Source organism: Enterococcus sp. DIV1368d (assembly GCF_050542975.1).
GTDB classification, from domain to species: domain Bacteria; phylum Bacillota; class Bacilli; order Lactobacillales; family Enterococcaceae; genus Enterococcus_D; species Enterococcus_D casseliflavus.
In genome coordinates, this window is sequence record NZ_CP172939.1 from 1,613,697 (window position 1) to 1,729,039 (window position 115,343).

Genomic DNA, 115,343 nt, shown 5'->3' on the forward strand with positions numbered 1-115,343 from the left:
AACGTATGTTGGTGAAGATGGTGAAAACAACCACCGTCCAGTGGTGATCCACCGCGGCATCGTTTCAACGATGGAACGCTTTGTGGCTTATCTAACGGAAGTCTATAAAGGCGCATTCCCAACTTGGTTGGCGCCGATCCAAGCATCGATCATTCCAGTTTCAGTCGAAGCTCACAGTGACTATGCTTACGAAATCAAAGAACGCTTGCAGGCACAAGGACTGCGGGTAGAAGTGGATGACCGCAACGAAAAAATGGGGTATAAGATCCGCGCATCACAAACCCAAAAAATTCCTTACCAAATCGTTGTTGGGGATCAAGAAGTCAATGACGCGACAGTCAATATCCGTCGCTACGGCAGCAAAGAGACCCAAGTCGAAGAATTGAATCTGTTTGTTGATGCAATGGCTGCAGAAGTAAAAAACTATAGTCGAAAATAGTTTTATGATGGATGAAGCGAAAAAGCACCTTCTTTAAGACGGTGCTTTTTTGTCTAAATTCATAAAAATAAATAAATAGGTTTTGTTATGATGATTATATTGTAGTATAATTGATAAGTGGCAAAAATGAAAAAAAGAAAAGGAGTTTGTGATGAATTATAATTACGGAGTTAGAAAGAAATCGGTTGTATCGGTCATTTTATTAACATTTATTACTTGTGGCATTTATACATTCTTTTGGATGTACCAAACAACCAAAGAGCTGGCAGAGTACAGCGGGGATAATCGTCTTTCGCCAGAAACGTCGATTTTACTCACGATCCTTACTTGCGGATTGTACCAAATTTATTGGTGGTATCGAATCGCGGATATCTTTATGAGTGCACAACAACGAGCGAATATGCCTCGTCTAAGTGACAACAAAATCCTTTTTGTCGTCTTGAGCCTTTTTGCTTTTGATTTCATCAACATGGCGATTTTACAAGGAGATATGAACCAAATGTGGGAAGCAGCTGATCAAAATGCCATGACCTCATCTAACAATACAAACGATTCGTCTGATTCAGATGATTGGGTCGATTATTGATTTGTCCGTTTAAATGGTTAACGGGGTTTCCTTGTCCAGGTTGTGGCATGACGCGCGCCTACTTGCACTTATTTCAGGGTGATCTTGAAGGAGCGCTGCATTTTCATCCCTTGTTTTGGTTAGTGCCGATCGTATTCGGAATCGTTTTGTTCAAAAAAAATCCGAAAATCAGCAAACTTTACCACAGTCACAACCTGTGGCTGACCTTGACACTTTTGGTACTAGTGGTTTATGGTGGTCGGCTCTGGCTTCATTTCCCACATGACGCGCCAATGGACTTTGATCCAGAGAGCATTTTCCCACAACTACTACGTCGGATTGGTCAAGTGATTCACTAACAGCCATTCACCCAAGCATTAAAAATCTTTAAGAAAATGCTTTGTTTTTTTCTGAAAGCGAAGGGAACATGCGACAGTAGTTGAATCTTTATGAAAATTGTGTTATATTTACAATGTAATGATACTTAGAGTGAGTGAGCGGTTTTTTCGCTCACTCTTTTTAATGGAATGAAGTTCGTTTCGTTGAGAAATAAAGGAGGCGATGTTGTGAGTACGGTAGTGGAAACTGTTACAGATATAGTGACCCCTATTCTGGATGCGCAAAAATTTGAATTAGTTGAAGTAGAATTCGTGAAGGAAGGGAAAAATTGGTTTCTTCGTGTGTTCATCGATAAAGAAGGCGGAATCGATATCGAGGAATGTGCCTTTGTCAGTGAACAACTTAGTGAACAATTAGACCAATGCGAACCTGATCCTATTCCACAGGCCTATTTCTTGGAAGTTTCTTCCCCTGGCGCCGAGCGTCCATTGAAGAAAGAAGCAGATTATCAACGGGCAGTCGGCGAGTACATTCATGTTTCTTTATATCAACCGATTGATGGAGAAAAACAGTTCGAAGGCTTTTTACAGTCATTCGACGAAAATCAGCTAGTTATTAAGACCCGAATCAAAACCAGAGAAAAAGAACGAACGATCGACCGGAAAAATATTGCCAAAGCTCGTTTAGCCATTCAATTTTAAACACGGAGGAATGAAAGAATCATGAGTAAAGAAATGTTGAATGCATTGGATGCATTAGAAGCAGAGAAAGGCATTTCAAAAGAGATTGTCATCGATGCCTTGGAAGCGGCATTGGTTTCAGCCTACAAACGTCATTACGGGCAAGCACAAAATGTGGAAGTTGAATTTGATCAGAAAAAAGGCAACATCCACGTCTATGCAGTCAAAGAAGTGACAGAAGAAGTCATGGACTCGCAACTAGAGGTTTCATTAAAAGAAGCGATGACAATCAATCCCGCTTATGAAATCGGCGACAAAATCCGTTTTGAAGTAACGCCTAAAGACTTTGGTCGTATTGCGGCGCAAACGGCAAAACAAGTCATTTTGCAACGGGTCCGTGAAGCAGAAAGAAACATTATCTATAACGAATTTAGTGCGTACGAAAAAGACATTCTGCAAGGAATCGTTGAACGCCAAGACAATCGTTATATCTATGTAAACTTAGGCAAAATTGAAGCCGTGCTTTCAAAACAAGACCAAATGCCAAATGAGTTTTATCAACCCCATGATCGGATCAAAGTATTCGTTTCTCGTGTTGAAAATACTTCGAAAGGCCCTCAAGTATTCGTTAGCCGTAGCCATCCAGATTTGCTACGCCGATTATTTGAACAAGAAGTGCCAGAAGTATATGATGGTACTGTAGAGATCGTAAGTATTGCTCGTGAAGCAGGGGATCGTGCCAAAGTCGCTGTTCGTTCCTTTGATGCCAACGTCGATCCAGTCGGCACTTGTGTCGGCCCTAAAGGTCAACGGGTTCAAGCGATCGTCAATGAACTAAAAGGCGAAAACATGGACATCGTGGAATGGAATGAAGATCCAGCGATCTTTATCGCCAATGCGTTGAATCCAGCAGAAGTCAGCGACGTTATTTTCGACGTTGATAATCCGAAAGCATGTACTGTTGTCGTTCCTGATTACCAATTATCATTGGCGATCGGTAAACGCGGACAAAATGCTCGTCTAGCAGCCAAATTGACTGGCTTCAAAATCGATATCAAATCAGAAACAGATATGGAAGAGTTTTATGCGAAGCTGGATGAAGGCGACTATATCGATGAGTATGATGCAACTGCTTCAGAAGCTGCTGAAGAAATCAGCACAGAAGCAACAGAATCTGCAGAAACAGTTGATGAAGCGATCCTTCCATCAGACATGACTGCGGATGATTATGAAAATGTTGAGTTTGACGAAAAATAGTTGAGGTGAGATCGTGATGAAAAAACGAAAAATTCCTTTACGAAAATCAGTGATTTCAGGCGAAATGCTACCTAAGAAAGAAATGCTTCGTATCACTCGTTCAAAAGAAGGCGTTGTTTCCATCGATCCAACAGGAAAAATGCCCGGTCGAGGAGCTTATATAGCGATCGAACCGGCTGAAGCCCAGAAAGCATGGGATAAGCGGATCTTGGATCGGGTGCTGGAAACGAAATTAACAGATGAATTTTACCAAGAACTATTGGACTATGTAACGCACCAAAAAGCGCGAAAAGAGTTATTTGCAAATGAATAAAACCAAAGCATTAAATATGTTAGGACTAGCCATGCGTGCTGGGAAATTAGTGACTGGTGAAGAAATGACCTTAAAAGAGATTCGCAATGAGAAAGCTGCTTTGGTCATTGTCGCCAGTGATGCTGGTAAAAATACACAAAAGAAAATTAAGGACAAAAGTTCTTATTACGAAATTCCGCTCCTAGATGCATTTTCTGCTGATGAAATCAGTGCGGCCATTGGGAAACCAAGAATGGTGATTGGCATCTTAGATCAAGGATTTGCAAGGAAGGTGCAGGAATTAATATTAGGTTAGGAAGGTGATTGCATGGGGAAAAAAAGAATTTATGAACTTGCAAAAGAATGGAACAAATCGAGCAAAGAGGTTGTTGAAAAAGCACAATCTTTAGGCTTTGATGTCAAAAATCATATGGGCGCGATCTCAGATGGAGAGGCGCAGAAATTGCAGCAGTCATTAGGCGGCAATCCAAATGGTAAAACATCTGCAAACTCAAATCCCGCAAATCAGAAACCAGCCAACCAGCCGGAAAAACAAGAACAAAAGAAATTTAAAACGCAAAGAAATAATCCTAACTTCCAAAACCGTCATAACAATCAAAGTCAACAGCGAACTACGCAAAGCAATAACCGTCCTGCTGGTCAAGGACAAGTAGAGCGCACGAACAGTCAAGGAAGTAACAGACCAAATAACCAAGGAAGTCATAATCGAGTGAATAACCAAGAGAATCGTAACAATCAAGGGCAACAAAACCGCCCAACAAACCAAGGACAACAAAACCGTCCGAATAATCAAGGGCAACAAAATCGCCCAAACAACCAAGGACAACAAAACCGTCCGAACAATCAAGGACAGCAAAACCGTCCGAATAACCAAGGGCAACAAAATCGCCCAAACAACCAAGGACAACAAAATCGTCCGAACAATCAAGGACAACAAAACCGTCCAAACAACCAAGGGCAACAAAATCGTCCGAATAACCAAGGACAGCAAAACCGTCCAAACAACCAAGGGCAACAAAACCGTCCAACCGCTCAATCTGCAGGAAATACGCAAGGGGCAGACCGCAACAACAACCGTACGCAAGGCTCGAATGATTCCCGTGGAGGAAATCAAAACCGCGGCAAGTCAAATTACGGTGGACGCAATAACAATTTCAACAACAACAATCGCAATAAATTTAACAAAAAAGGGAAAAAAGGCCGTCAGCAGACGGAAAAGAAACCGCCAGTTCCAGCACGTAAATTCCGTGAACTGCCAGAAGTATTGGAATATACAGAAGGCATGAACGTAGCGGATATCGCGAAAAAAATCTACCGTGAACCAGCAGAGATCATCAAGAAGCTCTTTATGATGGGGGTTATGGTCAATCAAAACCAACCTTTAGATAAAGATACGATTGAACTGCTTGCTACCGATTACGGAATCGAACCACAAGAAAAAGTTCAAGTGGATATCGCAGATATCGATAAATTCTTCGAAGCAGAAGAACAAATTGAAGAGAATTTAGTATCACGACCACCTGTTGTTACCATCATGGGTCACGTTGACCACGGGAAAACAACATTGCTTGATACATTACGTCATTCACGCGTAACAAGTGGTGAAGCTGGAGGAATCACGCAGCATATTGGGGCTTACCAAATCGACATCAATGGCAAACCAATCACTTTCTTGGATACTCCTGGACATGCGGCGTTCACCAGTATGCGTGCACGGGGAGCAAGTATCACCGATATTACAATTTTAGTTGTCGCAGCTGATGATGGTGTCATGCCGCAAACGGTAGAAGCGATCAACCATGCGAAAGCAGCGAAAGTGCCGATCATCGTTGCGGTAAACAAAATCGATAAACCAGGTGCTAACCCTCAACATGTGATGCAAGAATTAAGTGAACATGAGTTGATCCCAGAAGCTTGGGGTGGGGATACGATCTTCGTTGAAATCTCAGCGAAATTTGGGCAAAACATTGAAGAATTGCTTGAAATGATCCTCTTAGTAGCAGAAGTCGAAGATTTGAAAGCTGATCCTACCCAACGGGCGATCGGTACCGTTATTGAAGCGCGCCTTGATAAAGGCAAAGGTCCTGTAGCAACACTATTGGTACAACAAGGAACTCTTCATGTTGGTGATCCAATCGTTGTGGGGAACACTTTCGGTCGTGTCCGCGTGATGACGAATGATTTAGGTCGTCGTGATAAAGCAGCTGGACCTGCAACGCCAGTCGAAATCACAGGATTGAACGATGTCCCTCAAGCAGGTGACCGTTTCGTTACCTTTGAAGATGAAAAAACGGCTCGGGCAGCAGGTGAAGAACGTGCAAAGCGTGCCTTGATGGAACAACGTGCATCAAGCAGTCGTGTGACATTGGATAATTTGTTTGAAAGTCTAAAAGAAGGCGAACTGAAAGAAGTGAACGTCATCATCAAAGCAGACGTACAAGGTTCAGCCGAAGCGTTAGCTGCGTCATTGAAGAAAATCGATGTTGAAGGTGTGCGAGTAAACATCGTCCATTCAGCCGTTGGTGCCATCAATGAAAGTGACGTAACGCTAGCAGCAGCAAGTAATGCTATCATCATCGGATTCAACGTCCGCCCTACACCGCAAGCCAAACAGCAAGCGGAAGCAGAAGAAGTCGATATTCGTTTGCATCGCATTATCTACAAAGCGATCGAAGAAATCGAAACAGCGATGAAAGGGATGCTTGATCCTGAATTTGAAGAAAAAATCACCGGTCAAATGATCGTTCGTGAAACCTACAAAGTTTCTAAAGTTGGTACGATCGCTGGTTGCTATGTGACGGAAGGCAGCATTCGCCGTGACAGTGGTGTACGGGTGATTCGTGACGGTATCGTCATCTATGAAGGCAAACTTGCCAGCTTGAAACGCTTCAAAGACGATGTCAAAGAAGTGAAGCTAGGATTTGAATGTGGCGCGATGATCGAGAAATTCAACGACGTAAAAGTCGATGATGTGATCGAAGGCTATGTCATGGAAGAAGTACCAACAAAATAAACGAAATAACAACTATACAAGGAGGCTTTTTGAATGGCTAACTATCGAGATCGCCGAGTGGCGCAAGAAATCTTAAAAGAAGTCAATCAAATTCTTCGTAAAAAAGTTCGTGATCCTCGCGTGCAAGATGTGACGATCACAGATGTACGAGTAACTGGAGATTTGCAGCAAGCAACGATCTTTTACAGCACCTTGACGGACTTGGCTTCAGATAAGCAAAAAGCCCAAGCAGGACTGGAAAAAGCAACTGGGTTGGTTCGTCGTGAACTAGGCCAAGCGCTAACGCTCTACAAAGTTCCAGAAATCCAATTCGAGTTGGATGAATCTGTACAATACGGGAATAAAATTGATGAAATGATTCGCGCATTGCACTCAGAAGAATAAAAAAAAGAACAGCTTCCAGTCGAAGCTGTTCTTTTTTATTTGGAAAAAGCATCAGGAATTCATCAGTAAAGTAACCAGTCCAGCAACACCTGCCCCTAAGAGCCAACCACCGATCACATCTGTTAAAAAATGGATCCCTAAGTAGACTCTGCTAAAGCCAATCATAAAGCTAAGCAAAATTGCCAGTAAGGTCATCGGGATGACAGCTGAGGGAACCAATTGTCCAAGATTCAAGGCGATCGTTCCATACATGGCAGCGGATGTGGCAGCATGAGCACTAGGAAAGCTGTGATCTTTTTCTTCAACTAAACGATGATCAATAGGACGATCTCGTCGGACGATTCGTTTGATCAAGTAAGCAGCTGCTGATACTATGAAGATACTGACTGCTGTTTTTGGTGCAAGATCCGCCCGCGATGATGGAAAGGCAAACAACAGTAAAGCGATCGCAACTGTCGGAAAGGCTTTTCCTAAATTGGTAAAAAAGTGCATCATGCGCGTCAAAGAGGGCGTACGGCTTTGGATGATCTGCAAAGCAAACGCTTCTTCCCAACGCTGCATCGTGCCGAGCTGAATCATGATCAAAAAAATGGCAAATCCAATAAATGACCCTATCGTTAAAACAACCATTTTAGGACCTCCTTATATGCTTAGTTTATCATGTAATGAGAAAGAGCGAAAAGGATTTTGTCGTGCAATGAATTTTTTTTATATGTTATAATAAGCAAGTTGAAGTGAAATGGAGGAATACGATGGACGGGATTTTACCATTATGGAAAGAGCGTGGACAAACAAGTCACGACTGCGTGTTTAAATTACGAAAAATATTAAAGACAAAAAAAATCGGACACAGCGGCACACTAGATCCTGACGTGGATGGTGTCTTGCCCATTTGTATCGGAAAAGGAACGAAGATCGTCGAATACTTGGTTGATTCTGGAAAAGTCTATACCGGGGAAATCACTTTGGGCTTCAGTACCACTACAGAAGATCGGTCGGGGGATATCGTTGAACAACAAGCACTAACTCGTCCGTTTACGAAGGAAGAGATCGATCAGGCAATGAAACAGTTGACGGGGACGATTACCCAGATCCCGCCGATGTATTCGGCGGTCAAAGTCAATGGCAAACGACTTTACGAATATGCTCGTAACAATGAAACTGTCGAGCGGCCACAGCGCAAAGCAGAAATTTATTCCTTTGAACGAATTTCAGAGCCGATTATTCATGAGGACAATACGCAAAGCTGGCGTTTTGAAGTTGCTTGTGGAAAAGGGACTTATGTTCGCACGTTAGCGGTCGACACAGGGAAATTGCTGGGTGTACCCGCGCATATGTCTGATTTGACTCGCCTAAAAAGCGGTGGTTTTTCAAAAGAACAATCCTACACGATTGCAGAGGTTCAAAAGGCAGTCGATGAACAACGTGTTTCGGAACTACTACTACCTTTAGAATACGGGGTATCAGAATTTCTTCAAGTGACGATCGATGCAGACCTCTGGCAGAAAGTAAAAAATGGCATGCGTTTGCCCTTCAGCGCGTTTGGATTACCAAAGCGCCCAGAGGAATTAGTGGCGATTTTTTATCGAGAACAATTGATCAGTATCTATAAAGCTCATGACAAATACCAGGATATGATGAAACCGGTAAAAGTCATCCGTACAGAAATAGGAGAATGAACATGGAAATCATTGAAATGAGACACCCTTATGATCACGCAGCGATTCCTGAGGAGGAGATCGTCTTAGTTTTAGGCTTTTTCGATGGCGTGCATTTAGGTCATCAAAAAGTCATTGAAACAGGACGCAAGATTGCAGAGGAGAAAGGGTTAAAATTGGCATTGATGACCTTTAATCAGCATCCCTCGATCGTTTTTCAAAAGGTGGATCCTGAAAAAATGCAATACCTGACCAGTTTGCCGCAAAAAGAAGCGCACATGGAACAACTTGGGGTAGATATTCTTTATATCATTGAATTTACTTCTGCTTTTGCAAATTTGGCACCGCAAGTATTTGTAGATGAATACATGATCGGACTGCATGCAAAAGTTGTTGTTGCAGGTTTTGACTATACCTATGGCAAGAAAGAGATAGCCAACATGGCGCTTTTGCCAACCTATGCAGAAGGACGTTTTGAAGTCGTGACTGTCGCGCAAGAATCGTTTCATGAGGAAAAGGTCAGCTCCACACGCATTCGCTCTGCACTACAAAATGGTGATATGGCGCAAGTCAATCGCTTGTTAGGGTATATTTATGAATTTGAAGGAACCGTCGTTCACGGTGATGCTAGAGGACGAGAACTTGGGTTTCCAACCGCAAATATCAAAGTGAAGAGCACCGTTCGGTTGCCAAAAGAAGGCGTCTATGTGACGGAAATCAAAGTTGGTGACAAGTGGTATCCATCGATGGGATCGATTGGTCACAATGATACGTTTGGTCAAGGTCGCCAGTTAACAGTAGAGATTTATATTCTCGATTTTCACCAAGATATCTATGGTGAAACCGTGGCGATCCGTTGGCATCATTTCTTACGTGATCAAGTCGCTTTCAATGGCGCACAAGCGTTGATCGAGCAATTAAAGCAAGATGAACGAGACACTGAAGCTTATTTTGATGGGCTTTCTGAAGAAAACTAGTCATTCGTAGTGAAAAGAAGCGTTTCTGGCTTCTTTTCACTTTTTCTTTTTCTCTCTTTTTATAACGTAGTTTATTTGAATTCTAATGCTTTCCCCATGAGGAAAAAACGTTTTTTCGATATACTAAAAAATAGGCTAAAATGATAATTTATGCAGTACGCTGCAAAGGGAAAGGGAGAGAAAAAGTGACAATTGGAAAAAAAGCGAAAAAGGGGAAAGAAAAGAAAGATTTAACCAAAATGAAAACGCCGCATACGTATGTCATCATTTTTGGGGTCGTGCTGTTGGCATGGTTGCTGACTTTCTTAGTTCCTGCTGGGAAATTTAGTACACAAGAAATCGAGTATACCGATGCAAATGGGGACATAAGTACCAGAACGGTCTTGATGCAAGATTCGTTTCGTTATGCCTACCCGTTAGATAACGAATACGTCTATCAACAGTTGAATCAATTGGAAGACGATCCACAAGAGCTGGAAGAATTAGATGTCGATCCTGAGGCTTTAGCAGCTGTTCTAGCTGAAGGGCCTAAAGAGTTGTCCCAGAGTCAATTAGATGAGGTCGGGCTAACGGATGACACCCTTTACAGCCTTTATGGCGAAAAGATTTATGATACTTCAGAAAAACTGCATAAAACAGCCAAGGTTTGGGGAACCGATGACTTTGGCGGTTTCGGCTTTTTAAATTTTGTTTTTGAAGGGTTGGTTTCTGGCGACAAATACGGCTCAGCAGTAGGGATTGCAGCACTGATTTTAGTGGTCGGTGGTGCATTTGGTATTATCATGCAAACGGGAGCGATCGATGCGGGGATCTTTGCATTTATCAGCAAAACCCGTGGATTAGAACGTTTGGCATTGCCGCTGTTGTTCTTTGCTTTTTCATTTGGTGGTGCTACTTTTGGGATGGCAGAAGAAGTCATTCCGTTTTCGATGGTCATGGTGCCTTTCGTGATCGCATTAGGGTATGACTCGATCGTGGCGGTCACTGTCACCTATGTCGCCTCCCAGATTGGGAATGCCACCTCGTGGATGAGTCCATTTAGTGTGGCAGTGGCTCAAGGGATCGCAGGTATTCCCGTTCTTTCAGGCGCAACGTTCCGAATCATCATGTGGGTCGTGGTTACCGCATTATCCGCAGGATACCTCATGATCTATGCCGAAAGAATTCGCAAGAATCCTGAGAAATCGCTCACGTATCAATCAGATGCGTATTTTCGAAATCATCTTGAAAAAACCTCCAGTGAGCAAAAACCATTTTTATTAGGTCATAAATTGATCTTGGTTGAAATGCTGGCGGTCTTGATCTGGATCGTATGGGGTGTGACACAAAAAGGCTATTATATTCCCGAGATCGCTTCTCAATTCTTTGTTATGGGCTTAGGGGCAGGAATCATAGCGGTTCTTTTCAAATTAGAAAATATGGGCTTGAATGATGTGGCGAGTGCCTTTCAATCAGGGGCCTCAGAATTAGCGGGAACTGCAATCGTTGTAGGGATGGCCAAAGGGATTCTTCTGGTTCTCGGCGGTTCTGATGCCAACGTGCCGTCAGCCTTGAATACGATTTTGCACAGCATCGGTGGTTTGTTAAGCAATGTTCCAGCATTTATTGGGGCATGGTTCATGTACATTTTCCAAAGCTTCTTCAATTTGATCGTGACCTCCAATTCAGGTCAGGCTGCATTGACCATGCCGATCATGGCGCCATTAGCTGATCTTTTAGGTGTTTCAAGACAGATCGCTGTATTGGCTTATCAATTAGGCTCAGGCTTCATGGATGCCTTCACTCCTGTATCGGCAAGTCTGATCGGTGTGCTAGGTGTCGCAAGAATCGAATGGGTGAAATGGGCGAAATTCCAGATCAAAATGCAAGGGTTCTTATTTGTATTAGGAACAATCTTCATCTTTATTGCAGTCGCGATCGGCTTGCAATAAGAAGCAATCAGACACGAGGAGGAAGCACTCATGAAGGTGATACGACAAGCGGAGGTTTATGCGCCTGACTATTTAGGAAAAAAAGATATTCTTTTAAGCGAAGACAAGATCATTGCTATTGAAGATTCGATCGAAGGAGGATTCTCAGGGGTTCCTCTTGAAGAAATCGATGGCACAGGGTTACTTGCTGTTCCCGGCTTTATTGACTGCCACTTTCATATCTTAGGAGGTGGCGGGGAAGGCGGTTTTCAGAACCGGACACCAGAAGTGAAATTGTCTCAGCTGACCTCAGCGGGGGTAACGACAGTGGTTGGGTGTTTGGGTACTGACGGAGTAGGCAGAGATATGACTGCCTTGATCAGTAAGGCCCGTGGACTAGAGGCAGAAGGCATCACGACGTACTTGTATGACGGTTCTTATCGATTGCCATTGACTCCGGTCACCGATTCTATCATTCAAGATTTTTTGACTATTGACAAAATCATTGGTATCGGTGAAATTGCCGTTTCTGACCATCGTTCTTCACAACCGAGTTTCGAAGAATTTACCCGCGCGGTGGCGGATGCCCGTGTTGGTGGGATGCTTTCTGGAAAAGCAGGCATCGTAAACGTCCACTTAGGTGGAGGAAAGAGAAAATATGAGCTGCTTTTACGAACCATCGAAGAAACAGAGATTCCAATCAGCCAATTTTTACCGACACATGCCAATCGGACCAGCGAGCTTTTCGAAGCAAGTATTGCTTTTGCAAAAATGGGTGGAACGATTGATTTTACAGCGAGTGAGGATCCTGATTTCTGGGAAAAAGAAGACGATGAGGTTCGCTTCAGTAAAGGATTGAAGCGTTTGTTAGCAGAAGGGATCGGGCTGGATCAATTTACCATGACCTCTGATGGGCAAGGTAGCCTCCCGTACTTTGATGAAAACAATCAATTCATAGGTCTGGGTGTCGGTAGTTCGCGAGCCTTGATGGTAGGCATTAAAGAAGCAGTCCAAAAAGAGCAGATTCCATTGGAGATCGCCATTCGAGCAATCACTTCTAATCCAGCGAAAGTATTGAAGCTTGATCAAAAGGGACGTCTTGCAGCCGGGATGGATGCTGATATTTGTTTGCTGAACAAAGAAACATTAACAGTAGAAACGGTTCTAGCGAAAGGCAGAACGATGGTAGAAAAACAAGAAGTAAAAGTGTGGGGTACCTTTGAGCAACTAACATAAGAAGATTCCAGCTTTGACAAACTAAGAAACGGTTGTTTTTCTAAACAGAGTTTTAGAACAAAATAAGCAGCCCGATCCATGACCAGCATTTACTGGACTTGATCGGACTGCTTTTTTCAATGAAACGCAAGCATTCTTAAGCTTGCAACGCATCCAATTTCTTCATATCTTCTTCAGAAATTTCAAAGTCAACTTTGGCATTGTCAGAAATGTATTCTTCATGAACGGATTTTGGCAATGGCAGAATGTCTTTTTGTAGCAAGTAACGAATTGAAAGTTGTGGAATAGATTTTCCATAAGCTTCCGCAATCGTCTTCACTGCATCGTTATCGAGTAAACGACCGGTGGCGATTGGAGAATAGCCTTCCACTAAAATTTCGTGGTCTTTACAAAATGCCAATAACTCTTCATTTGTGCGTCCAATATGGTAAACAAACTGGTTGACCATCGGTTTCACATCGCAATGATCAAAAATATTCTGTAAATCTTTTTGATCGAAGTTGGAAACACCAATTGATTTTACTTTCCCACTTAAGTAGGCTTCTTCTAGTGCTTTCCAAACATCGATGTTTTCAAGATAAAAATCTTTGTTTTCTGGATTGTTTCCCATGATTTTCCAAGGACGAGGAGCGTGAATCAAAATCAAATCGATATACCCTAAGTCAAGTTTTTTTAGAGAAGCATCAATGCTATCAACCGCTTCTTGATAGGTCTTCAACTCAGCAGGTACTTTCGTGGTAACAAAAATTTCTTCGCGGGCAACGCCTGAATCGCGCACAGCTTTCCCAACCGCTTCTTCGTTTTTGTAAGCTGCCGCTGTATCGACATGTCGATAACCGTTTTGAATGGCAAATTTTGTGGCGTTGTAAGCATCTTCTGGAGAAGATTGCCAGGTTCCAAGGCCAATCTTAGGAATCGTCAGTTTGTTCTGCAAGGTAAATGTTTCTTGTAATATCACGTATCTCAACCTACTTTCATCGCTTTTTTTTTGTTACATCTTCCATTATAAAACGTTTTCTTGTTTGAAACAAATCAGACGCTGAAACTTTTTCGGTAAATTGACTTTCAAAAGGATCTTTGATACATTATCAGCAACCTAAACGCAGAAAGATGTGGAAAAAATGGATTTTGTAAAAGAAGATTTTGCCTATTATCGGCGCTCTTTTGAATTGATGTATCGCAGTTATTTCCGTAGAAGAATGATTGCCCTGGGTGTGGCGATTTTGATTATCTTAGGTTATTTATTTTTGTTACAAGAAAGTTTGCTTTTAAATATCATCTTGCTAGGTATTTTGCTAGGGATGATGGCGTGGCTGGTTTCACTTTCTCAGAAAGCGAGTGAGGTCGTACGTGCTTTTGAAGAAGAAAATCAGGTGCCGCAAATTCATCAACTGACAGAATTCGAGGATCATTATGCGTTCCCAATGAACGATGGAACAACGATGCGCGTGAAGAAAAACGGCAATCGCAACTTCCCTTCCAATAATAAGCAGTACACGTTGATGGCAGGCTATAAAAAAGTTTTCTTTGTGCAACAACCCTTGATGATTTTTTACTATGACCTCTTGGAAATGAAGTATGATGAAGCGTATCGTTTGAAACGAAATCGCCAAAACGGGTTCAATCGTTGGTCGCGTTATTTCAGCTTTCGCTCCTTTAAGGGATCGATCGGCAATGTTTTTCAATTCTTGCTGGGAAATATTTTCTTCTTATTTATTGCGTATCGGTTGATCCGCTATCTGATCGATATTTTGCTGCACATTCTATAACGGTCGCCAAGGGGATAATTCTCATCGTTTTCATAGACTGGTGAAAAAGATGATAGGACTTAATTTTTTAAAAAAGGTATACTTAAGTCAGATAAGACAAGCAATTGTCTTTCAAGAATAAGAGTCCTGCTCTTGTTAAGTAAGCCGTCAGCAACAGCTTATCTATTGTGGCGCTAACAGTTTGGGGGAAGTGTTAGTTCTTGTAACAAACAGATTTTTTTCTGGGTGGGATAAGAACAAAAGCGGTATTTTACCGTACTTAATAAGAGTAGTGCTCTTAATTTTTGCTATGACTATTTGAAGACATCACTTCTTGGAAGTGGTGTTTTTTCTTGCCCAAAATAGTCCAAGTGATAGGAGAATTCTAAGAACTATGCTACAATGAGTGCCGATGCTCTCAGCGATGGGAGTAAAAAGAAGGTAGAGGAGAATCACTTAGGAATGCCTGAAGGTCAAACAATAAACGATCCATCTACAAAAAGCGCGCAAAATATTTCTGCGTATATACATATACCATTCTGTGAACATATCTGCTATTACTGTGACTTCAACAAAGTGTTTTTAGAAGGGCAGCCAGTGGATGAGTACATCGAAGCGTTACTAAAAGAAATTGAGCTGACCCTCTTGCGTCAGCCTATCAATGAGGCGGAAACAATTTATATCGGCGGCGGGACGCCAACGTCGCTTTCGGCGAACCAGCTGGATCGATTGCTTTCAGGTGTGCATGAATTGCTGCCGACCCACACAACCAAAGAGTTTACCGTGGAAGCAAATCCTGGTGATTTGAGTGAAGAAAAAATGCTGGTTTTGAAAAACCATCAAGTCACTCGCTTGTCGATGGGGGTCCAAACCTTTGATAATCGCTTGCTTAAAAAAATTGGCCGCAAGCATACCGCTGAAGATGTTTATTCAACCATTCAGCTGCTGGAAAAACATGATTTTCAGAATGTGACGATCGATTTGATTTATGCACTTCCGGGACAAAGCATAGAAAGCTTCCGTGATACACTGACGCGAGCGATTGATCTCGGGTTGCCTCACTATGCGATGTATTCCTTGATTTTAGAAAACAAAACCATGTTTATGAACTGGGTTCGCCAAGGGAGAATGGCGCTGCCTTCTCAAGAAGCTGAAACGCAGATGTTTGATGAGGCGATCGCCGCGATGACAAAAGCTGGCTTGAATCAATATGAAATCAGTAATTTTGCACGACCAGGGTATGAGTCCTTGCATAATCTAGTGTATTGGAACAATGAACATTATTTTGGATTTGGGGCAGGCGCCAGCGGGTATCTTGGACAGACCCGCTACAAGAATAAAGGTCCAATCCAGCATTATTTGAAACCATTACAGGAAAATCAATTGCCAATCCATGAAACCGAAGAATTGACAACCAGTAATCAAATGGAAGAGGAACTGTTTTTAGGCCTTCGTAAAAAGGCTGGCATTTCAAAAATACGCTTTGCAGAAAAATTCGGGAAGTCTTTTCAGGAAATCTATGGTTCAACTAGCGAACAGTTGATTCAAAAAGGCTGGTTGGCTAGTCAAGGTGATCGTGTCTTTTTAACGAAAGCTGGGATGTTCATTGGCAACGAAGTGTTTGAAGCATTTCTCTTGGATGGAGAAAAATAAGAAAGAACAAGGAAGAGAAGTAGCCATTTCGCGCTGCTTCTTTTTTTGATTTCTTTTTTAGCACTCTCTTAGAAAGAGTGCTAAAAAAGTGATGCAAATACTTGACATTCCTAGCAAATATGGTATATTTATAATCGTGTTAGCACTTAATAGGAATGAGTGCTAACGGAGGAGTGGATAAAATGTTGACACCTAGACAACAAATGATTTTACACCTCATCATCCAAAACTATACGAATACTGGTCAGCCCACGGGCTCGAAGCGATTGATGGAAGATGGGGTTGAAGCTAGCTCTGCCACCATTCGTAATGAGATGAAGGCGCTGGAAGAAGCTGGACTTCTGCTAAAAACACATTCATCTTCAGGGCGTGTGCCATCAATAAAAGGGTATCGCTATTACGTTGATCACTTATTGAAGCCATCTGAAGTTGACCAAAACGAAATTCAAACCATTCGTCATTCTTTTGGAAAAGATTTTCATGAAATCAATGAAATCATCCAGCAGTCTGCCACGATCTTGTCCAACTTGACTAGCTATACAGCGTTGTCTCTCGGACCAGATATGAAGGAAAGGAAATTGACGGGCTTTCGAATCGTCCCTTTGAATGCACGACAGATCATCGCGATCATCGTGACGGATAAAGGAAATGTCGAAAATCAAGTCTTTGCTCTTCCTGAATCGATGAGCAGCGAAGATTTGGAAAAAATGGTAAGGATCATCAACGACAAATTGATCGGTGAACCTCTAATGACGGTCTACCATCGATTAAGAACCGAGATTCCTATGATTCTGCATAAGTATTTTCAAACGACTGACGGAATCGTTGATCTCTTTGATACGATGCTGAGCCATATTTTTGAAGAAAAAATCTTCGTCGGCGGGCGAATGAATCTTCTGGATTTTGAACCGACGCAAGATGTTAGTCAGTTCAAATCGATGTATTCATTTATGAAAAACGCAGATCAGCTGACACAGCTGCTGGCGCCAAGAGATTCTGCGATTCAAATCAGAATCGGCTCTGAGCTTGGCAACGACTTGTTACAAAATATGAGTTTGATCCAAGCCAGCTATGAAATCGAAGGTCATGGACAAGGAACGATCGCTTTATTAGGTCCATCAAGTATGCCGTATTCACGGATGTTTGGATTGATGGAAGTTTTTCGAGGCGAGTTAGCAAAAAAATTGGCCGATTATTATCGCGCATTAGACGCTGCCAATGAATAAGCGGCAATGAAACAAATCGTAGAAGGGATGGTTGAAACGTGACGGAAAAAGAAGAGCGTTTAGATGAAGAATTAGATAAAACTGCTGAAGAAACCGCAGAAACAACTGAATCTTCAAATGAATCAACTGAAACTGAAGCACAGACTCCTCAACCAGAGGAAGAAGCAGTGGAAAAAAGCGAATTGGAACTTTTGCAAGAAAAGAATAACGAATTGGAAGATCAATTCCTGCGTGCTCGTGCAGAGATCGCAAATATCACTTCACGTAACCGCAACGAGCGGGAACTTTTACAAAAATACCGCTCGCAAGATCTTGGCAAAAAACTGTTGCCAGCAATCGACAATTTGGAACGAGCGATGGCAGCAGATGTCGATCAAGACCAAGCTGCGAATTTGAAAAAAGGCGTTGAAATGGTTCTTGAAAGTCTGCGTCAAGCCTTAAAAGAAGAGGGAATCGAAGAGATTCCTGCTGAAGGTGCAATGTTCGATCCGAACTTGCATCAAGCGGTGCAGACTGTACCTGCCTCTGATGAAACACCGGCAGACACAATCGTTACTGTCTTGCAAAAAGGGTATAAATTGCATGATCGTGTCTTGCGTGCAAGCATGGTCATCGTTGCACAATAGTTCTTTCTATCTATAAGTAGATGTTTAAATTAAAAAAGGGAGTGTATTACTTATGAGTAAAATTATCGGTATCGACTTAGGAACAACAAACTCAGCTGTTGCTGTCCTTGAAGGTGGCGAAGCAAAAATCATTACGAATCCAGAAGGGAACCGTACCACACCTTCTGTTGTCTCATTCAAAAACGGTGAGATCCAAGTAGGGGAAGTTGCAAAACGCCAAGCAGTAACAAACCCGAATACGATTTCTTCTATTAAACGCCATATGGGTGAAGCTGGATACAAAGTAGAAGTTGAAGGCAAATCTTACACACCACAAGAAGTTTCCGCAATGGTTCTTCAATACATCAAAGGATTTGCCGAAGACTATTTAGGTGAAAAAGTTGAAAAAGCAGTCATTACTGTTCCTGCATACTTCAACGATGCGCAACGTCAAGCAACCAAAGATGCTGGTAAAATTGCCGGTCTTGAAGTAGAACGGATCGTCAACGAACCAACTGCTGCAGCTTTAGCTTATGGATTAGATAAAACAGATAAAGATGAAAAAATCCTAGTCTTTGACTTAGGTGGCGGTACTTTCGACGTATCGATCCTTGAATTAGGGGATGGCGTCTTTGACGTATTATCAACTGCTGGGGACAACAACCTAGGTGGGGATGACTTTGATAACAAAATCATCGATCACATGGTAGCAGAATTCAAAAAAGAAAACGGCATTGATCTTGGAAAAGATAAAATGGCCTTGCAACGTTTGAAAGATGCTGCTGAAAAAGCGAAAAAAGACTTGTCAGGTGTAACAAGTACTCAAATCAGCTTGCCATTTATCACAGCTGGTGATGCTGGTCCATTGCACTTGGAAATGACCTTGACTCGTGCGAAATTCGATGAATTGACCGCAGACCTAGTCGAACGGACAAAAATTCCAGTACGTCAAGCTTTGAAAGATGCTGGCTTATCACAATCAGAAATCGATGAAGTCATCTTAGTTGGTGGTTCAACACGTATTCCAGCAGTAGTTGATGCTGTTCGTAAAGAAACCAATAAAGAACCAAACAAATCAGTAAACCCAGATGAAGTGGTAGCGATGGGTGCTGCGATCCAAGGTGGCGTGATCACAGGTGATGTGAAAGATGTCGTCTTACTAGACGTTACACCATTATCATTAGGTATCGAAACAATGGGTGCCGTCTTCACAAAACTGATCGATCGTAACACAACGATCCCTACAAGTAAATCACAAGTCTTCTCAACTGCAGCAGACAATCAACCAGCCGTTGATATCCATGTCTTGCAAGGAGAACGCCCAATGGCAGCTGACAACAAAACATTAGGTAGATTCCAATTGACGGATATTCCACCAGCACCTCGTGGCATCCCTCAAATCGAAGTAACATTTGATATCGATAAAAATGGGATCGTCAATGTTTCTGCAAAAGATTTAGGTACACAAAAAGAACAAAAAATCACGATCAAATCATCTTCAGGTTTATCAGATGAAGAAATCGAACGCATGGTAAAAGATGCTGAAGCAAACGCTGAAGCCGACAAACAACGCAAAGAAGAAGTTGATCTACGCAATGACGTCGATGCTTTGTTGTTCACTGTTGATAAAACATTGAAAGAGCTTGAAGGCAAAGTGGATGCAGACGAAGTCAAAAAAGCGGAAGAAGCTCGTGATGAGTTGAAAGCTGCACTTGAAGCAAACAACTTAGAAGAAATGAAAACGAAACGTGATGCTTTGAATGAAATCGTACAAAACTTAACTGTTAAATTATACGAACAAGCAGCACAACAACAAGCACAAGAAAATCCAGAAGCTGCACAAGGCGGCGCAGACGATGTGGTTGACGCCGACTTTGAAGAAGTAGACGGTGACGATAAATAATCGCTGTTTGTGAAAAAGCCAAAGTCACCGCTTTGGCTTTTTCTTATGAATTTGCGAAACGTATTTTTCTAGAGCGAATTATATGCTAAAATACGAGAGACGCAAGAATATAGTGGAGGGAAGCCAATGGCAGACAAAAGAGATTATTATGAGGTCTTAGGTCTACAAAAAGGGGCTTCGGATGACGAAATCAAAAAAGCTTATCGTAAGCTTTCAAAACAATATCATCCAGACATCAATAAAGAACCTGATGCAGAAGCAAAGTTTAAAGAGATTTCTGAGGCCTATGAAATATTAAGTGATTCCCAAAAAAGAGCTGCTTATGACCAGTATGGTCATGCTGGTACCGATCCGAACTACGGAGGCGGTTATGGCGGTGGATTCGGCGGCTTTAACAGTGGCGGATTCTCCGGTGGCGGTTTTGGTGGATTTGAAGACATTTTCGAATCGTTTTTCGGTGGTGGAGGCGGCAGAGCAGCCAATCCTAATGCACCTCGACAAGGAGCGGACTTGCAATATGCGGTTGATCTTTCCTTTGAAGAAGCGATTTTCGGAGTGGAAAAAACTGTTCAATACAATCGTGAAGAAACCTGTCATACCTGCGGTGGGAACGGGGCAAAACCAGGTACTTCACCAGAAACCTGTCATAAATGTCATGGTGCAGGTACCATCAATGTTGAACGTCAAACACCGCTTGGTCGTGTGATGAGCCGTCAAACCTGTGATGTTTGTCATGGAACTGGGAAAGAAATCAAAGAACCATGTACAACATGTCATGGTACTGGCCATGAAAAGAAAAAACACAGTGTGAAAGTCAACGTACCTGCAGGTGTCGAAGATGGACAACAAATGCGCTTGTCTGGTCAAGGAGAAGCTGGCACCAATGGTGGTCCTTATGGTGATCTGTACGTTGTTTTCCGAGTGGAAGAAAGTGATATTTTTGACCGTGATGGGTCGGAAATTTATTACGAACTGCCGTTAAACTTTGTCCAAGCTGCTTTAGGCGACGAAGTCAATGTACCAACGGTTCATGGGAATGTGAAATTAAAAATTCCAGCTGGTACGCAAACAGGCACAAACTTCCGCTTACGCGGTAAGGGAGCCCCTCGCTTACGGGGAGGCGGCAATGGCGATCAACAGGTCAAAGTGAAGCTGATCACACCTAAGAACTTAAATGAGGAACAAAAAGAGGCATTGCGGGCTTATGCAAAAGCCAGTGGCCATGAAACGAACGAACAACAACCAGAAGGATTTTTTGATAAAATGAAAGATGCTTTTGGTGGGAAAAAGAAATAACCATGAAAAAATCCAACTCATGCCCTTATAAAACCATCCGTTTTATAAGGGCATGAGTGTTTGTATGGCTATAAATGTGCAGTATGGGCAAGAATCGAATCTTCTTGGCCATCTTTTTTTCTTTTCCTTTGAAATCGCTTGCTTAGTGTGTCACAATAAAAGTAGACCAATTAAAGGAGGAGATACAATGGAAAGAATATTTGCGAGTCCGTCACGATACGTTCAAGGAAAAGGGGTCTTGAAGCATGGGTTATCCCATATCAAAGATTTAGGAAAGAAAGTGCTTCTTTTGACCGATGAAACTGTTTGGAAAATTGCCGGTGAAGAACTATTTGAGAACCTGAATGCAGCCGAGTTAGAACCGGTAAAAGAAATTTTTGGTGGAGAAGCTTCTGCAAATGAAATCGATCGTATCGTCTCTAAAGCCAAAAGTGAATCAATCGAAGTGATTGCCGCATTAGGTGGTGGGAAAGCCATCGATACTGGGAAAGCTGTTGCGGATGAATTGAAAATACCGATTGCTGTTTTGCCAACGATTGCCTCCACTGATGCACCAACTTCGGCACTTTCTGTTATTTATACTGATGAAGGTCGTTTTGAAAAGTATCGTTTTTATAACAAAAATCCTGAACTTGTCTTAGTGGATACCGCTGTGATTGCCAAAGCGCCTGCCAAATTGCTAGCCGCTGGTATTGCGGATGCACTCGCAACCTATGTCGAGGCACGTGCTGTTGCTCGAAGCCATAGTAAAAATATGGTCGGCGGGGTGCAACCAATTGCCAGCATGGCGATCGCTGAAAAATGCGAAGAGATCCTTTTTGAGAATGCCTTAAAAGCCTATCAAGCGAATAAAAAACAAGTCGTTACCGAAGCTTTTGAACAAATCGTGGAAGCCAACACTTTGCTTAGTGGATTAGGCTTTGAAAGTGCAGGTCTGGCAGCAGCTCATGCGATTCATAATGGCTTGACAGCCCTTGAAGGAGACGTTCATGATCTGACCCATGGTGAGAAGGTTGCTTACGGAACACTCACTCAATTGATGCTGGAAAATGCAGATCCTGAAGAGCTCGACCAATATATAGAATTGTATCAGGCATTAGAATTACCGACGACATTATCCGACATGCATCTTGCGGAAGCCAGCGATGCAGACCTATTAAAAATTGGCGAGCAAGCAACCATCAAAGGGGAAACGATCCACAATATGCCATTTCCGGTTTCTGCAGAAGATGTTGCAGCAGCGATCAAAGCCGTGGATGCCTATGTGAGTGCTTACTATCCTCTATGATGTTATTTTATTAAAGATCATCAATGTGTGCTCGGTGATTTCAAAAAACGTTTGACAATAAAAAAGAGTCGTGCTATTTTGATAACAAGCAAATTAAAGGAGGGAACCAGACATGACAAACGTCAACACACAAACTACCTGTTGTTGTTGTATGGTGCAAAAAGCAGCATACCGATTTGTCATGCCTATTATTAGTTCCTTTGTCGCAGAAGATCGCTGAAGTTTCTTTAGTGATTCACTTCTATCCGGATAAGACGACATTTTTTTGGGGTACTGATGTAATAGTCAGTACCCCTTTTTGTTTGCTGTTTTTTACCGCTTTCATTGGCGACGGCTGATGATTGCAAATGAAAATGAGTACATGAAGCATACGAGTTGTGCCAAACAAAGTTGAGCGAGGAGTCGAGCGATGATCGTTAATAATATAAAAGCATTGATTGGGCACACCCCATTCTTTGAATTTGATGCCGCAGCATTTGGCGGCAAAAAGGGAAGTACCATCTATGCGAAACTTGAGTATTTAAATCCTGGTGGAAGTATCAAGGACCGATTAGGAAAGTATTTGATCGATGAAGCGTTTCGCGAGCATGTGATCGATCATGAGACAACTGTTATCGAACCGACAGCGGGAAATACTGGAATTGGTTTAGCTTTAGCTGGAATCGAGTATGGCTTAAAAATGATTTTTGTCATTCCTGAAAAATTTAGCCTTGAAAAGCAGCAACTGATTGAAGCGTTGGGCGGGACCATCGTTCATACGCCCACTGAAGCAGGCATTCAAGGGGCGATTGAAAAAGCAAAGGAAATAGCAAAACAGCTACCAAATAGTTATATGCCAATGCAATTTCACAATCAAAACAATCCTGCAGCCTACCAAGCAACCTTAGGCCCAGAGATCTTTCAGGAGTTATCTGGAAAAATTGACAGCTTTGTTGCTGGAGCTGGCAGCGGGGGGACCTTCGCGGGTGTCGCAACATACTTAAAGAAGCAAAAATCAAGCACTCGACTTGCTGTCGTTGAACCAGAAGGATCGATCTTAAATGGCGGGCCTGCCCATGGACATGAGATTGAAGGGATCGGTGTTGAGTTCATTCCACAATTTTTTGACGATTTGCTTATTGATCAAATTTATACGATCAGTGATGCGGAAGGCTTTGCTTTTACTCGTTACTTGGCAAGAAACTATGGTTTGCTTATTGGAAGTTCAAGTGGAGCGGCGATGGCAGCAGCAGTAAAAGAAAGCCTCGAATTACCAACTGGAAGCTCGATCATTACCGTCTTTCCAGATGGAGGCGATCGCTATCTATCAAAACAGATTTATGCGGGTGAATCAGCAATCACCCCATTCATAGGAGGAGTAAACCATGCATTTTAATACAAAAGTAATCCACGGTGGTATCAGCGAAGACGAAATGACTGGTGCTGTTAGTGTGCCAATTTACCAAACATCAACCTATCGGCAAAATGCTCTTGGTCAGCCAAAGCAATATGAATACAGTCGTTCAGGCAATCCAACTCGATTTGCCTTAGAAGAATTGATTGCGGATCTGGAAGAAGGCGCCCATGGGTTTGCTTTTGCCTCTGGATTAGCAGCCACCCATGCGGTCTTCTCGCTGTTTCAGACTGGAGATCATGTCATTTTAGGGGATGATGTATATGGCGGGACGTTTCGTTTGCTCCATCAAGTATTAGAAAAAAGCGGATTGTCTTATACACTTGTCAAAACAAATGAGCTAGCTGCCGTTGAAGCAGCCATCCTTCCAGAAACCAAAGCGATCTTTCTGGAAACGCCGACTAATCCATTATTGAAGATCACGGACATCGCAATCGTTGCCCAACTAGCTAAAAAACAGGACATTTTGACGATCGTGGATAATACCTTTGCGACCCCTTACTTTCAAAAGCCGCTACAATTAGGCGCAGATATTGTGATTCACAGTGCTACCAAGTATCTCGGTGGACACAGTGATGTAGTAGCTGGGTTAGCGGTTGCCAAAGAGCCAAAAATCGCCGAAAGAATTGCTTTTTTACAAAACGCCATTGGTGGTGTATTGGGGCCTCATGATAGCTGGTTGATTCAACGAAGCATCAAAACTCTTGCTTTACGGATGGAAGCACATCAAAACAACGCGATGAAAATTGCTCACTACTTACAAGCACATCCAGCTGTCGCAAACGTGTATTATCCAGGATTGATTGCCCATGAAGGACATGAGATCGCCAAATCACAGATGTCTGGGTATAGCGGTATGATATCTTTTGAACTAAACGATGAATCGAAAACAGCAGAATTTGTTGAATCATTAAAGATTTTTACTTTAGCAGAAAGCTTAGGTGGCGTGGAAAGCTTGGTAGAAGTGCCAGCCGTGATGACCCATGCCTCGATCCCTAAAGAAATTCGTGAGCAATCTGGGATCAAAGATGGCTTGATTCGGTTGTCTCTCGGCATCGAAGACGGTGAGGATCTGCAGGCAGATTTAGAGCAAGCGTTTGAAAAGGCAGGTAGCTAGTGATGGGGAGAGAGTTTATTCCAATTTTTTCTGACTGGGCAGCTGAGTACGATGAAACAGTTGCAGGTAAGGATGAAGAGTATCGAGCGGTTTTTTTCAAATATGAACAGTTACTCGCTGAAATTGCTGAAAAAGCAGGGCAGTCTGTGGTAGAATTTGGTAGTGGAACTGGAAATCTAACACAAGCTCTGCTTGATCAAGGAAAAAACGTGCTGGCAATCGAGCCATCGCCAGAGATGCGGCGAATCGCCAAGTCAAAACCCAGTCTTTCTAAAGTGATTTTTGTAGATGGTGATATGGAGGTTTTTCCCGAGATCACGGATATGATTGATACGATCGTTTCTACCTATGTTTTTCATCATCTTACGGAGGACGAAAAACAACGGGCAATCGGCAAATATGCTGCGATGCTGCCCAAAGGCGGGAAAGTGCTTTTCGGGGATACGATGTTTCTTTCCCTAGCCCGAAAAATGGAACGAATCGATGAAGCACGGCAAGCTGGACACCAGCGACTAGCCGCTGATCTGCAACGCGAGTACTATCCAGTTATTGCGGATATCGAACGATACTTTCGCCAACATGGGTTTACCAGTCGTTTTAAGCAAATCAATGAGTATGTTTGGCTTGTGGAAGCACAAAAAGAGTAGGAGAGAAGTACAATGAAAATGAATGTTGAAAGCTTTAATTTGGATCATACGAAAGTCAAAGCACCTTATGTACGGGTTGCCGATAAAAAGCAAGGAACGAATGATACCATCATCAAATATGATGTCCGTTTGAAGCAGCCGAACCAAGCGCATATGGATATGGCAAGTCTGCACTCGCTAGAACATTTGACGGCAGAATTGATTCGTAATCATGCGGATTATATCGTGGACTGGTCACCAATGGGCTGCCAAACCGGCTTTTATTTGACTGTCTTGAATCACGACAATTATGAAGAGATTTTGACCGTCCTAGAAAAAACCATGAAGGACGTTTTGCAAGCAACTGAAGTACCTGCCAGCAATGAAGTGCAATGCGGTTGGGCGGCGAACCATACCTTAGAAGGTGCGCAAAAATTAGCGCAAGAATTTCTTGATGAACGTGACAATTGGTCGACCGTTTTTGCCTAAATAAAAATAGAAGTAGAAAAAAGGTGCCTGCGTTTGGATTCGCAGACGCCTTTTTTGTTAAACCCGCAAAGAGACGGGGGTTCGATAGTTTTTGTTTATGGTTCTACTGCTTGGACAGTGATGCCGACTCCGTTTGGATTATAGGTTTGACTAATGTAAAACTCAAATCCTTCATGAACAAAGAAAAGTCTCCGAATGGCGCTAACGTCTCTGATGTGAGCATCTAAACCATACTGTTCGATCAATGTCTCTTTGATCTCCTCAATATCATCCTCTTTCCCGAATTGTGAGAAATCAATACCGAAAAATTCTGGGACATCAACCAATGTGATTCTAGATAAATATTCATTTTCCGCGCTATCGGAGTCAAAATCAAAGCTGATTTTGGACAGTTTGTACCTTGAACCTAAAGGAACTCTTTTTGTCTCGAGAGCGTTGCTGTCAGCCATCGTTGATAACAAATCAATGGCTGAATCAGGTAAACGAGTGGTTACTTTTCTTACTTCATCAACCATTGCTCCTTGATCGGGAGAAAAAACTTTTCTAGTCTCTTCCGTGACGATCACATTTTCGCGGCGCCGCTTTCGGTTAATGGCACTGCGCTCTTGATTTACCCGATCACTACGTTTGATGAGAGCGAGGCCAAGATCGCTGATGGATTCAGGGGAAGGTCTTTCTTCCAGTAAAGCAGTTAAGTAATCGATCTCTAAAAACTGCTCGTAGGCTGCTGCTGGCTGATTTTCGCTGTAGAAGAGGACAGCTCCGAGTAAAAAACAACTAATGCCCAAACAAAGAAAAAGACTTCTTCTGCGATGCTCCCGGATTTTTTTCATAGGACGATTCAGTTTCATTTTATCCTTCAACTCCTAAGTTTTTTAGACGACTCATGATAATAGAGGTGTTTGAATTTCATCACGCATTTTGCCAATCTTAGTTACGAGAAATCGCTTAATGGATTACTCAATTTCTGATTCAGAAAACTGATCATGCCAGGCCACATCAGAAACGGTTCGGTTAATAAGAGTGACAATGATTGCCTCACCATCGGAATTGATCCATGCATTAGATTCCACACCTACAACCGCTAGTCGCCAAGAAGGCAGTCCACCCATGATCTCAAGAACTTGATCGCAGGACATTCCTTCTTGCAATTGGTGGAGTAAGTCTTTGTTGACTGTTCGATTCCACCGTCGCGGCAGCCCGATCTGCAATTGTTCACAATACGAAAATTGAGGGGCAGCTGTTTCGGTACTGCTCTGAGCTTGTGCAAAGTCATCAGAAGAACGAGCTGTTTCAGATGCGGGTTCTGATGTGTGGTTCTCAGTTCTGGAAGAAGAAGCTATGGTTTCTGAATCAGCTGACAAAGATTGAGAAGACGACGTTGCTTCTGGTGAAAAACTACTCTTGGTGGTGTCATCCATGATTTCGTCAATTAAGGTACAGCCAGTGAGAAAGAGGAAGAGTAACATTAGTAAGGGAAATAAAAAGATGGTTTTCATAAGATAGGTTCCTCCAAAATGATTTCGTGAACTTTCTTTGTTATTTTAATGTTGGTTTTTTATTAGAAAAATCCCGTCAGTTGCTATAAAATAAAAAAAGAAAATGTTTGTATACCTATTTAGATTTGGAGGGAGTGTTGTTTAATAAGTGTAACATGTTGCTTCCGATCTGGCTACTTGATTTCCAATATCCTTTCGTGGTTTTAGTAAAACTGGTATCTGCAGCTTACGATGTTGAAAAGTAAATGTTATAATAGATTTAACTACTCAATAAAAATTTGCTATTTTAAAGGTGAATCCTGTTTACTCTTACCAGATCAACAGGAACCAGCATACCTTTTGCTAAGAATTTATGTAAGGAATGATTTTTTTCATAACACGGAGAGGAGGAAGGAATATGAGCATCTTAAAGCAATGGCAAGCAAAACATCAAGCGAAAAAAGAAGCAAAAAAACAGGCATTACGGTTAAAAAATGCCAAGCTTCGTGCAGCGGGGAAAGAGCCGTTGAAGGGCTGGGGGAAAATGGTTGATACTGGCATCGGCGGGGCGAACAAAGCAAACCCCATCGATACAAAAGTGTTTTTGGGGGAAAATCAAAAGCGGATCGCAGATGAAACGAAACGGAACAAGCCATAAAGAAAACCTCTGCAACAGTTCATTAGTCAAACTGTTGCAGAGGTTTTTTAAATATTCAATACTTTGTCTAAGAAGTCTTTGGTACGCTCATGCTTAGGATTGGTAAAGATTTGCTCAGGTGTACCGTCTTCCAAGAAGTTCCCGCCGTCAATAAACATCACACGGTTTGCTACTTCTTTGGCAAACCCCATCTCGTGAGTTACGATCACCATGGTCATTCCTTGTTTTGCCAAATCCTTCATAACATTCAGTACATCGCCAACCATTTCTGGATCGAGTGCGGAGGTTGGTTCATCGAACAACATAACATCGGGATTCATTGCTAAAGCTCTAGCGATCGCCACCCGTTGTTTTTGTCCTCCAGACAGATTGTCAGGGTACATGTCTTTTTTATCTGCCAAACCGACCGTTTCTAATAAACGAATTGCGTTCTTTTCCGCTTCTTGCCGAGAAGCATTTTTTAGATCCATCGGGGCTAAAATGATATTTTCTAAAACCGACAAGTGAGGGAAGAGATTGAAATGCTGAAACACCATGCCGATATGTTGACGAACAGCATTGATATTGGTGTTTTTATCCATCAGATGTGCGCCGTCAACGATAATATCGCCGCTGGTTGGTTCTTCTAAGCGGTTCAAACAGCGTAAGAACGTCGATTTACCAGATCCTGAAGGACCGATCACACAAACGACTTCTCCTTCAGCGATTGAAACATTGATATTGTTCAATACGGTATTGTCGCCGTATTTTTTCACAAGATTTTCAACTAAGATTTTTTCTTTCATGCTATTTCACCTTCTTTTCTAAAACTTTTGCAAGTTTCGTTAAAGCTGTGATCACGACTAAGTAAATAATCGCGATGATCAAGTAAACATAGGTACTTTGCGTAGTCCGTGCAACGATGATTTTCCCAGTTTGCAATAATTCTACGACTCCGATAACCGAGATGATCGTTGTATCTTTCAATGAGATAACGAATTGGTTAACGAAAGAGGGAATCATGATTTTGATCGCTTGCGGTAAAATGATTTTCTGCATTGTCCGAGTGTAGGTCATCCCCAAACTTCGAGAGGCTTCCATCTGACCTTTTGGCACCGCATTGATCCCGCCACGGACGATCTCAGCGATATAGGCACTGGCATTTAAAGTCAATGTAATGACCCCGGCTGCAAAGTCGGGAATCGTGATACCAATGGCATCGGAAAGGCCGAAGAAGATGAAGAAAGCCAATACCATCATCGGGATACCACGAATGATATCAACATAGATCCCTGCAAAAACCCGCAATGCTTTGATTGGAGCAACACTAAATAGTCCAAAAATGATTCCGATCACTAATGCTAAGGCAAAAGAAATCAATGCTAGTAAAAGGGTATTCCATAAACCTTTTAATAAGACGTTATAGTTGTTGCTGATCAAACCAGTGATCGTTGATTCATCCACTCGTTTTTCTGTGGCAGAACCATCTTCAATGTATTTGTTGATGATTTGATCGTACTCCCCAGTCTGTTTCATTTCTTTCAATGCTTCATTGAACATTTGGATCAGTTCAGGATTTTGGCCTTTTTTCACCGCAAAACCGTACTGACCGCCAGTTTCTTTTTCAATCGGTGTCACTAGTTTTTGACCTTGACTGATGGCATAACCGATTACTGGATAATCATCCATCATGGCATCGATTTGTCCGCCGTTGACAGCCGCATATAATTGATCAGCAGCATCATAATATTTGATCGAATAGCCATATTTCTCTTCGTTGGCGATCAAGAAGTCTGCACTTTCTGTCCCAACTTTCGCACCGACAGTTTTCCCATCTAAATCTTCATAGGAATTGATGGAATCATTGCCTTCTTTTACAGCGATCTGAATGCCGCTTTCAAAGTAAGAGTCAGAGAAGTCGTAAGATTGACGACGCTCATCAGTGATCGTCATCCCAGCGATCATGCCATCCGCTTGATTGCCGTCTAACGCCTGTAGCGCTCCGGAAAAGCCGATGAAATTGAATTCGATATTGAACCCTTGCAATTCTGCGGCCCGGTTCATTAAATCAACATCGATCCCTACATACTCATTGTCTTCATTTTGGAATTCAAATGGAGCGAAGGCGGAGTCACTGGCAATTCGGTAAACATCTTTCTTTGGTTCGACTTTCACCATTTCACTGGTGTCTGCATCTGAATCAGACGTTGTGATGTAAGTATTGACGATTTCGTCGTATTTGCCAGAAGCTTTCATGTTGGCTAAACCAGCATTGAATTTTTCAAGTAGTTCTTGATTTTGGCCTTTTCTGACAGCGAATCCGTAAGAAGCACCTTTTTCAGGTTCGCCGACAAGTTTCATCGGTTCGCCGTTGTTGATGGCATAGCCAAGCACTGGATAATCATCAAAAGCGGCTGCCACAGTACCATTGCGTACAGCGCCATACAACCCAGTAGCGTCATCATAAAGTTTGATGTCGTATCCATATTGGTCTTTATTTTCTTCTAAAAAGCGGGCACTTTCGGTACCAACCTTTGCACCGACCGTTTCGCCCTCAAGATCTTCGTAGCTAGTAATGCTGTCATTGTCAGCAGCTACCGCCATTTGAATCCCACTATCAAAATAAGGATCTGAGAAATCAAACGTTTCTTTACGTTCATCAGTGATGCTCATCCCAGCAATCATGCCATCTAACTGATTTGATTGCACGCCTTGAATGGAGGCGTCAAAACCTAAAGGACGTAAATCAACTGCAAAACCTTGATCTTCAGCGATCGCGTTTAATAAATCTATATCGATCCCAACGTATTCATTATTTTCATTTTGGAATTCGAAAGGAGCAAATGTTAAATCTGTTCCTATCTTATACGTAGTTTCCTCCGCACTTGCTGACTTTACTGATAGCGTAAAAATGCTGATAATCAGCGCGATTAAAGCGAAGGACATGTGTTTTCTTTTCAAGAAAATTCCCCCTTTAGATATAACGTATTTATAGATTATATGGATTTTTTCTTCAACACACAAGTCTTTCTCTTTAAAAATATGACAAAATTGCTTAAACCTCACATCAGATGTTAGAAAATCAAACATGTTAAGTTATGCTTAATCGCATGAAACTTTCATAGCAAATGATGGCGAAAGTATGTTCGCTATGATATACTTATTTATGGAAAAGCGGCAGCGAGTTTTTCTTTTTTTGTTGTCGTTTAGAATAATCGAGGGGGAATGAAGATGATCGAAAGAACAACTTCCCATGAATTTGACTTAGTATCAAAATATCAACCAGCTGGGGATCAACCAGAAGCGATCCATCAATTGGTTGACGGGGTGGTCGGTGGAAAAAAAGCACAGATTTTGTTGGGAGCCACTGGGACCGGTAAGACTTATACGATTTCTAATCTAATCAAGGAAGTCAATAAACCGACATTGATCATTGCCCATAATAAAACACTGGCTGGACAATTATATGGCGAGTTCAAGGACTTTTTCCCAAATAATGCGGTCGAGTACTTTGTCAGTTACTATGATTACTATCAACCAGAAGCGTATGTTCCTTCCAGTGATACATACATCGAGAAAGACTCCAGTGTCAACGATGAAATCGATAAGCTGCGTCACTCGGCCACAAGTTCTTTATTAGAGAGAAACGATGTGATCGTTGTAGCTTCTGTCTCTTGTATTTTCGGTTTAGGTTCGCCGATCGAGTATGCCAGACAGGTTGTTTCTTTACGAGTAGGGATGGAAAAGTCTCGCGATCAACTATTAAAAGAATTGATCGAGATCCAATTTGAACGAAACGACATCGATTTTCAACGGGGGCGTTTTCGCGTACGTGGCGATGTTGTGGAGATTTTCCCAGCTTCTCGTGATGAGCGAGCGTTACGCATTGAGTTTTTTGGCGATGAAATCGATCGGATTCGTGAAGTCGATGCCTTGACGGGCGAGATCATGAGTGACACCGAACATGTGTCGATCTTTCCGGCAACTCACTTTGTGACCAATGAAGACCATATGGAACATGCGATCGCTTCGATCCAAAGTGAACTCGATGAACGACTGAAAGTTTTGCGAGCAGAAAATAAGCTGCTGGAAGCACAGCGTTTAGAGCAGCGAACCAACTATGATATTGAAATGATGCGAGAAATGGGGTATACCTCAGGAATCGAAAACTACTCTCGCCACATGGATGGACGAAAAGAAGGCGAACCGCCTTATACGTTATTAGATTTCTTTCCTGATGACTTTCTGATCGTTATTGATGAATCCCACGTGACCATGCCGCAAGTTCGTGGGATGTATAATGGTGACCGTGCTAGAAAACAAATGTTAGTGGATTATGGCTTCCGTTTGCCTTCTGCACTGGATAACCGTCCGTTACGCTTGGAAGAATTTGAGAAGCATGTCAATCAAATCGTCTATGTTTCAGCAACACCTGGACCATATGAATACGATCAAACCGATACCGTCATTCAGCAAATCATTCGTCCGACTGGTCTGTTAGATCCGGTGATCGAAGTACGACCGATTATGGGTCAAATTGACGACCTCGTAGGAGAAATCAATGAGCGAGTCGAGCGAAATGAACGGGTCTTTGTCACGACCTTGACGAAAAAAATGTCTGAAGATTTGACGGATTACTTTAAAGAATTAGGGATCAAAGTCAAATACCTGCACAGTGACATCAAAACATTGGAACGAACAGAGATCATTCGCGACCTGCGTCTCGGTGAATTTGATGTACTGGTCGGAATCAACTTATTGCGAGAAGGGTTAGACGTCCCAGAAGTTTCCCTGGTTGCGATCCTTGATGCCGATAAGGAAGGCTTCTTGCGCAGCGAGCGTTCATTAGTCCAAACCATCGGACGAGCAGCTCGTAACTCAGAAGGAAAAGTAATCATGTACGCCGATAAAATGACCGATTCGATGCAGCGAGCGATCGACGAAACAGCGCGACGCCGAAGTATTCAAGAAGCCTATAACGAAGAACATGGAATCGTACCGAAAACCATCATCAAAGAGATTCGCGATCTGATCGCAATCACGAAAGTGGCGGAAGAAACTGGCGAATACACCACGACTTCTTATGAAGAGCTGAGTCGTGAAGAAAAAGCAACCTTGTTGTTGAAATTAGAAAAAGAAATGAAAGATGCTGCGAAAGCACTGGATTTTGAAACGGCTGCTACCTTGAGAGATACTATTCTTGAGCTAAAAGCTGCTGATTAGAAGGAGAAACAATATGGCAAATGATAAAATCGTGATCCATGGGGCACGGGCCCATAATTTAAAAAATATCGATGTGACGATTCCCAGAGACCAGCTCGTTGTTGTAACTGGTCTTTCGGGTTCAGGGAAAAGCTCCTTAGCATTTGATACGTTGTATGCCGAAGGACAGCGCCGATATGTCGAAAGTCTATCGGCGTATGCCCGTCAGTTTTTAGGGCAAATGGATAAACCCGACGTAGATAGCATTGATGGACTTAGTCCAGCGATTTCTATCGATCAAAAAACCACCAGCAAGAACCCGCGATCAACAGTGGGGACGGTTACTGAAATCAATGATTATCTGCGGCTTCTTTACGCCAGAATCGGTCACCCAATCTGTCCCAATGATCATATTGAGATTACTAGTCAGTCGGTTGAGCAGATGGTGGATGAAGTTTTGGCATTACCAGAACGCACCAAGATCCAATTGTTGGCACCTATCGTTTATCAAAAGAAAGGGCAGCACAAAAAAGTCTTCGAACGTATCCAAAGAGAAGGTTATGTTCGGATGCGGGTGGATGGCGAAGTCTATGATGTCTCCGAAGCGCCTGAATTAGAAAAAAATAAAAAGCATGATATTGCCATCATCATTGACCGAATCGTTGTAAAGGAAGGCATCCGTTCTCGTCTGTTTGATTCCTTTGAAGCGGCATTACGTTTAGCTGATGGCTATGCGGTAGTCGATGTGATTGGTCAAGAAGAGATGCTTTTCAGTGAACATTATTCTTGTCCGTATTGTGGCTTTACAGTTGGTGAATTAGAACCACGGCTCTTTTCATTCAATGCGCCTTTTGGTGCTTGTCCAGACTGTGATGGTCTTGGTGTGAAGCTAGAAGTCGATGTCGACCTAGTGATTCCCGATCAAAGCAAAACGTTGCGTGAAGGCGCACTATTACCTTGGAACCCAATCAGTTCACAGTACTATCCGCAAATGCTGGAACAAGCCTGTCAAGAGTTCAATATCGATATGGACACACCCTTTGAAGAGCTGCCAGAAGAACACAAAGACATTATTTTGAATGGTTCGAATGGCGAAATTTTCCATTTCCATTATGAGAATGATTTCGGTGGCGTGCGTGATGTTGAGGTAGCTTTTGAAGGAATCTTACCAAATATTAAGCGCCGTTATCATGAAACCAACTCTGATTTCACCCGTGATCAAATGCGTTTGTATATGACGGAATTGACTTGTAAAACTTGTCATGGCTATCGTTTGAACCCTCAAGCGCTGTGCGTGCAAGTCAACGGAAAACACATTGGTGAAATGAGCGAGATGGCAATCAACAATGCGTTGAACTTTGTCGAAGAATTGAAACTATCGGAACAAGAGCAAATGATCGCACGTCCGATCGTGAAAGAAGTCGATGATCGTTTAAGCTTCTTGAAAAATGTCGGATTGGACTATTTGACCTTGAGTCGTGCATCAGGCACACTCTCTGGTGGGGAAGCGCAACGGATTCGTTTGGCAACACAAATCGGCTCCAATTTGTCTGGGGTGCTTTACATTCTTGATGAGCCATCGATCGGTCTTCACCAACGGGATAACGATCGCTTACTAGATTCATTGCGGAAAATGCGTGATCTTGGGAATACCCTGATCGTCGTTGAGCATGACGAAGACACGATGCGGGCAGCGGACTACTTGATCGATGTCGGTCCAGGTGCAGGACACGCAGGTGGCGAGATCGTCGCTGCAGGCACTCCTGATGAAGTCGCAGCCAATGCGTCTTCCTTAACAGGTCAGTACTTATCAGGAAAACGACAAATCCCGACACCAACGGAACGCCGCAAAGGCAATGGTGAAAAGATTCGTGTGACCGGTGCTTCTGAGAATAACTTGAAAAACATTTCGGTCGATTTTCCATTAGGAAAGTTCGTCGCCGTTACTGGGGTCTCTGGCTCTGGTAAATCGACATTAGTCAACGAAATTTTGAAAAAAGCCTTGGCGCAAAAAATCAATCGGAATTCGAACAAGCCTGGTCGCTTTAAAACCATTACTGGTTATGAAGCGATTGAGAAATTGATCGATATCGATCAAAGCCCTATCGGTCGGACGCCTCGAAGCAATCCAGCAACGTATACCAGTGTCTTTGATGACATTCGCGATTTATTTGCTAAAACCAATGAGGCGAAAGTCCGTGGTTATAAAAAAGGCCGCTTTAGTTTTAATGTAAAAGGTGGACGTTGTGAAGCATGTAAAGGGGACGGAATCATCAAGATCGAGATGCACTTCTTACCTGATGTCTACGTACCTTGTGAGGTTTGTCATGGCAAACGTTATAACTCAGAAACGTTAGAAGTTCATTACAAAGGAAAAAATATTTCGGAAATCTTAGATATGACCGTGGAAGATGCAGTGGAATTTTTCCAACATATTCCTAAAATCCATCGAAAATTGCAAACGATCGTCGATGTCGGTCTAGGTTATGTCACGATGGGACAACCAGCGACTACTTTGTCTGGTGGGGAAGCGCAACGGATGAAGCTTGCCAGTGAACTGCACAAAAATTCCAATGGCAAGAGTTTTTATATCTTAGATGAACCAACGACTGGTCTGCATACGGATGATATTGCCCGTTTGTTGAAAGTTTTGGAACGATTTGTCGACGCTGGCAATACCGTTTTAGTGATCGAACACAACTTGGATGTCATCAAATCAGCGGACCATGTGATTGATCTAGGTCCAGAAGGTGGCGAAGGCGGTGGAACGATCATTGCAACTGGTACACCAGAAGAAATTGCTGCGGTTTCTGAAAGCTACACCGGTCATTATTTGAAAAAAGTCCTTTAAGCAAGGAAAAGAGCACTCACTTTTTTACTTGTCTGTCAATAGGTTTCGCTAAAGTTTAAGGAAGCGTGAAATATCTGCAAATTTCATGATAAGGGCTTGAAATCAAAATTTTATTTGATAGAATAGCAATAGGTATACGTATATTCGCATTGAATAAACTGCCTATAAGTTCTATCCGTTCAAAGTGGGAGAAAGCAATCAAAGATAGATACTTTGATTGCTTTTTTCTTTGTGGTATTATAATTCTATTGTAATTAAACGAAACGAGAGAGGTCGTTTTTCGTATTCAAAAGAGAGAGTGATTTTTGATGAGTCAGGAAAATTTTCTTCCCATATTATTAGGAAGCGATATGAATGTTTATGGTATGGCCAGAGCATTCCACGAAGCATATGGCATTCAATCAGTTGCTTATGCTGGTGCGGAACTTGCGCCAACCCGCTTTAGTAAAATTGTTACAATCAATCAAGTGGAAGGTTTTGACCATGATCCAGGATTCACTGAGACGTTGATCAAGTTAGGTAAAAATACTTACAACGATCCTGCCATGAAATATTTATTGATTCCCTGCGGCGATGGCTATGCAGAACTGTTAGCGAAGCATAAAGAAGAATTGAAGCCTTATTATACCTTTATTGCCAATGACTATTCCTTATTAAAACGGTTGATCAATAAAGTCAGTTTTTACGAAGTTTGCGAGGAATATGGCTTGCCTTATCCTAAGACCTTCATTTTAACACCAGAACTGTTGACGGAAGGAACGTTCAAAGGAGAGCTGCCTTTTGATTTTCCTGTGGCTTTGAAACCAGCAAATAGTGTCGCGTGGCTGTCAGTTGATTTTGAAGGGCGCAAAAAAGCCTTCATTATTGACAATCGAACAGAATTTGAAGAAATCGTTTCTCGCATTTATCAAGCGGGTTATCAATATGAAATGATCGTCCAAGATTTTATTCCTGGCGATGACAGCAACATGCGGGTCTTAAATGCCTATGTTGATGAGAATCACGAAGTTCGCGTGATGGGCTTAGGTCATCCTTTGTTAGAGGATCCAACGCCTGGAGCTGTTGGGAATTATGTCGTGATCATTCCAGATGAAAATGATCAAATCTATCAAATGATCCGTAAGTTTTTAAAAGAGATCGAATATGTTGGATTTGCCAATTTTGACTTGAAATATGATGCGCGAGACGGTCAATATAAATTATTTGAAATCAACTTGCGTCAAGGAAGAAGCAGTTTCTTTATTACCTTAAGCGGATTGAATCTGGCGAAGTTCATCACAGAGGATTTAGTCTTCGAAAAACCTTACACAGAAACGGTTTATGGCAAAGCTGACGCGCCTGAAGCGAAATTATGGCTAGGGGTACCAAAAAACATTTTCTTGACTTATGCAAAAGAAAATCCTGCGAAAGAACGCGCAAAAAAATTATTAGCAGAGAATCGCTGGGGAACGACTGTCTTTTACAAAGAAGACTTATCTCTAAAGCGTTGGATTCTATTAAAGAGAATGTTCCATCTGTACAACAAACGATTCAAAACGTATTTCCATACGAAAGAAGGCTAGAAGATGGAGAATTTTTTTAGTATTTTAGGCGGCATGGGAACGTTAGCGACGGAAAGTTTTGTCCGCATTTTAAACCGACGGACACAGACCCATAAAGACCAAGATTACTTGAACTATGTTTTATTCAATCATGCGACAGTCCCAGATCGGACGGCATATATTTTAGACAACACGTTAGAAAACCCTGTTCCATATTTAATGGACGACATCGAAAAACAAAATTTGTTAAAGCCAAATTTTATTGTGTTGACTTGTAACACTGCCCATTATTTTTTTGATGAGCTGCAAGCTGCCACTGAGATCGAGATTTTGCATATGCCTCGTGAGGCTGCGAAAGTCGTTTTTGAAAAAGGCGTCACTGGAAAAGTGGCCTTTCTTGGGACAGAAGGCAGTGTCAAAGCTGGCATCTATGAAAAAGAATTGCGGAAGTTCGGACTTGACGTCTATCTTCCAGAGCCGACGATCCAAAAAAAGGTCAATACATTGATCTATGATCGAATCAAAGAAAATGATCATTTGGATCAAGAACTTTACTTTGAGATACTGGAAGAAGTCACCGAACGTATCGGCTGTGAAAGCGTAGTGCTTGGATGTACCGAGTTGTCCTTGATGGATGAATTTGTGACTGATAATCCGTATCCAGTCGTCGATGCCCAATCGATTTTAGTTGATCGGACGATCGAAAAAGCATTGGCAAATCGCCAAGCAATCTAAAGCTGATAGCGACGTTAGCGGCATTTTTTGGCTCTTTGTCAATAAGGACTGATGAGTTGTGCAAAATCAAATCTGGGTCAGAATGAACCACATTCTGGCTCAGATTTTTTGTTATCTCACTTTGATTAATTGATTGATCAAAAAGATTCTAATTCTCATGTTCTCGAATGATTTAAATCCGTAGGATACTCGTTTCATTGTCTTTATGTGGGTATTCTTCGCTTCTATTTTTCCATTGGAATAAGGATAGATCATTGCGTTGGTGATGCCTTCTTCATAGGTCAGAAGGTTTTGAAGCTTCTCCCGAAAGCCGTCATCTAACGTTTCGGGAAGTTCTGCCAATATGGAGAAAAATAAGTCAGGGTCTTTGTCTCGAAAGGCTTCAACTAATTCATGAAAAAAGGGATACGCCTCCTTCAGGGGCGTAGAAAACTCAAGCAATCGATCAATCATCATTGCTTCAGTAAGAAATGGGTATTTTGGCGCTCGGAAACTTTTCCATGTTTTGTATTCATAATGGTTGATGTTTGCACGATTTTTTAGCAAAAAGCGCCAGTTCTTTTTCAGTTTTTCTGCTTGGCTTTTCTGTCCTGCTTTACGAAGTTCATTCATTTCACGGATACGCAACTCATTGAACGCTTGATTCATGTGTTTGACAATATGAAACCGATCAATCACTACTTTCGCATTTGGCAGAACACGTTTGGTGAGCTGGAAGTAGGCGGCGTTCATGTCTGTCACCAAGAATTCTACTTCTTCCGGATTGGTACAACCTGAGAAATAGCTTGTTAATCGGGGTAATTTACGCGTAGGCAAAACATCTATTAATTTTCCTGTTTCGCCATCTGCGCAAATAAAGCTCATTTTATCTTCTATGGAAGCATGCGAACGAAATTCATCAACCATCAATACTCTGGGGAGAATCTTCTTAGATTGCTTTGGTAAATAGCTTTTAAACTCTTTCAATGTACGAATAACGGTGGTCAAAGATACCTGACAGCTTTTCGCAATAAAAGATAAAGATACTTTTTCAGTCAGTAAAGAAGCAATTTTATATCTCACATGATTTGCGATTGAATGTCTGGGTTGGACAAAATAACTTTGAGCCGTCCAATGGGTGCGACAGTTTTTACAGGTATAGCGCTGCTTTTTTAGGCGCATAACCAAAGGCATATGATTGTATTGTTCAAAACGGACAATCATTTCCTTCTTCCCATTTTTCACTATAATTGCTTTCCCGTTTCCATCTACCACAGTAGAACCACAACTTCTACAAGCACGAGGAGTAGGCGAGAGAACAGCATCGACGACCAACGTCTTTTTCTTCTGAAGGGTCTCGTAAGAGACCTCTGTAATCATCAAATCTTTCTCTATTATTCTCAGCATTTTTTTGATAGAATCATTCATATAGCATATCGTCCTCTCAGTTGTTTATTTTGTGGTGATTTAATCATACTAGAGAACGATATGTTTTTTAATACCTAAAATGAAAATGGGACTGAAGAATCAATTCTGATTCATCAGTCCCATAAATTATAGAGCCCATTTTTTGAGCTAACGTCTTTTTTTATGCCAGTGTTCCAATGATACGCCCGGCATGATATAATAGAGTTGTTTCAGAAAGGAGTTTTACCTATGACTGAAGTGGATCATTTAGAATTGGTCATTATTACTGGGATGAGCGGAGCCGGCAAAACGGTCGCGATCCAGAGTTTTGAAGATATGGGGTACTTTTGTATCGATAATATGCCCCCAAGCTTGATCCCTAAATTTTGGGAACTGATCAAAGAATCAGGAAAAGTGACAAAAATTGCCTTAGTTGTCGATCTGCGTTCAAGATCGTTTTTTGAAGAAATCCAAAGTATGCTGATCGATATTGAAAACACGAATTTTATTGACACACGGATGCTCTTTTTAGATGCATCGGACAATGAATTGGTGTCAAGATACAAAGAAACGAGAAGAGCACATCCATTAGCGATGGATGGCTTAGTTACGGAAGGGATTCGCAAAGAGCGAGCGATCTTAAACGATTTGAAGACGCGTGCCAGTATTGTTATCGACACAACGACGCTGACCCCACGGCAATTGAGAGAAAAAATCAATCAAGAATTTCGTGCTTCTCATGAGACAGGGTTTCGTATTGAAATACTTTCGTTTGGCTTCAAGTATGGCTTGCCGATCGATGCTGATATTGTGATGGATGTTCGTTTCTTACCGAATCCACATTATATTCCAGAGTTGCGTCCTTTAACGGGTAAAGATGAACCCGTGTATGAGTACGTCATGTCTTTTCCAGAAACGGAAGAATTCTATCAGCAATTTAGTACACTGTTGCAAACGATCATGCCAGGCTATGTCAAGGAAGGCAAAAGCAGCTTGACGGTGGCTATCGGCTGTACTGGGGGCCAACACCGTTCAGTTGCATTATCTGAGCGCATCGGTGCGGTTTTGGCAGAAGACTATCGCGTCAATATTACTCATCGCGACAAAGATAAGCGTAAAGAGACGGTGAATCGTTCATGAAAATGAAAACGTACCGAATCAGAAAGCCGAAGATCGTTGTGGTAGGTGGCGGAACTGGGTTACCAGTCATCCTGAAGAGCTTGCGGAATCAGGGTGTCGACATCACAGCGATCGTTACGGTCGCTGATGATGGCGGTAGCAGCGGCGAAATTCGCAATTTGGTTTCCTCTATCTCGCCACCAGGGGATCTGCGCAATGTTTTGGCGGCTCTATCTGATATGCCGCAACTGTATAATGATATTTTTCAATACCGTTTTAAAGCCGAAGACAAATTTTTAGCCAATCATGCCCTGGGGAACTTGATTATTGCGGCGATTGCTGAAATGCGCAGCAGTACCTATGAAGCCATTCAAATTTTGTCAAAAATCATGCATATCGATGGACGAGTTTATCCTTCGTCAGATCTGCCATTGGTGTTGCACGCTGTTTTTAAAGACGGCACCGAAGCGGTAGGAGAGTCCAAGATCGCGGTTGATCGCAAAACGATCGATCGGGTCTTTGTTCGTAATCAAGAAAATAATGATGAGCCGAAAGCAGCTCGTAAAGTTGTTTCTTCAATTATGGAGGCAGATATGATCGTCTTGGGTCCTGGTAGTCTCTTTACTAGTATTTTGCCCAATCTCATGATTAGCGAGATCGGCCAAGCAATGTTGGAAACACAAGCTGAAACGGTTTATATTTGTAATATCATGACCCAAAAAGGTGAAACTGAACACTTTAGTGATGCCGACCATGTGCGGGTCCTGCATAAGCATTTAGGCAAACCCTTTATTGATACGGTGTTAGTCAACACCGAGAAAGTTCCAGAAGGGTATATGGACCCAGAGATTTATGATGAATATCTTGTACAAGTGAAACACGATTTCCAAGGACTGCGAGAAGAAGCCAGCCGTGTCATTTCAGCTGACTTTCTGGAGCTTAGAGATGGCGGAGTTTTTCATGACGGAGATAAAGTGATTGAAGAACTTCTACGTATCGTTTACGGGGCCAAAATCTAAGAAAGGAGGGATTTTTTTATGTCCTTTGCAGCAGAAGTAAAAAAAGAATTGACCGCATTAGAAGTTCATCGCGAACATGCCAAGGCAGAATTGGCCGCTTTGATTCGGATGAATGGGTCATTAAGTATCAACAACCAACAATTTGTTTTAAACGTTCAAACAGAAAACGCGGCGATCGCCAGACGCATCTATTCGTTACTAAAAGATCATTACGACGTGCGCAGCGAATTGCTGGTCCGTCGTAAAATGAAATTAAAAAAGAACAACGTTTACATCGTTCGTTTGAAGCAAGATACACAGCGCGTGCTTTTGGACTTAGATATCATGGACGGGCTGATGTTTCAAAGCCATGTTTCTGATGAGATCATGGGCAATACTCAAAAAATGCGTTCCTATTTACGAGGCGCTTTCATGGCATCTGGGTCCATCAACAATCCAGAAACCAGCCGCTATCATTTAGAGATCTATTCCATCTACGAGGAGCATAACCAAGATATTTGCGATATGCTAAACGCATATGGATTGAATGCCCGTGCATTAGAACGCAGAAATGGGTATATCTCTTACTTGAAAGGCGCTGAGAAAATCGCTGATTTTTTGACACTGATCGGTGCCACCAATTCCATGCTGAAATTCGAGGACGTGCGGATTGTGCGTGATATGCGTAACTCAGTCAACCGTTTGGTGAATTGCGAAACCGCCAATATGAACAAAACGATCGACGCGGCTTCGAAGCAGATCGACAATATCGAATTTATTCAAGATCGAGTTGGCTTGCAAGCTTTACCTGAAAAGCTGCAAGAAATCGCCGAATTACGTTTGGAACATCCCGAGGTCAGCTTGAAAGAGCTAGGAGAAATGATTCCATCAGGAGCGATCTCGAAATCAGGAATCAATCATCGCATTCGCAAAATCAATGAATTTGCGGATCATTTGCGTGAACAAGTCAGTTAATCTAAGTAGTGAATGAAATCAAAAAAGCAGGAGCTTGCATTTGACATGGATTTTAGTGTCAAATCGGCTCCTGTTTTTTGTTAGTGGTTATTCATTGATCAATGCAGTTAATTCCTCAGCAGAGATCGATTCATCAAAAATGTGCCCATCTAAGACAATCGTTGGCACAAATTGAATGTTGGCGTTTTTCGCTTCTTCCACAATTTCTCCTGCGATCGCAGGATGGTTTTGTTCAGATAGCCCTAAGGTATTTTTCGCATATTCTGCCACTTCAGGTAAAGATAAATGCCCCCATTCGTCTTGTGTTTGATAAATTTTTGTGATCTCAGCGATCGTTGCCTGAGGATCTGTACTGGAAACAAAGCGGTGCATCACATTGCCTCGTTGCAATGATTCTTTTTCTTTGTCGAATAATTTGATGACACGGCGTAGTTTCCCAGCTGCGACAGCTTCACTTAAGATCGGTAACGATTCCTCAAACCATTGCCGACAATAAGGACAGCGCAAATTCATAAATTCGACGATCGGTTTAGCGGAAGGGTCTCCGATATGTATCCCTGTTACCGCATTTGTTTCCTGTGCTTTGATGATTGAAATATCCATTAAGATTCCTCCTTTTTCTTTTAGTTTACCGAAGTTTCTACTGAAAGAAAAGCCTCAGGTCTTTTGATTTAAGTCTGTGAAAAGAGGAGGAGAATGAGCTAAATACTATGTATTTCGTTTCACGAAATTAAGAAAAATCCCCTGACTGTGCTTTTATATTCCTTGATTTTCAGCTATAATGAATTGTGTTTTATTGTGCAAAATGATGATTAAAGGAAGTTATATAGATGAGAAAAAGAAAAACAATGGATGGCAATACGGCAGCAGCCTATATTTCCTATGCCTTTACGGAACTTGCGGCGATCTATCCGATAACCCCTAGTTCAACCATGGCTGAATTAGTGGATCAGTGGTCTGCTCAAGGAAAGCATAATCTTTTTGGCCAGCCGGTGAAAGTGGTTGAAATGCAATCTGAAGCAGGGGCGGCCGGTGTGGTTCACGGCTCATTAAAAACGGGCGCCTTAACGACGACCTATACGGCATCCCAGGGACTTTTATTAATGGTACCAAATATGTATAAGATTGCTGGGGAAATGCTGCCAGGCGTCTTTCATGTCGCCAGCCGAGCAGTGACCACCAATGCTTTGAATATTTTTGGAGATCATACCGATGTAATGGCCACCCGACAAACAGGCTTTGCTATGTTAGCGGAAAGCAGTGTCCAAGAAGTAATGGATTTAGCGCCAGTCGCTCATTTAGCAGCTATCGAAGCCAATATCCCATTTTTAAACTTTTTTGATGGGTTTCGAACCAGTCATGAGATTCAAAAAATAGAGGTCTTAGATTATGAGGAATTGGCGCAGTTGGTCAATCATGAAAAATTGGCTACCTTTCGACAAAAAGCCATGAACCCGAATCACCCGACGACGAGTGGAACGAATCAAAATCCTGATATCCATTTTCAACAGCGGGAAACGATCAATCAGCATTATCAAACATTGCCTGAGATCGTTCGTTTTTACATGAAGAAAATCAATGCTTTAAGAGGAACCAACTATGATTTAGTGGATTATTATGGTGCTTCGGACGCCGAAGAAGTCATCGTTTCGATGGGGTCCTCGACGCAAACGATCCAGCAAACGGTGGATCATTTATGCGCTTCAGGCCGCAAGGTGGGGGTCTTGTCGATCCATTTGTATCGACCATTCCCACTAGAAGTCTTCTTAGAAAAACTGCCTGCTACCGTTAAAAGTATCGCTGTATTGGATCGCAGCAAAGAACCTGGTGCCAATGGCGAGTCTTTGCTTTTGGATGTGCAAAGTGCCATGTATGATGCAGCGATTCGGCCGACGATCATTGGTGGACGCTATGGTCTTGGGTCAAAAGATGTGACGCCTGATCAAATCGTTGCTGTTTATGACGAATTGCTCAAGCCAAAAGCGAGCCAAAAGAAACGCTTCACCATTGGGATCACGGATGATGTGACGCAAATGTCGTTGCCATCAAAGGGCACGCTAGATCTAACTGATCCATCCACCTTCCAAGCGAAATTCTGGGGATTCGGCTCTGACGGGACCGTCGGGGCAAATAAGTCAGCAATCAAAATCATCGGTGACCATACCGAAAAATATGTACAAGGCTATTTCCATTATGATTCGAAAAAATCTGGTGGTCTAACGGTTTCTCATCTGCGATTTGGGGATACCCCCATTCGTTCTACCTATTTGATCGAACACGCGGATTTCGTTGCGTGTCATACGCCTGCGTATTTGCATACGTATGATTTGCTGAAAGGACTCAAAAAAGGCGGAACATTTTTATTAAATACGACCTGGTCACAAGAGCAAATCTTAAAAAATTTACCGAAGAAAATGAAACGTTATCTTGCTGAAAACGAGATCCGTTTTTATACCATTAACGCCATGCAGTTGGCAATGGAAGTCGGCTTAGGTGGGCGGATCAATACCGCGATGGAAACAGCCTTCTTTTACTTGGCAAACATCATTCCGACCGAGGAAATCTTGCCGATTTTAAAAGAAGAGGCGCTGAAAAGTTATCGGCACAAATCGATGGCGATCGTTGAAAAGAACCAAGCAGCCATCGATCGCACCATCGAATTATTACAAGAAATCCCTGTTCCAAGCAAGTGGGCAACGATCGAAGTACCGAAGAGGACATCCACTGCTACAACACAATTTGTGCGGGAAATCGTGGAACCCATCAACCGTCAAGAAGGCAACCAACTAAGCGTGGGTACCCTCGTACGAAATCAAATGACTGAAGGGGTGATCCCTGTCGGGACAACAGCGGTTGAGAAGCGGGGCATCGCTGTTGAAGTGCCCGAGTGGCTATCAGATCGCTGTACCATGTGCAATGAGTGTGCTTTTGTCTGTCCTCATGCGGCGATCCGTCCGTTTTTGGCAGATGAAGATGAATTAACCGAAGCACCTGAAGGCTTTATCGTCAGAGAGATGCGAGGCGCGAATGGGCAAAAATATCGAATTCAAGTTTCCGTTGAAGATTGTACAGGTTGCGGCCTTTGTGTGGAAGCATGTCCCGCCAAAGGGAAAGCTTTGACGATGCGTCCTTACGAAGAACAAAAAGAACAAGCTTTAAATTGGGCTTTTGCGATGACTTTACGTCAAAAAGAAAATCCAGCAAAACCAGGAACTGTTTTGGGCTCTCAATTCAATAAACCTTTGTTGGAGTTCTCTGGTGCTTGTGCGGGCTGTGGGGAAACCCCCTATGTGAAACTATTGACCCAAATGTTTGGTGATCGCATGATGATCGCCAATGCGACCGGCTGCTCTTCGATTTGGGGTGGAACCTCACCAGTATCCCCTTATACAACCAATCACTTAGGACAAGGGCCAGCTTGGTCAAACTCGTTGTTTGAAGACAATGCCGAATATGGCTATGGCATGTTCTTAGCCAACCAAACCCGACGGGAGAAATTAGCGGCCCAGCTGCAGTCGTTGAAAGCCAATGTATCAGAAGAATTGCAGGCTTTGATTGATGATTGGGACCTTCATCGAGAAGAAAGTGCTGGGACGCAACAGCGAGCAGCAAAATTGATCGCCGCCTTAGAAGCTGAAGCTGCCACAACACCTCAGCTGAACAAAATCTTGCAGGAGAAAGATTTGTTTGTTAAGCCAAGCCAATGGATGATAGGCGGTGACGGCTGGGCATATGATATTGGGTTTGGCGGTATCGATCATGTTCTTGCTTCTGGTGCAGACGTCAATATTCTCGTGTTAGATAATGAAGTCTATTCTAATACAGGGGGGCAAGTCTCTAAAGCGACACCGACTTCGGCCATTGCTAAATTCGCTGCGAGTGGCAAGTTTGTTTCCAAAAAAGATTTAGGAATGATGGCGATGACCTACGGACATGTCTATGTCGCACAAATCGCATCTGGTGCAAATCAAATGCAAACGATCAAAGCCTTTGAAGAAGCCGAGCGGTTCCCAGGACCGTCAATCATCATTGCCTATACGCCATGTATCACCCACGGTCTTGCAGGCGGAATGCGTCAATCCTTGAAAGAAGCACAAGAAGCAGTTGCATCGGGGTATTGGAGTCTCTACCGCTATAACCCGCTGTTGGCAGAAAAAGGGAAACAGCCAATGACACTCGATTTCAAAAAGCCAGCATTTGATCAAATGCCTGCCTTTATGCAGACACAAGTTCGATTTGCATCCTTGCAGTCTGCCAATCCGAATGCGGCGCAAGCGTTGTTTGAAAAAACCGTTTCAGATGCGAAAACTCGTTTCTACAACTATGCCCGCTTAGCAGGTCAAGAAGAAAAAATACGAGCAAAGCTTGAAAAAAAGGTAAGTACTGATGCAGAACAACCAACGGCAGTAAAAACGGAGCGTGTACGAAGAGAAAAACAGCCGTTAAGCGAAGAACAGCTCGCTGAAAGAGCAGCACGGCGTGCAGCGCGCGCAAAGCGCCGTCAGCAAGAGTAATCGCTCGCTGAGGGATGGCCCTGAAAAACGGTTTGACCCGTTTTTTAGGGTCATTTGTTGTTTTTCCTAAGAAATGAGTGCAAGAAGCTCGTTTAGATGAAATCTTCTAAGACCTTTGACAAACAATGATTTCAGGATAATGGTAAACTAAGTAAAAGAGCTGTTTATTTTTTCAAAACTTTTTCATAAATTTGTTTTTTTTCAAATCTTTGAAGAGGTCCTATGTTATACTATTATCTGAAGTCTTAAGAATAAAGGAAGGCTGTTTATGTTGATAAATTTCAGGGATTTTTTTAATTTAGATTATTGGAGAGAATTGCTCTCATTTGATATATTTTCTTGGTCATTTTTAGTAAATGTTTTAGATGTGATCGTTGTTTGGTACTTGGTTTATAAGCTGATCCAGCTTGTGCGAGGAACAAAAGCGATCCAGTTGTTTAAAGGCGTCGGCCTATTCATTGTTCTAAGGTTTTTGGCAGGTATCGTAGGATTAAAGACGCTATCTTGGTTGATGGATCAAGTCATCACGTATGGGGTGATCGCCGCGATTGTTATTTTCCAACCAGAAATTCGACGAGGGCTGGAGCATCTTGGCCGTAGCTCTTTCTTCAAGACTTCTAAGAATGAAAAACGACGGGATGAAGTGTTGGTCCAAGCGTTGGACAAAGCTGTTCAATATATGGCAAAACGAAAAATTGGTGCATTGATCACGATCGAACGGACGACGGGGTTAGAAGAATATATTGAAACGGGGATTCCTTTAGATGCGGACGTGACGGGCGAATTACTGATCAATATTTTTATTCCCAATACACCGCTACACGATGGTGCAGTCATCTTAAGAGATGATAAGATCGCTGTTGCTAGTGCCTACTTACCACTGTCAGAAAGTCCGTTGATTCCCAAAGAATTTGGGACGCGCCATCGAGCGGCTGTCGGGATTTCAGAAGTTAGTGATGCGTTGACCATTATCGTCTCAGAGGAGACGGGAGACGTCAGTATTACCCTGAATAATCGGATGCTTACTGAGCTTTCGCGACAAGAGTATCTCGACGTGTTGAATCGCGAATTAGTGCCAGAAGAAAAGCCTGGTAAACGCAACTTGCTGCAATCTTTCTTTGAAGGGGTCAACAAAGGAGGAAGAAAATGATCAAGAAAGAACGTCGTCAAAACGTATTTTATGGTATACTAGCGCTGTTCTTTAGTCTGGTTCTGTTTTTCATCGCCAGCGGATCAAGCCTGCAAGTCAACCTTGCAGGAACTTCAAATCCTTATGAGGAAGAGATCGATAATGTACCGATTCAGACCACCTATGACACAGATGAATACTTTATCCAAGGATTTGAAACAACAGTAGACGTGACTTTGTCTAGTCGAAATCGGGTGCAATTGAATGCTGAACGTAGCGAGGAAACGCGGAGCTTTCGAGTAGTTGCTGATTTGACTGGACTTGATGAAGGAACCCATGAGGTCCCTTTAGAAGTGAAAAATCTTAGCTCAAGTGTGACAGCCGAAATCGAACCCAAAACCGTCACTGTGACGATCGAGAAAAAAGTCACCCAAACGTTTACCGTTGAGCCAGTCATCTCGACTGATGGAGCAACGAGTGGTTACGGCGTTGATTCAATGAGTGTTGAACCGCAAGAAGTAGAGATCACTACTGGCGACAAGACACTGGCAGAAATTGACCGAGTGGTAGCGATCGTGAATCCAGATGATATTACTGGCGATTCGATCACGGTGGATGGAGCGATCGAGGCTTGGGATAGTGAAAACAATCCTTTAGCGATCATTCCTGAGCCAGATTCGGTCGATGTGGCATTGATGATGGAAGCACCAAGCAAAGAAATTGAATTGTTTGTCACTCAACAGGGGACAACACCAGATGGGATCTCTCATTACATCTACCGGATGAGTAGTATCAGTGCGGTGCTAACAGGACCACAAAGTATTTTGGATGAGACCCAGCAGATCGGTGTCCCAGTGGATGTTAGTGAGATCACAACCACGACCGAACGGACAGTAACGATTCCAGTACCAGAGGGAACAACGATCAATCCAACAGTAGTGACGATCCAAATCACTCCGGTTGCAGAAACAACTACTGAGAATCAATCAAACAATGATGGCGATGAAGCAACGAACAGTGCGAATTCTCAAGCCAATTCTTCGACAGTCGACACGACGCAAGAACAAACAGAGAATTCCGCAAGCAGCACGACGACAAGCAGTTCTTAGTCGTTTGACTGTAGAGAATGAATAAGAGAGGTTATTAAAATGGGAAAATATTTTGGTACTGATGGTGTTAGAGGAGAAGCAAACAAGGAGTTGACACCTGAATTAGCATTTAAATTAGGTCGTTACGGCGGCTATGTATTAAGTCAGCATGAAACTGGGGACCGCCGTCCCCGTGTTTTGGTGGGACGGGACACACGGATTTCTGGACAGATGCTAGAAAATGCATTGATCGCTGGACTATTATCTGTCGGGATCGAGGTATTCCAATTGGGTGTTATTTCTACACCGGGTGTTGCGTACTTGACGAAAGTGCAAAAAGCGAGTGCAGGTGTAATGATCTCTGCCTCTCACAATCCTGCACAAGACAATGGCATCAAGTTTTTCGGGAATGATGGCTTTAAATTAGTCGATGAACAAGAAGCTGAAATTGAAGCATTACTTGATGCACCGGAAGACACACTTCCACGTCCTTCTGCCGATGGCTTAGGAACGGTGGATGAGTTTCCAGAAGGGTTGTTGAAATACTCTCAATTTCTACGTCAAACGATTCCTGATGATTTGGAAGGAATCACGGTGTGTGTTGATGCAGCAAATGGCGCAACAGCAACAAGTGTCAATCGTTTGTTTGCCGATCTAGAAACAGAATTCTTCACAATGGGGACGTCTCCAGACGGGTTGAACATTAATGATGGTGTGGGATCGACTCACCCTGAAGCGTTAGCTGAATTTGTCGTTGAAAAAGGGGCGGATGCTGGTCTTGCGTTTGATGGAGATGGTGATCGGGTCATCGCAGTAGATGAACTAGGAAACATCGTTGATGGCGATAAAATCATGTATATCTGTGCGAAATATTTAGCGGAGCAAAAGCGCTTGAACCAAGGAACGATCGTGACAACAGTCATGAGCAATTTAGGGTTCCATAAAGCAGTGGAAGCAATTGGACTGAAAGATGTCATCACACAAGTCGGTGACCGTTATGTCGTCGAAGAAATGCGTAAAAACGATTATAATTTTGGTGGCGAGCAATCAGGTCACATGATTTTCTTGGATTTCAATACGACAGGTGACGGTTTGCTATCAGGAATTCAACTATTGAATATCATGAAACAAACGGGCAAGAAACTGTCGGAATTAGCAGGAGAGGTAACGATCTATCCACAAAAACTTGTCAACATTCGAGTGACAGATAAAAATGGCGCGATGGATGTTCCAGCTATCCGTAAAATCGTGGAAGAGACAGAAGCAGAAATGAACGGCGAAGGCCGTATCTTGGTTCGCCCTTCAGGAACAGAACCATTGCTTCGGGTGATGGCAGAAGCGCCGACCATTGAAAAAGTCGATTACTATGTAGAAAAAATCGCAGCGGTCGTTCGAGAGGAAATCGGTGCGGAATAAACGAAGAAGTAAGACGATCAAAGATATCCTTTGGTCGTCTTTTTTGTCTACTTACCAGCAAGAAGCCAACTTGCGAATTAGAGAAACTTGTCAACGATTTTGTCGGCAACGCTTAACAGAGGAGACGCAGTGGGCAAGCCTTGCGAAGGATAGTTGCTTTTAAAAGTCTTTTCGGATTTGTTGTGCAGTAGACAAGAAAAAAAGAACCCCTATGAACGATCGAGTCATCGAACGAGGAGTTCTTTTTATTATACAGAAGATAACCAATTCGGTTTCAATCTTTTAAAAAACTTATTCAACGGTAACGGATTTTGCTAAGTTTCTTGGTTTATCAACATCGAATCCACGTTGTAAAGTAGCAAAGTAAGCCAGCAGCTGTGTTGGAACGACTGCCACTAAGCTGGTTACCAATGGGTGAACATTTGGCAAAATGATTTGATCAGTCGCTTTTGCTAACTCTTGACTAACGATCACAAGGGTGTGAGCCCCACGAGATTCGACTTCTTTCAAATTGCCTCGCGTATGAGAGCCGGTCACTTCTTCCGTGATCACACCGATCACTGGTGTACCTTCTTCGATCAACGCGATGGTGCCGTGTTTTAATTCACCAGCCGCAAAGCCTTCCGCTTGGATATAAGAAATTTCTTTTAATTTCAATGCCGCTTCCATCGATACATAGTAATCATTTCCACGACCAATATAAAAGGCGTTGCGGGTATCAGATAAGAAATCTTCAGCAAATTGACTGATAACAGCTTTTTCATCTACTAGAGCTTCCATTGCAGAAGCAACGATGCTTAGTTCATGGAAGACATCAAAGTCCAATGCTTCAGGAACAGCTTTTTCATCACCAATGGCTTTTGCTAACAACGTCATCACTGCGATCTGTGCAGTATACGCCTTTGTAGAGGCAACAGCGATTTCTGGACCAGCATGAAGCAATAAGGTATGGTTCGCTTCTCGAGAAAGAGTAGAACCAGCAACGTTGGTAATCGTCAGACTAGGAAGACCTAACTGGTTGATCGTCACTAATACTTGACGGCTATCTGCCGTTTCACCACTTTGTGATAAGAACAAGAAGAAGGGGTTTGCTGACAACAATGGCATGTTGTAGCCAAACTCACTAGATAAATGAACTTCAACAGGGATCTGTGTTAGTTTTTCTAAAATGGCTTTTGCTGCCCAGCCCGCATGATTGCTAGTACCACAAGCAATGATGTAGATCCGATCGCTAGCTAAAAGTTCGTTTTTTAATGCTGGATCGATCACTACTTCACCAGATTCTCCTTGATATTCTTGGATCAAGCGGCGCATTACAGTTGGTTGATCATCGATTTCTTTTAACATGTAGTAAGGGTATGTTCCTTTTTCGATGTCAGTCAGATCTAGTTGTGCTTCATAAGACTCACGGTACACAAGGTTTCCTTTTGGATCTTCGATTTCGATCGCATCGGCTGTTACGGTCACCATTTCGCCATCTTCGATCTCAACAAAGTGAGTCGTTTGATCGAGCATTGCTAAGGCATCGCTACAGATGACATTGAACCCATCTCCCAAACCGATCAATAAAGGACTTTTGTTTTTGGCAACATAAATGGTTTCTGGATCATTTTTTTCTACTAAGGCAAAGGCATAAGAGCCGCGAATCAAGGACAAAGCTTTTTTAAAGGCTGCTTTGGTCGTGCTATTGTCTTGCTCCTTCAATGCTTCAATCAAATGAACAACGATTTCCGTATCTGTTTGACCTTCAAATTGGTGGTTGCTTAAATATTCTTGATGAAGCTCTTCAAAGTTTTCGATCACACCGTTATGAACCAACACGAGTGCTTGGTTTGCTGAAGTATGAGGATGAGCGTTCATTTCTGATGGCTTACCGTGGGTCGCCCAACGGGTATGTCCGATACCGATCGTTCCTGTTACTTCAGAAGTCACTTTTTCTTCCAAGTTTTTGATTCTTCCTTGGGCTTTAATTAAGTGATCCGAAGTCCGATCAGCGACATAAAGACCTGCTGAGTCATAGCCGCGATACTCTAAGCGTTCCAATCCGTTCAAAATAATTCGTTCTGCATTTGATTTTCCTACGATTCCTACAATTCCACACATAATGATAATCCTACTTTCAAAAAATTTAGTTTGGCATTATGTATTTCTATCTGCGTAGCAAGTCTTTGTCATCACCTTACGATGAGATTTGTTCTTGCCTGTAGAGTGCAGTCCCTAGAGTCATCCGCCGAATGTTTCGATAAACTCTTTCCTCGTCATCTGTTTCCAGATCAGGCGCTATCCTTATTGGTCTATCTATCCTCCTTGTGAGATATTTTATAGAAATACAAGCAATATCATAATATTTATTCCTGTTTTTGTCAACTCAAAGTTATATAAAAATAATTGGTATAGTTATTGGTAAGGTTGATTTGAACCTGTTTTAAGGAAATCAAAACAGCTGACATAGCTTTGTCGAATAAGATTCCCAAGAAATTTCCTCATAAAGCTATGCTTTTTTTTTTAAGTTCGCTACAATAAAAAAGTAAGAAAGTGAGGGAATGAAATGCCAGAATTTGTAAATTGTATGACTTTTTCAGAGCTAAAGAAAATGGTAGCTGCGATAGAAAAAGATCCTAATGTCACAGATGAAACAAAGGTCATGTTGGATACGGGCTGGGACAGCTTGCAAGAAATTTTGCCTGGATCAGTCACCGTGGAAACCGCGCAAACATTCGAAGTCCAGGATGAACTGACAAAGGAATTTTTTGGCGGCTACGTCTTAGCTGAAAAAAGTGAGAAATTTGATGCGGTTGGAGACGAAGAAGCAGTGATCGTCATCAAAAATCTATACTAAAAATGGGAAAGGTGAAAAGTTAGGTGGGAAAATGAATAAAAGAAGATGGATCGCAGCGGCGATCGCAGCAGGGTTATTTATCTGCTCGGGGGTTTTTTCAGTAATCACAAATCGTCCAGAGCAAGAGGAAACTCAGACGCTACAAGGGTTAAATGCTTTGTTCTATGGAAGTAATGCGATCGAAGAGACAACGTTAGTTGCCGGAGATCAAGACAATCGCATCGTTCGCTTATCTTTAGAAGGAACCATCGCCAGCAGCTCCAGTGGTGGCTTATTCACAACAGAATCTTATGATCATCAGCGATTTTTAGAAGAACTACGGATGATCCAAGAAGATCCAACTATTGGGGGCATCTTGATGGAAGTCAATACCCCAGGAGGCGGCGTCTATGAAAGTGCGGAGATCGCTCGTGAGTTAGCAAAAATCAAAGAGTTAGGGATTCCAATGTATGTCAGTATGAAAAACATGGCAGCCAGTGGCGGTTATTATATCTCGGCAGGTGCTGATAAAATTTTTGCAACGGATGAAACCATTACTGGTTCAATCGGGGTGATCATGTCAGGGCTAAACTATGCTGGCTTATTCGAAAAGCTAGGGATCGAAGACAATACGTATAAAAGTGGCGCACTAAAAGATGTAGGTTCATCAACGAGAGAACCCACAGAAGCCGACAAGGAAGTCTTGCAGACCTATGTCGACAATGCCTATGGTCGGTTCGTAAAAATCGTAGCAGAAGGACGTGGCATGACAGAAGAAGCCGTTAGAAAGATCGCTGATGGCCGCATCTATGATGGGCAGCAAGCAGTGTCCGTTGGTTTAGTGGATGAAATCGGTTTTCCTGAAGATACATTAGCAGCAATGCAAGCAGATCTAGGCTTGGAAGATGCCGAGATTTTCAGCTATGATGTTTCCTCTACTGGATTTGCTTCTACTTGGTTAGGTTCAAGTTTAGCCGAACTGCAAGGATTAAAAGAATCAAACACAGAGCGAGTGATCCAATTGATGGAAAGCCTTGGAACCAGCGATGCTCCGAAACCTCTTTATTACTATGGAGGTGAATGACTATGACAGAGAAAAACAAGTATTCCGCTGGCACATCGTCAACGGATGACAATCACACGAGTACGTCAATCGATCAAAGGGAACAGCGGGAAACCTCGACACCGTCAACCGGTCATACGGATGTGCCAACTGAAGCGCAGGTTTCAGAAACAACCGAACCAGTAAACGCCAGCAAAGCGATGAGGAACGCACAAGTAAATCATCCCGATGATTTTTACCAACAAGTCTTAACGTCTTTTAAAGAAGAAGAGTATACCCAAAGCGAGATCGAGGAAAAACAACAAGCCTGGCAACGGTATGAAGAACCTGAAAAACAGGCAGAAGACAAACGGTTCTTCAATGATTTTCCTAGCTACTTTTTTGCTGGGTTTTGGATTCGTTTCTTTGCTTATCTCGTTGATGTGTTGGTGATCCGAGCGATTACCCAAATAACGATCGGTAGTATCTACAATCTAGCGAATTTAACGGCAACCAATCAGCGGTTTGGCCTTTACAACATCTGTGCCTTAGCAATCTATCTAGGCTATTTTGTTCTAATGACAAAGCTAAATCATGGTCAAACAATTGGAAAAATGCTTTTTGGCATTCGAGTGGTTTCTTTTGTAGAGGAAGAACTCAGCTGGCAAACCGTGTTGATTCGCGAGCTATGCGGACGCTACGTATTACAATTCAATCTTTTCTTTTATCTCGGTTATTTACCAATCGTCTTTAATAAAAATAAGCAGCAGGCTGCGGATTATTTTGCAGAAACCAGTGTGGTGACCATTAATCTGATCAAAGCTTTCAATAAACAGGTGGATGCCAATCACGTAATGATTGGCGCACAAAACTAACTAGCAGATCAAGCAAGTAGTAAAGGAGGGATCGAGAATGGGTGAGACGATTGATTTCCCAGGACCAAATGAACGGCTTCGGCTGGCGGCAGAAAAAGCCTACCAGTCAAAGGAGTTTTTGCAAGCTTTTCGCCTGTACAATGAACTCTATCAAAAAAATGCCAGTTTTGAGATCAATCAATGGCTGGTTGAATGTCTGCAGCAGTTGAATGATTTTGCCAAAGCGTTAGATCTGGCGGAAGACTATTTGGATGATTATCTAAAAGAAACCGACGGGTATTTACAAATTGGTCATCTGCTGATCTTGGATGGTCAGTATTTAAAAGCTCGGCGCTGGCTTACATTAGGTAAAAAAACAAAAATTGCAAGCCGCTATCAGGAACAGTTAGCAAGTGAATTAGCAAAGGTAGAAGAAGTGCAGCAAATTTTAGGACTGGAAGATTTTCATGGGAAACGCAAGCATTTACGTGCATTAGATGAAGCCAATCAACCGGTGAGTGCAACAGAATGGCACGTTTTTACCCAAGCCATTACCAAACCACAATTTGTCACGCTGATGCATGAAACGTTAGCTTCCATCAAAAATCCATATTTGCTGCCCAAATTAGTGGATGAGCTCGTGCGTCTTGAAGTGGACGAACCTTTTGAACTGATCGATTACCTTGGGAATATGCAGCAAATCGTTCCGAAAGAGTTAAAACTTTTGCAAGAAGATGCCGCTGTTAAAGCGATCCAGAAAGAGATTGACGAAACGATCGCCCAAGAAGATCCGATTTTAGCAGAAAGCGTCTCAGCAGAGATCAATGATCATTTAGCCATCAGCTACCCATTTTTACCTGCAAAAGAGGAGGCAAAAGCATGGGTGGCAAGCTACATTGAAGATTATCGTGGGTTATTTGAAGAAAAAGAACAGCCAAAAGCAGTGAATGAAATAGAAGAACGCAAACGACACCTACGCAATATCCTACGATTGAGCATTCGCTGAAAGAAAAATTCGCAACTTTCATGGTAAAATGTTTACAATTAAACAACGTTAGTGTACTATTTAAAGGTATGCATGAAGCTATTTCATATGTAAATCAATTAATATTCGGAGGGAAATAAATGACTGCAAAATGGGAAAAAACAGGCACCAATGATGGTGTTTTGACATTTACGATCGCTCAAGCAGAAATCCAAAAAGGCTTGACGACTGCATTCAATAAAGTGAAAGGCAATCTTAACGTACCTGGCTTCCGTAAAGGAAAAGTTTCACGCCAAGTATTTAACCGTATGTACGGCGAAGAAGCATTGTATGAAGATGCATTGAACGCTGTTCTTCCAGAAGCTTATGAAGCTGCTGTAAAAGAAGCAGGGATCGATCCTGTTGCGCAACCAAAAATCGACGTTGACAGCATGGAAAAAGGCCAAGATTGGGTTATCAAAGCAGAAGTTACTGTAAAACCTGAAGTAAAACTTGGTGATTACAAAGAATTAACAGTTGAAAAACAAGACCGTGAAGTAACAGAAGAAGACGTGGATGCACGCATCAAACGTGAACAAGAAGCACAAGCTGAATTAGTTATCAAAGAAGACGAAGCAGCTGAAAATGGCGACACAGTCGTTATCGACTTTGAAGGCTTCTTAGGGGAAGAAACATTTGAAGGCGGCAAAGGTGAAAACTACTCACTTGAACTTGGCTCAAACTCATTCATCCCTGGTTTTGAAGAACAGTTAGTAGGAACAAAAGCTGGTGATAGCAAAGACGTTACCGTTACTTTCCCAGAAGATTATCAAGCAGAAGATTTAGCTGGTAAAGAAGCAGTCTTCAAAGTAACTGTTCACGAAGTAAAAGCAAAAGAACTTCCTGAATTAGATGATGAATTCGCAAAAGACGTTGATGACAGCGTTGAATCATTAGCTGAATTAAAAGAAAAATACCGTGCTGAATTGACTGAAACAAAAGAAAAAGCAGCTGAAGATGCAAAAGATGAAGCTGCGATCCGTCAAGCAGTTGAAAACGCAGAAATCGTTGAATTACCACATTCAATGGTTCATGATGAAGTACACCGTTCAATGGATGAATTCTTGAACAACATGCAACGTCAAGGAATCTCACCAGAAATGTATTATCAATTAACTGGTTCAACTGAAGCAGATCTGCACACACAATTTGAAGGTGAAGCAGAAACCCGCGTGAAAACAAACCTTGTTATTGAAGCAATCGCTAAAGCAGAAGGTTTGGAAGCAACAGAAGAAGATATCGAAAACGAAATCAAAGAACTTTCTGAAGCTTACAACATGCCAGTGGATCAAATCAAACGCGTCTTAACAGAAGACATGTTGAAACATGATATCACGATGAAGAAAGCAGTTGAACTTGTCACAGGTACTGCAAAAGAAGCGTAAGCAAAATGCTTAAAAACGGCGAACATCTAGCGGTGTTTGCCGTTTTTTCTTGGGAGTAAGAGGGGCTAGTTTAACAATTACTAACAAATGATAAGAAAACGTTAGGCAACGTAAAAAGAACTTTTTCTTTCAAAAAAGTTATGATATGATTGTTTAAGACTGCAAAGTTAGTAAACAAAATTCCACTCCTTTAAATAGGTTGGAAAATTTTCAAGGGGTGAACAGTATGTACGATAATACAAACGGTAATGAAGCTGTTCGTTGTTCTTTTTGTGGCAAAACGCAAGAAGAGGTGAAAAAGATCGTTGCAGGTCCTGGGGTCTATATCTGTAATGAATGCATCGATTTGTGCAAAGAAATCATTGATGAAGAGTTTTACGAAGAAGCAATTCGTGAATTTACCGAAGTGCCGAAACCGCAAGAACTACTGAATGTTCTCAATGAATATGTGATTGGACAAGATCGTGCGAAACGGACATTGGCTGTAGCGGTTTACAATCACTACAAACGGGTCAATGTAGAAACGACAGCAGAAGATGTAGAATTACAAAAAAGCAATATTTGCTTGATCGGACCAACAGGTTCTGGGAAAACATTTTTGGCACAAACGTTAGCACGTTCACTAAACGTGCCTTTTGCAATCGCTGATGCAACCAGTTTGACAGAAGCCGGCTATGTCGGTGAAGATGTGGAAAACATTCTTTTGAAACTGTTACAAGCTGCTGATTATAACGTAGAAATGGCAGAAAAAGGAATCATCTATATTGATGAGATCGATAAAATCGCCCGTAAGAGTGAAAATGTATCGATTACTCGTGACGTATCCGGTGAAGGCGTACAGCAAGCATTGCTGAAGATCCTAGAAGGAACGACTGCTAGTGTACCGCCACAAGGTGGACGGAAACATCCACATCAAGAGATGATCCAAATTGATACCACCAATATTCTCTTTATTGTTGGCGGGGCGTTTGACGGAATCGAAACCATCGTTAAAAACCGTTTAGGTGAAAAAACAATTGGTTTTGGCACGAACAATAAGCGCCTTGAAGAAGGCGAAAGCGTGATGCAGCAAATCATTCCTGAAGACTTGCTTAAATTCGGTTTGATTCCTGAATTTATTGGCCGCTTGCCAGTGATGGCTGCGCTAGAGAAATTAACAGTAGATGATTTAGTGCATATTTTGACTGAACCAAAAAATGCGCTGGTCAAACAATACCAAAAGTTAATGGCATTAGATGACACCGAGCTGGAATTTGAGCCAGAGGCTTTGCGTACCATTGCTGCGCAAGCCATTGAGCGAAATACCGGTGCTCGCGGGTTGCGTTCGATCATCGAGAATATCATGATGGATGTCATGTTCAATGTCCCTTCTGATGAGTCGATCCAAAAAGTCACCATCACGGAAGAAGCGGCAAAAGGACTTGGTGAACCAAAAATCATTTACAATGAAGAGACCAAAAAAGCAGTCTAATCGAGACCAAGTCGGATAGTTTCATTGCTATCCGGCTTTCTTTTTGAAAAAATAGAAAGGAGCGATTCGATGAAAGTACATGATGCTGAAATCGTCATCAGTGCCGTTTCTCCAGCACAATATCCAGCTACACCTTTACCGGAGATTGCCTTAGCAGGCCGCTCAAATGTCGGAAAGTCATCCTTCATCAATACATTGATCAATCGTAAAAATTTAGCCCGTACCTCATCAAAACCTGGGAAGACGCAAACGCTGAACTTTTATTTGATTGAAAATACGCTGCATTTTGTCGATGTCCCCGGCTACGGCTATGCAAAAGTATCGAAAACAGAGCGAGCGAAATGGGGGAAAATGATTGAGACATATCTTGAACAAAGAGAGCAGCTGCGTGCAGTCGTATCTCTTGTTGATTTACGTCATGCCCCCTCACAAGAAGATATTCAAATGTATGAGTTTTTGAAATACTACGAGATTCCAGTGATCGTGGTCGCCACCAAAGCAGACAAAATCCCTCGCGGGAAATGGAACAAGCATGAAAGCATGATCAAAAAAGCATTATCCTTTGATCCAGCAGATACGTTTATCCTCTTTTCTTCCATTACCAAACAAGGAAAAGAAGAAGCGTGGAAAGCGATTGAAGCAGCAATAAAATAATTATCATTTAGGAAACCGAAGCAAGAAAGTCCTTTGCTTCGGTTTTTCTCATTTTACAGTGGAAATTAGCTGATTTAAGCTATTCTACGCAGCGTAGAGTGCTGAATTTGCTCAATTTTAGCGAAAATCTCCTTGTTATTTGTTAAACTTGTAACAAGGAGGTGTGGTCGAATGCATGAATCATTAAGTAAAAAATTAAAAGAGTATCGATCAAGACATAATTTAACACAGAAGGAATTAGCTGCGAGGTTATTTGTTTCTGATAAGGCCATTTCAAAATGGGAACGAGGAAATGGGTTGCCAGACATCGAGACATTGGTCCGTCTAACCGATTTATTAGGCACACCAGTGGAAGAGCTATTAAAAGAAAAAAAAGAAACCTACTATTATGAATACAAAAGTGAACGGACGGTTCTGCGGCTTCCGTTGATGCACATTTTGATTCCCAATTTATTCTTATTACTGAATCAAGTGACGAGTGTTCGAGGGTTTTTTGTGCTGATGAAAGAGTTACCAACTGCCAGCGGCTGGTTTAGCCTTGGTGTCAAAGCCAAAGGGATTATTGCTTTGGGGGTTGTCAGTTTAGGCTTTTTATCGATTGGCTTATTGTCCTTCGGAATGTTGGGAATTGGGACAGTCAGTATCGGTGTCATTGCAATAGGGAATCTCTGCTTTGGCTTATTAGTTGGGATTGGCAATCTTGCGATCGGTTCGATCGTTGTCGGTAATCTTGGCGTTGGCTGGCTCGCTCTAGCAAACGTCGCAATTGCTTGGATTGGGGTCGCAAATTATGGTGTAGGGAGTTTTATGGCTGTTTTGCCCGCAAATTCATCAACGGAAGATTTTAACCAAGCGATTCAACAACTCTTAGTCTCTGAGATCCCTGACTTGATTAAAACCACTATCTTTGAACCAATGATTCGTTTTACAAGCTCACCGATTTTTGTGGTGATCTTCGTGATGACGATCTTAACAACCATCTTTTTTATTCTTTGTTTGTTGACCATTGGCTTGGTGCGATTACGTCAAAGTATGTTGTATGAAGAGCTATAAGAAAACCTCTAGATGATGATTCTGATCGTTGAACTTCTGTAGCTTCAGTGGCTCATTATCTATTTCGGCAAGTAAAAAAAGGCAAGGGACTGACGCGTCCTTTGCCTTTTTTATTAGTCTGCTTTCTTACTATCTTTAGGTTGTGTTTTTTTCTCTTCATCAGATTCGTTTTTCAAGAAACGCTCAATATCGTTTTCCTGCTTTTTCTTGTCTTTGTCGTTATCGGGAAGAAAGGCAAAATCATCAAACATTTTATCTAGCGAGTCTTCTCGTTGGAATTTTAAGCCCATAGGTTCACCTCCAAGCGCCTTAAGTTTACCACGAACGGTGGTAGATTTCATCAAAAAAAAGCGAAATAGTGTTCAATCGTTTCCCCCTTTACTATAATTAAAGAAAGGGGATAGAAAAGAGGGATAGCGATGATCAAAACTGAAAAAATCTATGGCTTTCTACAATCAACCCAAATGGAAGCAGCACAGTTGCGTTTGTTGATTGAAAATTGGTTCGCTTTGGTTCGTCTTAGCTATCAGCCGACGGAATACTACTACAATCAACAAGCAAAGAAACCTTATGATTTTGATGAAATCAGTCGGTTGTTGCATAACGCCCCTGAAGAAATCAATACAGAAATTATTGTCACGGATGGACAAAATGAGTCTAGTATCCATATCATTCAAGAGGCTGTTTTGCAACGGCACCTGTTTACGAAAGACGTATTTTCCACGCAAAAACCCGTGATTTTAAGTTACTTCGATGAAACGATGCAAAGAGATGGCTTGTTCGGCTATTTGCGTTCATATGACGAGTACTTGATGCATAACGTCGAGGGAATCGAGAAAAGGCAAAATTTTCAATCGATTGCTGAAATCAACGCGTTACCGAAGCGGAAAAACTTTGAACAAGAAATCGTCATCGACTGCAATCAGTTTTCTGGTTACGACGTCTTTTACAATGGCTATACACTGACTTCTTGCTGGCGCATGTACTTTTCGGCATTCTACGCGCATATCATTCCTCAGGTGATCATTACTGATGCGCAGCAGGTGGAGCAAGTGCAGGTAAGAGACCAAGGGGTTGTGATGGTGGAATTGTATCGAGATCCTTTCCAGTGGGATCACGAATTGAATCTATCCTACCAGCGATTGTTTCGCGATCAAACTGGAATCGATCAATTGACTTGGGATAACGGGGTCGGTATTTTGAGAGAACCATATATTGAATATGCCTTTGGCGATCACTTGATCCAAACCATCCAATACCAAAATGATCGACTGCAGCCAACAACAAAACGAAGCGCGACACATTTTGTCACCAGAAGCTTCGACCTCGTGAACGAAGAGTATCAAGAGCGGAGAGTGAAAGGGTATTTGAATGCCCAAGCGTATTTTCCTTGGGTGGATCAAGAGCGGTTGCGCATGATGGATTATATCGTGTTAAAGCCAGAACTAACGATAGACGATGGAGTAGAGGCTTATTCATTCTATATTCGTAGCCATCTTGAGATTGAATATTCAGAGGATCGTTTTAAAGACTATACTGCTTGCCTGCAATTTTATTTGCCGGAGACTGCTTTGAAGCACTTACCGCTAGATGCTTTGAAAGCGGCCATGCCTGATGTTCATTTTGGCTATCTGCACCGCACGCGCAAATATACATGGGTCAATCTAAAGAAGGATGGGAAAAAACTACGAGTGTATTTTATGAACACCCAAAAGCTAGTCGAGCAGCAGCTTTTTACCAATCAAGAATGAAAAAGACCCGCAAGTGTAGTGACCCCAAAAAGTTAGACTTTTATGGAGTGGAGAAATTCACTCCTTTTTTGTACGATAAGATTAACTGTTAGACAGCTGTTTTTACAGCTTCTCGAAACTGAACCGGACTTCGCCAATTTAATTTCTTTTTGATGCGTTTATGGTTGTAATAATAGATATATTGGTCAATTTTTGTTTTCAATTCATCTAAACTCCGATAGACTTCTCCATGAAAAATCTCTTGCTTTAATAAACCAAAGAAGTTTTCCATAGGTGAGTTATCTAAACAATTCCCTTTACGAGACATACTCTGGAAGATTTTATGTTGCTTCAATTTATTCTTATAAGCATTCATTTGATAGGCCCATCCTTGATCTGAATGGAAGGTTCTACGAAATGGACAATCATTTGTCATCTGGATTGCTTCTTCTAATCCTTCCATTATGGCTAGTGCGTTTGGTTTTTCAGAAATCCGATAAGATAGAATTTCACTATTGTAGAAATCCATGAAAGGATCTAAATACAGCTTTTTCTGACGAACGACACCTGTGGTGTCTACTTCATAATACTTAAACTCTGTGGTATCAGTTGTAATTTTTTGGTGACAGATATTTGTATAAAACCGACGATGAATACGATTTTTGGCGACAGTACCAACCTTCCCACGATAAGAATTGTACCGTCGAGATTTTCTAGTGTAAGACTTTACTTCGATACCTAGTTTTTTTATCAGACGTTGAATCTTCTTTTTATTGACATGAATCCCTTGATTCTCTAATTCTTTTTTTAGTCGCAGACAGCCATAGTCTTTATGCTCTTTGCGAATTTCAAGCATTTTTTCTTCAATTTCTTGGTCTGGGTTTGGTCTGTCAAACCGTTTCTGCCAATACATATAGGTTGCTTTAGGAAATTTCAATGTTTCAAGAAGCTCAACTAGTTTGAATGATCCTCGGAGGCTGGCGATGATTCGTGCGATTGATTCTTGCGTCTTTGCTGGGCTTCCTGTTTTCGCAGCTTCCTCAACTCTTTTAAAAAGGCATTCTCAATTTGAAGGGATCGGACTTGCTTTTCTAATGCCTTGATACGCTCGCGTTCTTCAGTTGTTGTATTTTCTTTTTTGTTTTCTTTTTTTCTAGTCAAAGTAAGTGGTCGCCCTTTCTCTTTTGAGAGCCCCTCAATACCTGCTTCTCTGAAATTACGCATCCAATTGGCAATAAGCGCAGGGTTGTTCATTTCTAAAGTGCTAGCAACTTCTCGATAGGACATCTCACTTGTTTGATATAACTCTAGCGCATTTAACTTAAATTGAACAGAATATTTCTGATTTTGATGCTTTCTCAATAGACCTTCCTCTCCGTATTCACGATAGGCATTCACCCAATTACTTACTTGAGACTTGCTTGAAATACCGTATTTGTTGGCAAGATACCGATATCCGCCCACGCCACTAAGATATTCTTTAACGATTTTTAGTTTTAATTCAAAAGGATATTTTGCCATACAAATAACGACCCCCAAAAGTTAGATTTTTTGGTCTAACTTTTGGGGGTCGCTTCAAAGATCACGAGGATCTTGTGGGTCTTTTAAATTAGGCTGTTTGCTCAGGTGCTTTTTTCAACAAACCGAATACGACGCCAGAAACGATCGCACCGATCAAGATGAATAGCAAGAACAAAATTGGTTTAGATAATAATAGGACAACGAAGATCCCACCATGTGGCGCCATCAATTGGATATCAAAGGCACCGACAAGTGCACCAGTCAGGGCAGAACCGACGATAAAGCTTGGGATCGCTCGCAGTGGATCTGCTGCTGCAAATGGAATCGCACCTTCTGTGACGAAGGACAGCCCCATGACGATATTTGTCAAACCTGCTTCTTTTTGGTCTTTTGTAAATTTATTTTTGAACAATAACGTTGCGACAAAGATTGCTAATGGAGGAACCATTCCGCCCGCCATTACAGATGCCATCACGACGCTACCACCTTCAGCAACGGTCGTTGCCAATGTTGCAGTACCAAAAACATAAGCGGCTTTGTTGATTGGGCCGCCTAGATCGGCTGCCATCATCGCTGCTAACAAAGCGCCAAGTAAAGCTGCGTTGGTACCACTTAAGCCAGTCAAGAAGCTGTTCAAACCGTCGTTGATAGCTTTCATTGGCACGTTGATCAGTAACATCAAGAAGCCAGTGATCAATAGGCCGAAAACAGGGTAGAAGAGGATCGTTTTGATTCCTTCTAATGATTTTGGTAAGCCTTTGAATAATGAACGTAAGAACTTGATGACGTAACCAGCTAAGAAACCGCCGATCAAGGCACCTAAGAAACCAGCACCACCTGTATTTGCTAACGCACCTGCTGCAAAACCGACGATCAATCCAGGTCGGTCACTGATACTTGAAGCGATAAATCCAGCTAAGACAGGTAGCATAAAACCAAATGCCGCGCTACCGATTTGATTGAACCAAGAAGCTGCTTGGTTGTAGTTTCCTAATTGACTCAAGGCATCTTGAGGGACACCCATGAACTGGTCCACCATGAAGGAAATAGCGATCATGATTCCACCGGCAATAACAAATGGCAGCATATGAGAAACACCATTCATCAAATCTTTATAGATTCGTTGACCGACTGAACCATCAGCAGAAGCGTCCTCTTTATCAGAAGCTTGGCCGCTACCATGAAAAACAGGAGCAGTACCGCTCATTGCTTCATTGATTAATTGCTCGGTTTTACGGATACCATCACTGACAGGACGGTTTACTAAATGTTTGCCGTCAAAGCGATCCATTTCTACTTTTTTATCAGCAGCTACGATTACACCAGTAGCTCGGGCGATATCAGCTTCTGTTAGACGATTTTTGATTCCTTCTGAACCATTTGTTTCGACTTTGATGTCAACACCCAGCTCTTTGGCTTTCTTTTTCAAAGCATCTTCTGCCATGTAGGTATGGGCGATTCCTGTCGGGCAAGCTGTAACTGCGACGATATAGGGACGTTCGCTAGCGGGTGCTGCTTCTTGGTTTGCCGCTTCTTCTGCTAAAGCATCGGCTTCTTGCTGTGCCTCAGCTTCTGAGAAAAGTTGCTGTACTTGATCAGCAGTCGTCGCTGTTTTTAATTTAGCAACGAAATCCGGATCGATCAACAAGCGAGATAGCGCTGCTAATGCTTGTAAATGAGTATCATTTGCTCCTTCTGGTGCTGCGATCATAAAGAAGAGGTACGTTGGTTGTCCATCTAACGCCTCATAATCAACACCCGCATTACTTTTTGCGAATAAGACCGTCGCTTCTTTGACCGCACTGTTTTTGGCATGAGGCATTGCGATGCCGTCACCTAGCCCTGTTGATGTTTGAGCTTCTCGGGCAAGAATTCCTTCTTTGTAGACCTCGATATCTGAAATTCGTCCGACAGCATATAATTTTGCTACCATTTCATCAATGGCACCTTTTTTGTCTGTTGCTTGTAAGTCCATGATCATGGCATCTTTCAGCATCAACTCATTGATTTTCATTTTTTCCATCCTCCTATAGATTCACTTGTTCAATTATGACTTCCGGTAGTAATTCTTCGATAAATGACGCCTCAGCTAAATCATCTGAAAACGCAGTGGCACTGCCACAAGCGACTCCCCATTTGAATGCTTCAACCACATCTTTGGTCTTTGCATAACGCCCAATGAATCCAGCAATCATGGAATCTCCAGCGCCAACTGAATTTTTCAATGGCCGTTTCAACACATTGGATCGATAGATCTCATTGCCAGTAAAGAGCAGGGCGCCATCGCCGCCTAGAGAGACAATGACATTTTTAGCGCCATCCTTTAGCATTCTTTGACCATAAGGCAAAATATCTTCGATTGTTGAAAAAGAAGTTTCATAAAGTTCGGCTAATTCATGATTATTTGGTTTGATCAGCAAAGGCTGATCGGATAAAGCATCAAAAAGTTCCGCGCCGGTCGTATCAATGACAAATTCCGCACCCGCTTCTTTAACGATTTTGATCAATTCTTTATAAAAGTCGGTTGGAAGACCAGCTGGTTTACTTCCTGAAAGGATGACGATGTCTTCGGCAGAAAGAGTGGCTAACTGGTGTTTTAATTCAGCAATTTCTTGCTGGCGAATGACTGGACCAAGACCGTTGATTTCTGTTTCTTCGCCGGATTTTAGTTTGATATTGATTCGTGTGTCCGCAGCGACTTGGGTAAAGTTGCTGTTGATTTCCTCTTTGGTCAGCCACTCTTCAATAAAACGACCAGTAAATCCGCCAACGAAACCAAGGGCAGTCGAGGCGATGCCGATGCGTTTCAAAATCCGTGAGACATTGATTCCTTTGCCGCCAGGTAGTTTAAAGTCTTGTTTCATTCGATTAAGGGCGCCGATTTCCAAATGATCGACATGGACGATAAAGTCGATCGATGGATTGAGTGTTACTGTGTAAATCATTGTATTACCTCCATAATGGTTGTTTTTGCTCTGAATTTCGCTAAATAGTTTTTTGGGCAATAATCGGTGATGATCGTCGCACCTTCGATAAAGGCAACTTGAGCAAAAGTCGTTTGCTGAAATTTGGAATGGTCTAGCAAGACATAGGCTTGTTGACTGTGCTCTAAAGCGATCTGCTTGATCAGGGCTTCTTCAGGATCAGGTGTTGTGAATCCACCCTCAGAATGAGCCCCGTTCATGCCCATAAAGCAACGATTAAAGCGTAGTTTTCGCAGTTGTTCACCAGCATTGATCCCTAACACAGCGTTCGTCGATATCTTAATGGTTCCCCCTAAAATCATGGTGTCGATCCCGTGATCGATCAATAGGGAAGCGTGTTTGACGGAGTTTGTGACCACCTTAAGGCCTGTGATAGCCGATAGGAAAGGAATCATTTCGAGGGTCGTTGTTCCAGCATCTAAGTAAATGACTTCACCATTTTTGATCGTCTGGGCAGCTGCTCTTGCTATCTTTTGCTTTTCCGTTTGAAACTTCGCCGTTTTTTCTGACATGTTTGGTTCGAAGCCTAATTGCTGACTTTTCTTGGCTCCACCGTGAATTCTGACTAAAAATCCTTTGTCTTCCAACTCTTGCAGGTCTCGACGGATCGTTGATTCTGAAGCATCCAACAGTTGAATCAGTTCACTGACCTTGACGATCTCTTCTTGTTCCAATCGTGCCAAAATCGCTTGATGACGCTCCTCTGTAAGCATTTTCATCACCTCTTCACCTGCCATGATACCATATGATTCGTTCAAAATCAATCATAAACAGTAAAAAACATTCAAAATGAAAGCGTGAATAAATGTATTCGGTCATAAACGGTCATGATAACCGTCATTTTGATTTAGTAGCTATCCTTATATTTGACAATTTTTACTATTATTTGGCTTAATTGAAGTAAGGGGGGATAAATAAATGAATAACAAAGTCATTTTACAAGGGTTCGAATGGGACCTGCCGGCAGATAGCCAGCACTGGAACAAATTGAAAGAAATGAGTAAAGAAATCAAAGAGTATGGATTTACCGCAATTTGGCTGCCGCCTGCCTATAAAGGGACAGCTGGGTCCGAAGACGTTGGCTATGGTGTCTATGATTATTATGATCTAGGCGAATTCGATCAAAAGGGGTCGGTGCCAACAAAATATGGGACAAAGGATGAATACCTAGAAGCCATCAAAGCACTGCAAGAACAAGGAATAGAGGTTTATGCCGACATCGTTTTCAATCACTTGATTGGTGCCGATGAAAAAGAAGTCGTTCCAGCGGTTAAATACAATACCGAAAACCGTAATGAACCGATCAGTGATGAGGAAGAAATCGAAGCTTGGACCAAGTTCACTTTCCCAGGACGTCAGGGGACGTACAATGATTACGTTTGGACGTGGCATAATTTTTCTGGTGTCGATTATGATGACCGCAACAAAGACCACGGGATTTTTAACTTCGCTGATAAGGGCTGGGAAAACCAAGTGGATGATGAGATGGGTAATTACGACTATTTAATGGGCTGTGATTTGGACATGGAAAATCCCGAAACAGTGGAACAACTCAATAAATGGGGCCAGTGGTACCAAGAACTGACCGGCGTTGACGGGTATCGACTAGATGCGGTCAAACACATTGAGTTCAACTATTACGCGGATTGGATCTTAAACCGACGTGAGGAAAAAGGCAAACCACTATTTGTTGTCGGAGAATATTGGTCAGGGGATCTGCCAAAATTAGAAGAGTATTTAGATTCTTCAGGAAATTTGATTTATTTATTTGATGTGCCATTGCACTACAATTTATATGAAGCATCTCACTCAAATGGCGAATACGATATGAGCCAAATTTTTGCAGGTACGTTGACCGCCGCTCGCGAAGATTATGCAGTGACTTTTGTGGATAATCATGACACGCAGGTTGGGCAAAGTTTACAATCTTGGATAGACGGATGGTTCAAAGTCCATGCCTATTCATTGATCCTTTTACGTAAAGCTGGCGTACCAGTAGTTTTCTGGGGGGATTTATTTGGGATTCCCGCGCAAGAAATCGCCCCTGTCGGGGATGCGCTGGTCCATATGCTGAAACTTCGGGAGAAGCTTGCATTTGGGAATCAAGTGGACTATTTTGATGATTCTAATTGTATTGGTTGGGTATTAACGGGGGATTATGAACACGAACTTTCTGGATTGGCGGTCGTGATGACCAATGCTCAAGGTGCGGAAAAAGAAATGACCATCAGCGCGATCCATGGTGGAGAGACATTCGTAGATATATTGAGAAATAATGAAGCGAAAGTTGTTTTAGATGATACCGGAAAAGGACTTTTCCCGGTAAATGATGGCCAAGTGTCAATCTATGTGAATGAAAAGCTAGTAGAGAAATACTTTAGCTGATCTCTTGCAATAGACATAATAAAAAGGCTGTGAGTTTACAGCCTTTTTATTATGTAAACAAACAATAGACTGACTTTTTTCTTTCAAAACTGATGGCTTCGTGAGTACTAAAATCAAAGCGCTTTTAATTAAAAGTTTTCAAAGCGTTCGGTTTTCCCCATTCACGGATAATGCTATAATTGAGAAGATTGAGAAAGAAAGGATGTTTAAAAGCATGTCATCCAAAAGTGAATTACTTAAACGCATGAATCCACGGCAAAAAGAAGCCGTTATGCATACGGAAGGGCCGTTGCTGCTGATGGCAGGTGCAGGAAGCGGGAAGACCCGTGTCCTAACCCATCGAATCGCCTATTTAATAGAAGAAAAAAATGTGAATCCATGGAATATTTTAGCCATCACATTTACCAATAAAGCGGCACGTGAAATGAAGGAACGGGTCAGTCAACTATTAGGATCGGGTGGAGAAGACGTTTGGGTTTCAACCTTCCACTCGATGTGTGTCAGAATCTTGCGCAGGGACGTTGATCGTATCGGCTATTCGAAGAATTTTACCATCATTGACTCTTCTGAGCAAAATACACTGATGAAACGGGTATTAAAAGAATTGAATATCGATCCCAAAAAATATGATCCTCGTTCTATTTTGGGAACGATCTCTCATGCAAAGAACGAGCTGTTGACACCTGAAGCTTACCAAGCCATGGAAGGTAGTCTATTTGAGCAGATCGTAGGTCGTTGCTATGAAAAATATCAAAAAGAGCTGCGCAACAATCAATGCATGGACTTTGATGATTTAATCATGAATACGATCCGCCTCTTCCAAGACAATGAAGATGCGCTGCAATTTTATCAACGGAAATTCCACTATATCCATGTCGATGAATACCAAGATACCAACCACGCCCAATACACGCTGGTCAATTTATTGGCCGCTCGTTTTCGAAATCTTTGTGTTGTTGGGGATGCGGACCAAAGTATTTATGGTTGGCGTGGTGCCAACATGCAAAATATTTTAGACTTTGAAAAGGACTATCCAGATGCCGCAACGATTTTGTTAGAGCAAAACTATCGTTCAACGCAAACAATTTTAAATGCGGCAAACCAAGTAATCAAAAATAACCGCAACCGTCCAGATAAAAATCTGTGGACAGAAAATCGTGATGGGGAAAAGATCACTTATTATCGCGGGGATAGTGAACGAGATGAAGCGCGATTTATCGTCAGTGAAATGCAGAAACAAATTGCAGAAAAGAACCGTAAATTCGGTGATTTTGCGATTTTGTATCGGACCAATGCCCAGTCACGGATCATTGAAGAAATGCTTTTAAAAGCCAACGTTCCTTATACGATGGTCGGCGGCAGAAAGTTCTATGACCGCAAAGAAATCCGTGATATTTTGGCTTATCTATCCGCGATCGCCAATCCTCGTGATTCCATCAGCTTGGAACGAATCATCAATGTACCAAAACGTGGGATCGGTGCGACATCCGTCGAAAAACTACGAGATTTTGCGAATCTTCATGAGTGGTCATTGCTAGAAGCAGCCATGAATGTCGAGTTGGCGAATATTTCTGGAAAGGCCGGCAAAGAATTAGGAAGCTTTGGGATGATGATGGATGGCTTCGCCCAAATGGTTCCTTACCTATCAGTAACCGAACTGACCAAAGAAATATTAGAAAAAACGGGTTATCGTCAAGAGTTAGTCAACCAGAATAATTTAGAAGCACAAGCTAGACTTGAAAACCTGGAAGAATTTTTATCGGTTACCCAAGAATTCGATAAACGATTTGAGGCGCAAAACGAAGACGATGCAGATGCACCAGATGAGAAGTTGAGTGTTTTCTTAAATGACTTAGCTTTATTGTCAGACGTCGATAGTTATGAAGAAGAAAGTAGTCAAGTGACGTTGATGACCTTGCATGCTGCAAAAGGACTAGAGTTTCCAGTGGTATTTTTGATTGGGTTGGAAGAAAATATCTTCCCGCTTTCTCGTGCCTTAATGGAAGAAAGCGAGCTCGAAGAAGAACGGCGCCTTGCTTACGTGGGAATCACTCGTGCCGAGGAAGAGCTCTTTATGACCAACGCTTTTTCCAGAACATTATACGGTCGGACCCAATACAATCGTCCGTCTCGGTTTATCGAAGAGATCGAACAAGATCTGCTGCAATCATTAGGCGAGCGTTCACAGCCGAAAGCTGCTGCACCGTTTCAACCAAAAGTTTTCAAACCGAGCTATACACAACCGCGTCAAACGACCGTCGCTTCTAAACAACAGACTTCTGCAGCTGGTAATACTTGGCAAGTAGGCGAGAAAGTTCAACATAAAAAATGGGGAATCGGTACGGTCGTTCGGACGACTGGCAGCGCGCAAGATGTTGAATTAGATGTGGCGTTCCCACAACAAGGCGTCAAACGATTGTTGGCGGCCTTTGCGCCGATTGAAAAAGTTGAAAAATAAGGAGGATATTAGGATGGATGTCCCTTCAAAAGAAATCCAATCACGAGCAGAAGAGCTGCGCACACAATTAAATCAGTATGCTTACGAATACTATGTAAAAGATCAGCCTTCCGTGGAAGATTATCTCTATGATCAGCTATATGCAGAACTGGTTGAAATTGAAACAAATTATCCGCAGCTAGTAACCGAAGACTCACCCACCCAACGAGTAGGCGGTATCATTTTACCTGGCTTTGAAAAGGTCACGCATGATATTCCGCTGTATAGCCTGAACGATGTCTTTGACAAAGAAGGAATCGTGGCTTTTGATGCCCGTGTTCAAAAAGCACTGGGGAAAGCGGTAGATTATGTCTGCGAGTTAAAGATCGATGGATTGTCAATTTCCTTGAAATATGAAGAAGGGCGCTTTGTTCGTGGAGCAACTCGAGGAGATGGTACGGTAGGTGAAAACATTACAGAAAACCTAAAGACCGTCAAATCGATTCCACTGAAATTAAAAGAACCGATCTCGTTGGAAGTTCGTGGCGAATGCTATATGCCAAAGGCTTCGTTTTTGAAATTGAATCAACAGCGAGAAGAAGAAGGGGCGGAAGTTTTTGCCAATCCTAGAAACGCAGCGGCTGGAAGCTTGCGACAATTAGACACACGGATCGCAGCCCAAAGAAACTTAAGCACCTTCTTGTACACACTAGCTGACTTTGGACCAATTGAAGCCAATGATCAATTTTCAGCATTGAATGAACTGGATCAATTAGGCTTTCGTACAAATCACGAACGCAGAGTGTGTCACACCATCGATGAGGTTTGGGCATATATCGAAAAGTTTCATGACAAGCGCAGTGAGCTTCCCTATGAGATTGACGGCGTAGTCATCAAAGTCAATAATTTCAAAGATCAAGATGCGCTAGGCTTTACCGTAAAAGCACCCCGATGGGCGGCAGCATATAAGTTTCCACCGGAAGAAGCGGAAACAGTGATCGAAACGATCGAATGGACCGTGGGACGGACGGGTGTTGTGACACCGACCGCTGTTATGACCCCTGTTCGTGTTGCTGGAACGACGGTCAGCCGTGCCAGTCTCCATAATGTAGATTTCATTAAAATGAAAGACATCCGCATTGGCGATTCGGTCATCATCTATAAGGCGGGGGACATTATTCCAGAGGTTGCGAAAGTCTTGGAAGAAAAACGAACAGAAGCAAGTCAACCCTTTGAATCGCCTACACATTGTCCCGAATGTGGGAGTGAGCTGATCCATTTAGATGAAGAAGTTGCCTTGCGTTGTATCAATCCAAAGTGTCCAGCACAGATCAAAGAAGGACTCAGCCATTTCGTTTCACGGAATGCTATGAACATTGACGGTTTAGGGCCCCGTGTTTTAGAGCAAATGTTCGATAAATCCTTAGTTAAAGATGTGGCCGACTTGTACTTTTTAACAGAAGAACAATTGTTGACCCTTGATAAAATCAAAGAGAAATCAGCCAATAACCTGTTGCGGGCGATTCATCAAAGTAAAGGAAATTCGGTTGAACGTTTGATTTTTGGGCTAGGCATCCGTCATGTCGGTGCGAAAGCGGCTCGGATTTTAGCAGAACATTTCGGTGATCTGCGGGCGCTCAGCAAAGCCAAGGAAGAAGAAATCATTTCGCTAGAAGCTATCGGCGCAACGATTGCTGAAAGTGTCGTCACGTATTTTGACAATCAAGAAGTTCACGACCTGTTAGATGAACTTGAAAGAGCGGGTGTCAACTTTGCTTATTTGGGGCTTAGAAATGAACAGTTGGAAGACGTCGAATCACCATTTAAAGAGAAAACCGTCGTTTTAACAGGAAAATTAAGTCACTTCACTCGTGAAGAAGCCAAGGAACGAATTGAAAATCTCGGTGGGAAGGTAACAGGGAGTGTATCGAAAAAGACCGATATCGTTGTTGCTGGGGAAGAGGCAGGCAGCAAACTGACCAAAGCACAATCCCTAGGTGTCACCGTTTGGGATGAAGCTCAAATGGTGGCTGCGATCGAAGGCAGTCATTCGGCAGATCAATAACCTTTAAGCATTGTCACAGACGAGAAGCAGTTGTTTTTTCTTGTCTAATTGAAATCATTTCTTCCCTGCACTACGAGGAAAGAAATGATTTCTGCTTTTATTTGCAATTATATTTGATAATTTTCAAATTCTATTTCATGATTTGTTAAAAAAATGATACAATACATTGGAAAAACGTAAACGTAGATTACGGATACGAGAAAGAGGAGGATTTTATGGCGATCAGCGAAGAACAAGTCAAACACGTTGCCAAACTAGCAAAACTTTCATTCTCAGACGATGAATTACATGAGTTTACCTCTCAGCTAGGGAAAATTATTGATATGGTTGAAACACTTGAAGAAGTGGACACCACAGGAGTACCATTCACATCGAATGTCGCAGAAACGATTAACGTGATGCGTGAAGATGTAACGACCGGCGGCTGGGACCGTGATGAATTAATGAAAAATGTTCCAGAATCCGAAGAAGGCTTTATCAAAGTGCCTGCAATCATTGATAATGGGGAGGCGGGTGCCTAATGACTGAATTATATAAAAAAAGCTTAGAAGAATTACACAGCTTATTAGTGTCAAAGGAAATTACTGCAACAGACTTAACGAGCGAAACCTTTGCTCGCATTAAAGAAACAGAGCCGAAAGTCGATGCGTTTCTAGCGTTGAATGAAGAAAAAGCGCAGGAATTGGCACAAGCCATCGATCAAAAAGGTATCACTGAAAGCAATGTGTTGGCGGGAATTCCAATTGGAATCAAAGACAACATCGTTACCAAAGATTTGCGGACAACAGCTGCTTCAAAAATCTTAGGTAATTTTGATCCAATTTACGATGCGACCGTTATGGACAAAGTTTACCAAGCGGACATGATTCCAGTTGGTAAGTTAAATATGGATGAATTTGCCATGGGCGCAAGTACCGAAACATCGTTCTTTAAGAAAACGAAAAACGCTTGGGACGAAACAAAAGTACCTGGTGGTTCATCAGGTGGCTCGGCAGCTGCCGTTGCAGCTGGACAAGTCCCCCTATCATTAGGTAGCGATACGGGTGGTTCGATTCGTCAACCAGCAGCTTTCAATGGGATCGTCGGGATGAAGCCAACCTACGGACGGGTTTCTCGTTTTGGTCTGATCGCGTTTGCATCATCTTTAGATCAAATTGGTCCGATGACGCGTGGTGTGAAAGACAATGCCTTTGCATTAAATGCCATCAGTGGGTTTGATGCGAAAGATAGTACGTCAGCAGGCGCTGCTGTTCCTGATTTTACAGCAGGTTTGACTGGTGATATCAAAGGAATGAAAGTCGCTTTGCCTAAAGAATACTTAGGTGAAGGGATCCAAGCAGGCGTTCGAGAAGCAATCTTAAAAGCAGCGGACACTTTCCGTGCGTTAGGAGCGACTGTGGAAGAAGTCAGCTTGCCACACTCAAAATACGGGGTAGCCGTTTACTATATCATCGCTTCTTCTGAAGCAAGTTCTAATTTGCAACGTTTTGACGGTATTCGTTACGGTTTCCGTTCAGAAAATGTCAGCAATCTAGAAGATGTCTATGTCAATTCTCGCAGTGAAGGATTCGGGGAAGAAGTAAAACGCCGGATCATGTTAGGTACGTTTTCACTAAGTGCTGGTTACTACGATGCCTACTTCAAAAAAGCCGGTCAAGTACGGACGTTGATTAAACAAGATTTCGATAAGGTCTTCAGCCAATACGACTTGATCATTGGCCCAGCTTCCCCAACGGTAGCATTTGGTATTGGAGAAAACATCAATGATCCGATCACCATGTACTTGAATGATATTTTAACCATTCCTGTGAACTTAGCAGGACTGCCAGGGATGTCGATCCCAGCAGGTTTTTCTGAAGGACTGCCAGTCGGCTTGCAGATCATTGGGAAACATTTTGATGAAGCAACCATGTATAAAGCGGCTTATGCCTTTGAACAAGCAACTGATTTCCACACGAAAAAACCAGTGATTTTAGGAGGGGATAAGGCATGAACTTCGAAACAGTCATTGGGCTTGAAGTCCACGTAGAATTAAAAACAGAATCAAAGATTTTTTCTCCAGCACCTGCTCACTTTGGCGCTGAACCAAATAGCAACACGAATGTGATCGACTGGGGCTATCCAGGTGTTTTACCAGTAATGAACAAAGCAGCTATCGAATTTGGGATGAAAGCAGCGCTTGCGCTGAATTGTGAAATCTCAAAAGAAACGCATTTCGACCGCAAAAACTATTTCTATCCCGATAATCCAAAAGCGTATCAAATTTCGCAATTCGATCAACCGATCGGTCATGATGGGTGGATCGAGATCGAAGTGGAAGGCAAAAAGAAAAAGATTCGCATCGAGCGAGTTCATTTGGAAGAAGATGCTGGGAAAAACATGCACGGCAAAGGCGGTTATTCTTATGTTGATCTAAATCGTCAAGGAACCCCTTTGATCGAGATCGTTTCCGAAGCGGATATGCGTTCACCAGAAGAAGCATATGCGTATCTAGAAGCGTTGCGTTCAATCATCTTGTTTACAGAAGTATCCGATGTGAAGATGGAAGAAGGTTCCATGCGTTGTGATGCGAATATTTCGTTGCGACCTTACGGCCAAGAACAATTCGGAACAAAAACAGAACTGAAAAACTTAAACTCTATGTCCTTCGTGAAAAAAGGGTTGGCATTTGAAGAAAAACGCCAAGCCAAAGTATTGCTTTCTGGAGGCGAGATCCAACAAGAAACTCGACGTTTTGATGAAGCAACCAGCAAAACCTTATTGATGCGTGTCAAAGAAGGTTCTTCTGATTATCGTTACTTCCCAGAACCAGATATCCCACGGTTTGTGATCGATGATGAATGGATCGAACGTGTACGTCAAAGCTTGCCAGAAATGCCGCAAAAACGTCGTGCCCGTTACATCTCTGAATTGGGCTTACCAGAATATGATGCAATGGTCTTGACTTTATCAAAAGAAATGTCCGATTTCTTTGAAAAAACCATCGATGCTGGTACTGATCCTAAACAAGCATCTAACTGGTTGATGGGTGAAGTTTCAGCGTATCTGAACAGCGAGAAATTGGAACTGCCAGAAACGAAATTAACCCCAGACAATTTAGCGGGAATGATTCGTTTGATCGCCGATGGCACGATCAGTTCGAAGATTGCGAAAAAAGTCTTCAAAGAGTTGATCACAAACGGCGGCGACGCTGAAGAAGTCGTAAAAGCCAAGGGATTGATCCAATTATCAGATCCTGCGCAATTACTACCAATGATCAATGAAGTATTAGATAACAACCAACAATCCGTCGATGACTTCAAAAACGGAAAAGACCGCGCAGTCGGTTTCTTAGTTGGTCAAATCATGAAAGCAACCAAAGGACAAGCGAATCCAGGTGTTGTGAACAAGCTGTTGCAAGAAGAACTAGCAAAGCGATAAGAGGCAAGCGATGAAAAGAGCAAGAGTAATCTACAACCCGACATCTGGGAAAGAATTGATTCGAAAAAACTTAGCAGATATTTTAGATGTTTTGGAAACTGGCGGTTATGAGGCGAGTGCATTTGCCACGACCGCTGCGCCATTTTCCGCTCGTGATGAAGCAAGAAGAGCCGGCGAAGCTGGTTTTGATTTGGTGGTAGCTGCCGGTGGGGATGGCACGATCAATGAAGTCGTCAATGGGATCGCTCCTTTAGAAAAGCGACCAAAAATGGCGATCATTCCTGGAGGCACGACCAATGACTACGCACGAGCACTAAAGATTCCCCGTACGGATATCAAAGCAGCTGCGGAAGTGATTTTGAAGCAGCAGACAGTGAAAATGGATGTCGGAAAAACACCCAACATGTATTTTATCAACATTGCTGCTGGTGGGCACTTAACGGAATTGACCTACGATGTTCCTTCTGAACTGAAAAGTGTTTTTGGCTACTTAGCTTATCTAGCAAAAGGAGCGGAATTACTGCCTCGTGTCAAACCAATCAAAATGCATCTAAAGTATGAAGACGGAGAATACATTGGCGGAGCGTCGATGTTCTTTTTAGGGCTGACGAATTCAGTGGGGGGTTTTGAACAGATTGCGCCTGATGCAAAGCTTGACGATGGGAAATTTTCGTTGATCATTGTCAAAACGGCCAATATTTTTGAGATCGTCCACTTAGTTGCTTTAATGATGAATGGTGGAAAACACATCAACGATCGTCGTCTGATTTATACGAAAACATCTTTTCTTGAAGTAGACGCACCAGAACAGGTCAATCGTTTAATGATCAACCTTGATGGCGAATACGGCGGAGATGCTCCTATGCGCTTTGAAAACCTACACAATCATATTGAGTTTTTTGCAAATGTCGATCAAATCCCTGACGATGCGGTCGTTGGTGAGCAAAATTATCAAGAGATGAGCGAAGGGTTTATTAAAGAAGTCGAACGTCTTTCCGATGAGGACATCAATGGGGATGGCAAGATCGGCGACGAAACAAAGTAAACGATTTTTCTTTTCATGCGAGTTGAAAGAACAGGGACTTTTGGACCTGTTCTTTTTTTAAAACGTAATTGTGGAAAAGCAGGCACCGATTTTTTTTCGAATACTTGATAGAATAGCTTTTCTTAAATTTTAGTAAAGGACGTTTTTTATAAAGTGTTTCACGATTTACCTTTGTTTCACGAGATCGGGCGCGGATCATATAAATAAAACGAATAAAATTTCCAAAACACGAATGATAATCATCAAAAAGCGAACTTTTCGAATATATGCTCATTAAAGTTCGTTATTTCCGTATTTCTATCCAATCTATGGATGCAAAAGCGAATAAGAATATGCTATAATGGTGAAACGAAGAAATGGGGGGACCGGAATGGAGCAAATCGATTCTACAAAAGCGCTTGATCTGCTGAGAGATGACGCAGAACGAATCAAAAAGCTGATCCGAAACCAAGAAAATAGTTTATGTATCGCACAATGCAAAGCATTTGAAGAAGTGGTTGATACCCAGATGTATGGTCTATCACGACAAGTGGCATTTGCGATCCGCTTGGGGATCGTTGATAATCAAACAGGGCAGCAATTGATGGCGGATCTTGAAAAAGATTTGAACCAATTGTATAGCGAGGTCTACGAGGACCAGCGGACACCTGACATCGGCAAGGAGGCATAAACTTGCCAGAGAAAGTAAAGAAAAGACATTTATTAGATTATAGTATTTTATTACCATATATTGTTATGTGTGTCACGGGCTTGATGATGGTTTATAGTTCCACATCTTACGTTGCGATGACCGCCACACAACCGACCACAGCTGCTTCTTACGTCATCAATCAAGCGATTTTCTGGTTGTTGAGTCTAGTAGCGATCACTGTCATGTATAAAATGAAAACGGATGTTTTTCGGAATAAAAAATTTGTCCAGATCGCTATGATCGTCATCTTGTTTTTATTGATCGCTGCCTTCTTTTTCCCAAGAAGAAACGGGGCCCATGGTTGGTTAACGATTGCGGGCTTTTCTATTCAACCAGCTGAGTACTTGAAATTTATTGTGATTTGGTTTTTATCGGTGACGCTATCTTATCGTCAAAAAGGCATCCAACAAGAGTTTTGGAAAACGGTTTGGCGTCCAATCGGAATCGTTTTCGTCTACACAGGGATTATGGCCTTTTATCCCGACTTAGGGAATGCTGTGATCGTCATGCTACTGGCTTTTGTCGTTTTATTATCTAGTGGATTGAATTACTTGTACACTTTGATATTGGGGTTGGCAGGTATCGTTGGGAGTATGTTGATTGTCCTATTTGTGAATCTAACTGGCGGTAAGCTTTTACCAGCTTATGTTTATAGTCGCTTTTCATCCTTTTTGAACCCGTTTGCTGATGAATACAATACAGGTCATCAAATGGTCAATGGGTATTACGCAATGTTCAACGGTGGGCTGTTCGGGCGCGGGCTTGGAAATAGTATCCAAAAACGTGGCTTCTTAAACGAAGCGCACACCGATTATATATTTTCGATCGTTATGGAAGAATTAGGGCTGATCCCATCGATCATCATTTTAGGTGTTTTGTTCTATATGGTGGGACGGATCTTTCTTGTCGGTATCCGTTCAAGAGATCCCTTTAATTCCATGATGTGTATAGGTATAGGGACATTATTTATGTCTCAGATTTTTATCAACTTAGGTGGAATCACTGGTTTGATCCCATTGACGGGAATCACTTTCCCATTTCTAAGTCAAGGTGGATCAAGCTTACTGATGCTATCGATTTGTATCGGTTTTGTGTTAAATATCAGTGCCGAAGAAAAGAGGAAACAATATTATTTGAATTATTGATCAATTGAATGGAGTGGATTAGATGAAGAAAATTCTTGTTGCCAATCGTGGAGAAATCGCGATCCGTGTCTTCCGCGCATGTGCGGAGTTAGGAATCAAAACAGTCGGTATTTATGCTGCGGAGGATGAATACTCCGTCCATCGCTTTAAAGCAGACGAAGCGTATTTAGTGGGGAAAGGCAAACGTCCGATCGATGCGTATTTAGACATTGAAGATATCATTCGCACGGCGAAAAAGGCCGGTGCCGAAGGAATCCATCCTGGATACGGCTTTTTATCAGAAAATCTGGGATTTGCTCAGCGCTGTGAAGAAGAAGGTTTGATTTTCATCGGACCATCCACCCATCATTTAGATATTTTTGGCGACAAGATCAAAGCAAAAGCAGCAGCGATCGAGGCAGGGATTCAATCAATTCCTGGCTCTGACGGTCCAGTTGCATCGATCGATGACGTTTTAGCATTTGCAAACGAACATGATTATCCAATCATGATCAAAGCAGCCCTTGGGGGCGGTGGGCGAGGCATGCGTGTCGCTCATGATGAAAAAGAAGCAAGAGACGGCTACGAACGTGCCAAAAGTGAAGCCAAAGCGGCATTTGGTAGCGATGAAGTCTACGTTGAAAAATACATTAGTAATCCAAAACATATTGAAGTCCAAATTTTAGGAGATACGCACGGAAACGTCGTTCACTTATTTGAACGTGATTGCTCGGTTCAGCGCCGCCACCAAAAAGTAGTCGAGGTGGCACCTTGTGTGTCAATGACTGATGAACAACGGGAAAAAATATGCCAAGCAGCCGTTCAACTAATGAAGCATGTCGGGTATATCAATGCTGGAACCGTGGAATTCTTAGTAGAGGGCGACAAATTCTACTTTATCGAAGTAAACCCACGGGTCCAAGTGGAACATACGATCACTGAAATGATCACCAATTTAGACATCGTGACGACACAAATTTTGATTGCACAAGGCAAAGACTTGCATAAAGAAATCGGAATTCCTGAACAAAAAGACATTCGCTTTGAGGGTGTTGCGATCCAATGTCGCGTGACGACAGAAGATCCAGCGAATAATTTTATGCCAGATACTGGTAAGATCGATACCTACCGCTCTCCAGGTGGGTTTGGGGTTCGTTTAGATGTCGGAAATGCTTATGCCGGTGCAGTGGTAACCCCTTATTTCGACTCGCTACTTGTAAAAGTCTGTACGCATGCTGCTTCGTTCGACCAAGCAATTCAAAAAATGATGCGCTGTCTGAAAGAATTCCGAGTACGTGGTGTGAAAACAAACATTCTCTTTATGCGTAATGTTGTTTCTCATCCAGCCTTTCGTTCAGGGGAAGCCAAAACCACCTTTATCGACAATACGCCAGAACTATTCAATTTCCCTCGGATTCGTGACCGTGGAAACAAAACCATGAAGTATATCGGTGAAATCACGATTAATGGATTCCCGGGAATCGAAAAACAAAAGAAACCTTTCTACAATGAACCACGGATGCCACAACACATCCAAGCAACGCCTGATTTTGTCAGCGCCAAAAATATTTTAGATACGAAAGGTGCCGAGGGTGTCGTTGAATGGATCGGTCAACAAAAGAATGTCTTACTGACGGATACAACCTTCCGAGATGCCCATCAAAGTTTGTTGGCAACTCGTGTAAGAACCCATGACTTTAAGAAAATTGCCGCGACGACGGAAGCTGGCCTACCACAATTGTTCTCAAGTGAAATGTGGGGTGGGGCAACCTTTGACGTTGCGTACCGTTTCTTAACAGAAGATCCATGGGAAAGATTGCGGATGTTCCGGAAAAAAATGCCGAATACACTCTTACAAATGTTGTTTAGAGGCTCCAACGCTGTCGGGTATTCCAATTATCCAGACAATGTTTTGGAAGAATTCATCAAAGAATCTGCGGCACAAGGAATCGATGTATTCCGAATCTTTGATAGTTTGAATTGGGTCCCACAAATGGAGAAAAGTATCCAAGCCGTTCGCGATACGGGCAAAATTGCAGAAGCGACGATTTGTTATACAGGGGATATCAATGATCCATCCCGCCAAAAATATTCGGTACAATATTACAAAGACATGGCAAAAGAATTGCAGAATCTTGGTGCCCATATTATTGCTATCAAGGATATGGCTGGATTATTAAAACCGCAAGCGGCTTATCGTTTGATCAGTGAGTTAAAAGATACGATCGATGTACCGATCCATCTGCACACCCATGATACTAGCGGGAATGGGATTATTACTTACTCAGCAGCTACCAAAGCTGGCGTTGATATCGTGGATGTCGCTATGTCAGCTATCAGTGGCGCAACGAGTCAGCCAAGTATGAGTAGTTTGTATTATGCTCTTTTAAACGGCGAGCGTTGCCCAGAGATCAATGTGGATAATATCCAACAATTGAATCACTATTGGGAAGATGTCCGCATGTACTACCATTCCTTTGAAAATGGCTTGAACGCCCCTCAAACGGAAGTGTACAAGCATGAGATGCCAGGAGGACAATATACCAATCTCCAGCAGCAAGCCAAAGCCGTTGGTTTAGGCGAAAAATGGGATGAAATCAAAGAAATGTATCATGAAGTCAATATGATGTTTGGAGACATCGTGAAAGTGACACCTTCTTCGAAAGTCGTGGGCGATATGGCGCTCTTCATGGTACAAAATGGCTTGTCAGAAAAAGATATTTTTGAAAAAGGCGATACATTGAGTTTCCCAGAATCAGTGATCACCTTCTTCCAAGGCGAGTTAGGTCAGCCAGTCGGTGGTTTCCCGAAAGAATTGCAACGCATTATCTTAAAAGGACGCCCAGCCTTTACGGAACGTCCAGGAACCTTTGCCAAGCCAGTTAATTTTGCCGAAGTGAAACAAGAACTAGCTGAAAAAATCGGCTATGAACCAAAACACGAAGAAGTTTTGAGCTACTTGATGTATCCGCAAGTTTTCCTTGATTATCGAAAAGCGTATGAGCAGTTTGCCGATGTAAAAGTCCTTGATACACCAACCTTCTTTAATGGTATGCGCTTAGGCGAAACGATCAATGTCGAATTAGAAAAAGGCAAAATTTTGATCATTCGTCTCGATGAAATCGGTGAACCAGATATCGAAGGCAATCGGACCCTCTTCTTTAACTTGAACGGTCAACGACGAGAAATCGTTGTGAAAGATAGTTCGATCATCAGCTCTGTTCAAACAAAACGCAAAGCAGAGCCAACGAACAAAGAACAAATCGGTGCGTCTATGAGTGGTTCAGTTTTAGAAGTATTAGTCAAAAAAGGTGATCGAGTGGCACGTGGACAGACGTTGATGGTCACTGAAGCGATGAAGATGGAAACTTCCGTCGAAGCTCGCTTCTCTGGTGTAGTTGAGCATGTTTACGTAACCGATGGGGAACCAATCCAGTCAGGAGATCTTCTGATTGAAGTCAAAGAAAAATAAGGAGTCGATCAGCAGATGAAGCGAAGGGGATTATTATTTTGCGGCTTATTTGTCCTAGCCCTGATAATCGTGTATTTGCAGCCAGTATTCATGCAAAACGCTTCAGATTCAAGAATGACGATCGAGAACCCAATCAAAGCACCAACGACCATGAATTACGAACCAATCGCAGCTCAAGGGTTAGCTGAATTGATTGGGGAGCCCGTTTCTGATTTTGAAGAAATCTATGGGCTTCCAGTTCAAACGTATCGCTCGGGCTACGAGTTTGAAATTCGGGTCTACAATCAATTAGACGATCAGCAATATGTTGAGATCAATACTGATGGTGAGAGTGTGCAGGCAATCAAAGTGATCGGCGCCGGGGGATCTTCCCTAGCGCCCTTTGCGATGGGCATGACCTTGACTGACTTGACTGAGCTGACCATGATTTATCCAAATTTCACCTTGACACAAAATGATCGCACCATCAGTTTTGAATTGATGGAAGAAGATATGAACTACCGACCCTTAGTAGCGTTTGATAATGGGACATTTGCTGTTTTATTCTTTGATCAAGAGACGGCTCAACTGCAGGCGATCACTTACTTGGATCAGACGACCCTGCTTAAGTTAGCGCCCTATCCCTTGACGGAAGGAGAACGACCGCTGTTTCAAGTTTCACAAACGATTGACCAAGCACAAGCTGATCTTGAAAAAGAGACGTTAGCCTTTGTCATTATTGATAAGCTTCGTAATCAAATCGGTTTGGAAAGCTTTGTACAAGATACCCAGACGCATCAAGATGCGGTCGGACTTTTAGCAGATTTGACGAATAATCTATCGGATCATTTGACCTCTCAACGCATCCATTCCTATCAACGTGCTCTTTCTTCGGAAAAAACGAGTAATTTTGTTTTGACGAACGATGAGTGGCAGGAGTTATTAGCAGCGAAGGAGTTAGAGGCTTCAGCTTCGATTTTTGAAGCGCCTGTCTATGATCCAACCTTTACTATTTTATCTTGGTTCAGTAACCCAAGATTTACTGAGCGTTTGACCCATGAACAATCAGAAAAGATAGGAATTGCTTTTTCTGAAGCAAATATGGTAGTCTTAGTGCAAGAAGATGTAGAAGGGACCGAGGATAGTACATCAGATGATTTACGATGAAGCCTTTTTCGAGATTGAAGATCAAATCGATTCGCTTGTGATGGCAATCAAAGCGAGTGAAACGTGTAGAAACTATCAAATAGCGAAACAAACCATGCATCAAGATCCTGTTGCTCAGGAATTGATGCGATCGTTTATAGAAAAAAAGCTGGATTTTGAAAGAATTGAAGCGTACGGCGCATATGCCCCTGATTTCAAAGAGAAAAAGCGTGCGATGCGCACAGCTAAGCGACAGCTGGATCTCAATGAGCAAGTGAGCGAGTACCGCTGGAGTGAAACGCAGCTGCAGCGTTTGCTGGATGAACTGACCGTAGCGATTTCTACGTGTTTTTCACCAACTGTCAAAGTGGATGCTGGAAGTCCTTTTTTTCAATCAAAATCAAGTTGTGGAGGAAATTGTCATGCACGAGGATAAAACGCCTTTTACGATGCAGAAGCGTCGAGGATTGATCGTATGGGTCTACAGCCTACGTCAACTAAAAAATTTGCGTCGTTTTGGCTTCGTTCATTATGTGTCACGCAAAATGAAATATGTGGTCATGTATTTGAACGAAGAAGAATACGAAAGCAAAAAAACAAAAATCGAGCAGTTTCACTTTGTTCGACAAGTTGAAGCTTCCTATCGACCAGATGTCGAAATGGATTTTGCTGAAAAAATTGGTACATCAGCAGCCTATCCAGTGAAAGATGAAGGGTTTGATATCGAAGAAAAAAATACGATGATTCGATTGGCAGAAAACGTGTAATAGAAAAGTGGGGGTGCCTTGAGTCACCGCCATTTTTTTATTGCTATTTATAGAAACAGTGCTATATTTGTATTTACGAAGATCTTGGAGGGAAAAACGCATGCGTGTAGTAGCCGGAGAATATGGTGGCCGCAGATTAAAAAGTCTTGCTGGAGATAACACTCGCCCCACGACAGACAAAGTAAAAGGGGCGATCTTTAACATGTTAGGGCAATATTTAGATGGAGGAGTTGTACTGGATCTGTTTAGTGGGAGCGGGGGCTTAGCGATCGAAGCGGTCTCTCGTGGTGCGGAGCATGCCGTTTGTGTCGACCGTAGTTTTCCAGCTATTAAAGTGATCCGTGAAAATATTGCAATAACCAAAGAACCAGAAAAGTTCACGGTACTAAAAATGGATGCCAATCAAGCCTTACGCCAGTTTACAGCTGAGGGACAAAGTTTTGACTATCTATTTTTAGATCCACCTTATGCAAAGCAAGAGATCCTGCAACAGCTAGAAGCTATGCTTAAGGATGAATTGATTCGTCCGTTTGCTTATGTGGTTTGCGAAACAGATAAGTCCATCGTCTTGCCAGAAAAGATTGGTTCTTTGCATTTGATGCGCGCCCAAACCTATGGCATATCTGCGGTGACGATCTATAGAAATGAGGGATAACATGAAAAAGATTGCTTTATTTCCAGGAAGTTTTGATCCGCTGACGTCAGGTCATGTGGATCTGATTGAGCGAGGCGCAACGCTTTTTGATGAGCTGATCGTGGGTGTTTTTACAAATACCAATAAAAAAAGTTTTTTTACAAGTGAAGAAAAAGTTCATCTAATTGAAGAAGCCCTCGCTCATATTCCAAACGTCAAGATTCTGGCGCAAGAAACGGAGCTGACGGTCACGATCGCGAAAAAACTAGGCGCCCAGTTTCTGCTTAGAGGCATTCGCAGTGTGAAAGATTATGAGTATGAGCGGGACATCATGGAAATGAATCATCACTTAGAACCTTCCCTGGAGACCGTCTTTCTTTTAGCAGATGCAAAGCATAGTTTCATCAGCTCCAGTTTGTTGAAAGAAATCTTAACCTTTAACGGCGATGTTGCGGAATATTTACCACAAAATATCTACGATGCTATAGTAAAGAAGCGTGATACCAATGAATCTTAAATCAACGATCAAATATGTTCTCCTGTTTGTTTTAGCGCTGATCATCGCAGCCTGTGCCTTTTTGCCGATTCCTTATTATATCGAGCAACCTGGTGCAACGATCGATTTAAAAGAATTGATTACCGTCAATCAAAAAGAAGACACCTCAGCCGGCTCCTTTTCTTTAACCAGTGTCGGGATTCGACAGGCTACCGTGTTTACGGCGATTGGAACGAAATTCAATGAATTTCAAGACTTGATCAGTGAGGAAGAACTTTTAGGCGGTGCGACAGATGAGGAGTACAATCGCATCCAGCGCTATTATATGGAATCCTCGCAAAATAGTGCGATTGAGCAAGCATTAAAGCTGGCAGACTTGCCTTATGAAATGACCTATAAAGGGGTCTATGTCATGGGGATCGATCCAAATTCCAGCTTTGCGGGGAAAATATCCGTTGGAGATACCGTCACCGCTGTCAATGGCAAAGAATTTAAAAGTAGCCAAGACTTTATCGACTATGTACAAAGTCAAACCATTGGTGATGAGATCACCGTAACTTACTTGCAAGATGGTGAAGAAAAAGAAGCAACAGGCAAATTAATTGAACTGGAAAGCAATCAAAAAGCAGGTATCGGTATCTCACTCGTCGATCATACAGAGATCACTTCTGATGAAGAGATCGTGATCGATTCTGGCAATATCGGTGGGCCTTCAGCTGGGTTGATGTTCACCCTTGAAATCTATGAACAGCTAACTGGAGATAACTTGCGTAAAGGCCATAATATTGCTGGAACCGGAACGATCTCAGCTGATGGGACGGTTGGTCGAATCGGTGGGATTGACAAAAAAGTAGCGAGTGCCAGCGAAAGTGGAGCAGAAATCTTTTTTGCTCCGGACGATGAAATCACTGATGAAGAGCGTGAAATAGATCCTTCCATTAAAACGAATTACGAAGAGGCAGTGGCAGCAGCGAAGAAGTTAGACACAGACATGAAAATCGTTCCGATCGCCAATGTCCAAGATGCATTGGACTACCTAGCAACACTAAAAGAAGCAAATTAAAACGGCACTTGCCGTTTTTTTTATTGTCTAAAGAATACAGTAGGCTCAAAGAAAAGGTTATGCTATACTTTTAGATAAGGAGTGTGAATCTAGTGGAATTAAAAAGACAACAACCGATCGTTGAAGCATATCATTTTGATATGAAACCGAAAGACAAAGAAATGGAAACAAAATTGAATGTCGGCTTTGCGCCGTTAAAAGTCAAAGATGAAGAATATATGGAAGAAAACAGTATTATTGGTGCCCGCTTAGAATTCCAATTGGTGTTCCCTGATTACGTTTTGTCAGGACGTGTCGGACAAGTCAATCATATTTTGAATCGCAAAGTCAATTCTGGAGAGGATTTGACGAAAGCCGAAACAGATCGCTTGGTTGAGCCCTTGTTTGATATCGTCAAACGCTTGACTTATGAAGTGACAGAGATCGTGACCGACAAACCAGGTTTACAATTGAACTTTAATACCAATTCGAACGCTGCGCAAGAAGCGAAGGAAGCAGACGAATAACGAGAAATAGGAGGGATGCCCATTGTTTTCCAATCAAATGCAAGTGATGCTATACGTTGACGATGTGACGAAAGCAGTTGAGTTTTGGCAAGAACTAGGGTTTGTGATCATTGAACAACAAACCGTTGATGGAACATCCGTCGTTGAAATCGCGCCATCAAAAGAGGCGGAGGCACATTTTGTCTTATATGACCGTGAGTTTATCGAAACACATTCACCTGAAGTCGCTTTGAATTCCCCATCGATCATGTTTTTTGCAGAAGATATTACGATACTTTATAAGAAGCTTTTAGAGATGGAAGCAGAAGTGGGTGAATTGATTCAGATGGAAGAACAACTGGTTTTCAATTTTGCCGATCCGGATGGCAATTATTTTGCTGTATCAGGAAAATAGCTTTTGTCGATCGTAACCAATCATTCGTCCTTTTGAACCCGACTTTATGTTGTCGTACTGTTCAGGACAAATGGTTGGTTTTTTCGTTTTATTGCAAGACATTTTACAGGCAAAGGTCTAAAATTGATAACAAGAGAATCAATTGCCTTTAAGGAGGAAATGACTATGCAAAACTATCTATATGCAATCAGTGATATTCATGGAATGGCCGATCTGTTTAAAAAACTTCTTACCGATTATGACCCTAAGCTCCATCAGCTGCTTTTGATTGGAGACTTAAATGATCGGGGGCCGAAGTCAAAAGAGTGTTTTTTTCTGGGAAAAAAGTTAGTCGAAGAATACCAAGCGATTTATTTACGCGGCAATCACGAGGAGTATTTTCTGCAATTTCTAAATGCCCCTGAGGATTGGTTTGCCGCTTACGTACGCAATGGCGGCAAAGAAACGATTGAAAGTCTTTTGCATACAGGCGCTACTGAGGAGTATTCGCCGACGGAAATCGCCTTAATGATCCGCAGTAGCTATCGAGACTTAATAGAGTTTTTGATGGAGCGACCGCTTTATTACGAATGGGGAAAGTATCTCTTTGTTCATGCGGGCGTGGATTTAAGTAAAAAAGATTGGCGTAAGACCGCAGACCATGATTTTATCTGGATTCGCGAGCCGTTTCATAAAGGAAAAAACCGTACAGGAAAAACGATCGTTTTTGGCCATACCATCACGCCCATGCTGCATGGAGATATGCAGACGACGGATCTATGGCAACAAGACGACAAAATCGGCATCGATGGCGGGGCAGTATTTGGTGGATCGGTGCATGGCGTGATTTTTGATGGCAAAGGGATCGTTCAGGACATCGAATACCAAAATTTAGCAGGTCCTTGGCAACCAGACTTTTAAAAGTCTTTTTGAGAAAAGACAAAAGCAGCCATAACAAGAGTCGCGAAAGCAACATTGTTTTCGTGCAATCTTGTTCGCTCAATGGCTGTCTTTTTTATGTTAAAATAGCAAAAGCAACAAAGGAAAGGTGAGAACAAATGGCAGAAATGAATCAAGAGGTACTTGATTTAGTAAAACAAGAATTAACCGCTTTTACCCAAAAACAAATCAGTACGGTGTTGCAGTTATTGAAAGAAGGAAATACCGTCCCCTTTATTGCCCGCTACCGTAAAGAAATGACGAATGGACTTGACGAAGTTCAGATTCGAGAAATTGAAGAGCGATACCAATACTTAGAAAACTTAGAGAAGCGCAAGCAAGAGGTTTTGCGTTTGATAGAAGAACAAGAAAAGCTAACGCCTGAACTATCTCAGGCGATTTTAGCTGCAACAAAAATGCAGGCCGTCGAAGACCTGTATCGTCCTTATAAACAAAAACGACGCACCAAAGCGACGATCGCCAAAGAGAACGGCTTGGAACCATTTGCTCAGTGGCTGTTAAGCTTCCCAAAAGCAGGTGACGTTCAAGAAAAAGCGGCCGAATTTATCAGTGATGCTGTTCCTACTGTAGAAGATGCCTTAGCAGGCGCGCACGAGATCATTGCAGAAAGCGTTGGTGATACTGCAGAGTTTCGTAGTTGGATCCGCAGCTATTACACAAACAAAGGACTGTATCAAAGCACGGTCAAAAATGCTGAAAAAGATGAAAAAGGCGTTTATGAAATGTATTACGATTTCCAGCATCCTATCAATAAGATGGTATCCCACCGAATTTTAGCCACTAATCGTGGGGAACAAGAAGACATCTTGAAGGTCGCCCTTGTGGCAGATGAAGAAAAAATCATGGATTACCTACGTCGCAAATTGATCACGAATAGGGATTCACCCGCAGCCGGTTTTGTTGAAGCTGCAGCTGCTGATGCGCTGAAACGGTTTATTTCACCAGCCATCGAACGAGAGATTCGCAATGAATTGACAGAAAAAGCCGACGAACAAGCAATTGCGATTTTTGGAGAAAATCTTCGCAATCTGTTGCTGCAGCCGCCATTGAAGGGCAAAGTCGTTTTAGGTTTTGATCCAGCGTATCGTACAGGCTGTAAACTAGCCGTCATTGATGAGACTGGAAAAGTACTAGCGATCGAAGTGATCTATCCTCATAAACCAGCGCCTATGAATAAGCGAGAAGCTGCCGGACCAGCGTTTCGTCGCTTATTACAAACCTATAAAGTCGAGATGGTCGCAATCGGTAATGGGACGGCGAGTCGGGAATCAGAGCAATTCGTCGCTGAACAATTAAAATTGATCGATCAAGAAGTATATTATGTGATCGTGAATGAGGCAGGCGCTTCTGTTTATTCTGCCAGTCCGATCGCTCGTCAAGAATTCCCTGATCTGCAAGTGGAAGAACGCAGCGCCATCAGTATTGGTCGCCGTCTGCAAGATCCCTTGGCAGAATTAGTCAAAATTGATCCACAATCCGTGGGCGTCGGACAATACCAGCATGACGTTTCGCAAAAACGCCTCGCTGAACAATTGGATTTTGTTGTTGAGACTGTTGTCAACCAAGTTGGCGTTGACGTCAATACCGCAAGTGCGGCACTCTTGCAGCATGTAGCTGGTTTAAATAAAACCACTGCTCAAAATATCGTGACTTATCGAGAAGAAACTGGTGTATTTACGCAGCGGAATCAACTGAAAAAAGTCCCTCGCTTAGGACCAAAAGCTTATGAACAGGCGATCGGCTTTATGCGGATACCTGGCGGAAAAGTCATTTTGGACAATACCGGGATCCATCCAGAAAGTTATGACACTGCCAAAGAAATTTTGGCGATCGCGGGTATTTCTTTAGCGGAGCTAGGGAAAGAGCAAATGGAAGAAAATAAAGCGAAACTTGCCCAACTACGCCCAGCGGAGCTTTCCGCAAAATTGTCAGTCGGCAAAGAAACCATCACGGATATCCTAAAGGCGTTAATGCAGCCTGGACGCGATATGCGTGATGAAATGCCAGCGCCATTATTGCGTAAAGATGTGTTGAGTATGGAGGATTTAAAACCGGGAATGGAACTGAAGGGAACGGTTCGAAATGTGATCGACTTTGGTGCTTTCGTTGATATCGGTGTCAAACAAGATGGACTGGTGCATTTATCGAAGCTGAGCCGTTCGTTTGTAAAGCATCCGAAAGACGTTGTTTCCGTCGGTGATGTCGTAACCGTTTGGATCGAGCAAGTAGATGTCAAAAAAGGCCGTATCAGTTTAACGATGGTCGATCCGGGAAATGCAAAATGACCCAACAAGAACTGCAGCGGTTGGTGGAAGAGCTATCGCTGTCTGTTTTCAACAAACCATTCACGCATCGAGCGGTGTTTAATTCTCGCTTAAAAACAACCGGTGGCCGCTACCATCTAAGTGATCACCACTTGGATTTCAATCCAGCGATGCTCACAGAACACGGGATGGAGGTTTTTATCGGCATTATCAAGCATGAATTGTGTCACTATCATTTGCACTTAGCAGGTCTTGGTCACCGTCACCAAGATCCTGCTTTTAAAGCACTGCTGGCAAGAACGGGAGGCTTGCGTTATGCACCTCCTGCCAAAAGGTCAGCGAAACATCGCTATCGATGCCAAAATTGCGGCTGCGAGATTCGGCGGCAGCGACGCGTGGATATCAAAAAATATGTTTGTGGAAAATGTCGTGGACGTTTGCTAGAAATAGGAAATGATGAGAAAAGTCAAGTCGAAAAATAAAACTCGTTGCTATTTTTTTCATTTTGTATGATAATGTAGGTCGTGTGACAACCTGATATTTGTCAATACACGCGTTTTTTTACGACGCGGATTTGAGAAAAGAGGATTATAATAATGGAAAATCAAAACAAAATACATCATTTTGTTGGAATCAAAGGTTCCGGTATGAGTTCATTGGCTTTGATTCTGCACGAAAAAGGCTACCAAGTACAAGGCTCTGATGTGGAAGAATATTTCTTCACTCAACGTGATCTAGAAAAAGCAGCAATCAAATTGTTGCCTTTTGATAAAGCAAACATTCAACCAGAAATGGTCATTATCCAAGGGAATGCTTTCCCTGACACCCACGAAGAAATCGTACGGGCAAAAGAACTTGGTTTAGAAGTTACTCGTTATCATGACTTTATTGGCCAATTCATTCAGCCCTATACGAGTATTGCGGTGACTGGTTCTCACGGGAAAACCAGTACGACAGGATTGCTTTCTCATGTCTTAAGCGGCATCCGTCCAACAAGTTTCTTGATTGGCGATGGTACTGGTCATGGGGAACCTGATGCGGAATTCTTCTCGTTTGAAGCTTGTGAATACCGTCGTCATTTCTTAGCGTATTCACCGGATTATGCAATCATGACCAACATCGATTTTGATCACCCAGACTACTTCCACTCGATCGAGGATGTCTTCTCAGCCTTTCAATCGATGGCAAGTCAAGTGAAAAAAGGCATCTTTGCTTTTGGTGATGATGAATACTTGCGTAAACTTGAAGCCGATGTCCCAATCTACTATTACGGCGTCAACGATAACGACGATGTCCAAGCAAAAAATATTGAACGCACCACCCAAGGTTCAGAGTTCGACGTCTTCATCCATGGTGAAAATATTGGCCATTTTGTCTTACCAGCGTTTGGTCAGCACAACATCAACAACGCATTAAGTGTGATCGCTGTGGCTTACAAAGAAGGATTGGATATGAAAGAAGTTGCTGCTGAGATGATTTCATTTCCTGGAGTGAAACGCCGCTTTAGCGAAAAAATCGTGGCGGATATGACGATCGTGGACGACTACGCCCACCATCCTGCAGAAATCAAAGCAACGATCGATGGCGCTCGTCAAAAATATCCAGAGAAAGAAATTATTGCTGTCTTCCAACCACATACCTTTACCCGCACGATCGCTTTGATGGATGAATTTGCGGAAGCATTGGATCTTGCAGACCATGTCTATCTATGTGACATTTTTGGATCTGCTCGTGAATCACGAGGAGATGTTAAAATTGAAGATCTAGGCAAGAAAATCCAAAAAGGCGGAACTGTGATCAAAGAAGAGAACGTATCTCCGCTATTGGATCATCAAAATGCTGTCGTGATTTTCATGGGAGCAGGCGATGTGCAAAAATTTGAAACAGCCTATGAAAAACTATTAAGCAATACAACTCGTAACGTATTGTAATCAAAGACTCTTGTGGCGTGTTTGCTGCAAGAGTTTTTTACATCTGAAGTTTTTGCAAAAGCAGCACCGCGAACTTGCACTTTTGTCGGCATCTGATAGAATATACTCAGATGAAACTATTCTTTTTGGAGGAATTAAATTTTGAATATAGGGAAACCGCGAAAAATAGGAAAAAGTATTGAAGATATCGAGGAAGGCGATTCGTTATCCTTAACAGAATCGATCGAAGACAATCAACTGCTGTTATATTTAGGGCTGACTAATGATGCCAATCCTTTGTATATACAACATGACTACACACAAAAAACTGAGTACCAGCGTCCCATCGTACCATCCATTATGTTGATGGGGATCATTACCAGTGCCGTATCGAAACATTTGCCTGGTCCTGGCTCTCATGTAGTCAATTTTTCGGTAAACTTTATTGAACCTGTATATCATTATGAAACGTTGACCTTTGAATTCGAAGTGATCAAAGTGGATAAAATGAAAGACGTGGTAACTATTTCGGTTGAAGCGATCAACATAGAAGATCATCGTATTTTAGATGCTGTGGTCATGGTCCAGCCGCCAAAAGCAGTAGCAGAAAATGAGGAGGAACAATAAGATGAATAATTTAAATAATGAAACCGTCCAAGCCCAAGGCTTAAATCGCTTTTATTCAAAAGTGTATTTATTCTTCGGTGTTGGGCTTGCGATCAGTGCGATCTCAGCCTATATATTTGGGGAAGTCTTTCAAGCGCAAACCCTGCAATTTATCAGCAACTTTCCGCTAGGATTTACTGGTCTTTGGATCTTACAGATCATTCTAGTTATTGTATTAGGGGTGAAGGCGCAGAAAAATCCGTCCTTGACCGTTGCTGGCTTTTTAGTCTATTCGCTCTTGAATGGATTGACCTTGTCTGTGACACTGATGATCTATGACTTTGGATCGATCGTGGGAGCATTTGTTTCAGCAGCTGTCACTTTTGGTGTCATGTCAGCATTTGGGATCATGACTAAACGTGATCTAAGTGTGGTTGGTCGTATCGGCTATGGTCTGTTGATTGGGATCATCATCTCGACGCTCTTGAATGTATTTATTTTACGCAGTCAACCGGTTGACTTTTTCTTATCGATCGTGACCGTCTTTGTCTTTATGGGGATCACCGCTTATGACAATCAGCAAATCCGCAATGTATACTTCGCAACGAATGGTGGCGCAAATACAGGAGTGGCCGTTTTCATGGCATTACAACTGTATTTGGACTTTATCAACTTATTCCTTGCGTTATTGCGAATCTTTGGAAAAAACAACTAAAAAAAGTGCGAGGAAACTCGCCTTTTTTTTTGTATAAAATGAGAGAGAAAACAAAGCAATTCATCGCTTTTGTGCCCGTTCTTTGATAGAATAAAGAGGAACTTTTTGAGAAAAGGAGTAATCAAATGCCAAAAAATAAATTACTACTCGTTGATGGAAATAGTGTGGCTTTTCGCGCGTTTTTTGCGTTGCATAATTCATTAGAACGGTTTAAAAATGCCAATGGGCTGCACACAAATGCCATCTATGCGTTTCATACTATGTTTGAAAATGTGATGGCAAAAGAACAGCCAACACATGTTTTAGTGGCTTTTGATGCTGGAAAAACCACCTTCAGGACAGCGATGTATGAAGACTATAAAGGCGGACGTTCAAAAACCCCTGGGGAATTTAAAGAACAAATGCCTTACATTCGCGAATTGATCAACGCGTTAGGTGTTCAATATTACGAATTAGATAACTATGAAGCCGATGATATCATTGGCACATTGGCAAATAAAGTCGACAAAGAGCTATTTGATGTCGTCGTTTTATCTGGTGATCGCGATTTGACCCAGCTGGCAACGGAGCACGTGAAAGTTGACATTACGGTCAAAGGAGTTAGCGAAATTGAAAGTTATACGCCCGCTCATGTGGCTGAAAAATATGACGGCCTAACGCCTTTACAAATCATCGACATGAAAGGACTAGCCGGCGATGCTTCCGATAATATTCCTGGTGTCACCAAAATTGGTGAGAAGACAGCCATCAAGCTATTGAAAGAATATGGCTCTGTTGAGGGGATCTATGAACACATCGATGAAATGAAAAAAAGCAAGATGAAAGAAAATTTGATCAATGATCGTGAGATCGCCTTTCTTTCAAAACAATTAGCAACCATTGATGTGGATGCGCCCATTGAGGTCGATGTTGACAAACTGAAATATGAAGGCAAAGATTTAGAGAAGTTAGTGCCATTCTACCAAGAAATGAACTTTAATAGCTTCTTAGATAAGTTGCAGATTACAGCTGAACCAGTTGAGATGGAAGACATTTTGTTTTCCGTCGTTGAAGAAGTAACGGAGGATATGTTCCAAGGAGACATGGCATTGTATGTCGAAATGATGGGGGATAACTATCATTTGGAAGACATCGTCGGTGTTGCTTGGGGCAATCAAGAAAAGATTTATGTCAGCAATCGTGAAGAATTGTTTGAAAGTCCAGTCTTTACCGATTGGTTAAAAGACGAGAAACGTAATAAATTCGTCTATGATGCCAAACGCACGTACGTGGCGTTAAACCGGTACACGACAGCACCAAAAGGAATCGCTTTTGATGTTTTATTGGCAGCTTATCTTTTAGACACGAATGATACGAATAATGACATCGCAGGTGTTGCCGCTCACTATGGCTATGATGCGATCCAATCGGATGAAGCGATTTATGGAAAAGGTGCGAAAAAAGGTCTGCCAGCGGATGAGGAAGACTTCTTTGCTCATTTAGCCCGTAAAGTAGCAGCGATTACGAACCTAACACCAAAGCTTACGGAAGAATTGGCAGCGAAGAATCAAACAGCGCTATTTGAAGAAATGGAATTGCCTTTATCAATGATTTTAGCTGATATGGAGATTACTGGAATCAAAGTTGATGCGTCTCGCTTGCATCAGATGAAGGGCGAATTTGCACAACGGTTGCATGAAATTGAAGAAAAAATCTACGCCGAAGCTGGAGAAACCTTCAACTTAAACTCACCGAAACAACTGGGTGTGATTTTATTTGAAAAAATGGGCTTACCAGTTATCAAAAAAACCAAAACTGGCTATTCGACAGCAGTCGATGTGTTAGAACAACTAAAAGAGCAAGCACCGATCGTTGAAGACATTTTGACTTATCGTCAAATCGCTAAGATCCAATCAACCTATGTAGAAGGCTTATTAAAAGTGATCCAAGGGGATGGCAAAGTCCATACACGATATGTACAAACCTTGACCCAAACTGGTCGATTAAGTTCAGTCGATCCGAACCTGCAAAACATTCCGATTCGTTTAGAAGAAGGTCGAAAGATCCGTGAAGCCTTTGTGCCGCGAGAAGCTGATTGGGTGATCTATTCTTCTGACTACTCTCAAATCGAATTACGAGTGTTGGCACATATCTCAGATGATACTCATTTGAAAGAAGCCTTTATCGAAGGTCAAGATATCCACTCAAGCACAGCGATGCGAGTCTTTGGTATCGAAAAAGCAGAAGATGTGACACCAAATATGCGTCGTCAAGCCAAAGCGGTCAACTTCGGTATCGTTTATGGTATTTCCGATTATGGCTTATCCCAGAATCTAGGAATCACCAGAAAAGCCGCCCAACAATACATTGATACGTATTTTGAAAAATATCCTGGTGTGAAAACGTATATGGAGGATGTGGTTCGTGAGGCGAAGGACAAAGGGTACGTTGAAACTTTGTATCATCGCCGTCGTTACCTACCTGATATCAATTCGCGCAATTTCAATATTCGGACTTTTGCTGAAAGAACCGCCATTAATACACCGATCCAAGGCAGTGCGGCGGATATCTTAAAGATTGCCATGATCGATTTGGCGAAACGTTTGAAAGAAGAAAAATTAGCAGCAACGATGCTGCTGCAAGTACACGATGAACTAGTCTTTGAAGTACCTGAATCTGAATTGCCTCGTCTTGACGCTTTAGTGAAAGAAGTGATGGAGCAAGCCGTTGCATTGCATGTCCCTTTACTAACAGATAGCAATTGGGGCAAAACATGGTACGATGCAAAATAAATGAGGTGAACAGAGGTGCCTGAATTACCAGAAGTTGAAACGGTCCGCAAAGGACTTGAAAAACTTGTTTTAAATAAAACGATCGAATCGGTCGAGATCCTTTGGCCGCGAATCATCGAAAGTCCTGAAGTGCCGATCTTTTCGGCACTGTTGAAAGGGCAACGTTTTGAAAAATTTGAACGACGTGGAAAATTTTTGATTTTTAAATTGACAGATTGTGATCTGATCTCTCATCTACGAATGGAAGGTAAGTACGAGTATTTTGAGTCAGACCCGATTGTCGATAAACATACACATGTCATTTTCCATTTTACGGATGGCAGTCAGTTAAATTACCATGATGTAAGAAAATTTGGTCGTATGACTTTAGTGGATAAAGACCAAAGCGCAGCCTATAAAGGCATCATGCAATTAGGTCCTGAGCCTAAGCCTGAATTGTTTTTATTGGAAGCATTTGAGCAAGGATTGAAGCGGTCTAAAAAAGCCATCAAACCCCTTTTGTTAGATCAAAAACTTGTGACTGGTTTGGGCAATATTTATGTAGATGAGGCGCTATGGCAAGCGAAGATCCATCCTGAACAACCAGCAGATTCGCTCACCCCAGCAGAAGCCAACGTGTTGCATCAAGCGATCATCGATGTCTTGGAACGCGCCGTTGAAGCAGGGGGGACAACCATTCGGACCTATCTCAATGCATTGGGCGAAGCAGGAAAATTCCAAATGTCATTAAATGTCTATGGCCAAACGGGCAATCCTTGCGGGCGATGCGGGACACCAATCGTCAAAACCAAAGTTGCCCAACGGGGGACGCACTTTTGTCCTCAGTGCCAAAAATTGCATGTGAGGTCCAGCAAATGAGCTTTGTCTTAGGGGTCACTGGCGGGATCGCCACTGGGAAAAGTACCGCAGTCGCGCATTTTCGCTCACTGGGCTTACCGATTATTGATGCCGATATCATCGCCAGAGAAGTCGTTGAACCGAATACGGAGGGCTTGCAGGCGGTGACGCAAGCCTTTGGTCCGCAGATTTTGACCGATGACGGGCACCTGGATCGGCAAACCCTCGGTGCCCTGATATTTAATGATCCAGAAAAACGTCGCTTGCTGAATCAGACGCTGTCGCCATTTATTCGACAAGAGATTTTGTCTCAGATCGAAGAAAAAAGGCAGCAAGTGCCCTTGTTGATCGTTGACATTCCTTTGCTTTATGAAGCCGACTACGACCAATACATGGATCAAACCGCAGTCGTTTATGTGCCAGAAGCGATTCAAAAAGAGCGGTTGATGGCACGTAATCAATTGAGTGAGCAAGACGCGCAACAACGAATCGACAGTCAGCTTTCCATTGAGAAAAAGAAACAACGGGCCGATATTGTCTTTGATAATCAAGGAACGATTGCCCAACTCAATCAGCAGATCGATGATTGGCTAGCATCCTTAAACAAATAGATAAGACAGCAGGTTCCCTTCAGCAAAAGGGAACCTGCTATTTGTCTTTCAATAGCAAACCTAGCCCTATCATTTCCAAAAACAACTGGCGCTGAAACACGTCGGAAACTGTTTGGTTTGGAAAGTAAGACGATCGTGTATGAATGGTTAAACATCAAAGTACCAGCCCAGATTTATTTTGGGGTCACGATCACGCGATTGCTGGAAAAGGGGTGAAGAACGATCGGCTGATCATAAAAAGAGGTGAGAACCTCCTCAGTAAAAATCGTCTCTCGTTGACCAGCGGCGTGGACTTTGCCGTTTTTTAACATCAGCAAATGAGTGAAAATCGGTAGTAGCTCTTCCGTATGATGGGTAACGTAAAGAAGAGTCGGCGTATTCGGCAGCTGTGAAAAAACCTGAAGACGGGTTAGCAGTTCTTCTCGCGCAAATAAATCAAGGCCCGTACAAGGTTCGTCCAAAATGAGGATCTCTGGTTGTGCCATCATGGCCCGTGCGATCATGACAAACTGTTTTTCCCCTTGAGAAAGGACGTGATAGGAACGATAGATCAGATGCGACAGACCTAAGTCAGCCAAAAGCGCTTTTGCTTGGATTAGCTGCTCTTCTTCGTAGGACTCATAAAGACCAATACTGGAATAAAGCCCCGAAAGAACGATCTCTTCGGCAAGATCGCGACCATAAAACTTGCTTTGCAGCGCTGAACTGACCCAACCAATGCGCCGTTGAAGATCGGGCACAGACGTTTTTCCGTAACGCTCACCTAAGACCGTTCGTTGACCAGAAGAAGGCCATAAACTTCCCGTGATCATTTGGAGTAATAAACTTTTGCCAGCACCATTCAGACCTAAAATCGCCCAATGCTCATTTTTTTTCACTTGCCAATTGATCGCTTTTAATAAATAGTTCTTGTTGCGAACGAATGAAACCTGTTGGAAATCGAGGATTGTCATCTATTGTCGAACCTTAAACAGGTTCTTCACCTCCAGTTGTATGAATATTCAGAAAATAATCGCTCATATTATAGCATAAAGAAAAACAATTTGCTGACTGTTTGGTATCGCATTCATATCTTTTGTCAGAAATCAGAATGCTTGTTATGATGAAACTATACAGGAGGGATGATAACTATGGGTACTTTTAAAGATGAAAAAGATGTGATCGTTGGCAAAGCCAAAGAAAAAATCGGTGAGTGGACCAACAATGAAGAACTTGCCCACTCTGGGAAAGAACAAGCACAAGAAGGTCAAATCAAGAAAGAGCACGATCAAAAACGAGTCAATGAACTAGATGATCAAAATGATGAGCGTGATGCCCGCAATGATCGAACCACCCCTGAAAATGTCAGCAGCGAAGAACTATTGCGAGCTGAAAATCCCGATGCAAATAAAATTTCTTCGAATGATCGACGGGATGCAGACCAGCTGAAGCATTACACAGGAATTGAAGATAAATTATAAACAAATATGGATGCCTTCGTCTTCTAGACGAGGCATTTTTTGTTAATGAGATCAAAGAGAGGTTGAAAGAGAACCACCTGCACAGTTGACAATTGCTCAACCTCTCATTATAATCCATTAAGATCGCATGGAAAGCAGCAAAGAAATTGGGAGGTGGTCATCAAATGCTTATTTATGCATTGTGTACGACTGTCAAGAAAGTAGAACAGCCGCAATAGGAAACGGAAAATTAGAAAGAAGGCTTTTTTATGATCGAACCTTACCAATTTCATTCAATTAAACATCAAGTATACCAATTAGTACGAACGTATCAATCGGTCAATGATCCTCGAACGATCAAAACGGTTGAAACGATGACAAAAGACGCCATAGAACAATTTTTTCCTGAAGAAGAAACAGCGCCACGTGAAATTTTAGCTGCTTTCTTTCAACCAGGGATGACGATCAGTCGCAGCAATGAGCTGTTAACAGAGCTCAAAGAGTACGTCCGACCCTTTCAGGTACCGACAACAAAACAAATTGAAAAAATGTTTCGGAAAGTAAAAAAACTAAAAATACCTGATTTTGCTTCCGTTGATTTAAAAGAGACCACCTATCTTTCTTGGGATGATATCGGTAGTCAAAGTAAGTTTATGATCATTGCCACTGAGCAGGGCTTTACAGGACTTCACGGTCATGTCTCAACCGAGGTCAAGAAAGGAATCTGTCCCTTGTGTCAGCATGAGGGGAATGTCTCGATGTTTCTTTCTTTGACAAAAAGCAATGGAGATGGAACGTATACCAAACGGGGGAACTATATTTGCCGGGATAGCCAACGGTGCAATCAGCAGATGGAACAGCCAGCAAATTTGCATGACTTTGTTTCTTTGCTGCAAATGAAAGATAAATAACGAAATGAAACGGCAGAAAGATTTCTGCCGTTTTTTCAAATTCAAAAAAACAGTAGTTATAACATTATTTAAATTTTGTATTAAATGAACAGAATAAACCACTTTGGCTATTGTACCAACGGATTTCATGTTATAATTAATCATAGAAACCGATGACTTTACGTAAATACGTAAGCGCATAAGAGAGAAAATGAGGTGGAACTATGCAATGTCCAAAATGTCATCATAACAATTCTAGGGTAGTTGATAGTCGACAAGCCGATGATGGACGTGTGATTCGCCGCCGTCGTGAATGCGAAAATTGCGGCTATCGCTTTACAACATTTGAACGTATCGAAGAGGCACCCCTACTTGTGATTAAGAAGAATGGTGCCCGTGAAGAATTCAATCGAGAAAAAATCCTAAGGGGTTTGATTCGTTCTGCTGAAAAACGACCAGTGACAATGGATCAGATGGAAACGATCGTCGATCATGTGGAAAGTCGTGTTCGTGCTCTTGGTGAAAATGAAATTTCTACAACACAGATTGGTGAGTATGTGATGGAAGATTTAGTTGATTTAGACGAGATCGCTTATATCCGTTTTGCCAGTGTCTATCGCCAGTTTAAAGACATGTCAGTTTTCTTGAAAGAACTACAAGACATCGTCGAAAAAGCGAAAGAACCACAAGAATAGAGGGGGACAACAAGTGGGCAATAGTTTACCGAATCAATCGTACAAAGTGTTCAAAAGCCGTCCACTTACAACGGAAGGGAAAGACGCCCTCATTTATTTGTATCAACCAATTATTGAAAGTGATGCTTTAGCGTTGTATTTGACACTCGCAAGCGATGTCCAAGCCCAAAGCTTTTCTGGCGAGGAGTCGATGACGACCGTGCATCTAGATATCTTGAATGCCATGAATGCGGGAATGCCTCGCTTCATAAAAGCCAAGCAAAACTTAGAGGGCATCGGCTTGCTAAAGTCTTATGAGAAAGCAGATGCTCAAAACGGGAGCTCGTATCTGTATTGGTTGCAAGAACCGGTCCATCCAGCAGCGTTTTTTCAAGATGAATTGTATGCCTATCTGTTGTTGGAAAGAGTCGGGGAGCGTAAATTTAATCAGCTGGTCAAGCTGTATCAACCAAAGCAGTGTTCCTTGACCGATTATCAGGAAGTGACTCAATCCTTCTCAGCCGCCTATGGGTTAAATACCGCACGTTTTGCTTCACATGAAGAAACGTTACAGGCAGTCAGTGATTCTTTTCAAGAAACCAAAGCGAACTTGGTGCTTGACGAAAACCAGTTGGATTGGGACTTTCTTTTATATGAAGCGCAGCGTCGGTATATCCGTGCCGCTAATTTCACGCCAAGTTTTCGACAAAAGTTAGTTCTATACCATTCTTTATATGGCTATGATGTGTTGGAATTGTTGGATTTGATGGCGGACAATGTTTCTTTGACAACAGGCGAGGTGGACCAGAAGAAGCTGGAACAAGCTATCATGAAGAAATCACGGCAAACATTCACGAAAATATCAAAAAGAGAAGATCCCCAAGCGGAAAGTCAGTTGCGCCGCTTCAATACCTTAAAACAGAATGGTTTTTCAGAAAATGATGTCTTATTGATTCAAGAAAGTGAGAACAATGCACCGATCGCTTTTCTCAAGGCGATCAAAGCGGAGAAGAACAGTTTCATGACGGATTCAGAACAATGGCTGATCAAGAGCCTTGTCGAACGGTCACCATTGCCAAATAGTGTGATCAATGTTCTGGTTCATTATGTCTTGGTGGTCCAAAACAATGCCGCTTTGTCAGGGAATTATGTGAACAATATCGCCGCCCAGTGGTCAGAATTAAAAATTGGCACGGCAGAAGATGCCATCAAACATGTTCGGAGCCTTGTTCGAAGTGCCAAGGAAAAACGCAGCCGACCACAAACCAGCGGCAAAAAAATCATTCGCGAAGAAAAGCTGCCTTCTTGGGCTGAAAAACCAGTGGAAGAGACAGCCTTAACGCCAGAGCGACAAGCAGAATTAGATAAAAAACTGCAAAACTACTTGCATAAGAAAGCTGGTGACAAGTAATGGAAGATGTAGGGAAAAACTTAGGAAAACTATTGGATAAACGCAATTACCGTGATCAGTTTTCAGCAATGATGGCAGAGGTTTTACAAGATCCTGATGTCAAAGCGTTTATTGCCGAAAATGAAGAGGTATTGACCGAAGCAGATATTCAAAAAAGCTATGCGAAACTGTATGAGTTCGTCCAAGAAAAGCGGAAATTCCGCATCAATGATCCATCCATGATCGCACCGGGCTATGAGCCGCGCTTAGCGTTAAATTTTCATTTTATTGACGTCACCTATGTACCAACGAAAGAACTACTGGCATATCAGAAACAAGAAGAGATCCGCAGCCGCATCAAAGCGATGGATATGCCTAAAGATATACAAGAAGCAAGTTTTGCAGATTATCAGCAAACGCCTGGCCGAATGGAGGCCATCGCAGCTGCCGTTGATTTTATTAGTGAGTTGACAGCCAATCCACAGGAGTTTCATAAAGGACTTTACTTTGTGGGGAGTTTTGGAATCGGAAAAACGTATCTGCTTGGCGCGATCGCCAGAGATTTAGCGGAGGCAGGCTACACGACGACATTGGTTCACTTCCCGACATTTGCAGTAGAGATGAAACAAGCAATCGGCAAAGATCAGGTGGGGGATAAGCTGAATGCAGTGAAAAAAGCCCCAATCTTAATGATGGACGATATCGGTGCGGATGCGATGAGCAGTTGGATTCGTGACGAAGTCTTCGGTGTGATTCTACAATACCGAATGCAAGAGCAACTCCCGACGTTCTTTACCTCGAATTTTACCATGCATGAGTTGGAGCAGCATCTTTCAGTAACGCAACGCGGCGAATCCGAACCATTGAAAGCCAAACGTATTATGGAGCGTATTCGTTACTTGACACAAGAGATCCAAATGACGGGCAAAAATCGACGAAATGATGCCTAAAAAAACCATTACTGGAGGAAGAAGATGATGAAAAAACAAGTGATTCTAGGCTTGTCCTTAGCAGCAGTGCTGCTGTTAACGGCTTGTGGCAGTCCCGAAAACAACAATGCATCAAGTGGCGATAACACGCCTTCTGAATCAAGTGAGAATGCTAGTTCCGTTGCCAATAGTTCTTCAGAGAGCGAAACAGCGACGGTTTTTACTGGTATTATCCAAGAAGATGCCCGAGCAGGTTCAGATGATACCTTTCAATTATTTTTGAAAGACGTAGCGGCAGTTGAAGATGAGGATCAAGTCGTCCAAAGTTTTCAAAATGATGGGGTCATTCTCCATGTCCCTATCGAGGCCTATTCAGGAGAGATCGAGGAGTTAGTTGAAGGAGACAAAGTTCAAGTGTCGCTGCAAGGCGTCCCGATCATGACGATGTCGATCCCACCGCAAATTCCCGGTAACTCGATTCAAAAGGTTGAATTAGTGAACGATTAATGCAATGTGCGCCTTGGCAATGGCACCACAGTCAAGACGCACATTTTTTTCTATTTATGGAAAGCGTGTTATACTACGAAAGAAGGAGTGACAATATGAACGAACATGCATTATCGGATCGTTTGGCTTGCGTGGGCGAACAAATTCCCGACCAAGCACGTATCGCCGACATCGGCTCCGACCATGCTTATTTACCTGTGGCATTGATGCTGCAGAACAAAATCACTTATGCTGTAGCTGGAGAAGTCGTTCAAGGACCTTATGATTCTGCCAGTAAACAAGTACGTAAAAACGGGCTAACAGAGAAGATCGTGGTGCGCTTAGCAGACGGATTGGACGCTATTCAGCCAGCAGATAAGATCGACACGGTTGTTGTTGCTGGAATGGGGGGGACTTTGATTCGCTCTATTTTAGAAGAAGGCAGCAGAAAAAATCGCTTAGCGGGGGTCAAACGTTTGGTCTTACAACCGAATGTTGGCGAAAGGACTTTGCGGGAATGGCTCGTTGATCACAATTTTACGATCATTCATGAAGTGCTGTTAGAAGAAAATGACAAAAATTACGAAATCATCGTTGCGGAAACTGGAAAAGCGACGTACACGCCCCAGCAATTATTTTTTGGTCCCTTTTTATTAAAAGAAAAAAATCCAGTTTTTTATAAAAAATGGCAGCATGAATTGAAGCAGCGTCAACGAGTGGTCAAAGAGTTAGAGAAAGCCAAAGAACCACCTGCTGAGAAAATGAATGAATTGAAAGAACAAATCGAATGGATCAAGGAGGTACTGGCATGATTTCTGGTCAAGAATTTATCAAACGCTTTGAAGCATATTGCCCATTATGGTTGGCAGAAGAAGGCGATCCTGTTGGTCTGCATGTTGGTACATTAAACAAACCCCTCGAGCGAGTCATGATGACCCTTGATGTCCGTCCAGAAGTGGTAACCGAAGCCATCGAGAAAAAGATCGACTTGATCATCGCGAAACATCCACCGATCTTTCGCCCTTTGAACCGCTTGCTGACCGATGATCCGCAACAAAAGATGTTGATGGATCTCGTCAAGCATGATATCGCCGTTTACGCCGCCCACACCAATATGGATATTATTGAAGACGGTTTGAACGATTGGTTTTGTGAACTGCTAGAAGTTGAACCAGATACGTACTTGAAGCAAACCCATCAAGTAAAAATGAAGAAACTAGCTGTATTTACACCTGTTGAATCGGCACCAGCATTGCGAAAGGCATTAGGAAAAGCTGGTGCTGGTCAGCAAGGCAATTACCAAAACACCAGCTATTCATTGATTGGCACCGGTCGCTTTACACCACAGCAAGCGGCGAATCCTGCCATCGGTGAGATCGGAAAAGAAGAACAGGTGCAAGAAGCGAAAATCGAAGTCATTTTTCCAGAAACGATCGAGAAAAAGGTCCTTTCGGCAATGATCGCTGCTCATCCTTACGAAGAGCCAGCTTATGATCTGTATGCCTTAGACAATTTGCCGAAGACCTATGGAATCGGACGGGTTGGCAACCTCGCTGAGCCTCTTTCCATTGATCAGTTTGTCGCACGTGTCAAAGAGCGGTTTGGTTTGACTGCTTTACGGGTTGTCAGTTTTCCTAATGCACCTGAAAAAATTCAGCGAATCGCCATTTGTGGCGGCAGTGGTCAATCGTTTTATTCCGATGCCTTACGCCATCAAGCGGATGTGTACATCACTGGCGATATCAGTTACCATTTCGCCCATGACATGCAAGCCAATGGGTTGATCGCGATCGATCCAGGGCACAACATCGAAAAGGAATGTATTCCTCGGTTTATTGAGAAATTCAATCAGTGGAAAGCAGAAGAGAACTGGGCTGTGACCTTTGTTCCTTCCACCACTTCAACAAATCCATTTGACTATAGATAGGAGAATCTTTTATGTACGAAAATTTATTGCCTCGCTTTTTAAAGTATGTCAAAACAGAAACTCGCTCAGATGCGACAAGCACCACAACACCTTCCACCCAAACACAAGTCGCGTTTGCTAAAGAACTGCAAAAAGAACTTGAAGAATTAGGATTAAGCGATGTTCATTACAATGAATCCAATGGTTTCGTGATCGCAACATTACCAAGTAACGTCGATCATGACGTGCGCTCCATCGGTTTTATCGCCCATATGGATACCGCCGATTTTAATGCAGAAAATGTTGATCCGCAGATCATCGAAAATTACGATGGCGAATCGACCATTAAATTAGATAAAGAAGGAAAATACACATTAAACACAAAAGATTTTCCGAATTTAAAAAATTATGCTAGCGAAACCTTGATCACTACTGATGGTACCACTTTATTAGGTTCTGATGATAAGTCAGGTATTGCAGAAATCATGACAGCCATGGAAATTTTACTGAAAAACCCAACGATCAAGCATGGGGAAATCAAAGTCGCATTTGGACCTGATGAAGAAATTGGTGTTGGTGCCGATAAATTCGATGTTGAAGATTTCAATGTTGATTTTGCCTATACAATGGATGGCGGTCCAGTAGGAGAATTGCAATACGAAACCTTCAATGCGGCGCAAGCTGAAATTACGATCCAAGGAAAGAATGTCCACCCTGGAACTGCTAAAGACACCATGATCAACGCCTTGCAACTAGCAGTCGATTTTCAAAATGCGCTACCTGCTGATGAAGTTCCTGAGAAAACCGAAGGGACAGAAGGGTTCTTCCATTTGATGAGCCTTAGTGGTTCAGTAGAAGAAGCGAAAATAGCATACATTATTCGAGATCATGACCGGAGTCGTTTCGAAGAAAGAAAAGCACAATTATTAGCGGTTCAAGAAAGCTTGAATGCCCGCTTTGATGAACCACGAGTGCACGTACATCTTTATGATCAATACTACAACATGAAAGAAATCATCGAAAAAGATATGAGCATCATTGATTTAGCGAAAGATGCGATGAAAGCAGTTGGAATCACACCGATGACAGAACCTGTCCGTGGTGGGACCGATGGCTCGAAAATCTCCTATCTAGGGATTCCAACCCCGAATATCTTTGCTGGTGGAGAAAATATGCATGGACGTTATGAGTTCGTCTCACTACAATCAATGATGAAAGCGACCGATGTGATCGTGAAAATCGCCGAACTGAATGCGCAAGCATAGCAGCAGCTTCTTCATTGAAAGAAAAGAATAACTTTAGGGCTGGGAACTCTTCACGCAGGTCTTGCGTAAGGCCCGGCCTTTTATTAGGATGTGAATAGGATGAAAATTCTCGTATTATACAACGATACAGCGGGGAAAAGTGAAGCAAAAGAAACAGCAGAAAAATTCCAAGCTTATGTGAACGAACAAGGCGATGAGCATCAAGTGTTTTTACAAGCCTCAAATCCCGATGTTGACCCTGAGGATGTTAAAGAGGCAGCCAAGAAACACGCAGTCGATACGATTGTGATCATCGGCGGAGATGGCACGATCCATCATGGGCTGCAAACCTTCAAAGAAAAGCTGGATGAGCTGAAGATCGGGATCATTCCTGGAGGAACGGTAAATAACTTCGCTCGAATGTTGGGTATACCAGTCAAGCCAGAAGAAGCGTTTGAGAATATTTTAACAGGGGTTGAACGTCCGATCGATTATGGGATGGTCAATGATCAAGTAATGATCTCGACGATGACCATTGGTCTTTTGGCAGATACCGCCGCCGCAACTTCCCAAGAAGAAAAACAACAGTACGGTCCGTTGGCGTTTATGAAACGGTTCATTCATCTGTTGATCAAAAAGAAACAATACAAATTGGAAGTCATCGCTGACGAACGGAAATGGCAGGGGAAAAGTCAATTACTGACGATCGTCATGTCGAATTCAGCAGGTGGGTTTAAGAACTTTGATGAAGAAGCAAAACCTGACGATGGCTTGTTCCATGTTATTCTTTTGCCAAAATTGAACATTTTACGGTTTATTTTGTATTTGCCAAGAATTATTCGGGGTAGAATTGCCAAAGTACCAAGTGTTGAATACTTCACTGCCGCAAAGGTCTCGATCAAAGCGAAAGAAAAAACGGTTCATACTCGGACCGACGGCGATCCAACGGATGATCTGCCAATCGAGATGAAAGTCATCAAGCACGGGTTGACGATGTTGGTACCTGAGGAAGCACAAGAATCAAAATAATGGTCCCTACGATCAATCATATGGAGGAAATGGATGGATGCACTGATTTACAATCCATTGTGGTTTTATTTAATTGCAGTCAATCTTTATCTTTTCTGTCTGATGGGTTATGATAAATATCAGGCAGTAAAACAAGGTTGGCGGGTTCCCGAAGCAAATCTCCTTTTTATGGGGGCGATTGGCGGCGGATTAGGCGGTTTGATCGCGCAACGCGTGTTTCGCCACAAAACAAGAAAGAAGAAGTTTTATTTCTTTTTTGCTTTCGGCACCGTTTTTGCTATCCTGCTGATGGTCTTTTTTGCATAAATTCGGTTTAACAAGCAAGGAGTTAATATGAAAACTAAAGTGAAGTTCGCCCTTAATTTACTTTTACTAGTAGGCATTCTGGGTGTGATGTATTTTTTTGTCCGTAACTCGATGATGGAAATTTTAGCGGGGCTAAGAGAGACCAGCTTTCTCGTCGTCTTACTGGTTATGGGGCTTGGCACATTGTACCTAGTGATTGAAGGACGAACAGTTAAAGAGATCGCAGTGACTTTTCAACCGGAATTCACCACCAAGGCGGGGTTTCTAACCGTCTGTTACAGTGGGTTTTATCGGATCGTGACGTTTGGCGCGGGCACCTTGATCTCAGAGGTGAATTTTTATCGTAAAAATGGTTTGCAGTTGTCACAAGGGGTTGGGGTCACCACCTTACACATGGTGATGTATAAGTTTGCCATATTGACTTATGCGATCGCTGGGTTGATCATTCAATTCTCGTTATTCTATGACAATGCGCCGAATATGATTTGGGTGATATTGGCGGGGATCGTACTCGTCTTTTTGATCATTGCCGCTTTATTGGCACTTTCTGTCAGTATCAACATTCAAGTCTTTTTTGTGATCGTCAGTAATAAGCTGTTCAAAAGTGCGACATTAAGAGGAATCGTTGACAAATGCAACACCCAGATCTATTCTTTGCGAGAAACGGTCAATGCAATCATTACCGACCGGACCGCTTTTTTACGCATCTATCTTTGGAATCTTTTGAAGATGCTGCCTTGGTACGTGATCCCTTATGTGATTCTTGTCGTGCAGCACCCAGAGATCGATTTCTTGTTGACGTTATCCTTCATCAGCTTTGCCGTCGTCTTGTCCGGAGTGATTCCAACACCGGCAGGGATCGGTTCCTTTGAATTTATTTATATGCTGCTTTTTGGTCCATTAGTCGGCACAGTCGATGCAGCATCTTCTATGCTGCTGTATCGCTTAGCGACATTCATTTGGCCATTCATTATTGGCTTTGCATATGTAATGAAAGAAAAGCGCAAAGACATTAGCCAAGAGCTGACAGAGCTTAGAAAAGAGAAAGTGGAAAGTTAAAAAAACGCTTATCTTCGAGTAGAGGATAAGCGTTTTTTTTAGTCTTTCAAATCAATGATCCGATCAACAAAGGATTCATAGAATTCAGCTTCATGGGAAACGATCAGAACGGTTCCGGGAAAAGCTGCCAGGGTTTCTTCCAAATTGTTTTTCGTGTCTTGATCGATATGGTTGGTCGGTTCATCAAGAATCAAAAAGTTGCTTTTGATCAACATCATTTCAGCTAACTTCACTTTTGTCTGCTCGCCACCACTTAATAATTTCAATTCCTCTTGAGCAAGCTGGCTAGGTAATCCCGCACGAGAAAGTTGTCGTCGCAATTCTTTGTTGGTTGCCTTTGGGAAAAGATCCTCGAGGTATTGCAGAGGCGTCTGTAATGGATACTCCCAGTCAAGATCTTGAGAAAAGTAATTAAACTTTGTATGCTGTGGGTAAGAAACGGTTCCTTCAATTGCAGGGATCACACCAAGTATTGTTTTGATCAACGTCGATTTACCGATCCCATTAAATCCCCGAATCGCAATTTTTTCGCCATAACGGATCGTTAGGTTGATTGGCGATAGTAAAGGCTTTTGGTCATAACCAATCACTAGATTGGTCGTCTCTAATGCCAAGGTCGTAACGATCGGTGCCAAATCAAATCCTAGATGCGGTTTAGGGACATCTTGGGGTGGGGTCAAACGTTCGATTTTTGCCAATTGTTTTTCACGACTCTTTGCCATTGTTGAACGAGAACCAGCTTTGTATTTACGGATATAGCTTTCGGTTTTCTTGATATGCTCTTGTTGTGCTTCGTATTGCTTCATATAACTTTCATTTTGCAGCGTTTTTAGCTTTAATGCTTTGTCTAAATTCCCCGTATACTTAGAAAGCTTGCCAAATTCGATATCAATGATATGGGTCGTGATTTCATTCAAAAATTGACGATCATGAGAAACGACTAAGTAGGTACCAGTAAAGTCCTGTAAAAACTCAACCAGCCATTTGATATGCTCATCATCTAAGTGGTTGGTCGGTTCATCTAAAATCAGCATGTCGGGTTTTTCTAGCAGCATTTTTGCTAAGATCAATTTTGAGCGTTGACCACCACTTAAGGAAGCAAGGGGGGTATCCATGCCGAGAACCGAAATACCTAATCCTTCTGCTAAATCATCGATCAATGTATCCATTTGGTAGAAATTTCCTTGATCCAATTGATTTTGCAATTCGCCGGCTTTTTCTAAAAGCTTATCGTCAAGACTTTCGCCATAAGCAGTATAAAGATCTGCGATCTGTTGTTCTTTTTCGAAGTCTTCTGCAAAGGCAGAGCGCAAAAAATCACGGATCGATTGCGTTTCATCAACATTGACGTATTGATCCAAATAGCCCATTTTCAAATTTTTCGGAAATTGAACAAAGCCATCGTCTGGGAGAATTTCTCCTGTAATGATTTTGATTAAAGTACTTTTGCCAGCGCCGTTCCGTCCAATCAACCCGACTTTTTCCCCACGGTTGATTTGAACGGAAACATCTTCGTAAAGCAATTTGTCGCCAAATTGTTGGCTAATATTCGTTAATGTTAACATCGTTTCCTCCATATAAAAAAGCTGTAAACAGTAGACGTTACAGCTAAGTAGATAATCTTACTGAATAACTATCGCCAAAGAGCGATCAAAAGGATCAAGAAAATCGATTGTTCCTGACCAATCAGGACCTAGCATACCATTGCGGCTTCCTATCTGTCAATTTTCATGAAAGAATACTGAAAAAAATCTTGATCTTCGAGGGAAATCTTTTGACCATTACTGACCAATATTGTATAATGGAAGAGTAGAAAAAAGGATGCTGCTTGCAGTGTACTAATTTTTCTGACTACCATTTTGGGAGGGAAAAGTATGAACCCAGAAAAAATGACGACTACATTACAGAGTGCCATCGCGGAAGCACAGCAGATTGCAATGACGCGTCACCACCAAGAAATCGATATTCCGCATTTATGGAAGATTTTATTGCAAGCCAATCAATTCGGCCGCAATTTTTATACGGATACAGGCCTTGATGTCGATGCAATTGAAAAGGAAGTCGACCAGCTACTAGATGAACTGCCTTCGGTTGAAGGAGGAAATGTTCGTTATGGTCAATCCATGAGTCAAAATCTGTTTCATCTTTTGTCTGAGGCAGATCAATTAAAAAATGAATTTCAAGACGAGTATCTTTCCACAGAAATCGTCCTTTATGCGTTGATGAAATTGAAAAATCATCCATTGACGGTGTATTTAAAGAAACAAGGAATCACCGCGAAAGAAATCAAGCAAACGATCGAAACATTAAGAGGAGGGGATCGTGTGACCTCACAAAATCAAGAAGAACAATACAAAGCATTAGAAAAATACGGCGTTGACTTGGTTCAACAAGTCCGCAGCGGAAAAATGGACCCCATTATCGGACGAGACGAAGAAATTCGCGACGTGATTCGCATCCTTTCTCGGAAAACAAAAAACAATCCCGTTTTGATTGGTGAACCGGGGGTTGGTAAAACAGCCATTGTTGAAGGATTGGCTCAACGGATCGTGCGAAAAGACGTCCCAGAAAACCTAAAAGACAAAACGATCTTTTCTCTGGATATGGGTGCCTTGATCGCAGGTGCCAAGTTCCGAGGTGAATTTGAAGAGCGTTTGAAAGCCGTCTTACAAGAAGTGAAAAAAGCCGATGGACGGATCATTCTCTTTATTGATGAGATCCACAATATTGTAGGTGCTGGTAAGACGGAAGGCAGCATGGATGCTGGAAACTTACTAAAACCAATGCTGGCACGGGGAGAATTGCATACGATTGGCGCAACGACCCTTGATGAATACCGTCAATACATGGAAAAGGACAAAGCCTTGGAACGTCGTTTCCAAAAAGTGCTGGTACAGGAACCAACCGTTCAAGATACGATTTCGATTTTACGTGGCTTGAAAGAACGGTTCGAGATCCATCATGGCGTCAATATCCATGACAATGCGCTTGTTGCTGCTGCGACCTTATCTGATCGGTATATCACGGACCGCTTTTTACCAGACAAAGCCATCGATTTGATCGACGAAGCAAGTGCCACGATTCGGGTAGAAATGAATTCGATGCCTACCGAGCTCGATCAGGTCACTCGACGTTTGATGCAATTGGAGATCGAAGAAGCCGCACTGAAAAAAGAATCTGATGATGCATCGAAAAAACGTTTAGGCATTTTACAAGAAGAATTGGCGGAATTGCGTGAAGAAGTCAATACCATGAAAATGCAGTGGGAAACGGAAAAAGAAGAAGTCAATGCAGTTTCCAATAAACGGGCAGAGATCGATAAAGCCAAGCATGAGTTGGAAGATGCTGAAAATAACTATGATTTGGAACGGGCAGCTGTTCTTCGTCATGGGACGATTCCCCAACTGGAAAAAGAACTCGCTGAATTGGAAGAAAAAAACCAAGACGAAGGCATTCGGATGGTTCAAGAGTCAGTGACAGAAAATGAGATCGCCTTAGTCGTGGGCCGCTTGACAGGAATCCCTGTTGCGAAATTAGTGGAGGGCGAACGAGAAAAACTGTTGAAATTAAATGAGACCTTGCATCAACGAGTGATTGGACAAGACGAGGCAGTCGATGCCGTCAGTGATGCAGTCATTCGTTCCCGAGCTGGTCTGCAAGATCCAAATCGACCATTAGGTTCCTTCTTGTTCTTAGGACCGACCGGTGTCGGTAAGACCGAATTAGCGAAAGCGTTAGCGGTCAACCTCTTTGACTCTGAAGAGCATATGGTTCGGATCGATATGAGCGAATATATGGAAAAACATTCGGTGTCTCGTTTGGTCGGTGCCCCTCCAGGCTATGTTGGATTTGAAGAAGGCGGACAATTGACCGAAGCCGTTCGACGCAATCCATACACGATCGTCTTATTGGATGAGATCGAAAAAGCCCATCCAGATGTCTTCAATATCTTATTGCAAGTGCTTGATGATGGTCGTTTGACAGACTCAAAAGG

Annotated in this window: 102 protein-coding genes (2 of these 102 cut by a window edge); 85 read left to right on the top strand and 17 right to left on the bottom strand. The window is 42.4% G+C overall.

Going from position 1 to position 115,343, the window contains the following annotated elements; genetic code table 11:
* From thrS to rbfA, 9 genes are all read left to right on the top strand, one after another.
* A protein-coding gene (thrS, locus tag IGJ44_RS07470; protein WP_167827386.1) for a threonine--tRNA ligase crosses the window boundary here: on the top strand, positions 1-439 show its 3' end. It extends 1,502 nt beyond the left edge of the window; 439 of the gene's 1,941 nt are visible here — the last part of the coding sequence; its start codon lies beyond the left edge, outside the window; the stop codon is at positions 437-439.
* A 151-nt stretch (positions 440-590) separates the two neighbouring features.
* Positions 591-1,025, top strand: a complete 435-nt coding sequence (locus tag IGJ44_RS07475; RefSeq protein WP_008378150.1) for a DUF4234 domain-containing protein — start codon at positions 591-593, stop codon at positions 1,023-1,025.
* Entirely contained in the window at positions 1,022-1,363 is a 342-nt protein-coding gene (locus tag IGJ44_RS07480; RefSeq protein ID WP_225582180.1) for a DUF2752 domain-containing protein, read from the top strand. The genes IGJ44_RS07475 and IGJ44_RS07480 overlap by 4 nt, the downstream gene beginning before the upstream one ends.
* Before the next feature lie 207 nt (positions 1,364-1,570).
* A complete protein-coding gene (rimP, locus tag IGJ44_RS07485; protein ID WP_005225920.1) occupies positions 1,571-2,044 on the top strand; it encodes a ribosome maturation factor RimP in 474 nt (157 codons plus the stop codon).
* Positions 2,045-2,065: 21 nt separating this feature from the next.
* Positions 2,066-3,280 carry a transcription termination factor NusA gene (nusA, locus tag IGJ44_RS07490; RefSeq protein WP_074536426.1) on the top strand — a complete coding sequence of 405 codons (1,215 nt, stop codon included), beginning with the start codon at positions 2,066-2,068 and terminating at the stop codon, positions 3,278-3,280.
* A gap of 16 nt (positions 3,281-3,296) precedes the next feature.
* A complete protein-coding gene (gene rnpM / locus IGJ44_RS07495; RefSeq protein WP_005225922.1) occupies positions 3,297-3,593 on the top strand; it encodes an RNase P modulator RnpM in 297 nt (98 codons plus the stop codon).
* Positions 3,586-3,888, top strand: a complete 303-nt coding sequence (locus tag IGJ44_RS07500; RefSeq protein WP_015509584.1) for a YlxQ-related RNA-binding protein — start codon at positions 3,586-3,588, stop codon at positions 3,886-3,888. The genes rnpM and IGJ44_RS07500 overlap by 8 nt, the downstream gene beginning before the upstream one ends.
* Positions 3,889-3,900: 12 nt before the next feature.
* Positions 3,901-6,606, top strand: coding sequence for a translation initiation factor IF-2 (infB, locus tag IGJ44_RS07505; RefSeq protein WP_167827385.1), 2,706 nt, complete (start codon positions 3,901-3,903; stop codon positions 6,604-6,606).
* Positions 6,607-6,639: 33 nt separating this feature from the next.
* On the top strand, positions 6,640-6,990 hold the full coding sequence (rbfA, locus tag IGJ44_RS07510; RefSeq protein ID WP_005225925.1) for a 30S ribosome-binding factor RbfA: 351 nt from the start codon (positions 6,640-6,642) through the stop codon (positions 6,988-6,990).
* 51 nt (positions 6,991-7,041) lie between these two features.
* Here the strand turns inward: rbfA and IGJ44_RS07515 are convergent, their stop codons facing one another.
* A complete protein-coding gene (locus IGJ44_RS07515) occupies positions 7,042-7,620 on the bottom strand; it encodes a phosphatase PAP2 family protein (protein WP_015509588.1) in 579 nt (192 codons plus the stop codon).
* A 122-nt stretch (positions 7,621-7,742) separates the two neighbouring features.
* On the opposite strand from IGJ44_RS07515, the gene truB reads away from it, so the two are divergent.
* The 4 genes from truB (at position 7,743) to iadA (ending at position 12,771) form a co-directional block, all read left to right on the top strand.
* A complete protein-coding gene (gene truB, locus IGJ44_RS07520; protein ID WP_074536424.1) occupies positions 7,743-8,669 on the top strand; it encodes a tRNA pseudouridine(55) synthase TruB in 927 nt (308 codons plus the stop codon).
* A 2-nt stretch (positions 8,670-8,671) separates the two neighbouring features.
* The gene (gene ribF, locus IGJ44_RS07525) at positions 8,672-9,625 is read left to right on the top strand and encodes a riboflavin biosynthesis protein RibF (RefSeq protein ID WP_167827384.1); all 954 of its coding nucleotides are present in this window, start codon (positions 8,672-8,674) and stop codon (positions 9,623-9,625) included.
* 239 nt (positions 9,626-9,864) lie between these two features.
* On the top strand, positions 9,865-11,556 hold the full coding sequence (gene yfcC / locus IGJ44_RS07530; protein WP_170927566.1) for a putative basic amino acid antiporter YfcC: 1,692 nt from the start codon (positions 9,865-9,867) through the stop codon (positions 11,554-11,556).
* Between the two features lie 30 nt (positions 11,557-11,586).
* Positions 11,587-12,771 carry a beta-aspartyl-peptidase gene (iadA, locus tag IGJ44_RS07535; RefSeq protein ID WP_086338286.1) on the top strand — a complete coding sequence of 395 codons (1,185 nt, stop codon included), beginning with the start codon at positions 11,587-11,589 and terminating at the stop codon, positions 12,769-12,771.
* 136 nt (positions 12,772-12,907) lie between these two features.
* Here iadA and IGJ44_RS07540 read toward each other — a convergent pair whose 3' ends face one another.
* On the bottom strand, positions 12,908-13,729 hold the full coding sequence (locus tag IGJ44_RS07540) for an aldo/keto reductase (protein WP_005225931.1): 822 nt from the start codon (positions 13,727-13,729) through the stop codon (positions 12,908-12,910).
* A 163-nt stretch (positions 13,730-13,892) separates the two neighbouring features.
* Between IGJ44_RS07540 and IGJ44_RS07545 the strand changes: the two genes are divergently transcribed.
* The 11 genes from IGJ44_RS07545 (at position 13,893) to IGJ44_RS07595 (ending at position 26,115) form a co-directional block, all read left to right on the top strand.
* On the top strand, positions 13,893-14,540 hold the full coding sequence (locus IGJ44_RS07545; RefSeq protein ID WP_015509594.1) for a hypothetical protein: 648 nt from the start codon (positions 13,893-13,895) through the stop codon (positions 14,538-14,540).
* A gap of 441 nt (positions 14,541-14,981) precedes the next feature.
* Complete coding sequence (gene hemW / locus IGJ44_RS07550) at positions 14,982-16,172, top strand: radical SAM family heme chaperone HemW (protein ID WP_086295222.1); 1,191 nt, start codon at positions 14,982-14,984, stop codon at positions 16,170-16,172.
* Positions 16,173-16,354: 182 nt separating this feature from the next.
* Positions 16,355-17,398 (top strand): heat-inducible transcriptional repressor HrcA, encoded by a 1,044-nt coding sequence (gene hrcA, locus IGJ44_RS07555; protein ID WP_087627396.1) that lies wholly within the window; start codon positions 16,355-16,357, stop codon positions 17,396-17,398.
* 38 nt (positions 17,399-17,436) lie between these two features.
* Positions 17,437-18,024 (top strand): nucleotide exchange factor GrpE, encoded by a 588-nt coding sequence (gene grpE / locus IGJ44_RS07560; protein ID WP_005225935.1) that lies wholly within the window; start codon positions 17,437-17,439, stop codon positions 18,022-18,024.
* Between the two features lie 52 nt (positions 18,025-18,076).
* Positions 18,077-19,906, top strand: coding sequence for a molecular chaperone DnaK (dnaK, locus tag IGJ44_RS07565; RefSeq protein WP_005225936.1), 1,830 nt, complete (start codon positions 18,077-18,079; stop codon positions 19,904-19,906).
* 126 nt (positions 19,907-20,032) lie between these two features.
* Positions 20,033-21,202, top strand: coding sequence for a molecular chaperone DnaJ (dnaJ, locus tag IGJ44_RS07570; protein ID WP_005225937.1), 1,170 nt, complete (start codon positions 20,033-20,035; stop codon positions 21,200-21,202).
* A 187-nt stretch (positions 21,203-21,389) separates the two neighbouring features.
* A complete protein-coding gene (locus tag IGJ44_RS07575) occupies positions 21,390-22,490 on the top strand; it encodes a glycerol dehydrogenase (protein ID WP_167827383.1) in 1,101 nt (366 codons plus the stop codon).
* 409 nt (positions 22,491-22,899) lie between these two features.
* Positions 22,900-23,865 (top strand): PLP-dependent cysteine synthase family protein, encoded by a 966-nt coding sequence (locus IGJ44_RS07580; protein WP_430606515.1) that lies wholly within the window; start codon positions 22,900-22,902, stop codon positions 23,863-23,865.
* Positions 23,855-25,000, top strand: coding sequence for a cystathionine gamma-synthase (locus IGJ44_RS07585; protein WP_167822818.1), 1,146 nt, complete (start codon positions 23,855-23,857; stop codon positions 24,998-25,000). Before IGJ44_RS07580 ends, IGJ44_RS07585 begins: the two co-directional genes overlap by 11 nt.
* 2 nt (positions 25,001-25,002) lie before the next feature.
* The gene (locus IGJ44_RS07590) at positions 25,003-25,647 is read left to right on the top strand and encodes a class I SAM-dependent methyltransferase (protein WP_167827382.1); all 645 of its coding nucleotides are present in this window, start codon (positions 25,003-25,005) and stop codon (positions 25,645-25,647) included.
* A 12-nt stretch (positions 25,648-25,659) separates the two neighbouring features.
* The gene (locus tag IGJ44_RS07595; protein WP_144808623.1) at positions 25,660-26,115 is read left to right on the top strand and encodes an S-ribosylhomocysteine lyase; all 456 of its coding nucleotides are present in this window, start codon (positions 25,660-25,662) and stop codon (positions 26,113-26,115) included.
* A gap of 95 nt (positions 26,116-26,210) precedes the next feature.
* On the opposite strand, the gene IGJ44_RS07600 is transcribed toward IGJ44_RS07595, so the two are convergent.
* A complete protein-coding gene (locus tag IGJ44_RS07600) occupies positions 26,211-26,966 on the bottom strand; it encodes a Tat pathway signal sequence domain protein (protein ID WP_167827381.1) in 756 nt (251 codons plus the stop codon).
* A gap of 105 nt (positions 26,967-27,071) precedes the next feature.
* Positions 27,072-27,614 carry an outer membrane protein assembly factor BamE gene (locus IGJ44_RS07605; RefSeq protein WP_167827380.1) on the bottom strand — a complete coding sequence of 181 codons (543 nt, stop codon included), beginning with the start codon at positions 27,612-27,614 and terminating at the stop codon, positions 27,072-27,074.
* A gap of 397 nt (positions 27,615-28,011) precedes the next feature.
* On the opposite strand from IGJ44_RS07605, the gene IGJ44_RS07610 reads away from it, so the two are divergent.
* A complete protein-coding gene (locus IGJ44_RS07610) occupies positions 28,012-28,251 on the top strand; it encodes a hypothetical protein (protein ID WP_167827379.1) in 240 nt (79 codons plus the stop codon).
* Positions 28,252-28,298: 47 nt separating this feature from the next.
* On the opposite strand, the gene IGJ44_RS07615 is transcribed toward IGJ44_RS07610, so the two are convergent.
* Both IGJ44_RS07615 and IGJ44_RS07620 read right to left on the bottom strand, forming a co-directional pair.
* On the bottom strand, positions 28,299-29,036 hold the full coding sequence (locus IGJ44_RS07615; protein ID WP_005225946.1) for an amino acid ABC transporter ATP-binding protein: 738 nt from the start codon (positions 29,034-29,036) through the stop codon (positions 28,299-28,301).
* 1 nt (position 29,037) lies between these two features.
* Positions 29,038-31,191 (bottom strand): amino acid ABC transporter substrate-binding protein/permease, encoded by a 2,154-nt coding sequence (locus tag IGJ44_RS07620; RefSeq protein ID WP_167827378.1) that lies wholly within the window; start codon positions 31,189-31,191, stop codon positions 29,038-29,040.
* A 270-nt stretch (positions 31,192-31,461) separates the two neighbouring features.
* Between IGJ44_RS07620 and uvrB the strand changes: the two genes are divergently transcribed.
* The 4 genes from uvrB (at position 31,462) to IGJ44_RS07640 (ending at position 38,559) form a co-directional block, all read left to right on the top strand.
* Complete coding sequence (gene uvrB, locus IGJ44_RS07625; protein ID WP_010748162.1) at positions 31,462-33,453, top strand: excinuclease ABC subunit UvrB; 1,992 nt, start codon at positions 31,462-31,464, stop codon at positions 33,451-33,453.
* Between the two features lie 13 nt (positions 33,454-33,466).
* On the top strand, positions 33,467-36,283 hold the full coding sequence (uvrA, locus tag IGJ44_RS07630) for an excinuclease ABC subunit UvrA (protein ID WP_005225949.1): 2,817 nt from the start codon (positions 33,467-33,469) through the stop codon (positions 36,281-36,283).
* A gap of 308 nt (positions 36,284-36,591) precedes the next feature.
* Entirely contained in the window at positions 36,592-37,845 is a 1,254-nt protein-coding gene (locus tag IGJ44_RS07635) for a hypothetical protein (protein ID WP_016610145.1), read from the top strand.
* Positions 37,846-37,848: 3 nt separating this feature from the next.
* A complete protein-coding gene (locus tag IGJ44_RS07640) occupies positions 37,849-38,559 on the top strand; it encodes an amino acid racemase (protein WP_005225951.1) in 711 nt (236 codons plus the stop codon).
* Between the two features lie 111 nt (positions 38,560-38,670).
* On the opposite strand, the gene IGJ44_RS07645 is transcribed toward IGJ44_RS07640, so the two are convergent.
* Positions 38,671-39,966, bottom strand: coding sequence for an ISL3-like element ISEfa11 family transposase (locus IGJ44_RS07645; RefSeq protein ID WP_218213503.1), 1,296 nt, complete (start codon positions 39,964-39,966; stop codon positions 38,671-38,673).
* 228 nt (positions 39,967-40,194) lie between these two features.
* On the opposite strand from IGJ44_RS07645, the gene rapZ reads away from it, so the two are divergent.
* The 3 genes from rapZ to whiA are packed head-to-tail and all read left to right on the top strand — an operon-like array spanning position 40,195 to position 43,037.
* The gene (gene rapZ / locus IGJ44_RS07650; protein ID WP_005225952.1) at positions 40,195-41,085 is read left to right on the top strand and encodes an RNase adapter RapZ; all 891 of its coding nucleotides are present in this window, start codon (positions 40,195-40,197) and stop codon (positions 41,083-41,085) included.
* Entirely contained in the window at positions 41,082-42,083 is a 1,002-nt protein-coding gene (locus tag IGJ44_RS07655) for a gluconeogenesis factor YvcK family protein (RefSeq protein WP_010748165.1), read from the top strand. Before rapZ ends, IGJ44_RS07655 begins: the two co-directional genes overlap by 4 nt.
* A gap of 18 nt (positions 42,084-42,101) precedes the next feature.
* Complete coding sequence (gene whiA / locus IGJ44_RS07660; protein WP_005225954.1) at positions 42,102-43,037, top strand: DNA-binding protein WhiA; 936 nt, start codon at positions 42,102-42,104, stop codon at positions 43,035-43,037.
* A gap of 87 nt (positions 43,038-43,124) precedes the next feature.
* On the opposite strand, the gene IGJ44_RS07665 is transcribed toward whiA, so the two are convergent.
* Positions 43,125-43,640, bottom strand: a complete 516-nt coding sequence (locus IGJ44_RS07665; protein ID WP_074536408.1) for a DsbA family protein — start codon at positions 43,638-43,640, stop codon at positions 43,125-43,127.
* Positions 43,641-43,867: 227 nt separating this feature from the next.
* Here IGJ44_RS07665 and nifJ point away from each other — a divergent pair, with 227 nt between their 5' ends.
* From nifJ to glmM, 4 genes are all read left to right on the top strand, one after another.
* Entirely contained in the window at positions 43,868-47,551 is a 3,684-nt protein-coding gene (gene nifJ, locus IGJ44_RS07670; RefSeq protein ID WP_270266585.1) for a pyruvate:ferredoxin (flavodoxin) oxidoreductase, read from the top strand.
* Between the two features lie 268 nt (positions 47,552-47,819).
* The gene (gene cdaA, locus IGJ44_RS07675; protein ID WP_005235688.1) at positions 47,820-48,701 is read left to right on the top strand and encodes a diadenylate cyclase CdaA; all 882 of its coding nucleotides are present in this window, start codon (positions 47,820-47,822) and stop codon (positions 48,699-48,701) included.
* Positions 48,698-49,789, top strand: a complete 1,092-nt coding sequence (locus IGJ44_RS07680) for a CdaR family protein (protein WP_074536406.1) — start codon at positions 48,698-48,700, stop codon at positions 49,787-49,789. The genes cdaA and IGJ44_RS07680 overlap by 4 nt, the downstream gene beginning before the upstream one ends.
* 39 nt (positions 49,790-49,828) lie before the next feature.
* Positions 49,829-51,184, top strand: a complete 1,356-nt coding sequence (gene glmM, locus IGJ44_RS07685) for a phosphoglucosamine mutase (protein ID WP_005225959.1) — start codon at positions 49,829-49,831, stop codon at positions 51,182-51,184.
* Between the two features lie 291 nt (positions 51,185-51,475).
* On the opposite strand, the gene glmS is transcribed toward glmM, so the two are convergent.
* On the bottom strand, positions 51,476-53,287 hold the full coding sequence (glmS, locus tag IGJ44_RS07690; protein WP_128431915.1) for a glutamine--fructose-6-phosphate transaminase (isomerizing): 1,812 nt from the start codon (positions 53,285-53,287) through the stop codon (positions 51,476-51,478).
* A 445-nt stretch (positions 53,288-53,732) separates the two neighbouring features.
* On the opposite strand from glmS, the gene IGJ44_RS07695 reads away from it, so the two are divergent.
* The 8 genes from IGJ44_RS07695 (at position 53,733) to IGJ44_RS07730 (ending at position 61,485) form a co-directional block, all read left to right on the top strand.
* Complete coding sequence (locus tag IGJ44_RS07695) at positions 53,733-54,023, top strand: hypothetical protein (protein WP_005225961.1); 291 nt, start codon at positions 53,733-53,735, stop codon at positions 54,021-54,023.
* 31 nt (positions 54,024-54,054) lie between these two features.
* A complete protein-coding gene (gene sppA / locus IGJ44_RS07700) occupies positions 54,055-55,086 on the top strand; it encodes a signal peptide peptidase SppA (RefSeq protein WP_005225962.1) in 1,032 nt (343 codons plus the stop codon).
* Between the two features lie 2 nt (positions 55,087-55,088).
* Positions 55,089-55,919: an RDD family protein gene (locus IGJ44_RS07705; RefSeq protein WP_167827376.1), complete on the top strand. Its 831-nt coding sequence runs from the start codon at positions 55,089-55,091 to the stop codon at positions 55,917-55,919.
* Positions 55,920-55,956: 37 nt separating this feature from the next.
* Positions 55,957-56,904 carry a hypothetical protein gene (locus tag IGJ44_RS07710; protein WP_015509612.1) on the top strand — a complete coding sequence of 316 codons (948 nt, stop codon included), beginning with the start codon at positions 55,957-55,959 and terminating at the stop codon, positions 56,902-56,904.
* Positions 56,905-57,023: 119 nt separating this feature from the next.
* Complete coding sequence (tig, locus tag IGJ44_RS07715) at positions 57,024-58,307, top strand: trigger factor (protein WP_005225965.1); 1,284 nt, start codon at positions 57,024-57,026, stop codon at positions 58,305-58,307.
* Positions 58,308-58,533: 226 nt separating this feature from the next.
* The gene (gene clpX, locus IGJ44_RS07720) at positions 58,534-59,778 is read left to right on the top strand and encodes an ATP-dependent Clp protease ATP-binding subunit ClpX (RefSeq protein ID WP_167827375.1); all 1,245 of its coding nucleotides are present in this window, start codon (positions 58,534-58,536) and stop codon (positions 59,776-59,778) included.
* 69 nt (positions 59,779-59,847) lie between these two features.
* Complete coding sequence (gene yihA / locus IGJ44_RS07725; protein ID WP_005225967.1) at positions 59,848-60,432, top strand: ribosome biogenesis GTP-binding protein YihA/YsxC; 585 nt, start codon at positions 59,848-59,850, stop codon at positions 60,430-60,432.
* Positions 60,433-60,603: 171 nt separating this feature from the next.
* On the top strand, positions 60,604-61,485 hold the full coding sequence (locus tag IGJ44_RS07730; protein ID WP_167827374.1) for a helix-turn-helix domain-containing protein: 882 nt from the start codon (positions 60,604-60,606) through the stop codon (positions 61,483-61,485).
* Between the two features lie 113 nt (positions 61,486-61,598).
* Here the strand turns inward: IGJ44_RS07730 and IGJ44_RS07735 are convergent, their stop codons facing one another.
* The gene (locus IGJ44_RS07735) at positions 61,599-61,775 is read right to left on the bottom strand and encodes an SPJ_0845 family protein (RefSeq protein WP_015509616.1); all 177 of its coding nucleotides are present in this window, start codon (positions 61,773-61,775) and stop codon (positions 61,599-61,601) included.
* A 129-nt stretch (positions 61,776-61,904) separates the two neighbouring features.
* Between IGJ44_RS07735 and IGJ44_RS07740 the strand changes: the two genes are divergently transcribed.
* Positions 61,905-63,236, top strand: a complete 1,332-nt coding sequence (locus tag IGJ44_RS07740) for a hypothetical protein (protein WP_167827373.1) — start codon at positions 61,905-61,907, stop codon at positions 63,234-63,236.
* An 88-nt stretch (positions 63,237-63,324) separates the two neighbouring features.
* On the opposite strand, the gene IGJ44_RS07745 is transcribed toward IGJ44_RS07740, so the two are convergent.
* From IGJ44_RS07745 to IGJ44_RS07765, 5 genes are all read right to left on the bottom strand, one after another.
* On the bottom strand, positions 63,325-64,212 hold the full coding sequence (locus IGJ44_RS07745) for an IS3 family transposase (protein ID WP_317756472.1): 888 nt from the start codon (positions 64,210-64,212) through the stop codon (positions 63,325-63,327).
* Entirely contained in the window at positions 64,170-64,736 is a 567-nt protein-coding gene (locus IGJ44_RS07750) for a helix-turn-helix domain-containing protein (protein ID WP_016249831.1), read from the bottom strand. The genes IGJ44_RS07745 and IGJ44_RS07750 overlap by 43 nt, the downstream gene beginning before the upstream one ends.
* A gap of 88 nt (positions 64,737-64,824) precedes the next feature.
* Complete coding sequence (locus IGJ44_RS07755; RefSeq protein WP_010748178.1) at positions 64,825-66,750, bottom strand: PTS fructose transporter subunit IIABC; 1,926 nt, start codon at positions 66,748-66,750, stop codon at positions 64,825-64,827.
* A 13-nt stretch (positions 66,751-66,763) separates the two neighbouring features.
* A complete protein-coding gene (gene pfkB / locus IGJ44_RS07760) occupies positions 66,764-67,681 on the bottom strand; it encodes a 1-phosphofructokinase (RefSeq protein WP_015509619.1) in 918 nt (305 codons plus the stop codon).
* Positions 67,678-68,433, bottom strand: a complete 756-nt coding sequence (locus tag IGJ44_RS07765; RefSeq protein WP_074535983.1) for a DeoR/GlpR family DNA-binding transcription regulator — start codon at positions 68,431-68,433, stop codon at positions 67,678-67,680. Before IGJ44_RS07765 ends, pfkB begins: the two co-directional genes overlap by 4 nt.
* A gap of 205 nt (positions 68,434-68,638) precedes the next feature.
* On the opposite strand from IGJ44_RS07765, the gene IGJ44_RS07770 reads away from it, so the two are divergent.
* The 27 genes from IGJ44_RS07770 to coaE all read left to right on the top strand — a co-directional run bounded on the left by IGJ44_RS07770 (position 68,639) and on the right by coaE (position 99,997).
* Positions 68,639-70,105, top strand: coding sequence for an alpha-amylase (locus IGJ44_RS07770; RefSeq protein ID WP_074535981.1), 1,467 nt, complete (start codon positions 68,639-68,641; stop codon positions 70,103-70,105).
* Positions 70,106-70,319: 214 nt separating this feature from the next.
* Positions 70,320-72,563: a DNA helicase PcrA gene (pcrA, locus tag IGJ44_RS07775; RefSeq protein ID WP_074535980.1), complete on the top strand. Its 2,244-nt coding sequence runs from the start codon at positions 70,320-70,322 to the stop codon at positions 72,561-72,563.
* Between the two features lie 13 nt (positions 72,564-72,576).
* Positions 72,577-74,607: an NAD-dependent DNA ligase LigA gene (ligA, locus tag IGJ44_RS07780; RefSeq protein WP_074535979.1), complete on the top strand. Its 2,031-nt coding sequence runs from the start codon at positions 72,577-72,579 to the stop codon at positions 74,605-74,607.
* Between the two features lie 215 nt (positions 74,608-74,822).
* A complete protein-coding gene (gene gatC, locus IGJ44_RS07785; protein WP_005225977.1) occupies positions 74,823-75,128 on the top strand; it encodes an Asp-tRNA(Asn)/Glu-tRNA(Gln) amidotransferase subunit GatC in 306 nt (101 codons plus the stop codon).
* A complete protein-coding gene (gene gatA / locus IGJ44_RS07790) occupies positions 75,128-76,600 on the top strand; it encodes an Asp-tRNA(Asn)/Glu-tRNA(Gln) amidotransferase subunit GatA (RefSeq protein WP_010748184.1) in 1,473 nt (490 codons plus the stop codon). The genes gatC and gatA overlap by 1 nt, the downstream gene beginning before the upstream one ends.
* Complete coding sequence (gatB, locus tag IGJ44_RS07795) at positions 76,597-78,027, top strand: Asp-tRNA(Asn)/Glu-tRNA(Gln) amidotransferase subunit GatB (protein WP_074535977.1); 1,431 nt, start codon at positions 76,597-76,599, stop codon at positions 78,025-78,027. Before gatA ends, gatB begins: the two co-directional genes overlap by 4 nt.
* 10 nt (positions 78,028-78,037) lie before the next feature.
* Positions 78,038-79,072, top strand: coding sequence for a diacylglycerol kinase (locus tag IGJ44_RS07800; RefSeq protein ID WP_005225980.1), 1,035 nt, complete (start codon positions 78,038-78,040; stop codon positions 79,070-79,072).
* A gap of 370 nt (positions 79,073-79,442) precedes the next feature.
* Complete coding sequence (locus IGJ44_RS07805; protein WP_010748186.1) at positions 79,443-79,742, top strand: YlaN family protein; 300 nt, start codon at positions 79,443-79,445, stop codon at positions 79,740-79,742.
* A 2-nt stretch (positions 79,743-79,744) separates the two neighbouring features.
* On the top strand, positions 79,745-80,908 hold the full coding sequence (locus IGJ44_RS07810) for an FtsW/RodA/SpoVE family cell cycle protein (protein WP_074535975.1): 1,164 nt from the start codon (positions 79,745-79,747) through the stop codon (positions 80,906-80,908).
* Positions 80,909-80,930: 22 nt separating this feature from the next.
* Positions 80,931-84,359, top strand: a complete 3,429-nt coding sequence (locus IGJ44_RS07815; protein ID WP_074535973.1) for a pyruvate carboxylase — start codon at positions 80,931-80,933, stop codon at positions 84,357-84,359.
* A gap of 15 nt (positions 84,360-84,374) precedes the next feature.
* A complete protein-coding gene (locus tag IGJ44_RS07820; RefSeq protein ID WP_015509623.1) occupies positions 84,375-85,505 on the top strand; it encodes a CAP-associated domain-containing protein in 1,131 nt (376 codons plus the stop codon).
* Positions 85,492-85,920, top strand: coding sequence for a YlbF family regulator (locus IGJ44_RS07825; RefSeq protein WP_074535971.1), 429 nt, complete (start codon positions 85,492-85,494; stop codon positions 85,918-85,920). The genes IGJ44_RS07820 and IGJ44_RS07825 overlap by 14 nt, the downstream gene beginning before the upstream one ends.
* Positions 85,907-86,251, top strand: coding sequence for a YlbG family protein (locus IGJ44_RS07830; protein ID WP_005225986.1), 345 nt, complete (start codon positions 85,907-85,909; stop codon positions 86,249-86,251). The genes IGJ44_RS07825 and IGJ44_RS07830 overlap by 14 nt, the downstream gene beginning before the upstream one ends.
* Before the next feature lie 100 nt (positions 86,252-86,351).
* The gene (rsmD, locus tag IGJ44_RS07835) at positions 86,352-86,906 is read left to right on the top strand and encodes a 16S rRNA (guanine(966)-N(2))-methyltransferase RsmD (protein ID WP_074535969.1); all 555 of its coding nucleotides are present in this window, start codon (positions 86,352-86,354) and stop codon (positions 86,904-86,906) included.
* Position 86,907: 1 nt separating this feature from the next.
* Complete coding sequence (gene coaD, locus IGJ44_RS07840) at positions 86,908-87,402, top strand: pantetheine-phosphate adenylyltransferase (RefSeq protein ID WP_005231326.1); 495 nt, start codon at positions 86,908-86,910, stop codon at positions 87,400-87,402.
* On the top strand, positions 87,392-88,444 hold the full coding sequence (locus IGJ44_RS07845) for a SepM family pheromone-processing serine protease (protein ID WP_005235759.1): 1,053 nt from the start codon (positions 87,392-87,394) through the stop codon (positions 88,442-88,444). The genes coaD and IGJ44_RS07845 overlap by 11 nt, the downstream gene beginning before the upstream one ends.
* Positions 88,445-88,536: 92 nt before the next feature.
* Positions 88,537-88,950: a DUF1149 family protein gene (locus IGJ44_RS07850; protein WP_074535967.1), complete on the top strand. Its 414-nt coding sequence runs from the start codon at positions 88,537-88,539 to the stop codon at positions 88,948-88,950.
* A 22-nt stretch (positions 88,951-88,972) separates the two neighbouring features.
* A complete protein-coding gene (locus IGJ44_RS07855) occupies positions 88,973-89,344 on the top strand; it encodes a VOC family protein (protein ID WP_015509625.1) in 372 nt (123 codons plus the stop codon).
* Between the two features lie 165 nt (positions 89,345-89,509).
* Complete coding sequence (locus tag IGJ44_RS07860) at positions 89,510-90,244, top strand: metallophosphoesterase family protein (RefSeq protein ID WP_074535964.1); 735 nt, start codon at positions 89,510-89,512, stop codon at positions 90,242-90,244.
* Between the two features lie 137 nt (positions 90,245-90,381).
* Positions 90,382-92,568 (top strand): Tex family protein, encoded by a 2,187-nt coding sequence (locus IGJ44_RS07865; RefSeq protein ID WP_430606520.1) that lies wholly within the window; start codon positions 90,382-90,384, stop codon positions 92,566-92,568.
* Positions 92,565-93,029, top strand: a complete 465-nt coding sequence (locus IGJ44_RS07870) for a SprT family protein (protein WP_074535960.1) — start codon at positions 92,565-92,567, stop codon at positions 93,027-93,029. Before IGJ44_RS07865 ends, IGJ44_RS07870 begins: the two co-directional genes overlap by 4 nt.
* Before the next feature lie 114 nt (positions 93,030-93,143).
* On the top strand, positions 93,144-94,478 hold the full coding sequence (gene murC, locus IGJ44_RS07875; protein WP_005225995.1) for a UDP-N-acetylmuramate--L-alanine ligase: 1,335 nt from the start codon (positions 93,144-93,146) through the stop codon (positions 94,476-94,478).
* A gap of 141 nt (positions 94,479-94,619) precedes the next feature.
* Positions 94,620-95,084, top strand: coding sequence for a MaoC family dehydratase (locus IGJ44_RS07880; RefSeq protein WP_074535958.1), 465 nt, complete (start codon positions 94,620-94,622; stop codon positions 95,082-95,084).
* Between the two features lies 1 nt (position 95,085).
* Entirely contained in the window at positions 95,086-95,778 is a 693-nt protein-coding gene (locus tag IGJ44_RS07885) for a Bax inhibitor-1/YccA family protein (protein ID WP_074535957.1), read from the top strand.
* A 125-nt stretch (positions 95,779-95,903) separates the two neighbouring features.
* Positions 95,904-98,549: a DNA polymerase I gene (polA, locus tag IGJ44_RS07890; protein WP_074535955.1), complete on the top strand. Its 2,646-nt coding sequence runs from the start codon at positions 95,904-95,906 to the stop codon at positions 98,547-98,549.
* 15 nt (positions 98,550-98,564) lie between these two features.
* Positions 98,565-99,407 carry a DNA-formamidopyrimidine glycosylase gene (mutM, locus tag IGJ44_RS07895; RefSeq protein ID WP_167827303.1) on the top strand — a complete coding sequence of 281 codons (843 nt, stop codon included), beginning with the start codon at positions 98,565-98,567 and terminating at the stop codon, positions 99,405-99,407.
* On the top strand, positions 99,404-99,997 hold the full coding sequence (gene coaE / locus IGJ44_RS07900) for a dephospho-CoA kinase (RefSeq protein ID WP_167827302.1): 594 nt from the start codon (positions 99,404-99,406) through the stop codon (positions 99,995-99,997). Before mutM ends, coaE begins: the two co-directional genes overlap by 4 nt.
* 173 nt (positions 99,998-100,170) lie before the next feature.
* Here coaE and IGJ44_RS07905 read toward each other — a convergent pair whose 3' ends face one another.
* Positions 100,171-100,950: an ABC transporter ATP-binding protein gene (locus tag IGJ44_RS07905; protein ID WP_270267020.1), complete on the bottom strand. Its 780-nt coding sequence runs from the start codon at positions 100,948-100,950 to the stop codon at positions 100,171-100,173.
* 168 nt (positions 100,951-101,118) lie between these two features.
* Between IGJ44_RS07905 and IGJ44_RS07910 the strand changes: the two genes are divergently transcribed.
* The 12 genes from IGJ44_RS07910 to IGJ44_RS07965 all read left to right on the top strand — a co-directional run bounded on the left by IGJ44_RS07910 (position 101,119) and on the right by IGJ44_RS07965 (position 111,349).
* Positions 101,119-101,457, top strand: a complete 339-nt coding sequence (locus tag IGJ44_RS07910) for a hypothetical protein (RefSeq protein ID WP_016609515.1) — start codon at positions 101,119-101,121, stop codon at positions 101,455-101,457.
* Positions 101,458-101,705: 248 nt separating this feature from the next.
* The gene (locus IGJ44_RS07915; RefSeq protein ID WP_015509634.1) at positions 101,706-102,347 is read left to right on the top strand and encodes a FusB/FusC family EF-G-binding protein; all 642 of its coding nucleotides are present in this window, start codon (positions 101,706-101,708) and stop codon (positions 102,345-102,347) included.
* Between the two features lie 203 nt (positions 102,348-102,550).
* A complete protein-coding gene (gene nrdR / locus IGJ44_RS07920) occupies positions 102,551-103,021 on the top strand; it encodes a transcriptional regulator NrdR (protein ID WP_005226004.1) in 471 nt (156 codons plus the stop codon).
* Between the two features lie 13 nt (positions 103,022-103,034).
* Positions 103,035-104,411: a replication initiation and membrane attachment family protein gene (locus tag IGJ44_RS07925; protein ID WP_167827300.1), complete on the top strand. Its 1,377-nt coding sequence runs from the start codon at positions 103,035-103,037 to the stop codon at positions 104,409-104,411.
* Complete coding sequence (gene dnaI / locus IGJ44_RS07930) at positions 104,411-105,340, top strand: primosomal protein DnaI (protein WP_005226006.1); 930 nt, start codon at positions 104,411-104,413, stop codon at positions 105,338-105,340. The genes IGJ44_RS07925 and dnaI overlap by 1 nt, the downstream gene beginning before the upstream one ends.
* 24 nt (positions 105,341-105,364) lie before the next feature.
* On the top strand, positions 105,365-105,826 hold the full coding sequence (locus IGJ44_RS07935) for a hypothetical protein (RefSeq protein WP_010748202.1): 462 nt from the start codon (positions 105,365-105,367) through the stop codon (positions 105,824-105,826).
* A gap of 95 nt (positions 105,827-105,921) precedes the next feature.
* Entirely contained in the window at positions 105,922-106,617 is a 696-nt protein-coding gene (locus tag IGJ44_RS07940) for a tRNA (adenine(22)-N(1))-methyltransferase (protein WP_010748203.1), read from the top strand.
* Positions 106,614-107,732: a Nif3-like dinuclear metal center hexameric protein gene (locus IGJ44_RS07945; protein WP_333493957.1), complete on the top strand. Its 1,119-nt coding sequence runs from the start codon at positions 106,614-106,616 to the stop codon at positions 107,730-107,732. Before IGJ44_RS07940 ends, IGJ44_RS07945 begins: the two co-directional genes overlap by 4 nt.
* 11 nt (positions 107,733-107,743) lie before the next feature.
* Positions 107,744-108,976 carry a peptidase T gene (gene pepT / locus IGJ44_RS07950; protein ID WP_430606524.1) on the top strand — a complete coding sequence of 411 codons (1,233 nt, stop codon included), beginning with the start codon at positions 107,744-107,746 and terminating at the stop codon, positions 108,974-108,976.
* A gap of 99 nt (positions 108,977-109,075) precedes the next feature.
* Entirely contained in the window at positions 109,076-109,984 is a 909-nt protein-coding gene (locus tag IGJ44_RS07955) for a diacylglycerol/lipid kinase family protein (RefSeq protein WP_010748206.1), read from the top strand.
* A 33-nt stretch (positions 109,985-110,017) separates the two neighbouring features.
* Positions 110,018-110,290, top strand: a complete 273-nt coding sequence (locus IGJ44_RS07960) for a DUF1294 domain-containing protein (RefSeq protein WP_010748207.1) — start codon at positions 110,018-110,020, stop codon at positions 110,288-110,290.
* 27 nt (positions 110,291-110,317) lie between these two features.
* Positions 110,318-111,349, top strand: a complete 1,032-nt coding sequence (locus IGJ44_RS07965; protein WP_005231344.1) for a lysylphosphatidylglycerol synthase transmembrane domain-containing protein — start codon at positions 110,318-110,320, stop codon at positions 111,347-111,349.
* Between the two features lie 38 nt (positions 111,350-111,387).
* Here IGJ44_RS07965 and IGJ44_RS07970 read toward each other — a convergent pair whose 3' ends face one another.
* A complete protein-coding gene (locus IGJ44_RS07970; RefSeq protein WP_010748209.1) occupies positions 111,388-112,914 on the bottom strand; it encodes an ABC-F family ATP-binding cassette domain-containing protein in 1,527 nt (508 codons plus the stop codon).
* A gap of 309 nt (positions 112,915-113,223) precedes the next feature.
* Here IGJ44_RS07970 and clpB point away from each other — a divergent pair, with 309 nt between their 5' ends.
* Positions 113,224-115,343 carry the 5' portion of an ATP-dependent chaperone ClpB gene (gene clpB, locus IGJ44_RS07975; protein ID WP_430606527.1) on the top strand. The gene runs 484 nt beyond the window's last position, so 2,120 of the gene's 2,604 nt are visible here — the first part of the coding sequence; its start codon is at positions 113,224-113,226; its stop codon lies off the right edge, out of view.

Coding starts and splice junctions, on each gene's coding strand:
- IGJ44_RS07475 (WP_008378150.1), top strand. CDS start 591: ATGAATTATAATTACGGAGTTAGAAAGAAATCGGTTGTATCGGTCATT.
- nusA (WP_074536426.1), top strand. CDS start 2,066: ATGAGTAAAGAAATGTTGAATGCATTGGATGCATTAGAAGCAGAGAAA.
- rnpM (WP_005225922.1), top strand. CDS start 3,297: ATGAAAAAACGAAAAATTCCTTTACGAAAATCAGTGATTTCAGGCGAA.
- IGJ44_RS07500 (WP_015509584.1), top strand. CDS start 3,586: ATGAATAAAACCAAAGCATTAAATATGTTAGGACTAGCCATGCGTGCT.
- infB (WP_167827385.1), top strand. CDS start 3,901: ATGGGGAAAAAAAGAATTTATGAACTTGCAAAAGAATGGAACAAATCG.
- rbfA (WP_005225925.1), top strand. CDS start 6,640: ATGGCTAACTATCGAGATCGCCGAGTGGCGCAAGAAATCTTAAAAGAA.
- IGJ44_RS07515 (WP_015509588.1), bottom strand. CDS start 7,620: ATGGTTGTTTTAACGATAGGGTCATTTATTGGATTTGCCATTTTTTTG.
- truB (WP_074536424.1), top strand. CDS start 7,743: ATGGACGGGATTTTACCATTATGGAAAGAGCGTGGACAAACAAGTCAC.
- ribF (WP_167827384.1), top strand. CDS start 8,672: ATGGAAATCATTGAAATGAGACACCCTTATGATCACGCAGCGATTCCT.
- yfcC (WP_170927566.1), top strand. CDS start 9,865: ATGAAAACGCCGCATACGTATGTCATCATTTTTGGGGTCGTGCTGTTG.
- iadA (WP_086338286.1), top strand. CDS start 11,587: ATGAAGGTGATACGACAAGCGGAGGTTTATGCGCCTGACTATTTAGGA.
- IGJ44_RS07545 (WP_015509594.1), top strand. CDS start 13,893: ATGGATTTTGTAAAAGAAGATTTTGCCTATTATCGGCGCTCTTTTGAA.
- hemW (WP_086295222.1), top strand. CDS start 14,982: ATGCCTGAAGGTCAAACAATAAACGATCCATCTACAAAAAGCGCGCAA.
- hrcA (WP_087627396.1), top strand. CDS start 16,355: ATGTTGACACCTAGACAACAAATGATTTTACACCTCATCATCCAAAAC.
- dnaK (WP_005225936.1), top strand. CDS start 18,077: ATGAGTAAAATTATCGGTATCGACTTAGGAACAACAAACTCAGCTGTT.
- dnaJ (WP_005225937.1), top strand. CDS start 20,033: ATGGCAGACAAAAGAGATTATTATGAGGTCTTAGGTCTACAAAAAGGG.
- IGJ44_RS07575 (WP_167827383.1), top strand. CDS start 21,390: ATGGAAAGAATATTTGCGAGTCCGTCACGATACGTTCAAGGAAAAGGG.
- IGJ44_RS07580 (WP_430606515.1), top strand. CDS start 22,900: ATGATCGTTAATAATATAAAAGCATTGATTGGGCACACCCCATTCTTT.
- IGJ44_RS07585 (WP_167822818.1), top strand. CDS start 23,855: ATGCATTTTAATACAAAAGTAATCCACGGTGGTATCAGCGAAGACGAA.
- IGJ44_RS07590 (WP_167827382.1), top strand. CDS start 25,003: ATGGGGAGAGAGTTTATTCCAATTTTTTCTGACTGGGCAGCTGAGTAC.
- IGJ44_RS07595 (WP_144808623.1), top strand. CDS start 25,660: ATGAAAATGAATGTTGAAAGCTTTAATTTGGATCATACGAAAGTCAAA.
- IGJ44_RS07600 (WP_167827381.1), bottom strand. CDS start 26,966: ATGAAACTGAATCGTCCTATGAAAAAAATCCGGGAGCATCGCAGAAGA.
- IGJ44_RS07605 (WP_167827380.1), bottom strand. CDS start 27,614: ATGAAAACCATCTTTTTATTTCCCTTACTAATGTTACTCTTCCTCTTT.
- IGJ44_RS07610 (WP_167827379.1), top strand. CDS start 28,012: ATGAGCATCTTAAAGCAATGGCAAGCAAAACATCAAGCGAAAAAAGAA.
- IGJ44_RS07615 (WP_005225946.1), bottom strand. CDS start 29,036: ATGAAAGAAAAAATCTTAGTTGAAAATCTTGTGAAAAAATACGGCGAC.
- uvrB (WP_010748162.1), top strand. CDS start 31,462: ATGATCGAAAGAACAACTTCCCATGAATTTGACTTAGTATCAAAATAT.
- uvrA (WP_005225949.1), top strand. CDS start 33,467: ATGGCAAATGATAAAATCGTGATCCATGGGGCACGGGCCCATAATTTA.
- IGJ44_RS07635 (WP_016610145.1), top strand. CDS start 36,592: ATGAGTCAGGAAAATTTTCTTCCCATATTATTAGGAAGCGATATGAAT.
- IGJ44_RS07640 (WP_005225951.1), top strand. CDS start 37,849: ATGGAGAATTTTTTTAGTATTTTAGGCGGCATGGGAACGTTAGCGACG.
- IGJ44_RS07645 (WP_218213503.1), bottom strand. CDS start 39,966: ATGAATGATTCTATCAAAAAAATGCTGAGAATAATAGAGAAAGATTTG.
- rapZ (WP_005225952.1), top strand. CDS start 40,195: ATGACTGAAGTGGATCATTTAGAATTGGTCATTATTACTGGGATGAGC.
- IGJ44_RS07655 (WP_010748165.1), top strand. CDS start 41,082: ATGAAAATGAAAACGTACCGAATCAGAAAGCCGAAGATCGTTGTGGTA.
- whiA (WP_005225954.1), top strand. CDS start 42,102: ATGTCCTTTGCAGCAGAAGTAAAAAAAGAATTGACCGCATTAGAAGTT.
- IGJ44_RS07665 (WP_074536408.1), bottom strand. CDS start 43,640: ATGGATATTTCAATCATCAAAGCACAGGAAACAAATGCGGTAACAGGG.
- nifJ (WP_270266585.1), top strand. CDS start 43,868: ATGAGAAAAAGAAAAACAATGGATGGCAATACGGCAGCAGCCTATATT.
- cdaA (WP_005235688.1), top strand. CDS start 47,820: ATGTTGATAAATTTCAGGGATTTTTTTAATTTAGATTATTGGAGAGAA.
- IGJ44_RS07680 (WP_074536406.1), top strand. CDS start 48,698: ATGATCAAGAAAGAACGTCGTCAAAACGTATTTTATGGTATACTAGCG.
- glmM (WP_005225959.1), top strand. CDS start 49,829: ATGGGAAAATATTTTGGTACTGATGGTGTTAGAGGAGAAGCAAACAAG.
- glmS (WP_128431915.1), bottom strand. CDS start 53,287: ATGTGTGGAATTGTAGGAATCGTAGGAAAATCAAATGCAGAACGAATT.
- IGJ44_RS07695 (WP_005225961.1), top strand. CDS start 53,733: ATGCCAGAATTTGTAAATTGTATGACTTTTTCAGAGCTAAAGAAAATG.
- sppA (WP_005225962.1), top strand. CDS start 54,055: ATGAATAAAAGAAGATGGATCGCAGCGGCGATCGCAGCAGGGTTATTT.
- IGJ44_RS07705 (WP_167827376.1), top strand. CDS start 55,089: ATGACAGAGAAAAACAAGTATTCCGCTGGCACATCGTCAACGGATGAC.
- IGJ44_RS07710 (WP_015509612.1), top strand. CDS start 55,957: ATGGGTGAGACGATTGATTTCCCAGGACCAAATGAACGGCTTCGGCTG.
- tig (WP_005225965.1), top strand. CDS start 57,024: ATGACTGCAAAATGGGAAAAAACAGGCACCAATGATGGTGTTTTGACA.
- clpX (WP_167827375.1), top strand. CDS start 58,534: ATGTACGATAATACAAACGGTAATGAAGCTGTTCGTTGTTCTTTTTGT.
- yihA (WP_005225967.1), top strand. CDS start 59,848: ATGAAAGTACATGATGCTGAAATCGTCATCAGTGCCGTTTCTCCAGCA.
- IGJ44_RS07730 (WP_167827374.1), top strand. CDS start 60,604: ATGCATGAATCATTAAGTAAAAAATTAAAAGAGTATCGATCAAGACAT.
- IGJ44_RS07735 (WP_015509616.1), bottom strand. CDS start 61,775: ATGGGCTTAAAATTCCAACGAGAAGACTCGCTAGATAAAATGTTTGAT.
- IGJ44_RS07740 (WP_167827373.1), top strand. CDS start 61,905: ATGATCAAAACTGAAAAAATCTATGGCTTTCTACAATCAACCCAAATG.
- IGJ44_RS07750 (WP_016249831.1), bottom strand. CDS start 64,736: ATGGCAAAATATCCTTTTGAATTAAAACTAAAAATCGTTAAAGAATAT.
- IGJ44_RS07755 (WP_010748178.1), bottom strand. CDS start 66,750: ATGAAAATCAATGAGTTGATGCTGAAAGATGCCATGATCATGGACTTA.
- pfkB (WP_015509619.1), bottom strand. CDS start 67,681: ATGATTTACACAGTAACACTCAATCCATCGATCGACTTTATCGTCCAT.
- IGJ44_RS07765 (WP_074535983.1), bottom strand. CDS start 68,433: ATGCTTACAGAGGAGCGTCATCAAGCGATTTTGGCACGATTGGAACAA.
- IGJ44_RS07770 (WP_074535981.1), top strand. CDS start 68,639: ATGAATAACAAAGTCATTTTACAAGGGTTCGAATGGGACCTGCCGGCA.
- pcrA (WP_074535980.1), top strand. CDS start 70,320: ATGTCATCCAAAAGTGAATTACTTAAACGCATGAATCCACGGCAAAAA.
- ligA (WP_074535979.1), top strand. CDS start 72,577: ATGGATGTCCCTTCAAAAGAAATCCAATCACGAGCAGAAGAGCTGCGC.
- gatC (WP_005225977.1), top strand. CDS start 74,823: ATGGCGATCAGCGAAGAACAAGTCAAACACGTTGCCAAACTAGCAAAA.
- gatA (WP_010748184.1), top strand. CDS start 75,128: ATGACTGAATTATATAAAAAAAGCTTAGAAGAATTACACAGCTTATTA.
- gatB (WP_074535977.1), top strand. CDS start 76,597: ATGAACTTCGAAACAGTCATTGGGCTTGAAGTCCACGTAGAATTAAAA.
- IGJ44_RS07800 (WP_005225980.1), top strand. CDS start 78,038: ATGAAAAGAGCAAGAGTAATCTACAACCCGACATCTGGGAAAGAATTG.
- IGJ44_RS07805 (WP_010748186.1), top strand. CDS start 79,443: ATGGAGCAAATCGATTCTACAAAAGCGCTTGATCTGCTGAGAGATGAC.
- IGJ44_RS07815 (WP_074535973.1), top strand. CDS start 80,931: ATGAAGAAAATTCTTGTTGCCAATCGTGGAGAAATCGCGATCCGTGTC.
- IGJ44_RS07820 (WP_015509623.1), top strand. CDS start 84,375: ATGAAGCGAAGGGGATTATTATTTTGCGGCTTATTTGTCCTAGCCCTG.
- IGJ44_RS07825 (WP_074535971.1), top strand. CDS start 85,492: ATGATTTACGATGAAGCCTTTTTCGAGATTGAAGATCAAATCGATTCG.
- IGJ44_RS07830 (WP_005225986.1), top strand. CDS start 85,907: ATGCACGAGGATAAAACGCCTTTTACGATGCAGAAGCGTCGAGGATTG.
- rsmD (WP_074535969.1), top strand. CDS start 86,352: ATGCGTGTAGTAGCCGGAGAATATGGTGGCCGCAGATTAAAAAGTCTT.
- coaD (WP_005231326.1), top strand. CDS start 86,908: ATGAAAAAGATTGCTTTATTTCCAGGAAGTTTTGATCCGCTGACGTCA.
- IGJ44_RS07845 (WP_005235759.1), top strand. CDS start 87,392: ATGAATCTTAAATCAACGATCAAATATGTTCTCCTGTTTGTTTTAGCG.
- IGJ44_RS07860 (WP_074535964.1), top strand. CDS start 89,510: ATGCAAAACTATCTATATGCAATCAGTGATATTCATGGAATGGCCGAT.
- IGJ44_RS07865 (WP_430606520.1), top strand. CDS start 90,382: ATGGCAGAAATGAATCAAGAGGTACTTGATTTAGTAAAACAAGAATTA.
- IGJ44_RS07870 (WP_074535960.1), top strand. CDS start 92,565: ATGACCCAACAAGAACTGCAGCGGTTGGTGGAAGAGCTATCGCTGTCT.
- murC (WP_005225995.1), top strand. CDS start 93,144: ATGGAAAATCAAAACAAAATACATCATTTTGTTGGAATCAAAGGTTCC.
- IGJ44_RS07885 (WP_074535957.1), top strand. CDS start 95,086: ATGAATAATTTAAATAATGAAACCGTCCAAGCCCAAGGCTTAAATCGC.
- polA (WP_074535955.1), top strand. CDS start 95,904: ATGCCAAAAAATAAATTACTACTCGTTGATGGAAATAGTGTGGCTTTT.
- coaE (WP_167827302.1), top strand. CDS start 99,404: ATGAGCTTTGTCTTAGGGGTCACTGGCGGGATCGCCACTGGGAAAAGT.
- IGJ44_RS07905 (WP_270267020.1), bottom strand. CDS start 100,950: ATGACAATCCTCGATTTCCAACAGGTTTCATTCGTTCGCAACAAGAAC.
- IGJ44_RS07910 (WP_016609515.1), top strand. CDS start 101,119: ATGATAACTATGGGTACTTTTAAAGATGAAAAAGATGTGATCGTTGGC.
- IGJ44_RS07915 (WP_015509634.1), top strand. CDS start 101,706: ATGATCGAACCTTACCAATTTCATTCAATTAAACATCAAGTATACCAA.
- nrdR (WP_005226004.1), top strand. CDS start 102,551: ATGCAATGTCCAAAATGTCATCATAACAATTCTAGGGTAGTTGATAGT.
- dnaI (WP_005226006.1), top strand. CDS start 104,411: ATGGAAGATGTAGGGAAAAACTTAGGAAAACTATTGGATAAACGCAAT.
- IGJ44_RS07935 (WP_010748202.1), top strand. CDS start 105,365: ATGATGAAAAAACAAGTGATTCTAGGCTTGTCCTTAGCAGCAGTGCTG.
- IGJ44_RS07940 (WP_010748203.1), top strand. CDS start 105,922: ATGAACGAACATGCATTATCGGATCGTTTGGCTTGCGTGGGCGAACAA.
- IGJ44_RS07945 (WP_333493957.1), top strand. CDS start 106,614: ATGATTTCTGGTCAAGAATTTATCAAACGCTTTGAAGCATATTGCCCA.
- pepT (WP_430606524.1), top strand. CDS start 107,744: ATGTACGAAAATTTATTGCCTCGCTTTTTAAAGTATGTCAAAACAGAA.
- IGJ44_RS07955 (WP_010748206.1), top strand. CDS start 109,076: ATGAAAATTCTCGTATTATACAACGATACAGCGGGGAAAAGTGAAGCA.
- IGJ44_RS07960 (WP_010748207.1), top strand. CDS start 110,018: ATGGATGCACTGATTTACAATCCATTGTGGTTTTATTTAATTGCAGTC.
- IGJ44_RS07965 (WP_005231344.1), top strand. CDS start 110,318: ATGAAAACTAAAGTGAAGTTCGCCCTTAATTTACTTTTACTAGTAGGC.
- IGJ44_RS07970 (WP_010748209.1), bottom strand. CDS start 112,914: ATGTTAACATTAACGAATATTAGCCAACAATTTGGCGACAAATTGCTT.